The sequence below is a fragment of the Sphaerisporangium cinnabarinum genome (assembly GCF_055567015.1).
Window position 1 is genome coordinate 55,475 of sequence record NZ_JBVHRG010000001.1, and the last position, 114,543, is coordinate 170,017.

Here is a 114,543-nt window from a genome sequence, read left to right on the forward strand (position 1 = left end):
GAGCGCTCTTCGCCGTGCTGCGCGCGGCCGACGTCCGCCTCGCCGGGCACCCGTACGTCGAGCTGCACGAGCGCGCGACCGAGGGGTACGCCGCCCGCCTCACGCTGCGGGTGCCGGTCCCCGCGGCCGTGCGACCGCCGTCGCGCTTCGCCCTCACGACGGACGACGCGCACGAGGAGGCGTACGTCGCGCTGACGGCCGCGGAGGCCCGCGACCAGGAGCGCCTGGTGCTCGTGCACGACTACCTGGCGTCCGGGCGGGCGCTCGCGGGCGGTGCGCCCGCGGGGGACGACCGGGAGGTCTACCTGCCGACCTGGGAGGCGGGCGGTCCCGGCCCGGTGATGGAGGTCGCAGTCCCGGTCGCGGGACGCCGACCCGGGGCGTAGCGCCGCTCCGACCGCCCGACGGCCTCCCCCCGGGCCGCGGCGAGGATCCCTGCCTCCTGCGCGACCGCGACGGCCTCGCGTCGGCTCGACACCCCGAGCTTGCGGTACAGCGTGCGGATCTGGGTGCGGATGGTGTTCACCGACACGTTGAACCGCGCCGCCGTCTGCTCGGCCGTGTAACCCTCGCTGAGCGACCGCAGCACCTTCCGCTCGCGGGGGGAGAGCCGGCTCGCCAGCGTGACCGGGGGAGTGTTGCGCGCCTCGACGGCGCCCCGGGGCAGCACGTCCGCGGTGTCCACCAGCTCGGCGAGCGTGCGTCGCTCCTCCGGCTCGAGCGCGAGGAACGGTGCGGCGTGCTCGGGTGACGACCGCAGTCGCAGGGCCTTCTGGAACCAGCTCCGCGCGCGGTCCTCGCGCCCGGCGCGCAGGTGGGCGACTGCGAGGACGACGTGCAGGTCGAGCGCGTCGGCCGGTGACAGCGACGTCTGGTGGATGGCGGACGAGGCGACCCCGATCGCCTCGTAGTGCTCGCCCACCGACAGGTGGGCCCAGGCGTGGTGGTTCGCCAGCCACTCGGTCGTGTCGTCCTCGGACCCGTGCGCCAGGTGCAGCACGCGGCCCGCGCCGCCGGCGCGCAGGAGCAGCTTCGCCTCGGCCCGCAGGAGCAGCCGCCCGACGAACGACCCCGGGTCGGGGTCGACCATGCCGTGCACGAGGCGCACCTGGTCCAGCTCCCGCAAGCCGTGGAGGGGATCGCCGTAGAAGGCCGCGTGGCTGGCACGCGCGGACGCCAGGAACGCCCAGAGCTCACCGACGGCCGGCGAGGTCGGGTCGGTGGCCCGCAGGATCCTCTGCGCCGTCGCCGCATCGCCCTCGTGGATCGCGAGGTTCGCCCGCGCGAGGGCCTCGCCGCGCAGGTGCGCTCCGGCGATCCATCGGGGGAACGGTGCGGCGTCGCGGACCACGACGAGCTGTTCGCGGGCGAGGTCGTGGTGGCCGCGGTAGGCGGACAGGAGCGCGAGGTTCGACGCCGCGCTCACCCGGGCGAAGTGTCCGTGGGGCTCGTCGCCCGCCTCGTCGGCCGCGCGGCGCAGGTGCTGGGTCGCCAGGTCGGTCGCACCCGCCAGCATCGCGGTGATCCCGCGCTGCGCGCTCAGCCAGCCCGGCCGCGCGTCCGGGCGCCCCGCGGTCCAGGGGAGCGGGCCTCCTGTCATGAGGAGCGTCGTCCGCTGCTCGACCCACGTGCCGACCCGCGTCGAGGCGTCGTGGTCGCGCCGGTGCCGCAGGCCCACGACGGCCGCGGTGCCGGCCGAGAGGACGTCGTGCAGGCGGGTGAACCCGTTGAGCCGCCTGCTGTGGCGCAGGCCGGCCCGCGAGTAGTGCCGCACGAGCCGGGACATGCTGCGTTCGTCGTCGTGCTCGTGGTCGCGCCGTCTCTGGGCGAGCAGCACGAGGTGGCCGAGGCGCGGGCGACGGTCGAGCACCTCGGGAGGGACGCGTGCGAGCGCTGTCAGGAGCTCGCGCGCAAAGCGGTCGGGGAGGTCGTACCAGAGCCTGTCGAACACCGTCTCCAGGGCGTCGAGGTCGCCGGCGTCGAGCGTCCGCAGGATCTTCTCCCGGCTCCGCGGGACGTCTCTGGCGCCTGTCATAGCCGTGATCCTGGCGGACGTCCCGGGTTCTGCAAGCGTGTCTCGCAGGCCGGGTGAATTCCTTCACGGAACTGGTGATGGGACAGGTGATTTCCCAGGTCACGCTCGTCATAGCCCTCGGTGGCACGGGTCCTATGGGGTGACGACCGTGCACGCGAGGGGCGCGTGCGCACGACGAAGGGGACCCCATGCAAGGTTTCGAGCGAGACGCCGCGGCCGCGGCAGGCGGGCGACCCGCCAGGCACGCGGCACCCCGCGGCGCCCGGCACGCCCGCACCGGTTCGTGGTGGCGAGGAGCGCGTGCACGACGCCTGATCGGTGGCGTCACGGCCCTGGTCCTGGGAGGCGCGGGGCTCACGGCCGCGGCGCTGCCCGCGACGGCGGCGACCGTGTACGAGCTCGAGGGGTCCTGGGCGGAGAGCACGCCCGCCACGCTCGAGACCGGTGACGCGGTGTCCCCGACGTGGTGGTTCAACCTCAACGACGACGCGGCGGCCCCCGGCAACGCGCCGGTGGAGAACGTCACGGTGACGATCACGGCTCAGGGCGCGGTGTTCGACGCGCTCCCGCCCGCGTGCCTGGTGGACGGCGCGGACCCCGCGTCGAGCGTCTCCGAGGACGGTTCGACGCTCGTGTGCAACGTCGGGACGCAGACCGAGGGCACGGCGTTCTCGCTGACGACGCCGATGCGTGTGACGGCCGTGACCGGGGAGACCGTGAGCGCGGGCGCGACGATCGCCGACCAGCAGACGTCGCTGCCCGAGCTGCCCGTGCAGAACGGGTTCGTGCAGGACATCCACTGGGTGGAGAGCGTCTTCGGGAGCACGCGCAACGACACGTCCCGCGACTTCACGTTCAACTGGACGCTGTTCCACGGCGCGAACAGCCCCGCCGGCCAGGACCCCGTCAGCTACGACCTCACGGTGTCCAACAGCCTGGGCGCGGTCACGCAGGTCGGGCCGCAGGCGTGCTCGGCGTTCACGAGCGGGGCGGCGAGCGGTCACCCGTGGTCGGGCGGGACGCACGACGCGAGCCAGGTGGCGCCGTCGGTCGGATCCTGCACGCTCACGCGCAACAGCTCGACGTCGTACACGCTGACGCTGGCCGGGATCGACTACAGCCACACGCAGGTGCCGACGACGGACTCTGCCGGGAACCCGCTGCCGACGGACCGCGTGGCGGTCGCGTCCGGGCAGATCCAGCTGCGGGTCGTCACGACGGCGGGCTCGGGGCAGATCTCGGTCACGTCCAGCGCACCGACCTACACCGCGGTCGACGGGCAGTCGGCGAACGACGACCCCGCGAACAACACCACGGCGAAGAACTGGACGACGGGCATCTGGTCGCACGCGTGGCAGCCCTCCTACACGGGGTCGAGCGCGAGCGTGTGGACCGACACCTACCGGGTCGCCCCGGAGTCGGAGCTCGGCTCGGCGGTCCGCGTGCTCTACCCGAACGTCCAGAACCAGAACTCCACCCAGGGCGGTCTGTGCCAGGTGCTGGACACGCGGTACGTCGAGTTCACGGGCGCCCTCACGCGCTTCGACGACGGGACGACGGGTGAGCCGGCCGGCCTGCCCGTGGCCTACTACGTCGGCACCTCGGCGCTGGTGAACCCCGCGAGCGGGTCCTACAACCCGAACGCGTTCACGTGCGACGGGACGACCGGATGGACCACGACCCGCCCTGCGGACCTGTCGACCGTCAAGGCTGTCCGGGCCACCTACTCGATGACGGCCGCTCGCTGGCAGCGCACCCTCGTCCTGCAGGTGACGCAGCAGCTCCTGCCCAGCGCCGAGGTCGGCCAGGACGTGTGGAGCTGGGGGTCGTACATCAACCCCTCGTCCGCCACGAACGCCTGGGCGAACCCGGCCCGTTCGACCTCACCTGCCGACGCCGGGCCGTCCGCGACGCTGACCCCGGACGCGCGCTACCCGTACGCGGTGGGCGGGCGTGACATCGTGCGGATCGTCGGCGTCACGCCGGACGTGGCGAAGTCGGTGCTCCCGACGACGGTCGACCCGGGCGGGCAGGCGACGTACACGCTGAGCTACTCCGCGAACGGGACCGGGGCGGTCGCTCCGACCGTGGACGACTACCAGCTCGTGGACACGCTGCCGCTCGGCGCGACGTACGTCGCGGGCTCCGCGAGCCCCGAGCCGGTCGCCACGACGAACGGCTCCGGCCAGCAGGTCCTCACCTGGACCCTGGACGGGGTGCCCACGAACGCTCCCCAGTCGCTGACCTACGACGTGGAGTACGCCGACGACGTCGAGGGCGGCGAGCGGCTGGTCAACACCGTCACCGCCTCGGCCGAGGGCGTGCAGTCGGACTCCGCGACCGCGACGGTCGTGGTCAACGAGTCCGGGCTGACCAGGATCATCAAGACCGCGGACCAGGCGTTCATCCCCAACCTCGCCGGCGACGGCGCGGGCGCGGGCTCGTGGACCGTGCTGGTGCGCTCCGAGGATCCCCTCCCGCAGGAGTTCGTCGACGTGATCGACATCCTCCCGTACGTGGGTGACGGCCGCGGGACCGCGTTCTCGGGCTCGTACCGGCTCGACGGCCCGGTGACCTCCTCGGTCGGGGGGACCGTCTACTACACGACCGCCGACCCCGCGACGCTCACCGACGACCCGGCCGACGCCACGAACGGCTCGGCGGGCAGCACCACCGGCAACACCGTGGGGTGGAGCACCACGTACACCCCCGACGCCACCGCGGTGCGCGTCATCACCGGCGCCCTCGCGGCGCGGGGCGAGCTGACGCTCGACGTCCCGGTCGTGACCGACGGCATGGTCGGTGGCGACGTCCTCGTGAACCGCGCGCAGGGCCGTGCGGAGAACACGCGCCTCGTCATGCGCACGTCGGCGTCGACCTCGATCGCGAACTACTACTCGGCGTCGCTGAAGAAGTACGTGCAGGACGCGGACGGCGAGTGGCGCGACGCGAACGACCCGCTGGACTACCCGCGGTTCCGCGTCGGCGACACGGTCCGCTACCGGATCGTCGTGGAGAACACGGGTCAGGGCACCCTGACGAACGTCGCGGTCTCCGACGACCTGCAGCCGGAGCTCGGGTCGTTCACGATCGATTCCCTCGCCCCGGGAGCGACCGAGAGCCACGAGTTCGAGATCGAGCTCACCGAGCCCGTCGCCGACTCCGTCGTCAACACGGCGTGCGCGGACGCGGACGTGCCGGCGGACTCGGGCGTCGAGCCCACGATCAACTGCGACCCGGCCGGGTTCGTCGTCGTCGGCACGCCGACGCACACCAAGGAGGTCGTCTCGGCCACACCGGTCGGCGACGGCCGGTGGGAGGTCGTGTACGAGGTCGTCGTGTCGAACACGCAGACCCCGTCGACGACCTACTCCCTGACGGACGCGCTGCACTTCACCGACCAGGCGACGATCGTCTCCGCGACGGTGACGGAGGCGCCCGACGGCGTCGTCCTCGCCGACCCGGCGTGGGACGGCCAGGGCAACACCCTGGTCGCGGCAGACGTACCGCTGGCCGGGAACGACGACGAGGGCTACGCCCCGCACGTCTACCGCGTCACCGTCCTCGCCGACGTGCCGCTGCAGCTCGACGGTGCCGGCTCCGGCGCCGACGCCCCGACCGCCTGCCCCGCCGAGGGGTCGGACGCGGACCAGGGGTTCAACAACACCTCCGGGCTGACCGGCCCCGAGGGGGAGACGGAGGAGGACCAGGCGTGCGCGCCGATCCCGTCGATCGACATCGCGAAGACGGTCTCCGCGGGCCCGACGCCGAACGGTGACGGGACGTGGACGGTGACGTACGACGTCGTCGCGACGAACGCGGGCGCTGCCGACGGCACCTACGAGGTGACGGACCGGATGACGGCCGACGGTGACCTCGAGGTCCGCTCGGGCGCCGTCGTCACCGCCCCGGACGGTGTGACGCCGAACGCGGCGTGGACGGGCCTGGGTGCCGAGGGCGCCCCGGAGAACGTCATCGCCTCCGGCGTCGTCCTGCCCGCGGGCGGGACGCACACCTACCAGGTCGAGGTCGTGCTGGGGATCGCCGAGGGCGTCGAGGGCGTGCCGGTGATCACGCCGTGCTCGGCCGAGCCCGGCGCCTCTCCGGGCGGTCTCTCGAACGCGGCGACGGTCGAGCACAACGACCTGACCGACGACGCGACGGCGTGCGTGGCGATCGCGTACATCGTCGTCGACAAGTCGATCAGCGCGGGCCCGACACCGAACGGCGACGGGACCTGGACGATCGTCTACGACGTCGTGGCCGAGAACGTCGGCGGCGAGTCGGGCGAGTACGACGTGTTCGACCGCCTGCACTACGGCGACGGCATCGAGATCCTCGACGCCGCGGTCACCACGGCCCCCGACGGGGTCGAGACGAACGCGGGCTGGACCGGCCGGGGCGCTGAGACGTCCGACCCGGAGAACCTCGTCGCGTCCGGCGTCGAGCTCGCCGCGGGGGCGACGCACACCTACCAGGTCGAGGTCACGGTCCAGATGGACGAGGCCACGATCGATCCGGCGGACCTGCAGTGCCCGCCGCCCGGGTCGGGTGCGAACGGTGGCCTGGCGAACTCGGCGAGCCTGGACCACAACGGGATCGTGGCCGAGGACGGCGTGTGCGCGTCGCTGCCGCTGATCGGCATCGAGAAGTCGATCTCGGCGGGTCCGACGCCGAACGGCGACGGGACCTGGACGATCACCTACGACCTGGTCGCCGCCAACACCGGGCAGGCCGCCGGTGACTACGACGTGGTCGACCGGCTGCTGTACGGCGAGGGCGTCGTCGTGGAGTCGGCCGCCATCACCTCGGCACCTGACGGTGTCGAGCCCGAGACAGGCTGGACCGGTCAAGGAGCGGCCGGTTCGGCCGACAACCTGGTCGCGGCGGGCGTCACGCTGGACGCGGGCGCGACGCACACGTACCAGGTGCAGGTCGTCGTCTCGCTCGACCGGGAGGTCGTGACTCCGGAGGCGCTGCAGTGCCCGGAGCCCGGCTCGGGCGAGAACGGCGGGCTGGCGAACGCCACCGGGCTCACGCACAACGGTGAGACCCGGGACGACGACGTGTGCGCCACCCTGCCGCTCGTCGACGTCACCAAGACGGTCTCCGCGGGGCCGACGCCGAACGGTGACGGGACGTGGACGGTGACCTACGACGTCGTCGCGACGAACTCCGGTGCGGCCGACGGCATCTACGACGTCACCGACCGCATGACGGCCGACGGCGACATCACCGTCGTCTCCGGCGCGATCGTCTCGACGCCGGAGGGTGTCGAGCCGAACGGCTCGTGGACGGGTCTGGGCGCCGAGGGCGCGCCGGAGAACGTCATCGCCACCGGGGTGAACCTGCCCGCCGGCGCGGCCCACACGTACCAGGTGCAGGTCGTCATCGCGCTGGCCGAGGGTACGGAGGGCGCTCCCGCGGTCACCGACTGCGCCGCCCCCGGCACGGGGGAGGACGGCGGCCTGTCGAACTCCGCCGGGATCGACCACAACGGCATCCCGGACTCGGACGAGGCGTGCGTGACGATCTCGGCGATCACGGTCGACAAGACCGTGTCGGCCGGTCCCACGCCGAACGGGGACGGCACGTGGACGATCGTCTACGACGTCGTGGCCGAGAACGTCGGTGGCGCGGCGGGCGAGTACGACGTGTTCGACCGCCTGCACTACGGCGACGGCATCGAGATCCTCGACGCCGCGGTCACCACGGCCCCCGACGGGGTCGAGACGAACGCGGGCTGGACCGGCCGGGGCGCTGAGACGTCCGACCCGGAGAACCTCGTCGCGTCCGGCGTCGAGCTCGCCGCGGGGGCGACGCACACCTACCAGGTCGAGGTCACGGTCCAGATGGACGAGGCCACGATCGACCCGGTGAACCTGCAGTGCCCGCCGCCCGGTTCGGGCGAGAACGGCGGCCTGGCGAACTCGACCGGCCTGGACCACAACGGGGTCGTCGTCGAGGACGAGGCGTGCGCGTCGCTGCCGCTGATCGAGTTCGACAAGTCGATCTCGGCGGGCCCGACGGGCAACGGTGACGGGACGTGGACGATCACCTACGACCTGGTCGCCACCAACACCGGCCAGGCCGCGGGCGACTACGACCTCGTGGACCAGCTGCTCTACGGCGAGGGGATCGTCGTCGAGTCGGCGTCGGTCGCCACGGCGCCCGAGGGCGTCGAGACGAACGCGGGCTGGACCGGTCAGGGCGCTGCGGGCTCGCAGGAGAACGTGGTCGCCACGGCGGCCACGCTCGAGGCCGGTGCCACGCACACCTATCAGGTGCAGGTCGTGGTCTCGCTCGATGCCGCGACGGTCACGCCGGACACGCTCGCGTGCCCCGAGCCGGGGTCAGGTGAGACCGGCGGTCTCGCCAACGCCGGCGCGCTGACGCACAACGGCGAGACGCAGGACGATGACGTGTGCGCCACCCTGCCGCTGATCGACATCACCAAGTCCCTCGCGGGCGCGGTGACGCCGGTCGAGGGCGAGGACGGCGTGTACGACGTGGTCTACGAGGTCACGGTGACCAACCGGGGTCCCGGAGCTGGCACGTACGACCTCGACGACGCGCTCGCGCCGGGCGAGGGCGTGACGGTCGTGGGCGTCCAGGGCGTCGTCACCGACACCCCCGGATCGGTCGGTGTCAACGAGGCTTTCGACGGCCTCGACGACACCCGGATCGTCACGGGCCAGGCCATCAGCGGTGCCACCACAGCCCCCGTGGTGCACACCTACACCGTCACGGTGCGGTACGCCGCCGACCTGACGGACGTCACGATCCCGGACACCGACGTGTGCACCACGGAGGAGGGCACCGTGCCGGGCGGGCTGAACAACGTCGCGACGGTGGACTGGAACGGGAACGAGGGCAGCGACGACGAGTGCGTGCGTCCGGGCAAGCCCACCCTCGACAAGGCGCTGGTCTCCGCGCGACCGGCCGGCGACGGGACGTGGGAGGTCGTCTACGACCTCACCGTCGGCAACGTCGGCGGGGAGGCCACGACCTACGACCTGGACGACGAGCTGCTCTTCGCCCCGGTCATCACCGTCGGCTCGGTCGCGGTGACCGGTCCGGACGGCGTCACCCTGAACGACGGGTTCGACGGGGACGCCGACCGGCGGATCGCGACCGACGTCGTGATCGGCGGCCTGGACGACGAGGGGTACGCCCCGCACGTCTACCGCGTCACCGTGGTCGCCTCCGTGCCGCTGCACTTCACGGACGTGGAGGACGACGGCACGGGCTCGCCCGCGTGCACCGCGGCTCCCGGGGGGAACCTCACCGAGCAGGGGCTGAACAACGCGGCGACGCTCACGGACGAGACCGGCGGGACGCAGACCGACACCGACTGCGCCCCCGTGCCCTCCATCGACATCACCAAGACGATGGACGGCACGCCGGTCGCGGGTGCCGACGGGTCGTGGACGGTGGCCTACACCGTCACCGCCACGAACGACGGCGCGGCCGCCGGGGTCTACGACCTCACCGACCGCCTGCGCTACGGCGCCGGCATCGAGGTCCGGACCGCGAAGGTCACCGCGGCGCCCGACGGTGTCACGCCGTCGGGCTCGTGGACGGGCCAGGGCGCGGAAGGCGACCCGGCCAACGTCGTGGCGACCGGCGTGAGCCTCGCCGCGGGGGCGGTCCACACCTACCGGGTGGAGGTCGTCGCGACCCTCGACACGGAGCAGGCGGACGACACCACGTTCACCTGCCCCGAGCCGGGCACCGACGGCAGCGGCGGGTTCGCGAACACCGCCGGGATCGGGCACAACGGGCTGACCGACGCCGCCCAGGCGTGCGCGACGCCTGACCGACCCGGCGACCCGGGCACGCCGGGCAAGCCCGGCGGCCCGCTGGCCACGACCGGCGCGACGCTGGCGTGGGTCGCCGGCGGGGCGGCGCTCCTGCTGCTCCTCGGCCTCCTGGCCCTGGCCGCGGCCCGGCGTCGGCACGCCGTCGACTGACGGCGCGACGAGGAAGGCCCTGCCCACGACCGTCCCCACCGGTCGTGGGCAGGGCTGTTCGTCGGCCGCCTCTCAGCGCTGCGCGCGGGCGGCGGCCCGACGGCGCAGCACGCGTGCCGTCGTGACGAGCGCGAGGCCGGCGACGAGGAGCGTCCAGGCCGCGACGACGTGGAACGCGGTCGCGACGCCGGTGACGGCGAGGACGGGGGCGGTCTGGGCGAGGGTCGAGTTGTACATGGCTGCTGTCCTTCCGGGACGGGTGAGGGCATGCCGAGGACGTCCCGGTCGCGTGCGCGGCGGGGCGGGTCGGCGGGGGTGAGGTCAGGCGGTGGCGGCGACGTGGTTCCACGTCGTCTGGCGCCGCGTGACGAACAGCGCTGCGGCGTGCAGGAACGCACGCTGCAGGGCGAGGTCGTAGAGGAGCTCCGGCAGCACGAGCGCGGCCAGCAGCCGTGCGCGCCGCCCGGCGCCCCAGACGGTGACGAGGCGCTCCGCGACGAAGACCAGCCCGACGGCCGCCCACAGCGGGGACAGCGTGAAGGTCCCCGTCACGAGGGTGACGACCGTGAGGAGCAGGTAGGCCGCCATCATGAGCGTGCCGACCGCGAGCATGACCTGCTGGCCGACGTAGCGCCACGTGGTGCGCGTGAGCCCGTACTCGGCGAGGTTGTCGAGCATCCCCTTGTACCAGCGGACGCGCTGCCGGTGCAGGTCGCCGGCCGTCGGCATGAGCTCGGTCGTGCAGCTCATGGTGACGGGGGAGCGCAGCTCGTGACCGAGCGTGCGCAGCGCGAGGGTGAGCTCGGAGTCCTCGGTGATCGCGTGCCGGTCGTACACGTCGCCGCGCTCGCCGGGGAGTGCCGAGCCGCGGGCGTCGGCCACCTCCTGGAGCGCGGTGCGGCGCACGAGCGCTGCGGTCCCCGTGAGCACGGCCGTGCGGCCCGTGAGGTCCACCTGCACGCCGTAGCGCGTGTACTCGTTGGCCTGGCAGTGCTGCAGGTAGCCCTGCGGCGGCCGTCCGCGGAACACGCCGCCGACCGCGGCGACCTCGGGCTCCGCGGCGAGCACGGCGAGCCCTTCCTCGACGAAGGCGGGGGCGATCGTGGTGTCCGCGTCGAGGACCATGACGACGTCCTCGGTCGTGGTCGCGATCGCCTGGTTGAGCGCGCCCGCCTTGCGGGCCGTGTTGCCCACGGTCTCCATGACGTCCGCGCCGGCGGCGCGGGCGACCGCGACGGTCGCGTCCGTGCTGTTGTCCGAGACGACGAGCACCCGGTCGGGACGGCGGGTCTGGGCCGCGAGCGAGGCGACGGTGGCGGGGAGCGCCTGCTCCTCGTCGTGGGCGGGGATGACGACGACGACGCGCACGGCGGGTCCGTCCGCGGGACGGACGGCCGCCTCGGCGCGGTGGCGGGGGGTGTGCGGGGCAGTGGTGTTCACCGGAGGCTCCAGTCGACGAGTGCTGTCGACAAGGAGCCTCCGGCGGTCGCCTCAGCGTTCCCCCCGGGGCGGCGCAGCGGTCGGCGAGGTCTGGCTCAGCGTTGCGGAAGCCCGGTTGCGCGGTTCAATCCGAGGATTTCCTGAGGGTCCGGCCACCCGGGGGCCGGGCCGGTGTCAGACGTCGGCGGCGGCGAGCGCGCCGTCCACCCCCACGACCCCGAGCTCGAGCCGCGCGATCCCGTCCACCGGCACCGCCGACGACGCGCCGAGGCCCGACGAGCTCCCCGCCTCCGTCGAGGACCACGTCGCCACGACCGAGCGCGTGCCGTCGTCGTCCACGAGCACGAGCTCGTACGTCGCGCCGTCCTCCCAGACCCCGGCCGGGTACGAGCACGACCAGTCGAGGCGCGTGCCCCACGACGCAGGGGTGAGCGTGAGCTCGGCGCGCACGTCCGCGCCCCCGACCGGCTCGAGCGCGACCTGGGTCGTGGCGGACGTCGCGGGGGGCCCGGCGTCGTCCGACCGCGTCACCGCCACCCCGCCCGCCGCGCCCGCGACGACCAGGCCCACCGCCGCCACGGAGAGGAGCGACCGCCGTCGGGTGCGGCGCCGACGGGCGCTCGCGGCGACCACCGCGAGCGGCACGACGGCGCCCCCCGCCCCGCCGGACGCCTCGGCCGGGGCGTCGGAGCGCGCGTCGTCCACGAGCGCGTCCGCGTGCTCGGCCGTGAGCATCCCGAGGATGCCCGGCATGCCCGCGAGCTCCGCGACGGCCTCGCGGCACGCCGCGCACGTCGCGAGGTGCTGCTCGAACGCGCGCCGGTCGTGCGGGCTGAGCGCGCCCAGCACGTAGGCGGCGTCCCACTCGCGGTACGGGTCCGGGGTGGCGGTCATGACGAGACTCCCTTCTCCTGCAGCGCGAGCCTCAGCGCGCGGAGCGCGTAGTGCATGCGGGACTTCACCGTCCCGGGCGGGACGCCGTGCGCCGACGCCATCTCGGCCACGGACCGCCCGTGGTAGTACGCGTCGACGACGACCGCCCGGTGCTCGGGCGAGAGCGACACGAGCGCGTCCGCGACCAGCCACGCGTCGAGCACGGCCTGGGTCGCGTCCGCCTCGCCGCGGTCGGGCACGTCGGCGCTCGCGAGCTCGCGGCGGTGGTGCGCGCTGCGCAGCTCGTCGACGACGAGGTTGCGCGCCACCGTGAAGAGCCACGCGCGCACCGACCCTTCGGGCCGTTCCAGCACCTCGGGGTGGCGCCACGCGCGCAGCAAGGTCTCCTGCACCACGTCCTGCGCCTGCGCCGGGTCGTCGGTGAGGCGCGCGACGTAGCGCTCCAGCGCCGGCCCGTGCGCGGCGTGGACCGCCCGCAGCAGGTCGTCGGCGTCGGCGCGCACGCGCGGCACCTCCCCGTCGGTCACGACCCGGCCGACCGCACGAGGTCGAGGCCGAACTCGACGCTGCCCGCGTCGTCGACCGTGACGAACCCGAGGCTGGGCGCCTCGACGTCGAAGTCGGAGAACGTGATCGGCACGCTCCCGACGACCTGGACGCCGTCGGCGGTCGGGCCCACCTGCGCCTCGACCGTGACGGCCTGCGTCACGCCGTGGATCGTCAGGTCGCCCGCGAGCTCGACGTCGGCCGAGCCGGTGGGCAGGTCCACCGGGCTGGTGAGCTCGAACGTCGCGGTCGGGTACGTCCCGACCTCGAGCGCGTCGCCCCGGAAGTACGCGTCGCGCGGCGGCTCGTCGGTCGCGACGCTCGCCATGTCGACCTCGATCGTCGCCGCGGTGAGCGCGCCGTCCGCGACGGTGAACGTCCCCGTGACCTCCTCGGTCCGGCCGGTCACCGTGACGTCCTCGCCCTGCAGCACCTCGTGCACGCGGTACCCCGCGTACGAGCCGTCCCCGACCGTCCACGCACCGGCCAGGTCGGCGGCGTCGAGCGCGGCGCCGTCGCCCGACGACGCGTCGAGCGTCGGCTCCTCGGCCGCCGCGCGGTTGGACCAGTCCGCGTACAGGCCCGGGCCGAACGCGACGGCTGCACCGCCGAGCACCACGACACCGACCCCGACCCCCACGAGCACCTTCGTCCTCCTGCGCACGTCTGCCCCTTCCGATCATCCTCTGCGACTCCGTCACCTGGGAGACGAGGCAGCGGCCCGATCGGTTCACCCGGATGCGTCGACGGGCGGCCCGGGATCGTCCCGGCGGGCGGGCGGGGCCGTCGGCGGGCGTGCGGCGTCCGGCCCGACGCGCGGGCGCGGGACCGGTGAACCTCGCGGCGCGCCGCGCCGTCGTGAGAGTAGGGGCCGTGCTCGCGACCCCGACCGTCCTTCCGAGGAGTCGACATGCGACGCACCCTGACCACCGGTGTCCCGGCCGCCACCACCTGGGCCGTCACCGCCCTGCTCGCCGCCGCCCTCGCCGGGTGCTCCGGCGGGGGAGGCGGCCTGTACGGGGGAGGTGGCTCCAGCCCGTCGGGATCGGCGTCCGACGGCTCGACCACCGACAGCTCGGCGCGCGGCGGTTCGTCGGGTGCCGCGCTCGGCACGGCGGACTCGTCGCTCGGGACCATCGTGGTCGACGGGCAGGGCATGACCGTCTACTACTACGACAAGGACACGAAGGGCGCGGGCTCGAGCGCGTGCGAGGGCGAGTGCGCCGCGGCGTGGCCCGCCGTCCAAGCGGCGAGCGCGGACCCGGAGGTCGACGGCGTGACCGGCGAGGTCGGCACGATCACCGGGGTCGACGGCGAGCTCCAGGTCACCGTCGACGGCCGCCCGGTCTACACGTACGCGGCCGACACCGGCCCCGGTGACGTCACGGGCCAGGGCGTGAACGGCGTCTGGCACGTCGTGGCGCCGGACGGCACCGAGATCATGGACGCCGCCCCCGCGGCCGGGTCGGGCTACTGACCGGCGCGCCGGCCGACCTCGCGCGGGCTGGTACCGCGGGGTCGGCCGCATGCGTGCCCGGATCGCGCGGGTGGGTCACGGGTGGTCGAGCGGCGGCGAGCTCAGGCAGAACGGGTGGCCCTCCGGGTCGGCGTAGACGCGGAACAGGTCCTCGGGGTGGCCCTCCTCCTCCGGCGTGCCCGTGAGCGGGCGTGCGCCGCACGCGAGCGCGTGCTCGTGCGCCGCGTCGAGGTCGGGGACGTCGAGGTCGACGTGCACGCGCGCCCCGCCGGGCCAGGGCGGCACCTCGGCGTCGGACCGCTGGAACGCGAGGCGCGACGCGCCGCCCGGGACCTGGAGCGAGAGCCAGACGTCGCCCGCCGGGTCCACGGTCTCGTGGCCGGGCGTGTACCCCCAGCCGGTCAGGCGCCGGTAGAACTCCGCGAGCGCGCGCGGGTCGCGCGAGTCGACGGTGACGTTGCGGAGCCGCAGCGGGCGCGGGTCTCCCACGGCTCAGCCGAGCTGCTCGCGCAGCCACGCGACGTCGGCCGGGACGTCGGCGTGCGTCTCGCAGACGACGGACGTGCCCGCCGCGCGCACGACCCCGAGCAGGAGCTCCGGGTCGATCGTCCCGGCCGTGAGGCCCGCGTGGCGGTCGGCGCCGGAGCCCACGGTGTCGCGGCTGTTGTTGAGGTGCACGAGGTCGACGCGGCCGGTGATCGCGCGCACGTCGTCGACCGCGGTCGTGAGGTCGATGCCGCCCGCCCACGCGTGGCACGTGTCGAGGCAGAACCCGACGTTCTCGGCGCCGTCGGCCTGCTGCACGGCCGCCCACAGACCTTCGATCCGGTCGAGGCGGCGGGCCATCGAGAAGTCGCCCCCGGCGGTGTTCTCGATGTACACGGTGACGTCCGTCTGGAGCGCGTCGATCGCCTTGCGCCAGTTGTCGAAGCCCTTCGCCGGGTCCTCCTTCGCGGTGACGTGCCCGCCGTGGACGACGACGCCCGTCGCGCCGACCGCCGCCGCGCCGTCCACGATCTGCTGGAGCAGCTTGCGGCTCGGGATGCGGATGCGGTTGTTGGGGCTCGCGACGTTGATGACGTACGGCGCGTGCACGACGAGCTCGAGGTCCGCCGCCGCGGCGGCGTCCTTCAGGGCCTCCGCACCGCCCGGGAACGTGAACTCCGGTCCCTTCCAGGACTGGGGGTCGCCGAGGAAGATCTGGGCGACGTCCGCGCCGATGCTCGCTGCCTGCGCGACGACGTCCGACTGGTCGAGGTGGGCTCCGATCCGCATGGGGACCAACCTACGCGGCGCCGCCCACGAGCGCGGCCGCTCGTCACCAGCCGGTCGAGCTCTTCCGGATGACGTCGCGGCGCAGGTCGAGCAGCGCCGCGCGGGCGCGCCGACGGCGGTCGGTCGGGTCGACCGTGAGCTCGTCGCCGGGGTTCGCCCGACGGCGCGGCTCGCCGTGGACGTTGAGGTCGGGTGCGGCGCCGTGGTCGGCCGCGCGGTGCACCGCCGTGGTCGGGCCGGCCGACGTCGGGGCGGGCGGGGCGGAGAAGAGCGGGCGGTTGTCCGGCACGGGAGCCTCCTCGGGGACTCCGTCGCGCGGGGCGGCGGAGGGTCGGGACGATGCTGGTGCGCCGGGCTCGCCGCCCGGCGCCCCCTCATCGTGCGACCGCGACGTTTCCCCCGGTCGTCCTGAACGTTTCGGCCATGTTGCGCCCCCACCCCGGCGCCGAGCACGGGGTTCCCGACCGCCAGAGCCGGATTCCGGTCGCCGACCCCGTGCTCGACGGCGGTGGGGGGCCAGGTCAGGAGGGGCCGCGGGCTCCGCACGTGGCGATCGTCTGCGAGCCTTCCTCGCCGTCGACGACCACCGAGGCCTCCCAGCGCCAGGCCTGCGGCAGCAGGTCGACCGTCCCCGCCGGGACGTGGACCGTGCCGAGACCGGAGCCCGGCGACGTGGGCTCGACCGGCTCCCACCCCGGCCCGCTGCCCGGCGTCTCCTCGACGCGGAAGGACGACCGGAACTCGCCCAGCTCGTCGCCCTGCCACGTGGCGAGGCGCAGGACGAGCGCGCCGTCCAGCGGCCTGTCGAGCGTCGCCCCCGCGTCGATGTCGACGGCGAACGCCGCCTCGAGCCCCGGCTCGTTCCCGGCCCACGGGGGGAGGGGGTCCGTCCGGGTGACGCCCCAGCGCGTCACGGTGCCCGGGACCGACCAGCCGGAGACGTCGACGTCGCCGACCGTCAGCGGCGACTCGGCCGCCACCTCCGGCGTGCACGACGTTCTCCCCACGTCCACGCCGCTGTGCGTGGTCGGGCCGAGCATGAAGACGGCGCTGCCCACCGCCGCGAGCGTCGCCGCGCCGGTCACGACGCGCGACGGCGTCGGGCCGCCCACGCCGGTGCCCGGGCCGAGGAACGGGACGGGCGGCCGGACGCGCCGGAGCACGACGGTGCTGCACAGCGAGTCGGCGAACGTGCGGCGCTGCGGGTGCCACAGGGGCCGGAGGAAACCGATGTAGAGCAGCGCGTCGAGGATGTGCGCCACGTCCCGCAGGACGGTACGGACGAGTCCCGCGGGGCGGCCCGTGGCGTCGTGCACGACGACGATCCCCACCGTGCGCTTGCCGGGGGTCGCGCCCGTCCAGGCCTGGAGGGCGAGGAGCGCGGCCGTGGTCCCGAGGGCCCACCACGCCCCGCCGGGCGCCGGTGTCTCCGTGCTCGTGCTGAAGCTGATCGTCGGGACCCAGGCGACCTCGTAGGCCGGCCCCACGGCGAGGAACAGCACCGTCGCGGCGATCGCGGTGTCGAGCAGCGACGCCACGACCCGCCGTGACCAGCTCGCGTAGGGGCCGGGCGCAGGTCCGAGCTCCGGGAGCGCGTCGTCGAGGTTCCCGGCTCCGACGGATTCCGTCGGCCCCCTGCCGGTCGGGGCGTCGATGGCCACGCGCGCATCCTGGCACACCCTGCTCCCGCTGAACACACCCTCTCGCCGAGCACGAGGTTGCCGGCGTTCTCGGCGCGAGAACGCCGGCAACCTCGTGCTCGACGCGGAGCAGCCTCGTGCTCGGCCGTCGTCTCAGCGGAAGGAGTGCGGCCGACCTCGGGCGACGGTCGCGAGCACCGGGACCATGAGCGCGAGGGAGACCCACGGGAGGCCGCCCGGTCCCGCGACGGCGAGCGCCGCGCCGCCGACGGCCCCGCCGAGCGCGACGGACGTGTTCCAGACGGTGACGAGCGCGGACTGCGCGACGTCGGCGCCGTCGCCCGCGGCCCGGGCGGCGGCGGTCGTGTAGAGCGTCCCGGCGCCACCGAACGCGGCGCCCCAGGCGGCGACGGCGAGCACGACGACGACGGTCGACGTCGGGGCGAGGCCGAGCACGAGCATCGCGAGGGCGAAGACGACGACTGACCCGAGGGTGAGGGCGCGCAGGCGGTGGTCGATGAGCGCGCCGACGAGCACGAGCGCCCCGGCGGACGCGGCGCCGAGGACGAGCAGGAGCGCGCTGGTTCGCGAGCCCTGGCCGAGGTGCGCGAGGTGGACCGCGACGTACGTGTAGAGCGACGTGTTGGCGAGCACGTTGAGCCCGGTGACGAGCAGCACGGGCCGCAGCCCGGGACGGGGGAGGACGGCGCGGATCGCGAGCTGTGCGCCGCGCGGGGTGCCTGCCGCGCCGGGGACGCCGAGCCGGATCCAGGCGAGCAGCGCGACCCCGACGACGGAGAGGACGCCGAACGTCCAGCGCCACCCGACGGCGGCGCCCAGCACGGCCCCGGCGGGGACGCCGAGCGTGAGGGCGAGCGGGCCGCCGGCCATGGCGATCGTCATCGCACGGCCGACGCGGTCCGCCGGCACGATCCGGCGCACGTACCCGGGCAGGAGCGCCCACGTCAGACCGGCGACGAGCCCTGCGGCGAAGCGCGCGACGAGCGTCAGCGCGAACGACGACGACACCGCGGTCACGGTGTTGGCGACGACGAACCCCGCGACCGTCACGAGGAGCAGCGTGCGGCGGTCCCACCGCACCGTGGCACGCGTGAGCGGGATCGCGGCGACGATCGCCCCGACGGCGAACGCGGTGACGGTCTGCCCGGCCGCTCCGGCCCCGACGCCGAGGTCGGCGGCCATGGCGGGCAGCACGCCCGCGGGGAGGATCTCGGTGAGCAGCGTGAGGAACCCCGACGCCGCGAGCGCGACGAGCGCGCCGACGGGCAGGACGCCGGGGCTGGGGGTCACCGGGGTCGGCGGGGGTGCCGGAGTGCCGACCGAGGTGGGGCCCGTGACGGCGGCGGGAACGGTGGTGGGTGTGCTCGTCGTGGACATGGGGTTAGCATCGATGTCTGACATTGATGTGAAGGTCAAGCGCCACGACCCGGTGAGGTGGATCACGTGCGAATCGGCGAGCTGTCCCGGCGCACCGGGACCCCGACGCGACTCCTGCGGTACTACGAGGAGCAGGGCCTGTTCACGCCCGAGCGGGCCGAGAACGGCTACCGCGAGTACGGCGAGCACCTCGTCGACCGCGTGCTCCAGATCCGCGGGCTCCTCGAGGTGGGCTTCACGACGAAGATCATCAAGGAGTTCCTGCCCTGCCTCGGCAACGCGCCGGAGATCCACCTGCACAACGCCTACCCGGACAAGATCGCGCTCCTCGAGACCGAGCTCGCGCGCCTGGAGGACCGCATCCGCATCCTCGAGAAGAACCGCGAGGCGATCGCCGACTACCTCGACCGCATCCGCCCGTACGCGCAGCGGCCGGAGGACCGCGTCGCCGGGAGCGCCTCGTCGAGCACGACGTTGCTGTCGTCATCCGCCGGATAGCGACGGCAACGTCGTGCTCGGCGGGGGATGGGCAGGGGTGTGGGCGGGGGGCCTCGGTCACTCGGGGCGCGGGGCATACATGATGACGGCGACGCCGGCGAGGCACAGCAGCGCGCCGGCCACGTCCCAGCGGTCCGGGCGGAAGCCGTCCACGACCATGCCCCACGCGAGCGAGCCGGCGACGAACACCCCGCCGTACGCGGCGAGGATGCGGCCGAAGCTCGCGTCCGGCTGGAGCGTCGCGACGACGCCGTAGAGCCCGAGCGCGACGACGCCCGCCCCGATCCACAGCCAGCCCCGGTGCTCGCGCAGCCCCTGCCACACGAGCCACGCCCCGCCGATCTCGAGCAGCGCGGCGAGCACGAACAGCGGGATCGAGCGCGCGAGGTCCATGCTCGCCAGCGTAGGGGCGTGGGCGCGCACCCGAGGAAGGATCCCGTCGTGCAAACGTAGGTCGGGATTCGGCGTAGCCTTCCGGGGTGACGACTCCCAGACACCAGCCGCCCGTGCTCTCCGACGTGGCTGAGCTCGCCGGGGTGAGCGTCTCGACGGTCTCGCGCGTCCTCACCGGACGCACCCCGGTGAGCCCGCGGCTGCGGGACAAGGTGCAGGCCGCCGTCTCGCAGCTCGGCTACCGCCCCAACGCCGCTGCGCAGACGCTCGTCAGCGGGCGGAGGTCGACGGTCGCGGTGCTCGCGCGCAACACGCTGCGCTACGGCTACGCCGCCACGCTCCAGGGGATCGAGGAGGCGGCGCGCGCCGCGGGCTACGTCGTCTCGATCGCCGTCGTGGAGTCGGAGGCCCCTCGCGACCTGGGCCGGGCGGTCGACCTCGTCCTGTCGCAGTCGCTCGCCGGAGCGATCGTGGTCGAGTTCGACTCGCTCGGCGTGCGCACGCTCGAGGCGCTGCCGGAGGCGCTGCCCGTCGTGGCGGCCGCGGGTGCGCGACGGCGGCAGGGGCCGCGACCGCACGCGTTCCTCGACGACCAGGCCGGCGGCGAGGAGGCGACGCGCTACCTGCTGGGGCTGGGGCACCGCACCGTCCACCACGTCGCGATCCCCGCGACCCGGCCGCGCAGCGGGCGCAGCTGGGGGTGGCGGCGCGCGCTCGAGGCGGCCGGGGTCGAGCGGCCGGACGTGGTCCAGGCGAGCTACGACCCCGACTCCGGCTACGAGGCGGGGCTGCGCCTGGCCGACGACCCCGACGTCACCGCCGTCCTGTGCGGAAACGACGAGCTGGCGATCGGCGTCATGCGGGCGCTGGCCGAGCGCGGGCGCCGCGTCCCGGAGGACGTCAGCGTGGTCGGGTTCGACGACCAGCCGTTCGCGCGCATGTGGAGCCCGCCGCTGACGACGGTCGCCCAGGACTTCGTGGACCTCGGCCGGCGCACCTTCGGGATGCTGGCGCGCTGGGTCGAGACGGGCGAGCCGCCGGAGGACAGCGCGACCCGGCCCACGCTCGTCGTCCGGGAGAGCGCCGCGCCGCCGCGCGTCTGACCCCGCGCCTGACCTCCCGGCGCCTGGTGTCGCGCGTCGGACGCCCCCGCGTGCCTGACGCGCTCCCGTGGCGCTCGGCCCGACGCGCTCGTCCTCGACCGCGGGCCTTGCCTGACGTCTCCGCCCCCGTCCCGGGGCCTCTTCTTCCGCCGCGACCACGGCCGATCGGACGCCGCTCTTCTGACCGACGTTTGCAGAACCTTGGATGTGTGCGCTAACTTCTGACCAACGTTTGCAGAACCCGCACCGGTGCGGGGCGACGAGGGAGTGCGCGTACGTGGTGAGCACAACGATGGCCGAGGACGTCCGGGACGCGGGCGGGACCCCTGTCTGGCCCCGGGTGGTGCGTCTGGCGGCGGCGGGGGCCGCCGTCGTCCTGCTGCTCCCCGAGGACGGTCTCCCCGAGGTCCTGCACTGGGGCTCTGACATCGGCGAGAGCCGGCAGGACCTCGAGGCCCTCGAGCGCGCGACCCGCCCCGTCCTCGCCACGAACGGCGTCGACCAGGGGGTGCGCGTCTCCCTGCTGCCGGAGTCCTGGACCGGCTGGACGGGCACGCCGGGCCTCGCGGGGCACCGCGCGGGCGCGAGCTGGTCGCCCCGGTTCCGCCCGGTCCGGATCGACGTCGACCAACGTCGGGACGGCGGCGCGGTCGTCGTCGAGGCGCGCGACGCGGACGCGGGGCTGCGCCTCGGGCTGGAGCTGGAGATGCTCCCGTCGGGGCTGCTCCGCCTCCGCGGCCGCGTCACCAACGTCGCCGACCGGCCCTACACGCTCGACGGCCTGCGGCTCGCCCTGCCGGTCCCCACGACGGCGGACGAGCTCCTCGACCTCGCCGGTCGCTGGGCCAAGGAGCGGGTCCCGCAGCGCTCCGCCTTCGTCGTCGGCTCCCACGTCCGCGAGGGTCGGCACGGCCGGACCGGCGCGGACGCCGCGACCGTGCTCGTCGCGGGCGAGCCCGGGTTCGGGTTCGACGCCGGGGAGACGTGGGGGGTCCACGTGGCCTTCAGCGGCAACCACGTCGTCTCCGCCGAGCGGACCTTCGACGGGCGTCGGCTCCTCCTCGGGGGCGAGCTGCTGCTCCCCGGCGAGGTCGAGCTCGCCCCGGAGGAGTCGTACACGGGCCCCTGGCTCTACGCGAGCCACGCGGACGGTCTCGACGCGCTCGCCGCGCGGTTCCACGACCACCTCCGCGCACGACCCGGCCACCCGCGCACCCCGCGACCGGTCGTCATGAACGTGTGGGAGGCCGTGTACTTCGACCACGACCTCGACCGCCTCAAGGGGCTCGCCGACCTCGCCGCCGAGGTGGGGACCGAGCGGTTCGTCCTCGACGACGGCTGGTTCGGCGGGCGTCGGGACGACGCCACGGGCCTCGGCGACTGGACCGTGTCCGACGACGTCTGGGGAGACGGGCGCTTCGCCGACCTCGTCCGGCACGTCAAGCGGCGCGGGATGGAGTTCGGCCTCTGGTTCGAGCCCGAGATGGTGAACCTCGACTCCGACCTCGCCAGGCGGCACCCCGAGTGGATCCTCCAGGTGGAGGGACGGCTCCCCGTCGAGGCGCGGCACCAGCAGGTGCTCGACCTCTCGCACCCGGGCGCGTACGAGCACGTGCTCTCGAGCATCGTCGCGATCGTCCGCGAGCACGGTGTCGACTTCATCAAGTGGGACCACAACCGCGACCTCGTCGACGCGGGCTCGACGCGCACCGGTCGTGCAGGGGTCCACGAGCAGACCCTCGCGACGTACCGCCTCCTGGACGAGGTCCGCGAACGGTGCCCGGGGCTCGAGATCGAGTCCTGCTCGTCCGGCGGAGCGCGCGTCGACCTCGAGATCCTCGAGCGGACCGACCGGGTCTGGGCGTCGGACTGCATCGACGCCCACGAGCGGCAGCAGATCCAGCGCTGGACGGCGCAGCTCCTCCCGCCCGAGCTGGTCGGCAGCCACGTGGGGGCCGACCGGGCGCACACGACCGGGCGCCGGCTCGACCTGTCGTTCCGCGCGGCCACGGCGCTCTTCGGCCACTTCGGGATCGAGTGGGACCTCTCGGAGGCCACGGAGGCGGAGCGGCGCGAGCTCGCCGACTGGGTGGAGCACTACAAGCAGGTGCGCCACCTCGTGCACACGGGCCGGGTCGTGCGCCGGTCGCTGGAGGGGGGAGACCTGTGGCTGCACGGCGCCGTGAGCCCGGACCGCACGGAGGCGCTGTACGGGCTCACGCTGCGCGAGCGCCACGTGACGTGGCCCGCGGGGCGCGTGCAGCTCCCCGGTCTCGACCCCGACGCGACCTACGTCGTCCGCCCGTCCGGGCCGTCGATGGTCCGCGCCGACGACCCGCGGTCGGCGCCCGCGTGGTGGGCGGGCGGGCTCCGGCTGAGCGGAGCGGCCCTCGGGTCCGTCGGGCTGAGCGTCCCCGCGCTCGACCCGGACCAGGCGGTGCTGATCCACGTGGAGGTGGAACGATGACCACGCAGGCGACGGGTCCACGGCGGACGACCGCCCCTCCGACGGCGCGACGACGGTCGCAGGAGCTGCGGAACCTGCCGGCGGCCCTGCTGTTCGTGCTGCCTGCCGGGATCGGGTTCGTCGTCTTCTTCCTGTGGCCGGCGCTCCGGGGGATCTGGCTGAGCCTCACCGACTCGACCGCCTTCAACACCGGCGGGTTCGTGGGGCTCGAGAACTACCAGCGGATGGTCGCGGACCCGGTCTTCTGGAACGCCTTCAAGGTGACCGTCTGGTACGTGCTGCTCAACATCGGCCTCCAGACGGTGCTCGCGGTCGTGGTGGCGGTGCTCATGCACCGGCTCACGCGGTCCTTGGTGGTCCGCGGCATCATCCTCACGCCGTACCTCGTGTCCAACGTCGTCGCGGCGATGCTCTTCCTCATGCTGCTCGACTACCAGCTCGGCTTCGTCAACGAGCTGGTCGAGTCGCTCGGCGGCGACCGCATCATGTTCTTCGGCGACCAGTCGCTCGTGATCCCGACGATCGCCCTCGTCAACGTGTGGCGCCATCTCGGCTACACGGCGCTCCTGCTGTTCGCGGGACTCCAGACGATCCCCGAGAACCTCTACGAGGCGGGCCGCGTCGACGGCGCGTCCGAGCTGCGCATGTTCCGGTCGATCACGATGCCGCTGCTGCGCCCGTACCTGGGTCTCGTGCTCATCGTCACGATGATCGGCTCGTTCCAGGTGTTCGACACCGTCTCCGTCGCGACCCAGGGCGGGCCGGCGAACGCCTCGAACGTCATCCAGTACTACATCTACGAGGTCGCCTTCAGCCGCGGGTACGACTTCGGGTACGCGTCGGCCATGTCGGTCGCGCTGCTCGTGGTGCTCGCCGCGATCGCGATCGTCCAGTTCCGGCTCACCCGGGCGAACCAGAACGACATGGCGTGAGGTACCGATGACCACCACAGCTCCCGCTCCCGTCGCCACGCCGACCGGACCCGCCCATCCCGAGCCGGCACCCCGCCGGCGCCGACGTCGCACCACGCCGGGCCGGGTCCTCGGCTGGGTCGTGCTCGCGCTCCTCCTGGTCGTGACGCTCTTCCCCTTCTACTGGATGCTCCGCACCGCGTTGTCCACGAACGCCGCGCTGCCGGGAGGAGCGGCCGACCCGCTGCCGGTCGGGTTCAGCGGGGAGGGCTTCCGCCGCGCGCTCGGGCTCGCCACGGCACAGGAGTCGCTCGCGGACGGCGGGTCCGGCGCCTCGATGGACTTCCCGCGCTACCTGCTGAACTCGGTCGTGGTCGCGACGCTCGTCACCGTGTGCCAGGTGTTCTTCTCGGCGATGGCGGCGTACGCGTTCGCGCGGCTGCGCTGGCCGGGGCGCGACGCCGTCTACGCGGTCTTCCTCGCCGGCCTGATGGTCCCGACCATCTTCACGCTGCTGCCGAACTTCCTGCTCGTGCGCGACCTCGGTCTGCTCGACACGCTGCCCGGCATCGCTCTCCCCACGATGCTCATGACGCCGTTCGCCGTGTTCTTCCTCCGCCAGTTCTTCGCCGGGATCAGCTTCGAGATCGAGGAGGCGGCGAAGCTCGACGGCGCCGGCCGGTTCCGGACGTTCTTCACCATCGTGCTGCCCATGGCGTCGCCCGCCGTGGTCACGCTCGCGGTCCTCACGTACATCACGGCCTGGAATGACTACCTGTGGCCTCTGCTCGTGAGCCAGTCCGACGACTCACGAGTCCTGACCCTCGCGCTCGGGATCTTCCGGGCGCAGTCCCCCCAGGCGTCCCCGGACTGGGCGGGGCTCATGGCGGCGACGCTGCTCGCGGCGCTGCCGATGCTCCTGCTCTTCCTCGCCTTCGCGAAGAGGATCGTCAACTCGATCGGCTTCACCGGGATCAAGTAGCCGCTCGGCACCAGGGGGTAGGGGGGTACGGGCCGGCGGCCGTCGGACCCGACAACCATTCCGCACCATCGACGCGGATGTCTGCGAAAGGGAACAACGATGCGAAAGTCTGTCCACGTCGCGGTGGCGGGATGCCTGGTCCTGGCCCTCGGTGCGTGCTCGTCGGGAGGCGGCTCGGGCTCTGGAGGGTCGGGCGAGCAGGTCTCGTACTGGCTCTGGGACTCGAACCAGGTGCCCGCCTACCAGGAGTGCGCGGCCGCGTTCACGGAGCAGAACCCGGACATCACGATCAAGATCGAGCAGTTCGCCTGGGACGACTACTGGACGAAGCTCACCGCCTCCTTCGTGGGGGGCTCCGGCCCGGACGTGTTCGTCGACCACCTGTCGAAGTACGGCGAGTTCGCGGCGCAGGGCCAGATCGTCCCGCTCGACGACCTCGTGGAGGAGGACTCGGTCGACACGTCGGTCTACGCCGACGGCCTCGTCGACCCGTGGCGGTACGCCGACGGGTCGCTCTACGGCCTGCCGAAGGACTGGGACACGACCGCGTTCTTCTACAACGAGGCGCTGGTCGCCGACGCGGGCTACACGGCGGAGGACCTGTGGGCCGCCGACTGGAACCCCGACGACGGCGGCACGTTCGAGCAGATCGTCGCGCACCTGACGGTGGACGCGAACGGCGTGCGCGGTGACGAGGCCGGGTTCGACGCGTCGAACGTCGCGGTCTACGGCCTGGGCATCAACCCGAACTTCGAGGAGACGGGCCAGATGCAGTGGGCGAACTTCACGGGGTCGCTGGACTGGGACTACCTCGACCAGAACCCGTGGGGCACGCGCTACAACTTCGACGACCCGGAGTTCCAGAAGACCGTCGACTGGTTCTACGGCCTCGCCGACAAGGGCTACGCGCCCGCCGCCGGGGTCTTCTCCGAGGAGACGCTCACCCAGGTGGGCTCCGGCAAGGTCGCCATGGGTACCAACGGCTCGTGGGCGACGGGAACCTTCAAGGCGCTCGAGGGCGTCGACGTCGGGATCGCGCCCGGGCCGGTCGGGCCGACGGGTGACCGCGCCTCGGTCTTCAACGGCGTCGCCGACTCGATCAGCGCGTCGTCGAAGAAGCAGGACGCGGCCTGGGAGTGGGTCAAGTACCTCGGGTCGAGCGCGTGCCAGGACGTCGTCGCCGAGCACGCCGTCGTGTTCCCCGCGATCCCCGGCTCGGCCGACAAGGCGCTGGAGGCCTTCGACGCGAAGGGCTGGGACGTCTCGGCGTTCTTCAGCTACCGCGAGGACGGGCGCACGTTCCTCCCGCCGATCACCGTCCGGGCCGGCGAGGTGAACGCGATCGCGTCGGTCGCCTTCGAGGACATCGCGCTCGGGAACAAGGACGCGTCGTCGCTGACCGAGGCCAACGAGCAGATCAACGCGGTCCTCGCGGACTGAGCACCAGCACGACGGCGGGGTGCGGCGGAGTGGCCGCATCCCGTCGGCGGGGCGGTCGTCCCGGCCGCCCCGCTTCCCGACAGCACGAAGGAGTGTGGACAGATGCACGGCAGGAGAGCGGACGGCGGGCGCAGGATGCTTCGCCGGCTCACGGCAGGGCTGACCGCGTCCGTGGTCGCGGCGACCGGCGCGGTGACCGTGCTGCCCGGCGCGGCGGCCGCGGAGGACGTGGAGGTCCTGGCCGTCGACCTGGCAGCGTCGACGGGCGCGGTGCAGGGCGGAGCCTCGGGCATGCTCTACGGGCTGGGCGACGACGGCGTGCCCACCGACCCGATCATCGCGGGGGCCCGGCCGACCAACGTCACCCAGAAGGCGCCGCACGGCGCGCAGCACCCCAACGGGGACCCGCTCGACGTCGAGCGCTCGCTCTTCGAGAACGGGGGCGAGTACCTGATGGTGAACATCCAGGACTACTACCCCGACTGGGCCTACAACGGCGGCAAGCGTCCCGAGGACTTCGACACGTACCTCGACATCGTCCGCACCGTGGTGACGAGCATCGTCGAGGAGTCCGACTACCCCGAGCGGTACGTCTTCACGCCGTTCAACGAGCCCGACGGCATCAACTGGTACGGCGACTGGAACGTCATGCGGGACACGTTCCTCGCGGACTGGAAGGCCGCCTACGAGACCATCAAGGAGGTCTACCCGGAGGCGAGGATCGCCGGCCCTGGTGACGCGTGGTGGCACGGGACGAGCACTCGCCAGATCCTCACCTACGCGAAGGCCAACGACGTCCTGCCGGACATGTGGACCTGGCACGAGCTCGGGGTCGAGAACCTCGCGACCTTCCGCTCGCACCTCGCCGAGTTCCGCCGGATCGAGCAGGAGGTCGGCGTCGGCCCGCTGCCCGTGAACATCACGGAGTACGCGATGCGCCGCGACATGGGCGTGCCCGGCCAGCTGGTGCAGTGGATCTCGATGTTCGAGGACGAGAAGGTCGACGCCCAGACGGCGTACTGGACGTTCGCGGGCAACCTCAACGACAACATGGCCAAGAACAACGGCGCGAACGGCGCGTGGTGGCTGCTCAAGTGGTACGGCGACCTCACGGGGGAGACCGTGGAGCTCACCCCGCCGGCGCTGAACGCGGTCGACACGCTGCAGGGGCTCGCCGCCCTGGACGCCGAGAAGCGCCAGGCGACGGTGCTCTTCGGTGGCGGCTCGAAGGACGTCCGCCTCGACGTGTCGGGGGTCGACACGGAGGTCTTCGGCGACGAGGTCGACGTCCAGGTGCGCCGGGCGGAGTTCACCGGGCAGGAGGGCGAGGCCCTGGCGCCGCCGGTCGTGGTGGCCGAGCGCGCGTCGGTGGTCGACGGCGCGGTGCAGGTCGTCGTCCCGAACGACGACCGTCACTCCGCCTACCAGGTCGTGGTGACGCCGGCCCTCGACGAGGCGCCCGTGGCGGACACGACGTGGAGGCAGCGCGTGGAGGCGGAGTCGACCCGGCTGTCCGGGCTGACGGTCGTGGACCGACCGGCCGGTGACGCGTGGACGTTCGCGGCCTCGGGCGCCAAGGACGTGCGCGGGTTCACGACGGCGGGCGCGTCGGCGTCGTGGACGGTCGACGTCCCGACGGCGGGCACGTACCGCCTGGGCGTCATCGCGGGGGTGAACGGGCCGAACGTGGGGCCGGGCTCGCACGCGCTGTTCGTCGACGGGGCTCCGGCGGGGACGATCCGCTACGAGGCGGGGTTCTCGGACTCCTACCGCGGCAAGGCGGAGGTCCTGGTGGAGCTGCAGGCGGGTGCGCGCGAGCTGTCGGTGCGCGCGAGCACCGACGGCTCGACCGTGCTGCCCGGGGCGAACGTCACGCTCGACCGGTTCGACCTCGAGCGGGTGGACGGCCCGGACACGACGACCTACCCGGCCCACCTCGCCCGTCTGCAGGGCGCGTCGGTCTCCTACGACGCCGGAGAGGCCGGGCGGGTGCACGTCGGCGGCGAGGGCACCGCGACGTTCTACGTGGCCGCGCGCGAGACGGGGTACTACGACGTCGCGCTCGACTACTCCGCGGACGCACCGACCACGGTGGGCCTGCGGCTCAACGGCCGGGAGGTCGTGGGCCTCGAGGCCGACGCCGCCGGTGCGCGCACCTCGTCGGCGCGGGTGCACCTCGCGCAGGGGATCACGGAGCTCGCGGTCACCGCGCCGGGCGGCATCTCGCTGGGTTCGCTGACGACCACGCGTGCGGCCGGGTCGGACGCGTCGGTCGAGACGGTCGAGGCCGAGGACGTGCTCCAGCTCTCGGGCGGCGCGCGGCTGGAGTCGGTCGCGCAGCCGACCGACGTGTCGGGACGGCAGGTCTCCTGGCTGGGCGGCAGCGAGCAGAGCGTCGCGGTGTGGCCGCGCGCCGAGGGTGTGGGCGCGGGCCAGTACGACCTCGTGGTGCGGTACGCGAACGCGGAGAAGAACACCGGGCACGCCTACAACACCGACGTCATCACGCGCTTCCTCGACGTGAGCGAGGCCGGCGGCGGCACCACGCGCGGCGCCTTCCGGCACAACTACTCGTGGAAGGGCTTCTGGACCCACACGGTCGCGCTGGACCTGACCACCGACGACGGCGCCCTGACGCTGGGCAACGCCACGGGCTGGGCCCCGAACCTGGACACCCTCGCCCTCGCACCGCTCGTGCTGGACGTGAGCAACGGGACGTCCTCGCCGGGCGTCGCGGTGGAGGTCCAGGTGCAGCCGCGCTGCCTGGCGGGCACCGCGTACCTCGCCGTGCGTGCGACGAACGAGGAGCCGTCCGCGGTCGACGTCGGCGTCGTCACGGCGTACGGCAGCCGCGACTTCGTGGCGGTCGCACCCGAGCGCTCCGGCTACCAGTCGTTCGCCGTGCGCGCGACCCGGCTCGAGGCGGGGACCGTCACGGTGACCGCGTCGACGGACGGGCGCGACGGCCGGTACGACGTCGCGTACGACGCGCTCGACTGCGGCTGACCGGCTGACCGGCTGACCGGCTGACCGGCTGACGGTCGACCGACGTCGCTCGGGCCCCGCACGGGAGTGGACCGTGCGGGGCCCGAGCGTCGTGCTCCCCAGGGGGCACGAGCGCCGAGGATCCCGAGGCGGAGCGCCGCGCGGCTACCGCCGGACCTGCTCCAGCGGCTCCGCGAGCCGGGTGCACTCGCTGCACCGCAGGCGACGTGCCGTCCGCACGACGGGGTTTCCCACGGAGGTGGCGGGGATCCGGATCCTCACCTCGTGGGTGTGCTCCGCGCACGTGGCCGCGCCGCACTCGCTGCACACGGCCGTCGCGACCCGGCTGTCGCGGTGGGTGGTCCCGCACTCTGCACACTGCATGGCTCCTGCTCTCCGCCGGCGCCGGGCGCCGGCTGCTCGGTGGCTCCGTCGTCGTGCGCGCCGGGCGTCGTCGTCCGGGCGCGGGTGCCGTTCAGCGGGCGGTGCTGTCCGCGCGGTCCGTGGCGATCGCGCGGACGGGTCGGCACGGGTTCCCCACCGCGACGACGCCCGCGGGGATGTCTCGCGTGACCACGGAGCCGGCCCCGATGATGCTGTCGTCGCCGATCGTCACGCCGGGCGTGAGGGTGACCGAGCCGCCGATCCACACGTTGCTGCCGATCGTGACGGGCTCGGGGCGCTCCCAGCCCTCGCGGCGGCGGACGACGTCCTCGGCGTGGTTCGGCGTGTAGATCGAGCAGCGCGGCCCGATGAGGCAGTCCGGGCCGATCGTGACGAGGCCGCCGCCGATGACCATGAAGTCGGCGTTGACGAAGGTCCGCGCGCCGATCAGCAGACGGTCGCCGTAGTCGATCGTCAGCGGCGGGCGGAAGTCGATCCCGTCCTCGGCGCCGGGGACGAGGCGGTGGAAGAGGCGGCGCGCCTCGTCGACGTCCTCGTCGTACACGCGCCCGATCCGGGCGCACGTCGCGTGGGCGTCGCGGGTCAGCTCCTGCAGCGCCGGCGACGTGCGGTAGCGCAGCCACCCGCCGGAGAGCAGGCTGCGCAGGTCCTCGTCCGTGGCGGCCAGCTCGGCCATCCTCGTGGTCGGCTCGGTCGTGCTGCTCATCGGACTCCCTCGTCGACGATTAGTATTTCGGTTAAACATATAAGCGTCCGGCACGCGATGCAAGGCCCCTCGAGGACGACTTCCGTGCCGCCGTCGCCGGGACGGTCGCGCGCGGCGCGGTCACGGCGTGCGGTCGAGCACGCGGCGCAGGCGCGCCTTCTTCTCGTTCTCGCGCACGACCCACGCCACGTCCGGGTCCGACGACCCGCGCAGCGTCGCGAACCGCGGCACACCGGCGGCCGGGTCGCCGACGACGGCAACGCTCCAGCAGTAGCCGACGGCCTGGCGCAGCGTGCGCACGTCGGGGTCGCGGCGCGCGTCAACGGGGAGCGCGCCGATCGAGGCGGTCGCGGCCGCGCACGCGTCCAGGGCGGCGGTCGCGGTCGCGGGGTCGCGGAGAAGACGCGGTTCGCAGATCCCGGCGACGGCGGCGCGACGGACCAGCGGGTCGGGGTCGGCGACCCACGACGCGACGAGCGCGCGCAGGGTGGCGGGCTCGGCGTCCCCGATGCGCTGGAGCGCCATCGCGGCGGCCTCGCGGACGCGCCAGGACCCGTCCGACGCGCGGGCGCGCAGCCGGTCGGTCGGCTCCGCGCGCGCGTCGGCGGGGGCCTCGACGACGAGCCGGCCCAGCCCGCACGTCCCGCAGCACCGGAGGTACTCGTCGGGGTCGTCGGCCAGGGCGCGCACGAGGTCGGCGGGCGCGACGTCGGCGAACGCGCCGAGGAGCTCGAGGTTCGCCCGGGGCCCGGGCAGGCCCGAGCCCTCGGTGAGGTGCGCGCGCACTGCCGCCGGGTCGCCGTCGAGCGCGCGCAGCGCGGCCCGGTGCTCCTCCCGCACGGTCATACCGACCACGCTAGGACGCGGCGCCCCCGTCCGACAGGGTCTTTCGGCCAGCGCTGCCGGAGCGGCCGCGCCGAGCCGATTCCGTCCGGGGGCGCCGCCGTCGGGCTCAGCGCAGCGGGTCGAACGCGCGGATCTCGTCGGGGGTCTCGCCGGTCGTCACGAGGTGGGCGAGCGCTCGGCCGGTCGCGGGCCCGAGCACCATGCCCCACATGCCGTGGCCGCCCGCGACGTAGACGCCGCGCGTGCGCGTCGCGCCGACGAGCGGCAGGCCGTCCGGCGTGACCGGGCGCGAGCCGACCCACTCGTCGTGACGCTCGTCGAGGTCGACGCCCTGGAACAGGTGCCGCACGGACGCGAGGATCGCGTCGATGCGCCGGGGCTGGAGCGGCTCGTCCGGGCCGCGGAACTCCATGGTCCCCGCGATGCGGAACCGGCCCTGGTAGGGCGTGCACGCGACGCGGCGCGCGGGCAGGTAGATCGGCGTCTCGACGGGCTCGTCGGTCTTCACGGTGAACGAGTAGCCGCGTCCGGCCTGCACGCGCGTGCGCACGCCGAGCGGCGCCGCGAGCGAGGGCAGCCACGCGCCGGTCGCGAGCACGACGGCGTCGCCGCGCAGCACGACGCCCTCCTCGCGGTCGGCGGGGGACGCGGCCCGGCGCGGCGCCCCGGCGTCCGGCCCGACGCCGTCGGTCACCCCGGACCCGTCGCTCGCCCCGGCGCCCACGAGCGCGGGGTGCCGGGCGGCGTCGGGGTGCACCGCACGCGCGAAGACGCACGCGCCGAGGCGGCCGGGCTCGACGTCGAGCACGTCGAGGCCGGTGAGGATGGTGCCGCCGCGGGCGCGCACGGAGTCGGCGAGCGCGTGGACGTACGGGCCGGGCTCGAGGAAGCGCTGACCCTCCAGCGCGTAGACGGTGGAGACGCGGTCCGTGAGCTGGTGCGCGCGCTCCCCGGCCTCGACGCGCCGGACGGGGACGGTCTGCCCGGCGGCGGCGACGTGCTCGAGCTCGCGCAGGAAGGGCCGAGCCTCGCGGACGTGCTCGAACGCGACGGTGAACGGGCCGGGGGTCGTGCCGGCCTCGACGCCGTGGCCGAGGCTGCCGCCTGCGGCGAGCTCGTCGAACGCGTCGAGCGCGACGCGGTCGATCGGGGTGAGGGCCGCCATCGCGCGGTCCCAGCGCGCCTGCGTCGCGTGCGCCATGAAGCGCGCGAAGAACGTCCACAGGCGCGGGTCGAACCGCAGCGGGACGTGCAGGGGAGCGGCGGGGTCGAGGAGGGCGCGCGGCCCGTACGTCCACAGCGACGGGTCGGCGAGCGGCATCGCCATGCCGGGGGTGAGCCACCCGGCGTTGCCCCAGGAGGAGCCCGCGGCGACGCCCTCGCGGTCGACGACGGTCACCTCGACGCCCTGCTCCTGGAGGTGCCACGCGGTGGCGAGCCCCACCATGCCGGCGCCGACGACGACGGCCGTGCGCGGGGCGCGGCCGGGGGGTGCCGTCCGGGCGTCGTGGGAACGGGGACGGGGACGAGAGGTCGTGCTCACGCCGGGCTCCTTCGACCGACGCCCGCCCCGTGGGTGGCGAGGCGGGCGCGTGGCTGGTGCGCGGCGGGATGGTGCCGCACGACTCTCAGCGTGGTGGATCCTTCGGTGTGCGGCAAGATGTGCCGAAGGATCGTCGATCCGGGCGGCGGCCGCTGCCCCGACGTTCATCCGTCCACCAGGGGAGGCCCGCCGTGCCGAAGGATCTTCGACCGCCCGCGCTGGACGACGTCGACCGCCGCATCCTCGACGTGCTCGCGACCGACGCGCGCGCCACGAACGCGGCGGTCGCCGCCCGCGTCGGCATCGCCGCCTCGACGTGCCACGCGCGCGTCCGGGCCCTCGTGGACCGCGGCGTGATCCGGGGCTTCCGGGCCGACGTCGACCCCGCGGCGCTCGGCCGAGGGCTCGAGGCGCTCATCGCGATCCGCCTCCAGGCCGGGGCCCGCAAGGGCCTGGAGGCGTTCCGCGACTACCTGCTGACCCTGCCCGACGTCGAGGGCGTCTTCTTCGTCACCGGCGACCGTGACTTCCTGCTGCACGTCGCGGTCGCCGACTCGGACGCGCTGCGCGACCTGGTGTCCCGGACGCTCAGCGTGCGACCCGAGGTGGCCGGGACGAGCACGACCGTGATCTTCGAGCACGCGCGCCCCTGAGGCTCCCCGGCCTCAGGCCACCGTCGTCCCCTCCCGCACGCGCGATCGCAGGACGTGCTTGGTGAGCTTGCCGGAGGGGTTGCGGGGGAGCTCGGTCACGAGCGCGACGTCGCGCGGCACCTTGTAGCGCGCGAGCCGGTCGGCGAGGAACGCGCGCAGCGAGTCGAGCGTCGGCTCGGCGCCGGGTGCGGGGACGACGAACGCGACGACCGTCTCGCCCCAGTCGGCGTGCGGCCGCCCGACGACGGCGACGTCCGCGACCTCCGGCGACCCGCGCAGCGCCTCCTCGACCTCCTGGGAGTAGACGTTCTCGCCCCCCGTGATGATGACGTCCTTGAGCCGGTCGACGATGAACAGGTACCCGTCCTCGTCGACGCGCACGACGTCGCCCGTGCGGTACCAGTCGCCCACGAGCACGGCCTCGGTCGCCTCCGGGTCGTCGAGGTAGCCGACCATCCGGGTGTCCGACCGCAGCCAGATCTCCCCGGTCCCGCCCGGGCCGACGTCGTTCCCGTCGAGGTCCACGACCCGCACGTCGACGCCGGGCATGCCCGCGTCCCCGATCGAGCCCGCCTTGCGCTCCTGGTCGGCCGGGCCGAGCGCGGTGCCGACCGGCCCCATCTCGCTCATGCCGTAGACCTGGTGCAGCTCGCCCGGGTAGGCGGCGCGGATCGCCCGCACGGTGTCGGCGCCGACGGGCGCGCCGCCCGCGAGCCACAGGCGCGCGCTCGACAGGTCGAACGTCGACAGGTCGATGCCCTGCGCGGCGGCGACCTGGAGCGGCGCGACGTACGCGATGGGCGCGCCGAAGAACGCGGTCGTGCGCTCGGCCGCGACCGTCCGCAGCATCTCGATCGGGTGGTACTCGCGCAGCAGCACGGTCGTGCCGCCGAGGAACACCATCGAGAGGAACCAGTTGTTGAGCGGCGAGGCGTGCCAGATCGGCATCGCGAGGAGGAAGCGGTCGTCCGCCCGCAGCCCGACGGCCGCAGTCGTGTAGGCCGCGACCGAGCTCAGCCCGCGGTGGGTGTGCTCGCAGCCCTTGGGGGCCGCCGTCGTGCCGGACGTGTAGAGCACCTGGGCGATGGTGTCCTGGTCCGGCGGCACGCCGTCCCACGGCTCGGCGGCCGCGACGAGCGCGTCGAAGTCGTCGTGCTCCCGCGTCCCCTCCGCATCCGCCGAGTCCTGCGCGACGGCGCTCGCCTCCGTCCACAGCCAGCGCACCTGGGGCGCGGCGGCGGCGACGACGGGGGCGAGGGTCGCGTCCGCGACGCCCAGCACGGCGCCGCTGTGGGCGACGAGCCGCGCGACCTCGGGAGCCTGGAGCTTGTGGTTGACGGGGACGAGCACGGCGCCCGCGCGCCACAGGCCGAACGCCGCGACGACGAAGCCCGGCGTGTTGTAGGTCATCACCGTGACCCGGTCGCCGGGGCGCACGCCGGCGTCCCGGAAGACCGCCGCGGCGCGGCGTGCGGCCGCGTCGAGCTCGGCGTACGTGAGGCGGCGCTCGCCCAGCACGAGCGCTTCCTTGGCCGGGACCTTGCGTGCCGTGCTCTCGAGCATGCTGCCCAGGTGCATGTCGTCCTCCTCGACGTCGTGCGCGGCGTCCTCGTCGACGCCCGCCCGGCCCGGCGGGCCGGTACCGCGATGAATTGAATCATGCTTCAATTCTTCGTGGAAGCCGCCCCGAGGCGGTTCACCCGACGGCGAGGGAGGGCCCGTGGCCTACCGCGAGACCCCGGCGACGCGCGCCGCGCGCGAGCGCAAGCGTGACGCCCTGCTGGACGCGGCGCGGACGATCGTCGCCGCGCACGGGTTCGCCGGCGCGAGCGTGCAGGCGCTCGCGGCGCGCGCCGGGGTGAGCACCGGCGGCGTCTACTCGTACTTCCCGACGAAGGCCGACCTGCTCGTCGCGGTGTTCCGCCAGGCGGCCGACGTCGAGCTCGACGCGGTGCGCGCGGCCGCCGCCGCGCGCCCCGACGACCCGCCGGGCGGCGGCACCGCGGCGCGCCTCGGCCGCGCCGTCGACACGTTCGCGCGGCGCGCGCTGCGCGGCCCGACGCTCGCGTGGGCGCTCCTGCTCGAGCCCGTCGACCCGGCCGTGGACGCCGCGCGCCTCGAGTACCGCCGCGCCTACGCGACGACGTTCGCGGACGTCGTGCGCGACGGCGTCGCGGCGGGCGAGATCCCCGACCAGGACGTCGACGTCGTCGCGACCGCGCTCGTCGGCGCGATCGGCGAGTCGCTCACCGGCCCGCTGTCCCCGCTCGCCGCGGCCCGCGACGTTCGGACCGCGGGCCCCGCTCCGACCTCGGGCGAGCGGGACGCCGTCGTGGCCACGATCCAGCGCTTCTGCCTGGGGGCCGTGGGCGCGCGGGCGGTGGCGCCCGCTCCCGCCTGACCCGCCCCGCCCGCCCGCCCGTCCGAGAGCACCCCGAGCACCGCCGCACCGACCGAGCCACCCGCAGAGCCGCAGGAGGACACCGTGACCCCGACCGACACCCGCAGCGACGCCCCCAGCCGGGCCGCAGGGACCGCCGCCGGCGCCGTCTCGCGCCCGGCACCCCGCACGACCCACCGCGTGACCAACCAGCCGCCCGAGCGCGAGGGGGTCAACGAGTACCTCGAACACCCCGTGCTGCGCGAGGCGGTGCACGCGTACGGCGGCGCGTGGGGCGAGGACCGGCTCGTCGAGGTCGGCGCGCTCGTCGGGACGGGCGACCTCCAGCGCGCGGCCGAGCTCGCGAACGTCCACGAGCCCGTGCTGCGCACGCACGACCGCCGGGGCCACCGCATCGACGAGGTCGAGTACCACCCCGCGTACCACGAGGTGATCGGGGCGGCTGTCGCGCACGGCGCGCACACGAGCGCGTGGGCGGAGCCCGGGCCGGGGGCGAACGTCGTGCGGGGTGCGGTGTTCTCGCTGTTCGCGCAGGTCGAGCCGGGCCACGCGTGCCCGGTCTCCATGACGCACGCGGCGGTGCCCTCGCTGCGGCACGCGCCGTCGCTCGCCGCGGTCTGGGAGCCGCGCCTGCTCTCCCGCGGGTACGACGGCGGCCTCGCGGCCCCGGGGAGCAAGCCCGGCGTGCTCGTCGGCATGGCGATGACGGAGAAGCAGGGCGGCTCGGACGTGCGCGCGAACGCGACGACGGCCGTGCCCGCCGGGGCGGACGGCGCCTACCTGCTGACCGGGCACAAGTGGTTCTGCTCGGCGCCGATGTCCGACGCGTTCCTCGTGCTCGCGCAGGTGCCGGGCGCACCGGGTGAGGGGGCGCCGTCGTGCTTCCTCGTGCCGCGCGTGCTGGAGGACGGCACGCGCAACGTGTTCCGCATCCAGCGCCTCAAGGAGAAGCTGGGCAACCGGTCGAACGCGTCGTCGGAGATCGAGCTCGACGGCACCGTCGGGTTCCTCGTCGGGGAGCCGGGCCGGGGTGTGCGGACGATCATCGAGATGGTGTCGCGCACGCGGCTGGACTGCGTGCACGGCTCGGCCGCGGGCATGCGCCAGGCGGTCACCGAGGCCCTGTGGCACGCGCGGCACCGGAGCGCGTTCGGTGCGGCGCTCGTGGACCAGCCCGCGATGACCGCGGTGCTCGCGGACCTCGCGCTCGAGTCCGAGGCCGCGACGCTCACGTCGGTGCGCCTCGCCGCCGCGCACGACGGCGAGTCCGAGCACGACCGCGCGTTCCGCCGCCTCGCGACGGCCGTGAGCAAGTACTGGGTGTGCAAGCGCGGGCCGCACCACGCGTACGAGGCGATGGAGTGCCTCGGCGGCAACGGGTACACCGAGGCGTTCCCGCTCGCGCGCCGCTACCGCGAGCAGCCGGTCATGGCGATCTGGGAGGGGTCGGGCAACGTCATCGCGCTCGACGTGCTCCGCGCCATGGGCCGCGAGCCCGCGTCCGTCGCGGCGTTCGAGGCGGAGCTCGCCACGACGGCGGGCGCGCACCCCGTCCTCGACGCGTACGTCGCGAGCACGCGCCGGCTGCTCGCGGAGGTCGCGGGGGCCGACGCCGGCGCGCAGCAGGCGCAGGCCCGTCGCGTCGTGGAGTCGCTCGCCCTCGCGCTCCAGGCGTCGCTCGTGGTGCGGCACGCGCCGTCGGGCACGGCCGACGCGTTCGTCGCCGCGCGGCTCGGCGAGGACCGCGGCCACGGCTACGGCGTCCTGCCCCGCGGCACCGACGCGCACGCGATCCTCGCGCGGCACACCGGGAGGTGAGCCGGACGGGGTCAGTCGCGCGTCACGTCGACGGTGAAGTGCACGCCGACCGTGAACCCGTGACCGTCGCCGCCGTCGAGGACGATCTCGTGCCGCCCGGGCGCCAGCGGCGGGATCTCCGCCCACACGCCCCACACGGACAGGGGGACGGTTCGTCGCGTCCGGGTGACCGGGTTCAGCCAGACGCCCCGGACGTCGAAGGGCGACGGCGTCCCGGTGGGCGTCGTGGGACGGGGCTCACCGTCCACGGTCACGGAGCCGTAGGCGTCCGGCAGGTCGTCACGGCCCAGCACGTCGCTCGACCACATGCAGAACGCCGGCCCGAAGAGGGGCGTCTGTGCGGGCACGGTGATGTGCCGGCGTTCGACGCCGCCGGTCGTGCCTGCGAGGAACCAGACGTCGCGCGGTTGGTTCCTCGCGGCGTCCTCGCCGGTCGGATCGGCAAGGGGGGTGCGCCAGGGCCCGGCCGCCGCGACCCACCGAACCCACCGTGCGGCCATGCCCTCGGTCGAGGTCGCGGCGAACGGAAGGGGCAGGTCGGAGCCCCGGCCGGACCCGGAGCTGTGCGTCGTCATGGGCTGAGGTTAGGGGATCGGCCGCGATGGGCCTGTGGGTGCCGCGCCGTACCGTCCGCGCCATGGACCGAGAGACCTTCTGGAGCGTCGTCGAGACGGCGCGCGAGCGGGCGGGCGCGGGTGCCGACGACCGCGGTGCGGAGGACGACCCGCTGCCCGGCGCCCTCACCGACCTCCTCGTCGAGCGGCTCACCGCCGACGAGATCCTGGCGTTCGCCGACGTCGCGGGGGCCGTGGCGCGCGACGCCTACGCGTGGCCGGTCTGGGGCGCGGCCTACCTCGTCGAGGGCGGGTGCAGCGACGACGCCTTCATGGACTTCCGCGACGGGCTCGTCCTCGCGGGGCGCGCGACGTTCGAGCGCACCCTGGCCGACCCGGACACGCTCGCCGACCACCCCGTCGTCGCCGCGATGGCCGACGCCGGGTCGCCCTGGTTCGGGTTCGAGTCGCTGGACTCGCTCGTGGGGGACGCGTGGTCCCGCGCGACCGGCGAGGACGACGAGGCGTACTACACGGCTCGGGAGCGGACGTCGTCGGGCCGCGCCCTCGCCGAACCCGTCGGCGAGCAGTGGGACTTCGACGACGACGAGGAGAACGCGCGCCGCCTCCCGCGGCTCACCGCCCTGTTCGCCGTGTGACGGGAGGGTCCGCCCCCGGGGGGCCGGGAGCGGACCGCGTCACACGCGCCAGGCGAACAGGCCGGTCGGGTCGTACGCCGAGCGGACCGACGCGAGGCGCCCCGCGGTCTCGGGCGACCACGCGCGGGCGAGCGTCTCGTACGTCCAGGGCCCGGGCAGGAAGTTGATGTTCGTCTCCGTCGCGGCCCACGGCTGCGACCACTGCGCGAACGAGGCCGCGGCGGCGGCCATGTCGGGCAGCCGCGGCGGGTTGACGCCCACGAGGCTCAGCAGGAACCCGGCGGTGCGGCCGCCCGCGGCGGACCCGCCCTCGACGTCGCGCGCCCCGGCGCCGCCGACGTGCCGCAGCTCGGCCGCGACGAACGGCGACCCGCTGCCTGGCCCGAGCTCGGCGAGGAACCGGTCGAGGAACTCGCCGTCGACCTCGCGCAGGCCCGCGCCGTAGACCCACGATGGCCCGGCGTCCTCCGGGTCCGCGTGGATCGTCGCGACGGCCGTCACGGGCAGCTCGCCGACCGTGTCGGCGAGGGCCGGCGCGAGGGCCCGCAGCGGCGCGGCGAGGCGCTCGCCCTCCGCGGCGTCGCCCGGGTAGGCGAAGCGCAGGGCGAGCACCGTGCGGCCGCGCAGGTGCTCCGGGACGAACGGGAGGTCCGGGAGGGCGAGCAGAGCGACCGAGGTGGTGACGTCGTCGGGCGCGGTCGCGGTCCATGCCGCCCAGCCGCGCAGGACCTCCTCGACGTGCGGGGCGTCGAACGTGAGCGACCCCGCGTACAGCGTGCGCAGCGGCACGAGCTCGAGGTCGAGCCGCGTCACGACGCCGAGCCCGCCCTTCCCGCCGCGCAGCGCCCAGAAGAGGTCCGGCTCGGTGTCCGGACCCGCCTCGACGACGGACCCGTCGGCGAGCACGACCCGGAAGCCGCGCACTCGGTCCGAGGTGAGGCCGTGGCTGCGCGTCAGGGGCCCGTACCCGCCGCCGAGCGTGTACCCGACGACCCCGACGGAGGTCGACGACCCCGTGACGGGCGCGAGCCCGTGCTCCGCCGCCGCGTCGACGACCGCGCTCCAGCGCGTCCCGGCACCGATGCGCGCGATCCGCGTCGCCGGGTCGACCTCGACGCCTGCGAGGTCGCTCGTCCCGAGCACGAGGCCGTCCGTGATCGGAGACGACTCGCCGTGGCCCGTCGCGTGCGACCGCACGGGCAACCCGTGGTGGGCCGCGAACCGCACGGCCTCGACGACGTCGGCCTCCGTCTCCGCGAGCACGGCGACGTCGGGGTCGTGCGCGACGAGCGTGCTGTGCGCGGCGACGGCCTCCGCGGCGGTCGGGCCGCCGTCGGGCAGGTCGCCGCGCGCGAGGACGCGTCCCGTGACGCGGTCCCGCAGCGCGGCGACGTCGGTGGGCGAGAACGTGGTGGATGCGGTCATGGTGCTGGTCCCCTTCGTCGCGGTGTGCGCGCTGCACGGCCGGAGGTGCGGTCAGGTCACCTGGACGACGACGCGCGGGCACGGTCTGTGACATGCCCGAGCGGTAGGGAGGGCGCCGCGTCAGGTTCGTGGCGTCCCGGCCAGCGGCAGCCAGTCGAGGACGTCCTGGATCGTGCGGTCCCAGAAGCCCCACTCGTGCGTCCCGGGCGAGAACTCCGACCGCAGCGGAACGCCGGACTCATCGGCCACCCGCTCGAACGCCCGGTTGCCGTCGACGAGGAAGTCCTCCGTCCCGCACGCGAGGAACAGGTCGGGGAGGTCGGCCGTGCGCCCCTCGGCCGCCGCGCGGCGCAGCAGGGCGAGCAGGTCGTCGTCCGACCCCGCGATCTCGCGGTCGCCGAACACGCGCTCGATGTCCGGCAGCCGCCGCTCGCGGTACGACTCGTCGGCGAGGTCGAGCACCCCCGACAGGCTCGCAGCCGCCGCGAACCGCTCGGGGTGCCGCAGCGCCCAGCGGAACGCGCCGTACCCGCCCATCGACAGCCCCGCGACGAACGTGTCCTCGCGGCGCGTCGACACGCGGAAGAACTGGTCGACGAGGCTCGGCAGCTCCTCGGACAGGAACGTCCAGTACCGGTGCCCGTGGACCTCGTCGGCGTAGAAGCTGCGCTCCACGCGCGGCATCACGACGGCCAGCCCGCGGTCGGCGACGTACCGCTCGATCGACGTCCGGCGCGTCCAGATGGTCTCGTCATCGCTCATGCCGTGCAGCAGGTAGAGCACCGGGGCGCCCTCGGCGCGGGCGCTCGCCGACCCGGCCATGCCGATCTGGGTCGACGTGGCCTGGGGGAGCACGACGGTCATCGACGTGCTCACCTCGAGCACGTCGGAGTAGAAGCTGCAACGGACGAGAGCCACGGGTCGCCTCCAGGCGGGGTCGGGTGCGCCGCGGTGCCGCGGCGCACCCAGTCTGCCGCCCCGGTCGTGGCGCCCTCGTCCGTTGCGTCCCGGCGCGGCGTCGTCAGGCGTCAGCAGCCGTCGGGCGTCAGCCGCCCAGGGCGTCCACGAGCCGCCGGACGGACGTCCCGAGTCCCCACCGCTCGGTGAGCTCGGCGAGCGCGTCGGGGTCCGCGGGGGTGCGGGGCAGGGCATCGCTGATCTCGCCCACCGGAGCGTCGGGGGCGACGCGCACGACGAGCGGGGCCACCCTCAGGTAGGACGCCGCCTCCTCGAGCCGACGGCGCTGGGTCGCGGTCAGCCCGGGGTCGCCGGCCTCGCGCGCGGCGAGCACGCCCGCGAGGTCGCCGTACTTCTCGAGGAGGGCGACCGCCGTCTTCTCGCCGATGCCGGGGACGCCCGGCAGGCCGTCGCTCGGGTCGCCGCGCAGCACCGCCATGTCCGCGTAGGCCGCACCCGTCGCGACGCCGTACCGCTCGCGAAGGCGCGCCTGGTCGACGACGTCGAGGTTCTTCACGCCCTTCGTCGGGTAGAGCACGCGCACGCCCGCGGCGTCGTCCACGAGCTGGAACAGGTCGCGGTCGCCCGTGACGACCTCGACCGCCGCCCGCCCCGACGGGTCCGGCGCGGCGCCCGCCGCTGCTCGGCGTGCGACCTCGCGCGCGGTGAGCGTGCCGATGACGTCGTCCGCCTCGTAGCCCGCCGCCCCGACGCGCGCGATCCCCAGCGCCGCGAGCACGTCGACGATCACCGGCACCTGGGCGACGAGCTTCTCGGGGACCTCCTCCACGCCCGTCGTGCCCGGGACGAGCTCCGCGACACGGTGCGCCTTGTAGGACGGGATGGCCTCGACCCGGAAGGCCGGCCGCCAGTCCTCGTCCCAGCACGCGACGAGGCGCGTCGGACGACGGTCGGTGACGAGCGTCGCGATCATGTCGAGAAGGCCGCGCACCGCGTTGACGGGCGTGCCGTCCGGCGCCTTGACCGAGTCCGGCACCCCGAAGAACGCCCGGAAGTACAGGCTCGCGGTGTCGAGGAGCAGGAGCTCCCCGCCCGGCGCGGTGCTGGTCGAGGGGGCGTCGTCGTCCGTGCTCGGGCTCATGGCCTCATCCTGCCGCACCCCACCGACGCGCCGCCCGTGGGCGCGGCGCAGCACATCGCCGACCCTGCTGTCGCCGTCCCTCCCCGCGCGCGGTTCACTGGTGCCGGAGGTGAGCGTCATGTCCACGACGACACGACGGGGTGCCGGTGCGGTCCTGGCTCTCGGGGTGCTCCTGCTCCTGGGAGCCTGCGCGGCCGGGCCGAACCTGGAGGCGAACCCCGGCGGCTACGGCTTCTGGTGGGGTCTGTGGCAGGGGACGATCCTGCCGGTCACGTTCATCGTGTCCCTCTTCACGGACACGGTGAGCATCTACGAGGTCGACAACAACGGGAACTGGTACGACGTCGGGTTCGTCCTGGGCATCGCGCTCTTCTCGGGGCCCGTCGTCGCGCTGCGCGGGCGACGGTCCTGACGGGTGGCGGTCAGCCCTCGACCGGCTGCGGGCCGACGTCCTCACGCCGCCAGCGCCCGGTCCGCAGGACGACGGGAGTGCGCGGCGAGAGCGGCGCTCAGCTCCCCGCGGTCTCCGTGAGCGACCGTGCGACGCGGGCGAGGGCGCCCGGGACGAGCGAGTAGTACGCCCAGCGGCCGCGCTGCTCGCGGGTCAGCAGACCGGCGTCGACCAGGATCTTGAGGTGGTGGCTGACGGTCGGCTGGGAGAGGCCGACCGGCTCGGTGAGGTCGCACACGCATGCCTCGTGGCCCTCCTGGGCGGCGACGATCGCGAGGAGCTGGACTCGCGTCGCGTCCGCCAGGGCCTTGAAGGTGCGCGCGAGCTCGCGCGCGGCGTCGGGGTCTGCCGCCCGGGTGACGGACGGCCCGCAGCAGTCCGGTGCGCCGCGCGGGAGCGCCGGGGGCAGCGTGGCCGTCGTCATGTGCCCATCCTGCCACACATTGACACCCATCGATGGGTGGTCCACGATGCTCGCATCGATAATCATCAATGCGAGGGGTGGTCATGGTCGAGGTGGTGCGGGACGAGCTCCCGGTCGTGGTGATCGGTGCGGGTCCGGTGGGTCTGGCCGCGGCGGCCCACCTGCTGGAGCGCGGGCTGGAGACGGTCGTGCTCGAGGCGGGCGACGGGCCGGGTGCGGCCGTGGCGTCGTGGGGCCACGTGCGGTTGTTCTCGCCGTGGCGCTACGACGTCGACGCCGCCGCACGGCGCCTGCTGGAGGCGACGGGGTGGGCGGAGCCGGATCCGGACGCGCTCCCCACCGGCGGGGAGCTCGTGGGGCGCTACCTGGTTCCGCTGGCCGCGACGCCGCAGATCGCGCCGCGCCTGCGTACCGGCACGCGAGCGGTGTCGGTCGCCCGCGACGGTGCGGACAAGACGCGCTCCCTCGGGCGGGAGCGGCGCGGGTACCGGGTGCGGACGGTGGACGGTGGCGGCACGTTGACCGACGTGCTGGCCCGCGCGGTGATCGACGCGTCGGGGACGTTCTCGAGGTCGAACCCGCTGGGGGTCTCGGGTCTTCCGGCCGTGGGCGAGGAGGAGTCGGCTGCGTTCGTCACCGGACCTCTCCCGGACGTGCTCGGCGCCCGGCGCGACCGGTTCGCAGGCCGGGACACCCTCGTCGTCGGGATGGGCCACTCCGCGGCGAACACGCTCCTGAACCTCGTCGAGCTCTCCGAGTCCGAGCCGGGCACCACGATCACGTGGGCGATCCGCGGCGGGTCCGCGCGGCGCCTGTTCGGTGGTGGCGCCGACGACGAGCTTCCCGCGCGAGGCCTGCTCGGCACGCGCCTGCGGGCCGCCGTGGAGGCTGGGCGCCTGACGCTGCTCACGCGCGTCTCGATCGAACGGCTCGTCCCCGGTGCCGGAACCGTCCAGGTGCTGGGGACAGCGCGCGACGGGGCGCTGAGCCTCGAGGTGCACCAGATCGTCGACGCGACCGGCTTCCGGCCGGACCTGGACATGCTGCGCGAGGTGCGCCTCGATCTGGACCCGGTCGTGGAGGCACCTGCGGCGCTCGCTCCGCTCGTCGACCCGAACCAGCACTCCTGCGGCACCGTGCCGCCGCACGGCGAGCAGGTGCTGTCCCACCCGGACGACGGGTTCTACCTCGCGGGCATGAAGTCCTACGGACGCGCTCCGACGTTCCTGCTCGCCACCGGCTACGAGCAGGTGCGCTCGATCGCGGCGGCGCTGGCAGGGGACCGGGCTGCGGCCGACGCGGTCGAGCTGGACCTCCCTGCGACCGGGGTCTGCTCGACCGACCTCGCCCTGGAGGCGGACGGCGCGGGCACGAGCGGGTCGTGCTGCGGCACCGCGCCGGCGGCGCCGCAGCCGGTCGTCCTCGGGGTCGGGGCACCGGCCGGGGTCGGGTCCGCGACCGGCGTCGTGCACGGCCGCTCGGGCGACGCAGACCACCCGTGAGCGACAGGCCTCGCGTCGCTCCTGTGCGGGACCGGCGCTCGGCCGACCCCTCAGCTCTGCGAGAGGCGGACCGGGGCGACACCGAGCTCGTCGAGCAGGGTCAGCACGCGCCTGCGGATCTCGTCGCGGATCGGGCGCACGGACTCGATGTTCTGCCCGGCGGGGTCGGCCAGGGCCCAGTCCTCGTAGCGCTTGCCGGGGAAGATCGGGCACGCGTCGCCGCAGCCCATGGTGATCACGACGTCGGACGCCTGGACCGCGTCCGTCGTGAGGACCTTGGGCTGCTCGGCGCGGAGGTCGATGCCCTCCTCGAGCATGGCCTCGACGGCGACGGGGTTGACCTGGTCGGCCGGGGCGGACCCGGCAGAGCGGACCTCCACGGCGCCGCCGGACAGGGCGCGCAGGTACCCGGCGGCCATCTGGGAGCGGCCGGCGTTGTGGACGCAGACGAACAGGGCGGACGGCTTCGAAGCGGTGTCGGTCATGGTGGTCTCCGGTGGCTCAGGGTGCGGGCAGGTCGAGGTCGGGCAGGAGCTCGGCGAGCAGTGCGCGCACGCGGGTGTCGAGCTCGTCGCGGATCGCGGTGACCCCGGCCGGGGAGGCCAGGGCCGGGTCGCCCACGAGCCAGTCCTCGTACCGGGTGTTGGGCAGGACCGGGCACACGTCGCCGCAGCCCATCGTGATCACGACGTCGGCTGCGCGGACCGCGTCGTCGGTCAACGGCTTGGGGTAGGCCTCGCCCTCGGTGGTGCCGAGCGCGGCGAGCTCGGGTCGCACGGCGGGGTGCACGTCCGATGCCGGCGCCGAGCCGGCCGAGCGCACGACGACCCGGTCGCCGGCGTAGCGGCGGACCAGGGCGGCGGCGAGCTGGGAGCGTCCGGCGTTGGCGACGCAGACGAACAGCACCTGCGGGCGTGCGCCGGCCTCGCGGGTGAGGTCGGCCAGGCGCTGGCGGGCGAACCGGTCGGTCAGGGTGAGCAGGTGCGCGGACACCGTGGCCGAGCGGGCCAGCGCCGTGTAGGACTCGCGCACGGTGGCCAGCACCACGCCCGCCGCGAGGTCGGGGTGGCGGGCGGTGAGGTCGGTCGCGAGGTGGTCGAGGGCGGCATCGACGTCCTGCAGGCCCGTGAGCTCGTGCGGGGCGACGAGCGCCTCGAGCGCGGCCGGGGCGAACGACTCCAGCAGGGTGGACACCGCGGCCTTGTACCCGGGCGTGATGCGGTACCAGACCCAGGTGCCGCGCCGCTCCGAGGCCAGCACGCCGACGTCGCGCAGCACCTTCAGGTGGTGCGACACGGTCGGCTGGGACACGTCCGTCAGGGCGGCGAGGTCGCACACGCACGCCTCCCCGGTCGGCGAGGTCGCCACGAACGACAGCATCCGCAGCCGCAGCGGCTCGGCGAGGGCCTTGAGCGCGACCGCGACCGCGCCCGCGACCTCGGCCCCGATCGCGTGCGCGTCGACCTGCGGCGTGCAGTCGGGGTCACGGACGGTCAAGGGCAGGCTGCGAGCGGTCACGACCGCACCTCTTCCGGCTCGGGTGCCCGATCCGCCGCGGCGGAGGGGTCGACGGCGAACCAGCGGCGCGCGACCCACAGCGAGACGTAGACGAGACCGACCAGGACGGGGACCTCGATGAGCGGGCCGACGACGCCCGCCAGGGCCTGTCCCGAGGTGGCGCCGAAGGTGCCGATCGCGACGGCGATCGCGAGCTCGAAGTTGTTGCCCGCCGCGGTGAACGCCAGCGTCGTGGTGCGCGCGTACCCCAGGCCCAGGGCCTTGCCGGTCACGACCCCGATGCCCCACATGACGGCGAAGTACACCAGGAGCGGCAGCGCGATGCGGGCGACGTCGAGCGGGTGGGAGGTGACGGCCTCGCCCTGCAGGGCGAACAGCAGCACGATCGTGAACAGCAGCCCGTACAACGCCCAGGGTCCGATCACCGGGAGGAACCGGTCCTCGTACCAGGCGCGGCCCTGGGCGCGCTCCCCGACCAGGCGCGAGGCGAACCCGGCGGCCAGCGGGACGCCGAGGAACACGAGCACGTTGAGCGCGATCTGCCCCACCGACACGTCCAGGCCCTGGGTGTCCAGGCCCAGCCACGCGGGCAGCACCGTGAGGTAGAAGTAGCCGAGCAACGAGAAGGCGACGACCTGGAACACGGAGTTGATGGCGACGAGCACCGCCGCCGCCTCCCGGTCCCCGCACGCCAGGTCGTTCCAGATCACGACCATGGCGATGCACCGGGCCAGGCCGACGACGATCAGCCCGGTGCGGTACTCGGGCAGGTCCGGCAGGAAGGCCCACGCCAGGGCGAACATCAGCGCCGGCCCGACCAGCCAGTTCAGGACCAGCGAGGACGCCAGGAGCCGCTTGTCGCCGGTGACCGCACCCACCCGCTCGTAGCGGACCTTGGCCAGCACCGGGTACATCATCACCAGCAGGCCGACGGCGATCGGGAGGGAGATCCCGCCGACCTCCAGCGCGGCGAGCGCGTCGGACACGGCGGGGACGAACCTGCCGAGGGCCAGGCCGACGAGCATCGCCAGCCCGATCCACAGCGGCAGCCACCGGTCGAGCGCCGACAGCCGCGCCCGCGGTGCCGTGCCGGGGGTGCTCACGGGAGTGCCGGACCGTCGGGGGCAGCGATCCGGAGGCACCGTGGTTGCATCGACATGCTTCTATATTGACAGGTCTCGATGCAGGTGCCAAGCGTCCCTCCTGCGCAGGAGCGGCTCGCTCAGCTCTCGGAGCACCCTGCGCCGTGGCACTGGCATGCTCGTGCCGTGACCGACCACGTCCTCCGCCCCGCCCGCCCCGACGACACGGACGCGCTGGTCGGCGTCTGGCGGCGCGCCGTCGAGGCGACCCACGACTTCCTCGGACCCGACGACGTGCGCGAGCTCGAGACCGCGGTGCGGGACGAGTACCTGGGCGCCGTCGACCTGACGGTCGCGGAGGTCGACGGCCGGGTGGTCGGGTTCGTCGGGACCGTCGGGCACCGGGTCGAGATGCTGTTCGTGGACCCCGCGCTGCACGGGCGAGGGACCGGCCGCGCGCTGCTCGACGCGGTCGGGCGCGGCCTCCCGGTCGTCGAGCTCGACGTCAACGAGCAGAACCCGGGCGCGCTGGCCTTCTACCGGGCGCTCGGGTTCGAGGTCACCGGGAGGTCCGAGACGGACGACCAGGGGCGCCCGTTCCCGCTGCTGCACCTGCGTCGCGAGGCCTGACGCCGTCACGCGACCGATGAGCCCGCGGGCCGCGGGCGGTCGACCCTGGGGAGAGCGGGCACCGGCCCGCGCGACCCCAGGAGGAGACATGCTCGACACGGCGTTCAGCGGGTTCTCGGTCGACGACGTCGACGCGGCGCGGCGGTTCTACGCCGACGACCTCGGCCTCACCGTCAGCGGGGACGACATGCTCTGGCTCGAGATCGGCGGCGGTGCGCGCGTGCTCGTCTACCCGAAGGGCGACGCCCACACCCCGGCGTCGTTCACGGTGCTGAACTTCCCGGTCGCCGACGTGCCGGGCACGGTCGCCGCGCTCCGCGAGCGCGGCGTGCCGTTCGAGCGCTACGCGGGCACGCCCGTCGAGACGGACGACGACTTCGTCTTCCGCGGCGGCGGCCCGCTCATCGCGTGGTTCACCGACCCGGCGGGCAACGTGCTGTCGGTCATCGAGGACGACGAGGCCTGACCTCAGCGTCAGCCGCCGCCCAGCCCCTCCTCGCGTGCCCGCACGATCGCGGCGGCGCGGTCCCGGACGGCGAGCTTGGCGAGGACGTTCGCGACGTGGTTGCGCACGGTCTTGGGGCTGAGCACGAGCCGCCGGGAGATCGACGCGTTGTCGAGCCCGGCGGCGACGAGGTCGAGCACCTCGCGCTCGCGGTCGGTGAGCTGCGGGAACGGCGCGCGCACGGCCGAGCGCCCGCCCACGACGTACGCCATCGCCCGGTCCGCGACGGAGGGGGAGAGGATCATCGCGCCGTCGGCCACCGCACGGACGGCGCGCTCGACCTCCGCCGGGCTCGCGGACTTCACGAGGAACCCGCGCGCCCCGGCGCGCACGGCCGCGACGACGGCGTCCGCGTCCTCGTGCATCGTCACGACCAGCACGCGCGCGGCCGGGTCCGCGCGCACGAGGTCGCGGGTCACGTCCACGCCCGACCCGTCGCCGAGGTCGAGGTCCAGGAGCACGACGTCGGCCCGCGCCCCGGCGCCCTCGGTGCCACCGGCGCCCAGACCGAGCAGCGACCGCGCCTCGGCCGCCGACGCCGCGCTCCCCACGACGCGCACGCCGTCGAACGAGTCGAGCAGCGCGGCCATGCCGAGCCGGAACACGGGGTGGTCGTCGACGACCGCGACCCGGATCACGACGCCGCCCCGCGCGCGAGCGCCCCGACCGGGACCAGCGGGAGGGTGGCGCGGACCCGCGTGCCCGGGCGCTCGCCGTCGGCCCGCAGCGCGGCGACGTCGAGCCGCCCGCCGAGCTCGTCGGCCCGCTCCCGCAGCGACCGGGAGCCGACGCCGGCGACCGCGTCCGGCGCGACGCCCCGCCCGTCGTCCTCGCACGTGACGACCAGCACGCCGTCCCCGAGCCGGACCGTCAGGCGGCACTCCTGCGCCCCGGAGTGGCGGGCGGCGTTGACGACGCTCTCGCTCGCGATGGCGTACGCGGCCGCGGCGACGCGCGGGTCGAGGCCGACGCACGGGTCGCAGCGCACGTCCACGACGAACCCGCCGAGGGCCTGCCGCCCCGCGAGCTCGCCGAGCGCGACCTCCAGACCGTGCTCGTCGAGCGACGGCGGCAGGAGGCTGCGCGACAGCGCGCGCACGTCGTCGACGCGCTGCGCGACCTCGACCCCCAGGGCGTCCAGCACCGCGGCCGCGGCCTCGGGGTCGGTCCGCAGCGTGTTCCGCGCGCCCTGGAGCCCGAGGCGCAGGCCCACGAGCCACGGCCCGACGCCGTCGTGCAGCTCCCGGCGGATCACGCGCCGCTCGGCGAGGCGCGCGCGGGTCGTGGCGTCGCGCGCCTCCTCGAGCTCGTGGGCGCCCCGGGCGAGCGCGAGACCGGCGCCGAGCACGGGCAGGAGCTGCACGAGCGCGTCCCGCGTCCGGGCGTCGAGCCGCTCACCGGCGCGCGCGACGACGTGGACGCGGCCGAGCACCCGGCCGCCGTGCTCCACGGGGAGCGTGACGGCGTCCCCGGACGGGTGGCCGGCGGGGCCTGCCCAGGGCGCCGGGCCCGCGGGGCTGCCGGACGCCGTCGGGCCGGGTGCGGACCGCTCGATCGTCACGCTCTCCAGGCGCAGCGCCTCGCGCACGCCGACGGCGAGGCTCACGACGAGGTCGTCGGCCGTCGACGCGGACGACAGGTGGCGGCCGACGCTCAGCGCCGCCCGGCCCGGGTCGTTCCCCTCCCCGTAGACGAGCGTGCGCACGCGGTGCCGCAGCCACGTGTGCAGGGGCTGCACCGCGAGCGCGACCCCGACCGCCGCGACGACCTGCGCGGCGGGGCCGTCGACGACGGTCGTCGCGAGCACGACCACCACCGCGTAGACGGCGGCGAGGCCGACGGCGAGCATCGCGGCGACGGTCGCGCGCGACAGCACGAGGTCGATGCCCCACAGCCGGTTGCGCAGCACGCACACGAGGATCGCGGCGGGGAACAGCGCCTGGCACGCGAGGTGCGTGAGGGGGAGCGCGAGGAGCACGTCGGAGCTGGCCCAGGTGCCGAGGAGCGGGAGGAACGACAGCGCCATGAGCGCCGTCCCGAGCGCGAGGAGGCCCAGCCCGCGGCGCTCCTCGACCGGCCCCTGGAGCCGGCGCCACGCCGTCGCGCCCGCGGTGACGAGCCCCATGACGACGACGCCGCCGATCGCGGGGCGCGGGTCGTCGGACGGAGCGAGGAGGAAGAACGCGATGGACGCGACGCCGCCCGCGACCCCGCACCACGCGCCCGCGCCGAGCCGCCCGCCGCGCACGAACCACGGCACGAGGACGAAGAGCCCGACCGTCCCCGGCACCCACGCCCACCCGTAGGCGTCCGCGAGCGGTGCGAGCGGGGGCAGGCCGGGGTGGGTCGACGCGTAGCTGCGCCACCCGCCGCCCAGGGCCGCGACCCCGCCGCCGATCGCGGCGAGCGCCACGAGCCACCCGACGACGTGCGGCCGCCGCACGAGGACCACCGCAGCCACCGTGCCGTAGACGAGCGCGACCGTCGCGTCGACGACGACGAACAGGAGGTCGCCCAGCAGCAGCGGGACGCCGGACGTGAGCTGGAGGGCGAGCGCGGACACGCCGAGCACCCAGGCGAGGACGCCGATCGTCCAGCCCGTGCGGGGCATCCCGGCGCGGCCGGGCCCGGGCTCGGCCACGGGCCCACGGTAGGGCCGCGGCACGCGCGGCGAGAAGGGCCCGGGCGGGAGATCACCCGGCCGCGGGCGACGGCGAGATCGGCGGTCCCGTGCCGGATCGGCGGTCCAGACTGCGGATCCCGACCGGCCCCGCCGATCTCGTCGCGCGCCGCCGATCTCGCGCGTCGCGCTCAGCGCCGATCCCCGAGGGCGAAGCCGAGCGCGGTGACGAGGAGCCAGATCGGGCCGACGAAGCCCGCCATGTACTGCAGCGGCGACACGCCCGTGAGGAGCGCGAGCCCGCCGAGCACGAACCCGACGACGCCGAGCCAGCGCGGCGCGGCCGCGTGCCGCAGCGCCGCGACGCCGAGCGCGACCCCCGCGACGCCCGCCCCGACCCACAGCCACGGGATCGTCGCGACCCAGTCGCTGTAGAACGCGCCCGACTCGGGGACGACGAGCGCCGTGTCGCCGAGGCCGAACAGGAACTGCGTGTCGAGGCCCGAGCCGAGCAGCCCGGCGACGGAGACGAGCACGAGCCCCCAGCCCGCGACCGTCGGGAGGATCGACCCGGCCGGGGCCTGCCCGTCGAGCCGGCGCTTGAGCCCGGCGGCGAAGACGAGCACGAGCAGCGCGCACGCGATCGTCGCGGTGTGGAACACGATCTGCGTGCCCGTGCGGCCGGAGAGGTCGGCGACGATCGCCTCCGCGTCGCCGGCGGTCTCCTCCCAGCTGACGCCGAGCGCCATCGAGGACTGGATCGAGACGAGGCCGAGGACGCCGGCGACGACCCCGGTCCAGGCCCACGCGCGGGGCGTCGTGCCGCGGGTGCGGCGGGGCGTGCCGTCGGCGACCGCCGACGGCGTGGTGAGCGAGCTGTCCTGCATGGGACGACCTTCCGTTCGGGGCCGCGTCCCGCGGCCGGGGTCCGTCGCGCGGTGCGACGGCTCCCGCAGCGTCGGCCGGGCGGCGTCCCGGGCCCCAGGGGCAGGTGTCCCGACCTCCCGGGCAGGTCGCACGGGGCGGGGCTCCCGCGCCGCACCAGCGGTTGCGGAACCTCTCGCACGGCGGGACGGTTGCGGCATGATCCGGTTTCTGCTGAGCTTCGCGATCAACGTGGTCCTCGCCGCCGTGGGCCTCCTCGTCGCCGCGAACGTCTTCGACGGCGTCACGGTGCACGCCTCCGGGTTCACGATCGCCGTCCTGGTGTTCGCCGTGGCCCAGGGGGTGCTCGCCCCCTTCGTGTTCAACGTCGCGCGCAAGTACGCGTCGGCGGTGCTCGGCGGCATCGGTCTCGTGTCGACGTTCCTCGCGCTGTGGATCGCGACGCTCGTGGGCGACGGCCTGGAGATCTCCGGGGCCTCCACGTGGATCGGGGTGACGGTCGTCGTCTGGCTGATCAGCGCGCTCGGCGGCTGGCTCCTCGGGTGGCTCGTCCTCACCCGGTGGTGGGACCGCCGCCAGGAGGACAAGCGGATCCGCGAGGCGACGACCCGCGGCTGACGACGCCGGCAGCGGTCACCGCGCCCTGCGGTCGCCGTCCCCGGTCGTCGTCGGGTCGGCCGCCGGGGCGAGCGCGGGGAACTCGGGGGTGCCCGGGGGGACCTCCACACGCAGGGGCCGCATCGAGCGGGCGACGAGCCACAGCGGCAGGACGGCCACGCAGAGCACCGGGAGCAGGTGGACGTCGCCGACCGTCACGGCCGCCATGAAGAGCGCGAGCCAGCCGTCGCGCGCCACGACGAGGACGGCGCCCAGCACGCCGGCGGAGACGGCGATCGCGGGCGGGACGGCGGGCACGAGGGACGACGCCGAGAGGCCCAGCGCGACGCCGATGAACACCGCCGGGAAGATGCGGCCGCCGCGGAACCCGGCGGCCGCCGCGACGACGAGGGCCGCGACCTTGACGACGGCCATGAGCAGGATCGTGGACCAGGCGAACGTGTCGGCCTGCTGCGCGAGCTCCTTCATCTCGTCGAGGCCCTTGAACAGCGTGAGCGGCCCGCCGAGGACCCCGAGGAGCCCGAGGGCGAGCCCGCCGGCGCCGAGCGCCAGCACGGGGCTGCGCAGGCGGTGGAACAGCGCGTGCACGACCGGGAGGGCGACCACCGCGAGCGCCGTCACGAGGGCGGCGGCGGCGCCGATCAGGACGCTGCTCGCGACGTCGCCGAGGGCCGGACCGGGGTAGTCGGGCAGGTCGACGGAGAACGTCGGGGCCCCGACCGCCGTCATGGTGACGGCGCCTGCCCCGGCCGCGGCCAGCGGCGCGAACAGCCGGTCGAAGAGGGGACCGCTCTGCCCGCCGCGCTCCGCGAAGCTCTCCGTGAGGACGAGCGCGGCGGCGACGGGGGTGGCGAACATCGCGCCGATGGTTCCGGCCAGCGCCAGACCGACGGCACCCGCGACGGGCACGCCGAACCGCGGGCGGCAGAGGAACCACGCGGCGAGCGCGACGTTGAGGGCGATGATCGGGTTCTCGGGCCCGAGGCTCACCCCGCCGGCGAGGCCGAGGACGAGGGCGAGCGCGAGACCGGGCAGGGCGCGCAGGGGGAGCGGCTCGGAGACGAGCTCCGTCGTCGCCGGGTCGATGCCGGCGTGCCCCGGGGCCCACCGGACGGTGGCGCCCACGAGCAGCCCGGTGACGGTGAGCACGAGGACGGTCCACCACGTGCGCGTGCTCGCGACCCCCCACGCCTCCGGCAGCCGGTCCCACACGAGGTGCTGGATCCACGTCGCGAGCTCGGAGAGCGCGAGCAGCGTCAGGGCGCTGACGACCCCGACGACGAGGGCCGGCACCACGGACCGCAGGAGGCGACCCGACGTCGTGGCGGCTGCCGGCGCGTCGGACACACGGGAAGAGAACCACGCACCCGACCGCACCGCATCCGGAGCCGCGGCGCCGCGCCCCGTCCCCCCGTGGGGTCCTCGCGCTCGCCGCGCGCGACCCGGGAGGCGGGGATACGTTCGACGCGTCACGGGGCGCGACGGCGCGCCCCCGCCGAACGAACGATCCGGATCGAGGTCTGACGTGGCAACGCTCACCGTGTGGAAGTTCGACACCCCCGAGGGCGCCCAGCGCGCCGAGGACGCGCTCCTCGCCCTCCAGAAGCAGGAGCTCATCCAGGTGCAGGACGCGGCCACCGTGTCCTGGGAGGAGGGCAAGAAGAAGCCGAAGACCCGCCAGGGGAACAACACGACCGCCGTCGGGGCGCTCGGCGGCACGTTCTGGGGTCTGCTGTTCGGGCTCCTGTTCTTCGTCCCGCTCCTCGGCGCGGCGATCGGCGCGGCGTCCGGAGCCATCGCCGGCGCGCTGACGGACGTCGGCATCGACGACGACTTCATCGACTCCGTGCGCAGCAAGGTCACCCCGGGCACGTCCGCGCTGTTCGTCCTCACGTCGGGCGCTGTCGTCGACCGCGTGCACGAGGCGCTGCAGGCCGAGGGGATCCACGGCGAGCTCGTCCAGACGAACCTCTCCGCCGACGAGGAGGCCAAGCTCCGCGCGGCCTTCGACGAGAACGCCTGAGCGCTCCCCGGCCCGCGAGCCCGCGCCGTTCCCCCCCGGGAGCGGAGCGCGGCGCTCAGTCGATGCCCTCGGCGCGCCGCTCGTCGACCGTGCGCTCGGCCTCGAGGTTCGCCTCGCGGTTGCGGCGTCGGCGGCGGGCGGTGCGACCCTCGTCGTCCTCGCCCTTCCCGCCGCCCCTCCCGCTGCTCTTGCCCTTGCCTGGCGTGTGGCCCTCGGAGTCCGGGTCGTGGAGCATGTGCGACTCGATGAGCTCGTGCCGCTGGAGGTAGGTGTTCCCGACGGCCTGGATCGTCGCGGCGATGGGCAGGGCGAGGAACGCGCCCAGCGCGCCGAACACCGCGCCGAACGCGAGCACGACGACGAAGCTCACCGCCGGGTTCATCTCCAGCGCCCGGGCGGAGACCTTGGGGGAGAAGTACAGGTTCTCGAGCTGCTGGTACCCGATGATGAACGCGAGCACGCCCAGGGCCTGCGGCAGCCCCTGCGACGTGAGCGCGACGGCGACGGGCAGGGCGCCGCCGATGTAGGTCCCGATCGTGGGGACGAACTGCGAGACGACGCCCGTGAACACCGCGAGGGGCAGGGCGTACGGCGTCTGGAGGATCAGCAGGAAGACGAACGTGAACACGCTCGACAGCGCGGCGAGCACGATGCGCGAGTTGATGAAGTCCGACACCTTGACCTGGGTGATCTCCCAGAGGCGCAGCACCTCCTCCTGCCGGTTCGGCGTGAGCCAGCGGCACACGGCCGCGCGGAACCGCGGGCCCGCCGCGAGGAGGTAGTAGGTGACGAGGAGGATCGTCAGGCTCGCGAAGACGCCGCCGAGGATCGTCGTCGTCACGATGATGGCGCCGGACGCGACGTCGTCGCCGAAGTCGTTGATGACCTGCTTGAGGAGGTCGTCGGAGTCCGGGATGACGACGTCGAAGCGGTCCGCGACGAATTCCTGGACGCTCGCGTACAGCGCGGGGATCGACTGGACGAGCTGCACGAGCTGCTGGACGAACAGGTTCCCGAACAGGGCGAGCACGACGAGGATCCCGACGAGCGACCCCAGGAGCGCGACGGCGGCGGCCGCGCCCCGCCGCCAGCCGTGCCGCACGAGCCACACGACGATCGGCTCGAGCGCGAGCGCGACGAAGAACGCGATGAGGATGTTGACGCCCAGCGCCTTGAGCTGACCGAGGGCGTACCAGGCGAAGATGCCGACGAACACCGCGACGACGGCCATCGCGAGCGCGCGGGGCACCCAGCGCGGCGGGCGCCGCGAGTCGTGCTGGACCGGGCGCGTGCCGGCGTCCGGGACGCCCGACCACGGGTCGTCGGTGGGGGGCGGCGTCGTCATGGCCACGAACCTAGCGGGGCCGCCGGGCAGCGGCCCCGGGACGCGCCGACCCTCCGGATGCCGAACCGGGCGGCCGGTGCCACGATCGATCCGCACGCTCGTCCGGTCGAGGCTCCACGGTTCTCAGGAGGATGGCATGGCACGCTCGTCACAGGTGACGGCATGGGTCGGCTGGGTCTGGTTCGCCGGCATCGTGCTCGTCACGATCGGCTTCTTCAACGCCATCAGCGGCCTGGTCGCCGTGTTCTCCCCGAACAGCCTCGTCGGTGTCTCCGACGCGGGCATCGTCGTCCTCGACGTGTCGACGTGGGGGTGGATCCACCTCGTCATCGGGTTGCTGCTCGTCCTCACCGGCTTCGCGCTGCTGTCCGGCAAGGGCTGGGCGCGCATGGTCGCGATCGTGCTCGTCGTCATCAACGCGATCGCGCAGTTCACGACCCTGCAGGTCACGCCGTGGTGGTCGCTCATCACGATCGTGCTCGACGTCTTCGTCCTGTGGGCGCTCGTCGTGCACGGCGACGAGGCCGAGCGCGCCGCACGCTGAACGTGCGGTGCGGGGGCCGGCGACCGATCGGCTGAGAGAACGGAGAGAACGATGGCCACCTTCACCGTCTGGAAGTTCGACTCCCCCGAGGGCGCCGACGCGGCGTCCCGGATCCTGCACGACTCGGCGTCCGAGCACGCCGTCAAGATCGTCGACACCGCCGTCGTGTCGTGGCCGGAGGGCGCGGCCAAGCCGACGACGCGCCACGGCCACCAGGACGAGTGGCGCGGCACGGGCTGGGGCGCCTTCTGGGGCCTGCTGCTCGGGTCGCTGTTCTTCGTGCCCGTGCTCGGTGCCGCGGCCGGGGCGGCGATCGGCGCGTCGACGAAGGCGATGGAGGCCGTCGGGATCGACAAGGACCAGCTCGACCGCATCCGCGAGGGCGTGACGCCCGGGACGTCGGCGCTGTTCGTCGTCACCGAGGACGGCGACCTCGACCGCGTCGGCGAGCGGTTCCACGGGGTCCACGGCACGCTCGTCGCGACGAACCTCACCGACGCCGAGCGGAGCACGCTCCTCGAGACGTTCGGCTGACCCGCGACGCGTCAGTCGTCGAGGCGCTCCGGGAGGCCGAACAGCGGAAACCACGAGGCCGTGTCGAGGAACGCGTTGATGGCCGTGACGCGGCCGCCCTCCGTCTCGACGACCTGGAGCGCCCACGGCTCGTGACCGCCGCCGGCCGCGCGGCGGTACTGGCCGAACCCGAACGTGCCGTTCACCGCGACCGGGACCATGCGCGAGCCCTCGCACTCGTGACCCGGACCCGTCATCCACGTGACGATGTCCGCCGGGCCACGCATCCACAGCGGGTACGGCGGCATCGACAGCGTCGCGTCCTCGTGGAGGATCGCGACGAGCGCGTCCATGTCGTAGCGCTCGAACGCGTCGAGGTAGCGCTCGAGCAGGAGCTTCTCCTCGTCGCCGAGACCCGTGTTCGCCGCGACCGGCGCGGCGGACCCCGACTCGTCGTCCAGCCCCGAGCTGTCCCAGTGCGCGCGCGCCGCCAGGGTGGCGCGGGCGCGCTGGAGCGCGCTGTTCACCGACGCCACCGTCGTGTCGAGGAGCTCCGCGACCTCGCTCGCCTGCCAGCGCAGCACCTCGCGCAGCAGCAGCACCGCGCGCTGCCGCGGCGGCAGGAACTGGAGGGCCGCGACGAACGCGAGGCGGATGGTCTCGCGCCCCACCGCGACCTGAGCCGGGTCGCCGTCGTGCGGCAGCACCCGGTCGTCGGGGACGGGCTCGACCCACGTCTCCTCCGGCAGCACCTGGCCCAGGTTCTCCAGCTCCGGGGCCTGCGGTCCGCCCAGGCCCATCGGGCGCTCGCGCCGCTTGCGCGCGCCGAGCGCGTCGAAGCACACGTTCGTCGCGATGCGGTACAGCCACGAGCGCAGGGCCGAGCGGCCCTCGAAGCGGTCGTAGGACCGCCACGCGCGCAGGAACGTCTCCTGCACGGCGTCGTCGGCCTCGAACGAGGACCCGAGCATGCGGTAGCAGTAGCCGGTGAGCTCGCGCCGGTGGCCGTCGAGGACGGCGTCCAGGTGCTCGCGGTCGGGCAGCGGGGCAGGGGCGGTCCCAGCGGAGGTTCCCGCGGTGGTCGTGGGAGCGGTCCCGGCGGCGGTCGCGGTGGCGTCGCCGCGCAGGGTCGCGGGGGTGGCGAGGTCGGTCATGGTGCTGCCTCTCAGGACTCGGTCGTCTCGACGTGCACGAGGGGTCACGGGATCGCGCGCGGTGCCCGGGGGGAGTGGCCCACCTCACACACGCTACCGCCGCCCTCCGACACCGCACAGGGGCACCGGACGACCGTCCGGCTCAGTCGTCGAGGTCCAGCTCGAACCACACGGTCTTGACCGCTCCGCCGTCGGACGGGTCGTCGTGGAGGTCGACGCCCCAGCGCGACGCGCACCGTTCCAGGAACTGCACTCCCCGGCCGCCCGTCTCCTCCGGCCGCGGCGAGCGCAGTCTCGGCAGCGCGGTCGACCCGTCCTCGACGCCGACCCGCACCACCCGGTGCCCGACCTCGAGCACGGCCCGGACCGGAGCCGTGCCGTGCTGCACCGCGTTCGTGAGGATCTCGCTCGTCAGGAGCATCGCGACGCGGCGCACCGCAGGCGACACGTCGCAGCTCTCGAGCACGTCGTCGACCCACCGCCGCGCGGGGCCGATCGCCGCCGACGTGTGCTCGACCGGCCGCGTCAGCACCGACGGGCGCCCGGGCGCCGGTGCCCGCGAGACCGTGTGCCGCACGCGCAGGGCGAGGACCGCGACGTCGTCCCGCTGGTCGGCGACGAGGCGCCGGACGAGCGCGTCCGGGAGGGCCGACGTCGCGGTCCCCGCGTGCTCGCCGAGGACGCCCCGCAGGCCGGCGAGGCGCTCGGCGAACGACGTGCCGCGGCGCTCGACGAGGCCGTCGGTGTAGAGGAGCAGCGTGTCGCCCGGCGCGAGGCGCGTGCGGTGGTCGTACCGCGACGTGCTCGGCAGCACCCCCAGCATGAGGTCGGGCGCGGACTCGAGCGTGTCGACCGTCCCGTCGGCGCGCAGGACGAGCGGTGCGGGGTGCCCGGCGTTCGACCACGTGAGGTCGAACCCCTGCGGGGTGCGGTCGAGCCGCACGACGACGGCCGTCGCGCTGGAGTGCAGCGCGAGCCCCCGGTTCGCGCGGTCGAGCAGCCGCAGCAGCACGGCGGGCGGCTCGTCCTGGCACCAGGCGAACGTCCGCAGCATCGACCGGAGCTGGCCCATCTGCGCCGCGGCACGCATGTCGTGCCCGGTGACGTCGCCGATCATGAGCACGCACGCGTCGTCGTCGAGCACCACCGCGTCGTACCAGTCGCCGCCGACCTGGTCGGTGCGGGTCGCGGACGCGTAGGTCGCGGCGAGCTCCGCGCCGCGCACCGGCGGCAGCTCGGTGAGCATCGCGGCCTGGAGGGTCGCCGCGACGCGGTGGCGCTCCTCGAGCAGCCGGACGCGCTCGACCGCGTGCGCGACGTACGAGGCGATCGTCGTCTCCGTCTTCACGGCGTCGTCGTCGAACTCGCGGACCGTGTCCCATGCGAGGGCCACGACCCCCAGGAGGCGGTCGTCCGCGAGGACGGGCACGAACGAGCGCGCCTCGACCGTGTCGGGCGCGATGAGCGACGCGGCCTCGGGGAACCGCTCGCCGTACTGCACGTGGTCACGGAAGAACAAGGGCTCGCGCGTCCGTGCCGCGGTCGACGCGGCGCGGTCCGCGTCCACGCGCATGCGGCGGAACGACGCCGGGACCCCCGGCTCCAGGTGGTCCAGCGTCGTGAACTCGAGGCGGGTGCCGCCGCCGTCGAGCAGCGCGAGCCCGGCGTAGCGCGCGCCGATGGCCGCCCCCACGGCGGCCAGCCGCTCGGCGACGTCGCGGACGGACGTCGCGGCGGCGAACGACTCGGACAGCTCCAGGAGCAGGCGCGACCGCTTGTTCGCCGCGAGCGCGACACGCTGCATGCGCCTCGCGCGGGCTCGCGCCAGGCGCAGCCGGAGCTCGGACGTGCACGCGGACGCCAGGTCCGCGAGCGTCGCCAGCTCGTCGTCCGACCAGGTGCGGGGGCGCGGGTCGAACGCGCACAGCGACCCGACCGCCCGGCCCTGCGGGTCGAAGATCGGGAAGCCCGCGTAGGCGACCACGCCGATGTCGTCGACGGCCCGCAGCGTGGCCAGGTGCGGGACGGTGCGCGCGTCCTCGACCACGAGCGGGCGCGCCTCGCTCGCCACGAACTGGCAGAACGTGTGGCTGCGCGGGGTCCGGCGCGCCGACTGGTACGGCTCGGGCAGACCGTGCGCGCCGGGCAGCACCGCCTCGTCGTCGAGGACCAGCGTGACGAGCGCCGACGCCACCCCGAGCTGCCGGTGCACGAGCCGCGCGAAGCGGTCGAACGACTCGTCCGACGCCGGCTCGGCGAGCCCCGCCTGGACGAGCTCGTGGATCGCCTGGGCGTCGGTCATGGTCCAGTATCACCGGGACGAGCCTGGTCAAACAGCGCAACCCGCCCCACCCGGCGCGGCGTCGGGGGTGAAATCGGACAGAAGGGAACGTCGTCGGACCGTCCCGACGGGCGGTGGGCGAGCCTCGGTCGCCCGTCAGGTGCCCCCGCGGGCCCGGAGGTCCGTGACCGCGTGCTCGGCGCCCTGCGCGTCGAGATAGGTGCCGCCGCGGACCTCGGGGACGAGCGCGGCGTCGGGCCCGGTCGTGAAGCGGTGGACGAGCGGGTGCCCGGTGGGCACGTCGAGGTCCTGGACCTCCTCGGGCGTGAGGTCGTCGACGAGCACGGACAGGGCGCGCAGCGAGTTGCCGTGCCCGACGACGAGCACCGCCTCGCCGTGCAGGAGCCGCGCGCGGGTGGCGGCCCAGAAGGGGCGCAGGCGCTCGACGACGTCCGCGAGGGACTCGGCGTCCGGCCGCAGGGTGGCGCGCGCGGCGTCGGGCAGGCGCAGGAGCGTGTCGTCGACGAGGGCGCGCGCCGGGTCGTCGTCGGCGAGCGGCGGCGGCCGGTGCAGGTACGACCGGCGGTAGCGCCAGTAGGCGGCCTCGCCGTAGTCGCGGCGGACGACGTCGCGCAGCTTGTCGGTGAACGCGCCGTAGTGACGCTCGACGAGCCGCCACTCGACCGCGAGCGGCGGCGGCCCGGGCAGGGCCTCGGCCACGACGGCGGCCGTCGCGGACGCGCGCACGAGCGGCGACGTCACGACGCGCCGCGGGGCGAGCGCGGGCTCGCGCGCGACGGCGTCCGCGAGGAGGCGCGACGCGCGTCGCGCCTCGGCGACCCCGAGGTCGGAGAGCGGCACGTCGAGCAGCCCCGTGAAGCGGTCGCCCGCGTTGAACGTGCTCTGCCCGTGCCGCACGAGCACGAGCGCCCCGGGCGACGGGTCCACGCGTCAGACCTCGAGCAGCCCGCGCTGGTGCGCGAGCGAGACGGCCTCGGCGCGCCCCGACGCCCCGAGCTTGGCGAGGACGTTCGACACGTGCACGCTCACCGTCTTCCCCGAGATGAACAGGCGCTCGCCGATCTGCCGGTTGGTCAGGCCCTGCGCGACGAGCAGCAGGACCTCCTCCTCGCGCTCGGTGAGGACGGCCGTCGTGGACCGGCGGACGCCGGGCAGGTCGAGGCGACCGCGCCGGCCGAGCGCACGGACCGCCTCGGCGAGCGGCGCCGCGCCCATGGCCTCGGCCTCCTCGAGCGCCTGCGCGGCCTCGATCTCGGCGGCGTTGCGGTCGCCCGCACCGAGCAGGGCCTGCGCCCACCGGAACCGGGACCGCGCCACCTCGTACCGGTAGCCGTAGTCGAAGAGGCGCGTCGTCTCCTCCCACAGCGCGGGGTCGTCCGTGCCGGTGAGGCGCGAGTGCTCCGCCGCGGCGCGCGCGAGCCACGCGCGGCCCTCCGGCCCGAGCCGGCCCCCGCGGGGGCGGCCGCGCTCGGCGGTCGTGCGGGCGGCGTCGAGCAGCTCGGCCCCGCGGGCGACGAGCTCGCGGACCGTGGCGGCCCCGGCGGCGCCCTGGAGGCGGGCGGCGTCCGCGGCGTCGGCGAGGGCGGCGAGCGCGAGGGCGGAGATCCAGATGCGGCCCAGGAAGTAGTCGCTCCACGTGCGGCCCAGGTGGTCGACGAGCTCGACGGCGAGCGCCACCGCCTCGTCGCGGCGTCCGGCCCACGTGAGGGCGTCGATCGAGCACCCGCCCGAGATGAGCGCGATCTGCCCGTCCCGGAACCAGTCGCGGCGCAGCGCGGTGCCCCGCGCGACCGCGTCCGCGTCGCCGCGCGCGACGGCGGCGTAGAGCTGGACGCACGAGAGCTGCGGCGCGGAGCCCTCGGGCATGGTCTCGCCCGCGGTGTCCGTGGGGGTGAGGTCGCCGAGCACGTACCGGACGAGGTCGCGGAACAGGCGCAGCTCGACGCCGTACGCGCTCCACCCGAGGCCGGTCGCCCGCGCGCGGTCGAGACCGTCCTCCGTGACCTGGAGGGCCTCGTCGATGCGGCCCGCGTAGTAGCGGTTCGCGGCGATGTTGTACCAGCAGCGCAGCTCCGTGAGGATGTCGCCCGCCTCGACCGCGCGCTCGCGGGCCTGGGCGAGCAGCACCGCGGCACGGTCGTCGTCCGCGACCTCGAGGATCGCCATCGTGGTGAGCACGTCGGCCTCCACGTCGGGCGCGTCGAGGCGGTGCGCGACGTCGATCGCCTCGGCCGCGACCTCGGCGGCGAGCTCGTCGAGGTCGGCGTTCATGGCGGCGCGCGCCCGCATGGCCAGCGTCCACGCGCGGTCGAGCGACGGCGGCTCGGCCGCCAGGACGGCGAGCGCCGCCTCGGTGTGCGCGAGGGTCTCCTCGACCTCCTCCGTGCCGAGCAGGTACCGGGACAGCACGTGCCGCAGCGACGCCTGCCGCATCGGGTCGTCGGCGGTGCCCTCGACGACGCGGCGCGCCAGCGCGACGGCGCGGTCCGGCTCGCCCGCGCGGCTCGCGGCCCCGGCGGCGGCGAGCGCGACGGTGACGCGGTCCTCCCCGAGGAGGGTCGCGGCGTCGGGCACGGCCTGCCACAGCGCGAGCACCTGCTCGAGGTGCCGCAGCTCCTCCGCGGGCGCGAGGACGCGCGCCGCCTTGCGCGCCGCGGCGCGCGACGCCGTGAGCGCGGCCGGGAGGTCGTGCGCGGCGAGCGCGTGGTGGGCCCGCAGGGCGGGGGACCCGAGCGTCGGGTCGTCGTCGAGCGCGGCGAGGTACGCGCGGTGCACGCCGACGCGCTCGCCCGGGAGCAGGTCGGACGCGACCGCCTCGGCGAGCAGCGCGTGCCGGAACACGACCGTGTCGCGGGCGCCGTCGCCCTCGACCGCGAGGACGTGGTGCGCGATCGCCTCGCGCAGCGCGGCGTCGAACGGGCGCCCGGACGACCGGTCCGCGGGCTCGCCGTCGTCGGTGTCCCGCGCCAGCGCGGCGCGCAGGAGCGGCTCGCTCACCTGGCGCCCCGAGACCGACGCGACGCGCACGAGGTGCTGGACGGCCGGGTCGAGCCCTTCCAGGCGGGCGCGCAGCACGTCCGCGAGGGACCACGGCAGCTCGTCTCCCAGGCCGGACTCGACGAGCTCCTCGGCGAAGTAGGCGTTCCCCTCGGAGCGCGTGCGCACGGACTCGAACGCCGCGGGCGGCAGCGGGCTGCCGGCGAGCGCCGTGGTGAACTCCCGCAGCTCGCGCTCGGTGAAGGGCGAGAGCTGCACGTGCTCGACGCGCGGGTGGCGCAGCAGCTCCGCGAGCACCGGGCGCAGGGGGTGTCGGCGGTGCAGGTCGTCCGCGCGGTAGCTCGCGACGACGAGGACGTGCTCCGCGCGCAGACGGGCGACCACGAAGCGCAGGACGTCGCGGCTCGACGGGTCCGCCCAGTGCAGGTCCTCGACGACGAGCACGAGCGGCGCCTCGGGCGTCCCGGACGCCGCGATCGCGGCGGCGACGCTCTCGAAGAGCTGGAGGCGCTCGCCCTGGCTCTGCTCGTCGTCGGCCGGGGTACCGGCGTCGAGCAGGCGCGCGAGCGCGGGACGGGCCGCGACCGTCTCGTCGACGGCGGGGTGCTGGGCGCGCAGGGTCGTGAGCGCCTCGGAGAAGGGGAGGTAGGGGAGGCCGACCTCGCCGAGGTCGACGCAGTGGCTCCACACCACCGTCGCGCCCGTCCCGGCCGCGAGCTCCGCCGCGCGGGTGAGCAGGCGCGTCTTGCCCACCCCCGCGTCCGCGCCGACGAGCACGACGCCCGGCTCGCCGCGGCGCGCGCGCTCGACCGCCGCGGCGAGCACGTCGAGCTCGGCCGCGCGGGCCACGAAGGGCGCGCGCGTGGAGGGTCGGGGCACGGTTCCCATCCTCGCAGCGGGCACCGACACGTGACCAGCCGATTGACCGCCCGGCGCCGACCGGGTCACCCCGACGGACACGACGACGCCGCCGGCGAGAGGTACCTCGTCGGCGGCGTCGGGCGGCGCGGTCATCGCGCGGGCTGGTCGTGGCGACGACGACGGCCGCGCCACCAGTGCAGCAGCGCGGGCTCGTCGTGCCGCAGGTCCGCCCGCAGACGCTCCGCGCGGTACTCCAGGTCCGCGTCGAACGTCGGATCGATGTGCGTGCTCATGGTCGTCCCCGTCTCCCAGGCTCCCTGCCTGTCCGACACTCACAGTCGTCCTGAGCACCGGGTCGTCGCATCGGTCGACCGCGCACCGTTCGTCGGGGGGTGCCTTAGGCGCACGAGGATCCGGGTGTCGAGAGGTCTGAGGCGGTCCCCGGCGCCTAAGGCACCGGTCCCGAGGCGGCCGACGCCGGGGGCCCCACGCTGCGCTCGCTCGTCGGGGGGACAGGTGCTTGGGTGGGCGAACCAGCGTGGTCCGCCGGGGCGGACAGACCAGGGAGGACAGCGATGACCGAGCACGTCGACGCCGACAACTTCGTGCGCGCCGAGACCGACAGGATGTTCGCCGCGCTGCAGCGGGACGCGGGCGGGGTCAACCAGTTCTTCCACAACCGGGAGCCTGCGCCCGTGGACCGGCAGACGGTCGTGCGTCTGAACCGGGACACGCTCTACAGCTTCGCCGTCGTGGACCTGTCCGCCGGTGCCGCACTGACTCTGCCCGACGCCGGGGACCGTTACCTGTCAGCGATGGTCGTCGACAACGACCACTTCGTGGCGGACGTCCTGCACGCCCCGGGCGAGCATCGACTCGACGCGACGGGCGTGGGCACGCGCTACGCCGTCGTGGCGGTCCGCACGCTCGTGGACCCCGCCGACCCGGCCGACCTCGAGGCCGTCGCCGCGGTGCAGGACGGCGTCGTGCTGCGTGCCGGCTCGGCGGATCCGTTCGTGTCTCCCGACTACGACGCGGTGAGCATGGACGCGACCCGGGACGCGCTGCTCGCGCTCGCCGCGGGCCTGCGCAGGTTCGACGGCATGTTCGGCACCCGGGAGCAGGTCGACCCGGTGCGGCACCTGGTGGGGACCGCGGCGGGCTGGGGCGGGCTGCCCACGACGGAGGCGTCGTACGTCGGTGTCGACCCGGGCGTGCCGCCCGGCCGGTACGCGCTCACGCTGCGCGACGTCCCGGTCGACGCGTTCTGGTCGGTCTCGGTCTACGACGAGAAGGGCTTCTTCGAGCCGAACCCCGAGGGCGTCTACAGCGTCAACAGCGTCACGGCCGTGCCCGACCCGGACGGCGGGGTCACCGTGCGATTCGCCCCGCGCACCGAGGTGGGAGACGCGCCGAACACGATCCCGGTCCCGGAGCGGTGGAACTTTCTCGTCCGCCTCTACCGCCCTCGCGCGGAAGTCCTCGACGGGACGTGGCGTGTCCCGGAGCTCCACGCGCTCTGACTGCCCTGACGGAGGTCCGGCAGGCGCACGCGGGAGGAGGACGGCCGGACCGAGCGACGAACGTGACCCGCGTCACTCCTCCCGTTGCCAACAGGAGGACCCCGGCGCAGACTGGACGCAGGACCGGACCCGCTGTGGGGGTGACCTCGTGACCGACACCTACGACATGCTGCCGATGCTGGGCCGTGGCAAGCACCGCAACCCGAAGAAGGGTGCGTGCTTCATGGAGCTCGCGTCGTATCTCGCGGGAGAGCGCTGGAGCGACCATCCACGGTGCACGCACCCGCTGCTCGCGATGCTCGCGCGCGCCGTGAACGACCTCACGGTCGACCCGGAGCGCCCGAAGCTCGCGCCGCTCATCCCGTCCGTCATCGGGTTGACGAGCGACGACCCGCACTGGGACGTGCGCATCGCGCTGCGCGCCGCCGTGACGGCGCTGCCGATCGCCCCGGCGGACCGGCAGCAGACCCTCGCGGTGGCGATCATCGGCGCCGAGAAGATGCTCGACGTCCTCGACGACCGCCCCGCGGGCACGCTGAGCGCCGAGTCGGCCGACGCGCTCGCGAGCTGCCCGCGCACCGCTCGGTGGGCGCAGCGGTTCTGCGAGGGCGCGCGCCTGCGGCCCACGCGGTTCGTGCGCGACGCCGCACCGAGCATCATCTCGGCGGCCGTGCAGGGCATCGCCGAGGCGTGCGTGAGCGACCCGGACGAGCGCCTGCGCGCGCTGCTCTCCGCGACGATCGACGACTGCCGCGCCTGGGCTGCGGCAGAGCCCGCACCCGCTCTCGACCCCGAGGCGTGGGCGCCGGTCGTCCGGGCCGCCGGGGCGGGGGCCCGGTGACGACGGACCGCGCCCCGAACGTCAACGGCGAGGGTCTCGACGACCCTGCGCTCGCGGCCGCGCTCGCGACGGCCGTGCGCGTCGAGGTGCCGCCGAGCGGCACCGGGTGCGCCGAGTGCGACGAGGCCGGCGGCTGGTGGGTGCACCTGCGCCGGTGCGCGACGTGCGGGCACGTGGGGTGCTGCGACACGTCGCCCGCGCAGCACGCGACGGCGCACTACGACCAGACCGGCCACCGGGTCATGCGCTCGTTCGAGCCGGGCGAGGAGTGGTACTGGGACTTCGAGACCGAGCAGGTGCTCGAGGGTCCGCACCTCGCCGCGCCGCTGTCCCGCCCGCCCGAGCAGGGGTCGCCGGGCCCCGCCGACCGCGTGCCGCCCGACTGGACGTCGCTCATCCACCGCTGACCCCTTCGCAGCCCTCGGTCTCCGGCCGAGGGTCTTGCGTGCCGGGCGCTCCCGTGCTCCGGCCTCTTCCGCAGGCGCGATGCGACGCACGCGACGCCGCCCGCGACGCTCCAGCGCCGCCCGTCCACACCCCGACGCGCGCCAGGGCCGCGGTCCCCTGTTCTGTGCTGTGACCTGTTGTCTTTTTCTGGTGGAAGTTGTTTGATTCTGGGGAGACGTTGTGCGGTGCGCCAAGGAGGGCGACCGCCGGAGCATCGGTGCCCGGTTCGCCGCCGCGTCGTGCAGTCCCTGGATTCACTCGACGAGGAGGAAGCACGGATGCAGTCCATGACAGCGGTAGCACCCCCACGGGGCAGACCGGCGAGGATCCTGGCGGCGGCACTGGCCGCCGCGCTCACGGTGCCCCTGGCCGTGGCGACGGCGGCGGGGGCGACCGCGACGCCGTCGGCCCCGACCGACGAGGCCACGCAGGACGTCGCAGCCCAGGACCTCGCCCTCGACAACGGGCTCAAGGGCGAGTACTTCCTGTCCGGCGGGCCCGGCTGGCCGCTCACCGACCTCAGGGCCACGATCCCCGACCAGCGGATCGAGTTCCCCAACCTGGTGCCGACGTTCGCCGAGCTGACCGGTCGCGGCGAGCGCACGTCCGCGCGCTGGACGGGGCAGATCACGCCCGACTACAGCGAGGCGTACACGTTCTCCGCGATCGGCGACAACGGCTTCCGGCTGTGGATCGACGACCAGCTCGTCATCGACCACTGGGTCGACGACTGGGACGTCGAGCAGACGTCCGCCCCGGTCCAGCTCCAGGCGGGTCAGGAGTACGCCTTCCGCATGGAGATGTTCCAGAACACGGGTGGCGCGCACCTCCGGTTGCGGTGGCAGAGCCCTTCGCAGGACCGTGAGATCGTGCCGACCGACGCCTTCACGTACCCCGACGACTTCGTCGTCTTCCCCGCGCAGGCCACGCTCGAGAGCGACGGCACGAGCCTCAACGTGGCGTTCCAGGGGGCCGCGGGCGGTGTCGACGAGAGCCTCGTCGACCACCTCAAGGTCCAGGTCGACCAGCTCGTCTGGCCCGTCGCACAGGTCGCGGCGCAGGGCGACGTCCTCGGCATCACGCTCGCCGAGCCCGTCGACCGCGCGTCGACCGCACGTCTCGTCTACGACGGCGAGGGCGACCTGACGGTCGGCGGCGAGAAGGTCGGGTCGCTCAACCTGCCGGTGACCAACGGCTCCGAGTTCCGGATCCAGACCCCGTGGGCCGACGACTTCGACCCCACCAACCCCCTGCCGGAGTACCCGCGCCCGCAGCTCACGCGCGACGCGTGGCAGAACCTCAATGGCGTCTGGCAGTTCGAGGCGGCGGAGTCCGACGACGCCGTGCCGAGCGGCCGCGACCTCGACGAGGAGATCGTCGTCCCGTACGCGGTCGAGTCCGCGCTGTCGGGCATCGAGCGGCGCGAGGACGACATGTTCTACCGCCGGACTTTCGAGGTCCCGCAGGACTGGGCGGTCGGGAGCGACAACCGGCTGCGCCTGAACTTCGGCGCGGTCGACTACGTCGCGACGGCGTACGTGAACGGCCAGGAGGTCGGCACGCACCGCGGCGGCTACGACGCGTTCTCGTTCGACGTCACCGACGCGCTCGTCGCGGGCACGGAGCAGGAGCTCGTCGTGCGCGTCGTCGACACCACGGACGGCAGCAACCAGGCCGTCGGCAAGCAGACGCTCAACCCGGGCGGCATCTTCTACACCCCGACGTCGGGCATCTGGCAGACGGTGTGGATGGAGCCCGTACCGGCCGCGGCGATCGACGCCGTCGTCACGACGCCCGACGTCGAGGCCGGCGTCCTCGCGGTGACCGCGCAGTCGGCCTCCGCGTCCGACGCGGCCGAGGTCACCGCCGTCGTGCGGGACGCTGAGGGTGCCGAGGTCGGGACGGCGACCGGCGCCGCGAACGAGCTGCTCGCGGTCGAGATCCCGGACGCGCACCTGTGGTCGCCCGACGACCCGTACCTCTACGACGTCGACGTCACGCTCACCGACGGGGACTCGACCGACACCGTGGCGTCCTACGCGGGCATGCGCTCGATCGAGGTGTCCGAGGTGGACGGCGTCCAGCGCATCCTGCTGAACGGCGAGAGGACCTTCCTCATGTCGACGCTCGACCAGGGCTACTGGCCGGACGGCATCTACACGCCCGCGTCCGACGAGGCGTACGTGTTCGACCTCCAGGCGCACAAGGACCTGGGCTTCAACACGGTGCGCAAGCACATCAAGGTCGAGCCGGCCCGCTGGTACCACCACGCCGACACGCTGGGCCTCATGGTGTGGCAGGACATCCCGAGCGGGTGGTTCGACAACGGCGACACGGACCCGGCGTCGCGCGTCTTCTGGGAGCAGGAGATGAAGACGATCATCGACCAGCACCGCTCGGTGCCGTCGATCGTCGGCTGGGTGACGTTCAACGAGGGCTGGGGCGAGTGGAACCTGGCCGACACGGCGCGGATCGGGAACACGATCGACGCCTACGACCCGAGCCGGATCCTCAACACGCACTCGGGCTACAACTGCTGCGCGTCGAAGGGCGACTCGAAGACGGGCGACATCATCGACTGGCACCAGTACACCGGCCCGGCCCTGCCGAAGCCGGACGCGACGCGCGCCGCGATCGACGGCGAGCACGGCGGCTTCTCGATGAGCGTCCCGGGCCACATGTGGCCGGGCGTCTCGGCGAACCCGTACGGCGGGGTCGCGAACAGCGAGGCCCTGACCGACGCGTACGTGCAGAACACGGAGAAGCTCGTGCGGCCTGCGCAGTGCTACCTGTCGGGCTCGGTGTACACGGAGATCTCCGACGTCGAGAACGAGCTGAACGGCTTCTGGACGTACGACCGCCGCGTGCTCAAGATGGACGCCGCGCGCGTCAAGGACGTCAACGAGCGGGTCGTCGCCGCGGCGGTGCAGGGCTCCGCGCCCGTCGACCCGGGCACCCCGGGGCTGACCGGCACGGGCCGCTGGTCGTTCGACGAGGGCCAGGGCACGACGGCGGCCGACGGCGTGGGCGACCACGCGGCGTCGGGCACCGGCACGTGGGTCGCCGGGCACGGCGAGACCGGGTCCGCGATCCGGCTCGACGGCACGAACCAGTCGTTCGCGACCGAGGGCCCCGTGGTCGACACGACCGGCTCCTACACCGTGTCGGCGTGGGTCCAGCTCGACAAGACGCCCGGGGGCGCGTGGTCGACGATCGTCGGCCAGGACTCGGTCACGGGCTCGAGCGCGTTCTACCTCCAGTACGGCGGGGGCGGTCGGTGGGCCTTCTCCTACGACGGCGAGCCGCGCGCGGAGTACGTCGTGCAGCCCGTGCTGGGCGACTGGTACCACGTCGTGGGCGTCCGCGACGCGGCCGACCAGAAGCTCAAGCTCTACGTCAACGGTGACCTCGTCGGCCAGTCCGACGTGTGCGGCGGCACCACGCCGTCCGGTCCGCTGACGATCGGGCGCGGGCAGTGGAGCGGCAACCCCGTCGACTACTGGGCCGGCACGATCGACGACGTCCGCGTCTTCGACCGCGCGCTGTCCGACGCCGAGGTCGCCCAGGTCTACGCCGGCGACGACGGCGAGGAGCCGGCGCTCGACGTGACCGTGACGGCCGAGACCCGCTGCCTCGCGGGCAAGGCCTACGTGGCCGTGCGCGCGACGAACGGCGAGGACGTCCCCGTGGACGTCACGCTCGCCACGCCGTTCGGGACCAGGGCGGTCAGCGCCGTCGCCCCGGGGGCGAACGCGTACCAGTCGTTCGCGGTGCGCGCCCCGTCCGCCGAGGCGGGCGAGGCGACCGTCACCGCCACGGCGACGGTCGACGGCGAGCAGGTCAGCACGGAGGTCGTCGCGCCGTACGCCGCGACTACCTGCGGCTGACGGCAGGTCGGCGCCGCCGCGCGGCTCCGACCCGGGGTCGTCCCTCGCCCGTCACGGGCGGGGGGCGACCCCTCGCCGTACGTCTCGTCGTACCCCTCGTGAGACCCCGGGACCCGCCGCGCCGCGGTCAGGCCACGGGCGCGCCACGCTCGGCCGGGGCCTCGGCCCGGTCGGCGACCGGGACGTCCGCAGGGCCCGCCCGGAGCACGACGAGCGCGACGTCGTCCTCGCCCGGTCCCGGCAGCATCCGCGTGAGCGCCGCCTCGACGACCTCCTCGATGGGCCCGCGGTGCGTGCCCTCCAGCGCGCGGGCGAGGTCGACCAGGTCGTCGCGGAGGTTGTGGCCACGGCGCTCCACGAGCCCGTCGGTGTACAGCACGAGCGTGTCGCCCGGGTAGACCTCGACCGTGTGCTCGGTGCGCGCGGTGCCCGGCGAGAGCCCCAGCGGCAGGTCGTTGCGCCGCGTCAGCGTGTCGACGCGGCCGTCTGCGCGGACGAGCATGGGCGGCAGGTGCCCCGCGCTCGTCCACCGCACCGTCCGCGTCCCGCGGCGAACCTGCTCCGCGGTCTGCTCGATGCGCGCGACGACCAGCGTCGCGATCGCGCCGCTCCCCAGCGCGAGCCCCTGCACCGCCGCGTCCACGCGCTCGAGGACGCGCGCCGGCGACTCGCCGCTGTCGTAGCCGATCGCGCGCACGAGCCCGCGCAGCTGCCCCATCATCACCGCCGCCGCGAGGTCGTGGCCGACGACGTCGCCCACGACGAGCGTCGTGGCGCCGTCGGGCGTCACGAACCCGTCGTACCAGTCGCCGCCGATGTCGCGGTCGAGCGCGGCGGGCTGGTAGTGCACGGAGACCTGGAGGTGGTCCGGCTCGGGCGGCTCGGTGAGCACCGCCTGCTGGAGCGCGAGCGCGACCTCGCGCATCTGCGCGGTCTGCTCCTCCGAGCGCTCGGCACGCAGCCGCAGCGCGTCCATCGTGGTCCGCAGGCGCACGGCGTCGCGCAGCGCCGCCCCGACCGTCGCGGCCAGACCGGCGAGGTATCGCGCGTAGTCGCGGTCCCAGGGGCGCATCGGGCTCGCCCGGAGCACGAGGATCCCGGCCACGCCGCCGCGCAGGGCGTCGCGCAGCGGCTTGACCACGAGGCCCTGCGAGACGATGCGCTGCCGGGTCCGGAACACCCGCTCGACGAGGCGGGTCTCCGCGGCGCTCGGCGCCGGGCCGACCGACCCGACCTCCCGGGGTCGCCCGCCCCGCACGTCGTAGAAGGCGGCGCGTGCGACGTCGGGGCTCCCGGCCAGCACGTCGAGCACCGGGCGGCCGAACGTCGCCAGGTCGGTGAACGTCGTCGGGAGCGCGCCCTGGAGCTCCCCGAGCATCGCGAGGCGGCGCTGGTTGACGACCGCCAGCGTCGTCTCCGTCGAGATGTCGAGCACGCCCGCGATGCGGCCGTCGTCGTCCCGGAGCGGGCTGTAGGAGAAGGTGAAGAACGTCTCCTCGTCGTAGCCGGAGCGGTTCATCACGAGCGGCAGGTCGCGGTCCGACGACGCGCGCCCGGTGCGCAGGACCTCGTCGAACAGCGGCCCGACCTCGTCCCAGATCTCCGCCCACACCTCCGCCGCCGGGGCGCCGAGCGCGCCGGCGTGCTTGGCCGTGCCGAGCATCTCCTCGTAGCCGTCGTTGTAGATCAGCGTGAGGTCGGACCCCCACACCAGCATCACGGGGAACTGCGTCGAGAAGCACAGGTGGACGGCGTGCCGCAGCGCCTCGGGCCACTCGCCGGGCGGGCCCAGCGGCGTCCGCTCCCACGCGACCTCGCGCGCCTGCCGACCCACGGCGCACTGCGCCGTGGCGTCGACGAACCACTTGGCATCCATCCGCGCATCGTAGGCGAACGGCCGTCGCCCGCCCCCTGGACGGCGTCCGCCCGTGCGGGCGGACGGCCGGTCTCGCGCGGCGGGTCCGCCCGTCGGCCGACGCCGCAGGTCGGCTAGGGTGTGCGCGGCCCGACGGCGGCCACCGGACCGCGGGCGCTCGCCCGCGCCGGCCGACAGGACCGACATCGACAGGGGCGTGGACGTGCAGCGCAACCTCGTCCACGTGTTCGACGTGACGGGCGCGGACCCGGCGCTGCTCGACGACGAGCCGACCGTCCGCCGCTGCCTCGACGCGATCGTCCGCGAGGCCGGGATGACGCCGCTGGGGGAGGTGTCCCACCGCTTCGAGCCGCAGGGCACGAGCGTCGTGCTGCTGCTCGCGGAGTCGCACCTCGCCGTGCACACCTGGCCTGAGGACGGCACCGCCTACGTGACCCTCACGACGTGCCGCGCCCCGGCGTCGGCCACGTTCACGGACGACGTGCGCGCGCTCCTCGCCGAGGAGCTCGGCGCCACCGAGGTCGCCGTGCGGAGCCTCGCGTGAGCCGGACGCCCCGCCCGCGGCTCGCGATGCGCGTCGGCGAGGACCTCGTGGGCGCCCCGCCGCAGCGCGCGACGCCGCGCGCCGTCGCCGTGCTCTCGACCGTGCACGGCGGCTCCACGTTCACGTGGGAGGAGTGGCAGCTCCTCGCCCACGACGGCTCCGACGTCTGGGTCGAGTACGACCACGACACGCGCGACGTGACGCTCCTGCGACCGACGGAGCCGTGGCCGCCCGTCGTCGACCTCTCGGGCCTGCGGACCGGCCGGACCCTCGGGCTGACTCTCGAGGGGCGGCAGCACACGCTCACGGTGCGCGAGCACGGGACGGGGCGCGTCGAGCACGTCGAGGGGCAGTTCGCCGAGCCGTTCGCCGTCGGGCAGGAGGTCGAGTACGTCGACCTCTCGGCCCACGGGGCGATCGTGTCGATCGAGCGCACGACCGGACCGCTCGGCCCCGTCACGTCCGTCTACCACGGGCGCCGTCTCGACAGCGCCGAGCAGAAGCGCCTGTTCGGCCGCCGCGTCGCGCCGCGCACGGTCCCCGGCGGGCGGTTCGTCGCCTTCGCGGTCGCGGCGGTCGTGCTGCTCGGTCTCGGGTCGTGCGCGGCTCGCGCCGCCTCGGGCAGCGCGTCGTGCACGCCCCGCTCCGTCGTCACGACGTCGCCCACCACCGGCCAGGTCGGCACGACCGACGACGGCACGTGCGTGCGGCGCACCGTCTACGGCGGGGGCGGCGGAGGGCTCGGCAAGTGACCCGCCCCGCGCCCGGTCGTCCCGCCCCCGAACCCCTGCACCCGTCCGCCCGTCCCACGACCCGAACCCGGGAGACCCCGTGATCTCTGCCGCCGCCCCGCTGGCGTTCCTCTGGTCCTTCTTCTCGACCGTCCTCTACTCGGTGCTCGGCATCGTCCTGCTGCTCGTCACGCTCGTGGTCGCGAACAAGGTGTTCCGGCTCAACCTGCACCGCGAGCTCGTCGACGAGCACAACGTCGCGTTCGGCGTGATGATCGCGGGCCTCGCGGTGGCGATCGGCCTCATCATCGCGGGGACGATCAGCTCCTGACCGTGCTCGACCAGCAGGAGGTCCCGCCCGGAGGCCCGCCCGGGGGCGACGTGGCGGCGGACCCCGGCCCGTCCGCCGGGCGGTCGGGAGCGCGCCACCTCGACCGGCCGACGGTGTTCGCCGCCGCGCTCCTCGTGGCCGTGGGCGGGCTCGTCTACGAGCTCATCCTCGGGACCGCGGCGTCGTACCTGTTCGGCGACTCGGTCGTCGCGTTCTCCGTCGCGACCGGGCTGACGCTGTTCGGCATGGGCCTCGGCTCGCTCCTCGCGCCGCGCCTGCAGCGCACGGCGGGGCTGAGCTTCGTGCGCAACGAGCTCGTGCTCTCGCTCCTCGGCGGGACCTCGGTGCTCGCGCTTTTCTGGGCGTACGCCGCCACCGAGCTCGCGTGGGTCGTGTTCGTCGTGCTGTCGCTCGCGATCGGGACGGCGATCGGCGTCGAGATCCCGCTCCTCGTCGCGGTGCTCAAGGAACGGGGGAGCGAGGGCTCCGTCTCCCTGCTGTCGAAGGTGCTCGCGCTCGACTACTTCGGGGCGCTCGCCGCCTCCCTGCTGTTCCCGTTCCTGCTGCTCCCGTACCTCGGCCTCGTGCGCACGGCGTTCGCGGTCGCGGTGCTCAACGTCGCCGTCGCGGGGTTCATGCTCGCGCGCATGGGCCACCCGCCGCGGTGGTCGGTGCTCGCGGGCGTCACGCTCGTCGTGCTCCTCGCCGGGTTCGCGGCGTCGTCGTGGCTCGAGGCGCGCATCAGCGCGGGGATGTACCAGGACCCGGTCGTCGCGCAGGAGCGCAGCGCCTACCAGCAGGTCGTCGTCACGGAGTACCGGGGCGACACGCGCCTCTACCTCGACAACCAGCTGCAGTTCTCCTCCGTCGACGAGGCGCGGTACCACGAGACGCTCGCGCACGCGGCGATGACGTCCGTCGCGGCGCCCGCGTCCGTCGCGATCCTCGGCGGGGGCGACGGTCTCCTCGCGCGCGAGGTCCTGCGCTACGGCTCGGTCCAGGAGGTCACGCTCGTCGACCTCGACCCCGCCGTCACGGATCTCGCCCGCGAGAACCGGCTCCTCACCGCCGTGAACGACCACGCGCTTGACGACCCGCGCGTCACGGTCGTCAACGCCGACGCGTTCCGCTGGGTCGAGGACACGGCGCAGACGTTCGACGTCGTGCTCGTCGACCTCGTCGACCCCTCCTCCGAGCGCGTCGCCAAGCTCTACTCGCAGGAGTTCTACGGCATGGTCGCCGCGCACCTGCGGCCCGGCGGCGCGTTCGCGACGCAGGCGACGTCGTCGTACTTCACGCCCGACGCGTTCTGGCAGGTGGTCTCGACGGTCCGCTCTGCGGCGCCCGGGCGCACCGTCGTGCCGCTGACCGTCAACGTCCCCTCCTTCGGGGAGTGGGGCTTCGCGCTCTCGCTCCCGGGCGGACCGGCCGACGCGGTGCCGGGCCCCTTCGCGCGCACGCCCCTCCCGGACGGGCTGCGCTTCCACGACGCCACGTCCCTCGCGGCGACCACGCGCCTCCCGGCCGACAACCCGCCCCGCGAGCTGCCGCCGTCGACCCTGCTGTCCCCGACCGTCCAGCGCACCTACCAGGAGGACATGCGCGCCTGGCGCTACTGATGCGGCGCCGGCGGGACGACGACGAGCGTCAGAGCACGGACGGGAGCTGGTCGCGCGACGTGATGCCCAGCTTCCGGAAGATCCGGTAGACGTGGTTGTCGACGGTGCGGTCGCTGAGCACGAGCTCGCGCGCGACGTCCTTGTTGCTCAGCCCGCGCGCGACGAGCCGGGCGACCTCGCGCTCGCGCGGGCTCAGGGTGTCGACGGGCGCGACGGGCGGCACGAGGAGGTCCAGCTCCTCGCCCGCGGCCGCCACGAGAGCGTGGAGCCGGTGGGCCTCGTCGGTGGCGAGGGCGGTGCGACCGTCCTCGCGCAGCAGCCGGACGGCGGTCGCGTGGGCCTGGGTGCCGTGCAGCACGAGGCCGCGAGCGCGCAGGTCGTCGGCGGCTGCGAGGAGCGCCTCGGGCGAGCGGTCGGCGGCGGCGACGACATAGCGGCCGAGGGCGGGCAGGAGGGCGCCCTGCGCGGCGGCCGCGTGCTCCGCGACCTGCCGGGCGCGGCGCGCGTCGGGCCAGAGGGTCACGAGCCAGGCCGCGTCGAAGAGGGCGGCGAGGACGTACCCGCGGCGGTCCATCGCTTCGACGAGCTCCCACGCCGCGCGCGTCGCGGCCTCGGGCCCGGCCTGGCCGGTCGCGAGCGCGAGCTCCGCGGCGAGCGGGTGCGGCCGGGCCAGCGGGGTGGACGCCGCGAGGAGCTGCAGCGCGTCGAGCTGGTGCGCGAGCGAGCGCGCGCTCGTGACGTTCCCCTCGCGGAGCGAGAGCTCGGCGCCGAGGCAGCGCAGGCCCGCGCGCGTGCTCGGGCGCAGGGGCGCGTGCGCGCCGGCGGCGAAGACGCTCGTCAGGTGCTCGCGCAGGGTCGTGAACCGGCCCTGGAGGTAGAGGCCGAGGGCGATCACGTAGCCGTGGGGCTCGATCTCCCAGACCGCGAAGCGGTCCCGCGCCTGGTCCAGGAGGCGGCGCGAGCGCTCGACGGCCGCCTCGACGTCCCCGGCGCACAGGAGCGTGAACGAGCGCCACGAGGCGCCGTCCTGGCGGTCGGCGGCCTGCGGCACGACGAGGTCGTCGAGCGCCTCGGACGCGTCGTCGCACCGCCCCCGGGCGAGCAGGACCTCGGCACGGACGAGCCCCACCACGTCGCCGGGCCCGACGAGCAGCGACGCCGTCGACGGCGGCTCCGCGCTCTCGTCGGCCGCGGGACGGGGGAGCGGGGGCGGGGGCGCGGCGGACGGCCCCGTGCCCTCGACGTCGCCGACGGCGAGCAGGACGTGCTGGGCGACCGCACCCAGGACGGCGTCGTCGGCCTCCGTGGTCCCGGTCGGCTCCAGCAGCGCGAGGGCCGCGTCGCGCTCGTGCCGCACGACGGCGCGGTAGACGGCCTCCCACGCGACGAGGAAGCTCCCGCGGCCGGGCTCCTCGGGGACGAGGTCGTGGGCGCGCGCGAGGACGCGCCGACCACGTCCCGCGCCGCGTCGTCGTTGACGAGCGCCTCGAGATACCGCACGGTGTTCCGCGTGGTCGGGGTGCGCTCCCACGCGTCCCGGCTCGCGAGCAGCTGGGCCGCGGCGTGCCGGCGCAGTGCCCGGCCGAGGATGGCCGCGGACTCGCGCGACGACGCCCAGCCGGTCGGGACGACGGCGTCGACGGTGCGCGCGAGCGGGTCCCACTCGTCCGCCCGGCCGCTGCCCAGCGCGTCGGCGACCTGCTCCGCCGCGCGCAGCGCCCGCGCGCCCCCCGACTGGCGCAGGAGATCCCCGACGAGCGGCGGGTAGAGCGTCACCGTCGTGCGCCCCTCCGCCTCGACGAAGCGGACCAGACCGTGGTCGTCGAGCGCGACGAGCACGGGCCAGGGCAGGAACCGGTGCACCGTCGCGAGCTCCGCGGCACCGGTCGCCGCGAGCGCCCAGACGCCGTCCACCTCGTCGGGCGACAGCCCGCTGATCAGGCGGCCGACGTCGCCGGCGAGCGCCGAGGTCACCAGGTCGCGGCGCGCGACCCAGGTCCCCGACTCCTCGACGAGGCGCCCGGCGCGCCGGGCCTCGGCAGCGACGGACCGGACCAGGCCGGGCAGGCCGCCGGACAGGCCGTACAGGCGACCGGCGACACCGGCGTCGAGGTCGCCGCCGAGGAGCGCGCTCGCGGTGGCGTGCATCTCCTCGAAGGCGAGGGGCGGCATCGGCAGCGTGGTCGTGGGCCGGCCGCCGAGCACGGTCTCGACCGGGGCCGCAGGGTAGGGCGGGCGCTGGCTCAGCACGACGGTGGCGTCCTGGCGCGCCGAGACCGCCCCGAGGACCGCGGCGGACGTGTCGTCGAGCGCGTCGGCGTCGTCCACGAGGAGGACCGCCGGCCCGGTGCCGAGCGCCCGCTCGACGGCGTCGACCGCGCGCCCGAGCGACACGGGCTGGCCGGGCGCGGCGTCGAGCACCCCGGCGAGGACGAGCGACTCGAGCGGACGCGGGGCACCGGCGCCGACGCCTGCGAGGGACAGCGCGTGCCGGTCGTCGTCGAGGACGGCGGCCCGGACGCGCGCGAGGAGCGTGGACCGGCCGGAGCCCGGGAGCCCGGAGACCACGACCGACGTGCCCTCGCGCGCCGCGCCGAGCACGGTGTCGACGAGGGACGCGCGCGGCCCCGGGGCGCTCATGGGGCGGTCAGGCGCGTGTCCGCTGCCGTTGCGCGCGGGCCTGCGCGTCGCGGTAGACCCGCAGCCGCTCGACCTGGAGCTCGCCGAGGGTGGGGGCGTCCACCTCGTCGGCGAACGCCTCGGAGAGCTGGCGGAGGATGTCGGTCTCGAGGTCGTCGAGCTCCTCGAGCCGACGGCGGTCTCCCGGGCTCAGCAGGGGCCACGTCTCGGTGTAGGTGGGTGCGTGCTCGCTCACCTGCCCATGGTCGGCTCTCCGGCGCGGTCTCGCAGGTCGACGGTTCCCGTCAGGCGGCGGGGCGGGTCACCGCCGCGAGCGCGTCGAGCGCGCTGAACGGGTCGTCCGGCCGGGCGGGGTCGGCCGTCGTGGCGACGAGGACGACGCTCGACACCCCGCCCGCGCCGAGCTCGACGAGCCGCGCGCGGAAGGTCTCGGGCGCCCCGACGACGGCGAGCGCGTCGACCCACGCGTCGGGCATCGCGGCGGCGAAGTCGTCGGGGGTGGCGCTCGCGTCGCGCAGGGCGCGGAAGTCGTCGGCGAAGGGCAGCGGGTCGATCTGGGCGGACCAGTCGGCCTCGCCGAGCACCGCGAGGTAGGGCCGGACGATCGCGCGGGCGGTCGCGACGTCGTCGTGCACGGCGCCGACGGAGAAGGCGACGACCCGGTGCGCGGGCGGGGCCGCGTCGCCGGCGCTCGCGCGCCCGGCGTCGATCGCGGCGCGCGCGACGGCGAGGTACTCGGGGGTCACGGGCATGTCGAGGATGGTCCCGTCCGCGACGCGGCCGGAGACCTCGAGCGACCGCGGGCCGCGCACGCCCGCGAGCACGGGCGGCGGCGCGGCGGGCGGGGCGTGGAGCGCGACGTCGTCGACGGACACGTAGCGGCCCGCGACGCTGACGCGCTCGCCGTGCAGCAGCGCGCGCACGGTCGCGGTGGTCTCCTCGAGCATCGCGAGCGGGCTCGCGGGCCACACGCCGATCTGCCGCATCCACGCGGGCATGCCGTGCCCGAGCCCGAGGTGCAGGCGGCCGGGGTGCAAAGCGGCGAGCGTGCCGGCCTCCATCGCGGCGGTCGACGGCGCGCGCGTCGCGGCGGGCAGGATCCCGATGCCGACGGTGAGGCGCTCCGTCGCGGCGAGGACCGTCGCGGCCTGCGCGATCCCGCCGTGGAACGTGAGGTCCTCGACGACCCACAGCTCGTCGAGCCCGACCTCCTCGGCACGACGCGCGAACGGCACGATGAGGTCGGCGGGGAGCTCGCGCGGGAGGATCACGCCGAGCGCGGGGGTCGTCGTCGAGGTCGCCATGCGGCGACCGTACCGTGACAGCGCTCCCACCCGTGACGACGTGCGGCTCTCCGGAACAATCCCCTGGCCGGGAGCACCCCGGCCCGCCTACGGTCGGGGCCATGACCGCGCTCGACGACGCCGCTCTCACCACCCTCGACACGCACCTGCGCTCCGCCGCGGACGCCGACGACTTCTCCGGCGTCGTGCGGGTCGAACGCCACGGCGAGGTGCTCCTCGAACGCGCCTACGGCGTCGCGTCGCGCCGCTGGGGCGTCCCGGTCCGCACGAGCACGCGGTTCGACGTCGCGTCCGTCACCAAGCTGTTCACCGCCGTCGCGGTGCTCCAGCTCGTGGGCGACGGCCGCCTCGGGCTCGACGACCGCGTCCACGACCACGTGGACCTCGCGGGCACGACGATCCCGCCCGAGGTGACGATCCGGCACCTGCTGACCCACACGTCGGGCATCGCGGACGACGCCGACGAGGAGGCGGGGGAGTCGTACGAGGAGCTGTGGGTCGACCGGCCGAGCTACTCCGTGACGCGCACGGCGGACTTCCTACCCGGGTTCGTCCACAAGGAGCCGAACTTCGCGCCCGGCGAGGGGTGCCGATACTGCAACGTCGGCTACGTCCTCGCGGGCCTCGCGCTGGAGTCCGTCACCGGGACCCCGTACCGCGAGCACGTCCGCGAGCACGTGCTCGCGCGGGCGGGCATGGACCGCTCCGGGTTCTTCCGCATGGACGAGGCCGAGCCGGACGTCGCGGAGGGCTGGGAGCCCGTGCACGAGGGACCGGACGACGAGGGCCCCGTCACCGGGTGGCGGCAGAACGTCTACTCCTACCCGCCCGTCGGCTCGCCCGACGGCGGCGCGCACGCCACGGCGCGCGACCTCGCCCGGTTCTGGACGGCGCTGCGTGCCGGCGAGCTCCTGCCGCCCGACCTGACGCGCGCGTTCCTCACCCCGCAGGTGCTGCACGACGACGGCGCGGACGACACGGACGGGGCCGAGCCCGCCCCGAGCGTGCACTACGGCTTCGGGCTCGAGTTCGAGCTGCTGGGGGACGGGTCCGTGCGCTCGGTCTACAAGGACGGCATCAACACGGGGGCGAGCGCGATCCTGCGCCACTACCCGGACGCGGCGGACGCGCTGGACGGCGCCGACGCGCTCCCGCCGGCGGGGGCGCCGGGCGTGACGGTGGTCGTGCTGTCGAACAGCGAGTCGGGCGCCTGGGACCCGATCCGTCGCCTGGACGAGCTCGTCCGCGGCTGATCCGGCCGGCCTCCCCGCGCGTCCCGCGCCTCCGCACGAGACCTCCACACCCTCCGGGCCGCATCGGCGCTCGCGCCACGGACCGCTCACCTAGGCTCGTGACCCATGCCCTCCGGACTCTCCGCCGCCCTGACGGCCGCCGTGCCCGCCGCCACGACGGCGGAGCCCGCCCTCGACGGCGTCGCCGGCTGGGCGGTCGACCTCATGGAGACGCTGGGCCCGGTCGGGGCCGCGATCGCCATCGCGCTCGAGAACCTCTTCCCGCCCCTGCCGAGCGAGATCATCCTGCCGCTCGCGGGCTTCACGGCGAGCCAGGGCAGCTTCGGGCTCGTCGAGGCGATCCTGTGGACGACGGCGGGGTCCGTCGTCGGCGCCCTCGCGCTCTACGCGGTGGGCGCGATCATCGGGCGCGAGCGCACGCGCTGGATCGCGGAGCGCCTCCCGCTCGTCAAGGTCGAGGACGTCGACCGCACCGAGCAGTTCTTCCTGCGGCACGGCAGCGCGACGGTGTTCTTCGGCCGCTTCATCCCGATCTTCCGCAGCCTCATCTCGATCCCCGCGGGCGTCGAGCGCATGCCCCTGTGGAAGTTCACCGCGCTCACCACCGCGGGCAGCGCGGTGTGGAACACGATCTTCGTCTACGCCGGGTACGCGCTCGGCGAGCAGTGGCACGTCGTCGAGGAGTACGCGGGCGTCCTGCAGAAGGTGGTCATCGCGGTCGTCGCGGCAGCGGTCGTGTGGTTCGTCGTGACGCGCGTCTGGCGCTGGGTGCACGACGACGAGCGCCCCGCCCACGCGCGCGGCCGCCGGGACGCGGCACCCGCGCGCGACGAGGCCTGACCGCCGCAGCCGCCCGCGGCGGCGCCTGACCGCCTCGCCCGGACGTCCGGAGGTCCGAGGTCCCGCCCGCGCGGTGCGCGTCGCCGTGGCGGATGATCGGAACGTGCCCGCCCCGACCGACCGGCCCAGCGCGCCCGTGAGCGCGGCCCGCGTCACGCCCGCGGCGGGCCACGGTCCCGGGGACGCCTCGTGATCCTCGCGCTGCTCGCCGCCGTGGCCGCGAGCCTCCTGTACGCGGTGAGCACGATCATGCAGGCCGTCGCCACGCGTCGCGCCCACGGCCTCGCGGCCGTGGCCCAGCCGCTCGTCGTCGGCGGGCTCGTGGTCGACGGCGTCGCGTGGCTCCTCTCCCTCCTCGCCCTCGACCACCTGCCGCTGTTCGTGGTCCAGGCCGTCGTCGCGGCGTCGCTCGTCGCCGTCGTGCTGCTCGCCCGTCTGGTGCTCGGCGCGACGCTGCGCCGCACGGACCTCGTGATGATCGGCGTCGTCGTGGCGGGGCTCGTGGTGCTGGCGCTCGCGGCGGGGGAGCAGCCCGCGACGCACCCGCCGGCCGGGTTCACGACCTGGGTCAACGTCGCCGCGGCGGTCGTGGCGGTCGGCACCGCCGTCGCGTACCGGCGCGGGCACCCCGTGCTGCTCGCCGTCCTCGGCGGCCTCGGCTACTCGGTCGCCGCGGTGGCGGCGCGCGGCGCGCACGCGTCCGGCGACCTGCTCGACACCGTGCTCCAGCCGCTCGCCCTCGCGATCGTGCTCGGCGGCGTCGCGGGCGCGCTCGCGTACCTGCGCGCCCTGGAGCGCGGCGCCGTCGGGACGGTGGCGGCGACGGTCTCCGTGATCGAGGTGCTCGCGCCGGGGATCGTCGGTCTCGCCGTGCTCGGCGACGTCGTGCGGTCGGGCTGGGCGGTGCCCGCCGTCCTGGCGACGCTGGCCGCCGTCGGCGGGTGCGTCGTGCTCGCGACGAGCCCCGCGAACGCCGCGGCCGAGGAGGGCGCGCCCGCGGCGACGGAGCCCGAGCCCGCCTAGGGTGGGCCGAGCCGGCCGTCCGGGAGCAGCCCCGCCGGCCTGCCGCCGGGCGGTCGCCGGCCGCACCGAAGGAGAGGCACCATGCGCACACCGTTGGACGTCCTCACGCTCGACGAGCTGCGCCGTCGGACGTCGGTGAAGTGGCGCACCTTCGCGCCCGACGTGCTGCCGCTGTTCGTCGCCGAGATGGACGTCGCACCGTGCGACGCGGTCGTCGAGGCGGTGACGGCCGCCCTGCGCTCCGGCGACACCGGGTACGACGTCGGCACCACCTACGGCGAGGCGTACGCGCGCTTCGCGGAGCGCCGCTGGGGCTGGACCCTCGACGCGGCGACGTCGCGCACGCTGCCCGACGTCATGGTCGCGATCGTCGAGGTGCTGCGCGTCCTCACGTCCCCGGGCGACGCGGTCGTCGTCAACCCGCCCGTGTACCCGCCGTTCTACGGCTTCACCGCGAACGAGGGGCGCCGCGTCGTCGACGCGCCGCTCGGCGCCGGCGGGCGGCTCGACCTCGACACGCTGGAGCGGGCGTTCGCCGACGCGACCGGCGTCGCCGCGAACGGCGACGGGCCCGGGAGCGGGCGCCGCGCCGTCTGGCTCGTGTGCAACCCGCAGAACCCGACGGGGACCGCGCACACGCGCGCGGAGCTGGCGGCCGGGCTGGCGCTCGCCGAACGGTACGGGGTGCGCGTCGTGGCGGACGAGATCCACGCGCCCCTCACGCGGCCCGGTCTCGACGGGCGCCCGGCGACGACCCACACGCCGCTCCTCACCGTCCCCGGCGCGGGCTCGGCCGTCGCGATCGTCTCCGCGTCGAAGGCGTGGAACCTGCCCGGCCTCAAGGCCGCGGCGGCCGTCGCCGGCCCGGAAGCCGCCGACGACCTGCGGCGCATCCCCGAGGAGGCGAGCCACGGCGTCCAGCACGTGTCGGTGCTCGCGCACGTCGCGGCGCTCGACCACGGCGAGGCGTGGCTCGACGACGTCCTCGCCGGCGTCGAGCGCAACGCGTGGCTCCTCGCCGACCTGCTCGCGGAGCACCTGCCCGCGGTGCGCTACCGGCCCGGCGAGGCGACGTACCTCGCGTGGCTCGACGCGCGCGGGCTCCCCGGCCCGGCGGGCGCGGACCCCCGGGGGTGGTTCCTCGACCGCGCGCGCGTCGCGCTGGAGGACGGGCGCCGGTTCGGCGCCGGCGGGCAGGGGCACGTGCGCCTCAACCTCGCGACGGGCGTCGACGTGCTCACGGAGGCGGTCGAGCGCATGGGCGCGTGCGTGCGGGGCGCGTGAATCTCGGCCCCACGACGACCGACGAGTTCTCGGCCGTCGACCGGTCAGACTCCCGACCACGACCGCACGACCCACCGGAGCACCGCCATGCCGTTCGAGCCCGTCACCCTCGACCACACGTTCACCGCGCCCGTCGGCGTCGACGTCAAGGGCGACACGTGGCCCTGCGTCGAGGTGCCCGGGGCGCGCGAGCTCTTCGGGTCGTTGCGCTCGGTCCGCGTGGACGCGACCGTCGACGACGTCGCGCTGCGCGACGTCGGGCTCATGCCGACCGGGTCGGGCGGGCTGATGCTGTCGCTCAACGCGGGCGTGCGCAAGCGTCTCGGCAAGGATGTCGGCGACACGGTGGTGGTCCGGCTCGAGCGCCGCCTGAGCTGAGGCGCGCGGCCGCACTGCCGCCTCCCGCGCGCATGGGCAGTTGTCCCCATCGCGGCGGCGGACCCGGCCGCGTACCGTCGGCGTGCGACCGTCGGGGACGAAGGTGTCGACGCGTGCGCGTGAGGGGACGCGCAGGGGCGGGAGGGGACGGCATGAGCGGGATGTGGGGCGCCGACGTCCGTGCGCTGCGCGCGCTCGCGTCGGGTCTGCGCTCCGGCGCCGACGCGCTGCGGACCCACCGCGCGCAGGTCGCGGCCGTCGTCGACGCCGCGACCCGGTGGGACGGGCCCGACGCCGCGCAGTTCCGCAGCGAGTGGGCCACCACGCTCGGCCCCTCGCTCACCGGCACCGCGAGCCTCCTCGACGCCGCGGCAGACCGCCTCGCCACGGACGCCGACCAGCAGGAGTCCGCGAGCGCCGACGGCGGCGCCCTCGCCGGCCCGGGCGGTCCGTCCTCGTCGGGTCCGGGCGGACCGCAGCAGGCCGTCCCCACCCCGACGCCGGGCGAGTACGCCGCGATGGACGCGGACGAGCGCGCCGCGTGGCTCGAGAACGCGACGGACGCGCAGGTCGCGGCGCTCTACGACCAGATGGTGCGCCTCGGCGTCGACCCCGACTCCCCGGGCTTCGCGGAGCTCGCCGTCACGCACTGGACGCGCGTCGCGGCAGGCGAGGCGGGGTTCGACTTCGCCGACTGGGACCCGTCCGCGGGGGCGTCGGCCAACCGCGAGATCATCGAGGACGTCTACACGTACTACGGCGAGCTCTACCTGGACAACCCGTGGATGCAGTGGGCCGGCATGGCCGCGATGATCGGTCCGTCGTTCGCCGCGGGGTTCTTCGACCTCGACATGATGCGGCAGCTCGCGCAGGGCGTCGCGAGCGGCGCCCGGGCGCTGCCGCCCGGTGTCGACCGGGCGGCGCTCGAGGCGATCGCGACCATGTCGGACGCCGAGCTCGGCTTCTACGAGAACCAGTTCCTGTCGATGCAGCGCGAGATCTTCGTGGACCAGGCCGTCATGCACGAGGCGTACCTGAACGGCGGGCTGGAGGAGATGGAGCGGCTGCTCGAGGCCGGTGTCATCGACGGGCCCGCGTACCAGGCGTGGGCGGACGTCGAGGCCGGCCGCGCGGGCGACGCGCAGGCGCTCGCGGACGGCAACACCGCACTCCTGTGGCGCGAGCAGAACCAGGTCATCGCGGACGACTGGCAGACCATGCGCGACCACCCGGTCACGGGCGAGGCGTTCACGTACCTCATGACGCTCGTCGGCGAGCCGTCCATCCCCGGCGCGGGCACGTACGCGCAGCACGACCCCTTCACGGTGAACGTCGAGACGCCCGGGCCGGAGCACCTCGGGATCCCGTTCACGGGCATCACGTTCGACAACCCCGTCCAGGGCACCGTGACGGTCCAGACGCCGCTGCCGGGCGGCAACATCGCCGACCAGGCGACCCGCTGGGAGTACATCTCGAACGACACGCTGCCCGCCTACCAGCAGCTCGTCACGCAGCACCCGGACCAGGCGGCGCAGATCATCGGCACCGACGTCTCCGACCGGATCGCCGACTACCGGCTCACGAACCCCGCCCGCATCGGGCGCATCCTTGACAGACTGACCGAGTGGGACGTGGACGTGGACCAGTGAGCCGAGGGTTCCGTCGCGCGCCCGGGTCGCCGCGGAGGCGCGGCGTCGCGGTCCTGCTCGCGGGCGCGCTCGCCGGGTCTCTCGTGCTGACGGGGTGCACGGTCACGTTCGGCGACCCGGACGACGCGGCCACCGGACCGGGCGGGACGACCGCCCCGGGCGGCGGGGACGTCGAGGGCGGCGGGAGCACGACGGGCACGACGACGATCGACGACATCGAGAGGGGCGAGACCGTGCGCTGGGACGTGAGCAGGCCGATCACCGCGGAGTCCGTCGGGCTGGGCGAGTCGATGGCCGTCGTGCAGGTGCCGGACGGCGCGGCCGAGGTCGAGCTGACGCTCCCCGACGGCACGTGGACCACGACGGCCGAGGAGCTGACGATCCAGCCCCGGCGCGGGTACGTGAGCGCGATCAACGTGTTCCGCACGCTCTCCGGCGGGCAGGCCGTGCACGACCAGCTCGTCGCCGACGCGCAGGTGCTGGGGTTCCCCCGGTCGCAGGTCGACCGCTGGCTCGACGACCTGCCCGCGTCGCTCGACGCGTCGCGCGCGGGCGGGACGCGGGCCCGTACCGGCATCAACGGGTCGAACGGCGACGTCGAGACGTCGGTGCAGATCAGCCACGAGCCGGGGCCGGGCGGTGACGAGTCCGTGCGCCTCTGGTACGTGATCAGCCCGGTCGTGCCGGACTGACGTCCTCCCCAGGCGGGTGCCCGTCACGGGCAGGCCGACGCGCCTGCGCCGCCCTGCTCGGCGACCTGGAAGTAGATCGGGCTCTGCCAGTCGGCGCCGTCCCCGCGCACGCGCGGCAGGTCGGAGCACGTCCAGCCCTGCTGCGGGGTGAACTGGCCCCCGGCGACGACGTGGGCGCCGCTCCACTCCCACGAGGTGTCCTGCCCGGTCGCGGCGCGGAGGTCGACGTCGAAGGACACCGACCGCGTGCCCGCGGGCACCGCGAAGGCCACGTAGTAGTTGCGGACCTGGCTCCCCGGCTCGCCCCACGTCTCGAACGAGATCCCGCGGACCGTGCAGCCGGAGAGGACGGTGCGTCCCTCGCCGCGCGCGACGCACGTGCCGGCCGTCGTCGTCTGCCACCGGCCGGCGGAGACGGGCGCGGCGGCCCGGGCCTGGTCCGTCCACGCGGCCGTCGTGGGCTCGACGGCCGCGTGCGCGACCCCCCACCACGACGCCGTCACGAGGGCCAGGACCGCCAGGAGCAGGCTCACCGTGCGGCGCCCGGCCGGCTGCCCGGCCGGCCCGCCGGTCCTCCGGCCGGTCATCGGCGGACCGGCTCCCGCCGCGGTGCGGGCGGGACGAGCAGGGTGAGGCCGAGCAGGCCGAGCAGTCCGACGAGGAGGGGGACCGCCACGGCGGGCGTCGTCAGGCGCACGATCGCGGTGCCCCAGCCGGCGAGCTGGACCGCGGGCTTCCAGACGTCGCCCGAGACGGTGTAGTCCAGGGCGTCCGCGAAGGCGTTGTTGTCGCCCTTCATGCTGACCGTGTAGCGGTCGTCGCCCGTCTGCTCGACGGCCTCGACCCGGTGGGTCACGAGGTCGTCGGTCAGCGCGCTCGGCAGGCTGACCACGTCCCCGACGGCCACGTCGGCCGCCGGGACGGGCCGGGCGACCAGGAGGTCGCCCGTCATGATCCCCGGCTCCATCGAGCCGGAGATCACGACGAGGGGCTTGATGAGGCCGACCGCGGTCGCGCCCCACACCGCCCCGCACACCAGCCCGAAGGCGGCGAGGACCCACAGGACGAGGACGGCGCCGCGCCGCAGTACCTGCATCGGTGGTTCTCCTCCTCCTGGGTCCGACGACGCCGGGTCAGGCCGTCGCGGTGGCGGAGACCGTGACGACGAGCGTCCCGGTGGCCCCCTGGTTCGACGGCGCCCAGTCGCTCGGCGCCGTGACGGTGAGCCGGAACTGGTCGCTGGAGGTGCCGCCGGCGGCGTCGAGGGTCGTGGCGAGACCGGAGACGGACGCGGAGGGGTTCGTGGTGAAGGTCGAGCCCGACGCGAAGCGGACGCTGGACGTGAGCGTGGCGCGGACCGAGCTCTCGTTGCGCACCCACAGGTCGATCGTGCGGGTCTGGCCGGGCAGGAGGTCGGCCAGGGCGTCGGACGGCACGACGAGCTCGATCGCGTCCGGGTCGGCCGAGTCCTTCCAGGTGGTCCCGTCCAGCGACCCCTGGAGGTCGAAGGTCGCGGCCGTCGCGGGCGCCGTGAAGAACGCGTTGTCGGTCCAGGCGGCGCTGGTGAGCGCCGCTCCGATGCCGCCGACGGCGAGGGCTGCGAGCCCGAACGCGGCGAAGGCGCGGCGCTTGTCGCGGCGCGGGGCGGGGGTCGTCTCGGGGGTGTGGAGGCTCATGACTCGAAAAGTACGGAGTCCTCCTCAACTCTGGCGCACCGGTTCCTCAGGAAAGGCGCAGGATCACCCCGGGATCGTGGCGAGCACCCGCGCCCACCTCTGCGCACCTGCCGCGGACCGGGGCGCGCGAGCGGAGGAGGGGAGCCGTGGTGCGGCTCCGCGGGACGCGGGAGGTGAAGAAGCGGCGGACGAACCGGGCCGGTCCGGCCGTCGGTGCCGGGCACGTCGGTGCCGTCGGGTAGCGTCCGTCTCGTCCCGAACGGCACGGAGCAGGGGAGCAACGAGTGAGCAGCGTCGCGCACGACCACGGTCGGTCCGGCACGCACGGCCGGTGGCGCGGGAGGACCGCCCGCTGGACGACGGCCGCGGCGCTCGTCCCCGTCCTCGCCCTGCCCCTCGCGGCGTGCACCCCCGAGCGCCCGGAGGCGTCCGACGCCGCGGCCGCGCTCGCCGACGCCATCGCGGCGGGAGACGTGAGCGCGCTGGAGTTCCGCAACGGCGCCGCGAAGGACGTCCAGGGGCACCTGGAGGCGGTGCTCGAGCCGCTCGCGCCGTACGAGCGCACGGTCGAGGTGGAGTCGGTGGACGTCGACGAGGAGGGCGACGACGCGGGCGACCGCGCGACGGCGACGCTCGCCTACCGCTGGGAGGTCGGGGGCGACCAGGCCTGGGAGTACACCACCACGGCCGAGCTCACGTTCGCGGAGCCGGCGGAGGGCGAGGACGGCCCGGGCGCCTGGGACGTCGTGTGGGAGCCGGACGTCCTCGTCCCCGAGCTCGGCCAGGGCGGCCGGCTCGCGGTGAGCCGTGTGCCGGCGGTCCGGGCGGGCATCCTCGGCGCCGACGGCGTCCCCATCGTCCAGGACCGTCCCGTCTTCCGGATCGGCGTCGACAAGACGCGCGTGGGCTCGGCCCAGTGGGACGGCGCGGCCCGGGCGCTCGCGGGCGTCGTCGGCCTGGACCCGGAGGAGTACGCGCAGCGGGTCGCGGGCGCCGGCGAGAAGGCGTTCGTCGAGGCCATCACCGTCCGCACGGAGGACACCGCGGGCGTCGACGTCGACGCGGCGCGCGGCATCGAGGGCGTCGCGGTGATCGACGACGCGATCCCCCTCGCCCCGACGCGCGAGTTCGCGCGCCCCCTGCTCGGGCGCGTGGGCGACGCGACGGCGGAGATCGTCGAGGAGTCCGAGGGCGCGGTCGCCGCGGGCGACCAGGTCGGCATCTCGGGCCTCCAGCGGCAGTACGACGAGCAGCTGCGCGGAGCGCCGGGCCTGTCGATCGAGGTCGTGCCGGGCGAGGCGGACGCGGACGCGGAGCCGACCGAGGTGTTCTCGGTCGAGCCCGTGGACGGCGTGCCCCTGAGCACGACGCTGCGCCCGGACATGCAGGTCGCCGCCGAGACCGTGCTCGCCGGGCAGGGGCCGAGCGCGATCGTCGCGATCCAGCCCTCGTCGGGCTCGGTGCTCGCGGCGGCGAGCTCGACCGCGGGCGAGGGGCTCTCGACCGCCACGACGGGCCAGTACGCGCCCGGGTCGACGTTCAAGGTCGCGACGACGCTCGCGATGCTGCGCGCGGGCCTCACCCCGGACACGACCGTCTCCTGCCCGCCCACGCTGACCGTCGAGGGCCGCGAGTTCCAGAACGTGCCCGGGTACCCGACGGCCGCGCTCGGCGACGTGCCGCTGCGGACGGCGTTCGCGAACTCGTGCAACACGGCGATGATCGGGCAGCGGGAGGCCGTGTCGCAGCAGGCGCTGCACGACGCCGCCGCCTCGCTCGGCCTGGGCGTCGAGTCCGAGCTCGGTGCGCCCGCCTTCTTCGGCGACGTCCCGACGGACTCGCAGGGCACCGAGCACGCCGCGTCGATGATCGGGCAGGGCAAGGTCCAGGCGTCGCCGCTCGCGATGGCGACGGTCGCCGCGAGCGTCGCCGCCGGGCGCACCGTCGCCCCGGTCCTCGTCCACCCGGACGTCCAGACCGTCGCCGAGGAGCAGCCCGCCTCGACCCTCACCGAGCAGGAGGCGGCGACGCTGCGCGAGCTCATGCGTGGCGTCGTCACGGACGGCTCGGCGTCGATCCTCCAGGACCTGCCGGGCGAGCCCGGCGCGAAGACGGGCACCGCGCAGTACGGCGACGGCAGCCAGTCCCACGCGTGGATGATCGCGACGCAGGGGGACCTCGCGGTCGCGGTGTTCGTCGAGACGGGAGAGGGTGGCGCCGTCACCGCAGGCCCGCTCATGCACGCCTTCCTCGACGTGCCGAACGCCTGACTCCCCGGTACCCGCCGTGCGCTGGCCGTCGCCCCGGAATAGGCCGGGTCGCCGGACGGTTGTCCACGAGCGGGTATGATCGGTTGCCGCGGGCGTCCGTCTGCCCGCGTCCAGCGAGAACCCACCGTTCCGGGAGAACCTCCGTGTTCGTCAGCGTGCCTGCCTGGCAGCTCACCCAGCGCCGCGACGTCGACCTCCGTCGAGTCGCCAGCGCGCTGTGTCGCTGACCCCCCGTCGCCGCTGACGCCTTCCCGCCTCCGCACACCCGTCAGGACCCCGGGTCGCCTCGCGACCTGAGCCGCTGACGCGCGTGGCGCGCCCCCGTCAGGCCGCAGGCCACCTCCGTGCCTGCGTCCCCGCCCGGGCCGCGCTGCTGCCGGCGCCCCGCGACGACGTCCCGAGCCCCTCTCCCGAGAGCGGGCGCTCGTGCGCCCGCGTCACCCCGAAAGGTCCTCCGTGTCCTCGACCCCCTCGACGGCCTCCCCGCAGGCCGACCCGCAGGCGAAGCAGGCTCCGGCCGCCGCGCCCGCGAAGAAGAAGCGCCGGTTCCCCTCGTTCAGCGTGCAGATCCTGCTCGGTCTCGCGGTCGGCGTCGGGCTCGGTGCCCTCGCGCTCGCCATGGGCCCGCAGGACGCCGCGGGCGACGTCCCCAACGGCCTCACCACGACGCTCGACACGATCGGCTCGTCGTTCGTGACGCTGCTCAAGGCGGTCGTGCCGCCGCTGATCTTCACCGCGATCGTCGCGTCGATCGCGAACCTGCGCACCGTCACCAACGCCGCGCGCCTCGCCGGTCAGACGCTCCTGTGGTTCGCCATCACCGCCGCGATCTCCGTGGCCGTGGGCATCGGCCTGGGCCTGCTGTTCCAGCCGGGCAACCGCGCGTCGGTCTCGCTCGACGCGGCCTCCGAGCCGGGCCGGACCGGTACGTGGCTCGACTTCCTCAACGGCCTCATCCCGGGCAACGTCCTGGGCCTCGGCGCGAGCACGCAGGTCGAGGTGACCGACGCCGGCGCGAGCGCCAGCACGTCGGTGAACTTCAACGTGCTGCAGATCCTCGTCGTCGCGCTCGTCATCGGCATCGCGGCGCTCAAGTCGGGCAAGAAGGCGGACCCGTTCCTCGCGTTCAACCGCTCCGCGCTCGCGATCGTGCAGAAGGTGCTGTGGTGGATCATCCGCCTCGCGCCGATCGGCACCGCCGGCCTCATCGGCTACGCCATCGCGGCGTACGGCTGGACGTCCCTCGCGTCGCTCGCGTGGTTCGCCGTCGCGATCTACGTCGGCCTCGCGGTCGTGCTGTTCGTCGTCTACCCGATCCTGCTGCGCACCAACGGCCTGAAGATCTCGAGCTACTTCCGCGGCGCGTGGCCCGCGATCCAGCTCGCGTTCGTCTCCCGCTCCTCGATCGGCACGCTGCCCGTGACGCAGCGCGTCACCGAGCGCAACCTCGGCGTGCCGAGCGAGTACGCGTCGTTCGCCGTGCCGTTGGCCGCGACCACCAAGATGGACGGTTGCGCCTCGATCTACCCGGCCATCTCCGCGATCTTCGTCGCGCAGATCTTCGGCATCGACCTGTCGATCACCGACTACCTGCTCATCGCGTTCGTGTCCGTCGTCGGCTCCGCCGCGACCGCGGGCCTCACCGGCGCGATCGTCATGCTGACCCTCACGCTCTCCACCGTGGGCCTGCCCCTCGCGGGCGTGGGCCTGCTGCTCGCGATCGACCCGATCCTCGACATGGGCCGCACCGCGGTCAACGTCGCGGGCCAGGCGCTCGTCCCGACGATCGTCGCGAAGCGCGAGGGCATCCTCGACCTCGAGCAGTACGAGGCCGCGACGGCCGAGGACCTCTTCGTGGACGAGGACGACGCGTCGTCCGAGCCGACCACCGTCGCCACGGCGACGGACGAGACGCCGGAGGAAGCGCCGTCGGCGACGAAGGCACCTGTGGGCGCCCCCGCCTGACGCCACGACGACCACCGGGAACGGGGTCGGCGACCGGATCCGAGGGATCCCGGTCGCCGACCCCGTTCTCGTGCCGCCGTGTCATCAGCCTCGGCGCTGGCCCGGGGCCGTCTCCGCATGAGAGCGTCGCGGTGCGTCCCGTGGCTGCCGGACGCGCTGGCGACGAAGGAGAGTGATGACGGTCAGCCAGGCAGAGATCACGTTCGTCCGGCTCGGTGAGGTCCCGCTCCCGGACGTCGTCCGGCTGCTCAACGAACCGCGGAACGCGCGCCACATGCCGCTCGCGGCGACCTTCTCGGAAGAGGCCGCGCGCCGCTGGGTCCGGGAGAAGGACGCGCAGTGGCGCGCGGACGGGTACGGCCCATGGGCGGTGCTCGTCGACGGCGTGCTCGCGGGGTGGGGAGGCTTCCAGGCGGAGGACGGTGTGCCCGACCTCGCTCTGGTGCTCCGTCCCGAGCACTGGGGCCGCGGCGCCGAGATCGCCCGGACCCTGCTCGGGCGGGGGTTCCGCGACCTCGGCCTCACGCGCGTGACCGTCGAGCTCCCGCTCACGAGAAGGCCGGAGCGCGTGCTCGCCCGGTGGGGGTTCGTCCCCGACGGCGAGGCAGTCCACGGCGACGCTGTCTTCCGGCGGTACGTGCTGACCCGTGAGGTGTGGGAAGCCGGCGGTGGCGGCGCGGTCGCGTCGGGCCAGGGGTGACGCGCCGCCCGTCCGCTCGTGCGTGACCGTCGACCGGCTCACCGCCGGACCCTGGACCGGCGGGGGAGCAGCGGCTCGAGGCGCGCCATCTCCTCGACGGTCGCGAGGCGGAACGGCGGCTCGGCCGGCGCGGGCGGCGTCCGGCGTGCCTGGCCACGCGTGGCCACGAGGCTGGCGACCACGGCGGACGTGAGGATCGTCGCGATCACACCCAGCGAGACCACCGTGGGGATGGCGTACAGGTCGATCTTGAGGAGCATCTTGACGCCGACCCACAGCATCACCAGCGCGAGCCCGGTCTTGAGGTGGACGAACCGATGGATGAGGTCGGCAAGCAGGAAGTACAGGGCTCGCAGGCCGAGCAGAGCGAACGCGTTGGCGGTGAAGACGAGGAACGCCTCGTCCGTGACGGCGAAGATCGCGGGGATGGAGTCCACGGCGAACACCAGGTCCGTCACCTCCACGAGCACGAGCACCGCGAGGAGCGGCGTCGCGAGCACGACGCCGCCGGTGCGCACGAGGAGCCGCTGGCCGTGGAACGCGTCGGTCATGGGCACGTAGCGGCGGAAGAGGCGCAGAGCTCGCGACCGGTCGGGGTCGAGGTGCTCGTCCCGCTGCCGCAGCATCCGGTAGCCGGTCCACAGGAGGAAGGCGGCGAAGAGGTAGAGGATCCAGCCAAGGCTGTCGATGAGCGCTGCGCCGGCGGCGATGAAGATCCCGCGGAGCACGAGCGCGCCGACGACGCCGAGGAACAGGACGCGGTGCTGGAGCTCCCGCGGGACGGCGAAGTAGCTGAAGATGATCGCCCAGACGAAGACGTTGTCCACGGCCAAGGACTTCTCGATGAGGTAGCCCGCGAAGTACGCCTGGCCGGCGTCGGCCCCGTACAACCGCCACACGAGGACCCCGAACGCGACCCCGAGCAGCACCCAGGCGGCCGACCACCCCACGGCCTCGCGGACACCGATGACGTGCGCGCGCCGGTGCGCGACCAGGTCCACGAGCAGCATGCCGAGGATCACGCCGATCGACGCGAGCCACACGACAGGTGAGACATCCATGACACGACCTCCGTCGGTGTTCCGAGCGAAGGTCTCTCCCGGCCCGCGGGCCCGACGCCCCGGGTCGTCGCGGAACGACCGGACTGACGAGACGTCGTCGAGGGATACTCCCCTGTGCGTGTGACTACGGTGCGGGAAGGGCTGAGCCGCTGTCAATCCCCGGCGGCACGCGCACCGCGTCGAGCACGACGGGGTCGGCGCACCCGCGCGCGAAGCCGGCGATGCGGCGGTCGACGTCGCGCTGGAGCACCCACGACCCGACACGCTCGGCGACCGGGGCGAGCCAGAGCGGCCGGCACCGGAAGCTGTAGCGCCACGTCGCGCGCGTGCTGCCGGCGGGGTCGGGCGCGAAGCGCCAGCCGCCCGCGAGGTTCTCGAAGAACCACGACCCGCGGACCATGCGCATGCCGACGTTGGTCGGCGGGTTGTACGAGACGTACTCGCTCACCATCGACAGCCCGCTGCGGTGCCGGGTGAAGGTGCGCACGCCCTTCGCGGGCGCGGTCGCTCCGTCGAGGAAGTGCTGGTGGCGGATGAAGGGGTCCCAGCGCAGGCGGACGGCGCCCGTCGTCTGCGAGACGGCGAACGCGGTCGCGGGGTCGACGGGGACCACGAGCGAGGACTCGACGACGGGCATGGTCGGATGGTCCCACGGGCGGCGGCCCCCCGCCGCGCGCCCGGGCGCCCGGACCGAGAGCGGCGCCCGGGCGCGAGAGCGGCCCGGGACGCGAGAACGGCCCGCCCCTCGACGAGGGACGGGCCGTCCGGACCGCGGCGCGTGGCGTCAGGACGCGAACGCGTACCCGGCCTCGACGCACTGGGCGCGGAACGCGTCGAGCGACGCCTGGAGCTTCGACGTGCTGACGGTCTCGCCCTGGACGGCCGCCTCGAAGGGCGCCTTGATCCCGTTGAGGTTCTCCTGGAGCTCCGGGTCGGCGAAGTTCTGCACCGCGGCGATGCGCTCGCGCGTCGTGTAGATCGCGGCGGCGGCGTCCTCGTCGTCGGGCGTGGCGAGCAGCGGCGTCGTCTCGGTGACGAGGCGCTCGGCGGAGTACTCGCCCCCGTAGAAGGTGCTGCACGTCGTGGTGACGGCGACGACGGTCGGCGTGACCTCGGGGGCCGCCTCGGTCGTGGTCTCGGTCGCGGGGGTGGTCGCCGCGTCGTCGCTCGCCGGGTCGGTCGGCGAGGCGCAGGACGCCAGCAGGAGGGCACAGGAGAGCGCCGCGGTGGCGGCAAGAAGCTTACGCATGCTAACGATTCCACACTCTGGCGCATGCGGGGCGCAAGGAGATTCGGGGTGCGCGCGGTCGGGAGCGGCGGAATCCCGCGGCTCGCGGGCCGAGCTTGTGCTCAGCGTCACAACCGAGCGAGGCGGCGCGTCACACCACGTCGAGGACGACCTTCCCCCGCACGTGGCCCGCCGCGACCAGGCGGAGCGCCTCCGCGGCCTCGGCGAGCGGGAACCGGGCCGAGATCTCCGCCCGGAGCCGCCCGTCCTCAGCGAGCGCGAGCACCTCGTCGAGGGCACCCTTCGCGTCGACCTTGTCGGCGATCCCCGCGGCGCGCGAGGCGTCCGTGCCGACGACGGTCACGGCGCTCGGCGGCTCGTCGCCGTCGGCGGGGGAGAGGTGCTCGCCCAGCAGCGCGACGGTCGCGGCGACGGTCTCCTCCGTGCCGACGAGGTCGACGACGACGCTCACCTTGTCCAGGCCGTCGGGCAGCGCGCGGACCGCGTCGACGAGCCCCGGGCCGTACGCGACCGGGGTCGCGCCGAGGTCGCGCACGTAGTCGTGGTTCGCGGGCGAGGCCGTCCCGACGACGCGCGCACCGAGCGCGGTCGCGATCTGCACCGCCGCGGACCCGACGCCCCCGCTCGCGCCGTGCACGAGCACGACGTCGCCCTCGCCCGTGTCGGCCTGCACGAGCGCGGAGAACGCGGTCGCCGCGGCGACGGGCAGCACCGCGGCCTGGTCGAGGGGGACGGACGACGGCTTGCGCCGCACGTGGTCGGCGCGGACGAGCGAGAGCTCGCGCTGCGCCCCCGTGCCGTGCCACACGACCTCGTCGCCGGGGGCGAGGTCCGGGACGTCGGGCCCGACGGCGTCGACCACGCCGGCCGCCTCGAAGCCCAGCACGCCGGGGACGCGGCCACCGAACGAGCCCGCGAGCCGCTTGAGGTCCGCGGGGTTGACGCCGACGACGCGGTTCGCGACGCGCACCTGGCCGGGGCCGGGAGCGCCGATCTCCTCGTCGTCGACCCGCAGGCCCTCGGGCCCGCCGAACTCCTCGAAGACGACGACCGTGCTCATGCCGACCCCCGTGGTCTCGCCGTCGGTCGCCCACCGCGAGGGCGAGTCCGCGCGGTGGCCCCGGGGTGGCCGGGCGGTTCCACTCTTCCATCGCGGACCGCCGCTGTCATGCCGCGGTGATGGGCAGGAGTGCCCGTCCGGGACGGTTTCACCCCGTCCCGAGCGTTGGGGAGGGTGATGACGACACCACCCGAGGGCCCCGGCCACCCGCTCGACCCGCGCCTCGCGCGCGAGCGGCTGCTCGCCGTGCGCGCGGAGGCCTCCGAGCGCCTGCGGGCGCTGCGCGCCGAGGTCGCGGGCATCGTCGAGGCGTCGCGCGACTCCAACGCGGACGACGAGCACGACCCCGACGGCGCGACGATCGCGTTCGAGCGCGCCCAGGTGGACGCGCTCGCGCGCGACGCGGCCGCGCGGGTCGAGGAGGTCGACGCCGCCCTCGCCCGGCTGGACGCCGGGACCTACGGCGTCTGCGCGGCGTGCGGGCAGCAGATCGCCGCCGGGCGGCTGGAGGCACGCCCGACGGCGCGGACCTGCGTCGCGTGCGCGGCCGCGGTGCACTGAGCGACCCCGCCCGCCGCGACCGGGCCCGCCGTGGCCGGGTCAGAGCTGGCCGTGGCCCTTCTTCGACGGGACGCCGGCGATGAGGCCGCCGTCCACGACGAACTCCGAGCCCGTCGAGTACGACGCCTCGTCGCTCGCGAGGAAGACGATCATCCGCGAGACCTCTTCGGGCGCCGCGGGGCGACCGAGCGGGATGAGGAGGTCGTCCGGGTTGAGCGACGCGGTCATGGGTGTCGAGATGAACCCGGGGTGCACCGAGTTGACGCGCACGCCGTACGGGCCGAGGTCGAGCGCCACGGACTTCGTCAGCCCGCGGACGCCGAACTTCGAGGCGACGTAGCCGTGCAGGCCGGCGCTCCCGCGCATGCCCTCGACCGACGAGATGTTGATGATCGACCCCGCGCCGGCCTTCGCCATGATCGGCGACACCGCGCGGATGCCGAGGAACGTGCCGGTGAGGTTGATGTCGATGATCCGGCGCCACGCGGCGACGTCGAACTCCGTGATCGGACCGCCGTTGGCGATGCCCGCGTTGTTGACGAGCACGTCGACGCGCCCGAACGCGTCGAGCGTGGTCGCGACGGCGGCCGCCCACTCGTCCTCGCTCGTCACGTCGAGGTGCACGTAGCGGGCGCCCGGGCCGAGCTCGCGTGCCAGCGCCTCGCCCTTCGCGTCGTCGAGGTCCGCGACGACGACCTTCGCGCCCTCGGCGACGAGGGCGCGCGCGTTCGTGACGCCCATTCCGCCGGTGCCGCCGGTGACGATCGCGACCTTGTTCTGCACCCTTCCGGGAGTGCTGCCCATGGTGGGGCTCCTTTCCTTGCGGGGCACGGCGGCGTCGGCCCGCCTCGTGAGCGGGGGCGTCGTCGCGCGGGTGGTGCGCACCTGCCCGCCCGGGGACCGCGGTCGACCGGCGGAGGGGACGGCTCGTCAGGGCGACGGCGTGGTCCACCAGGCCGGCAGGGCGTCTCGGGCGACCCGCGGGAACAGGCCGGGGTCACGGGGAGCGGGTGTGGCGAGCCACACCTCGAGCGCGCCGACCGTGCCGAAGCCGACGTACGTCGCGAACGCGAGCGCCGCGACGTCGTCGGCCGTCGCTGTGGTCGTGGGTCCGGCCGGGGCTCCCGTCGCGGTGCCGGCCGGAGCCGACGGGAGGAGGCCCGGGTGGGCGTGCAGGTGCTCGACGAGCGTGCCGGTGACGTGGCTCGCGAGCAGCCGGAACAGCGGCGCGCTGAGACCGCCCTCCAGCGCGCGCTCGTAGACGGGGAGGTGGGCCTCGACGTGCACGACGAGCGCGCGGCTCCAGCGGTCGACGACCTCGCGGGAGCGGGCGGCGACGTCGTCGGCCGTCTCGGCGGCCCGGACGTCGGCGAAGAACCGGTCGCGGATCGCGTCGAGCTCGGCGCCGAGCACGCGCGCGAGGAGCTCGGACGGGCTCGACGCGTGGTCGTAGAACGTCACGCGGTTGATCCCTGCGCGGGCCGCGACGGCGGACACCGTGAGCCGGGTGACGTCCTGCTCCGCGGCGAGCGCGAGGATCGCGGTCCGCAGGGCGGCGGCGGTGCGGGCGGTGCGCTTGTCCACGGCCACCTCCTCCGCGTCGTGCCGTGCGCTGTGTCGTCTTCGACGCTACGCCGAGGCAATCACTTAAGCAACAGGTGTTGTCTATCTCACCCGCCCAGAGGCGGTCCCGGGACCGCGGTCGTACCGTCGGGAGAGCGGCCGCAGGTCCGCGGCCACACCAACCCGAGGGGGCGGACATGGTCACGAACACGCGCCGGGCCGAGAGGCACACCGGAGAACCCGACGTCGTCGAGCTCAACCCGGTCTTCGCCAGACCCGGGGAGGCGACGGCGCTGCCCAAGTTCCGCTTCCCCGAGGACGAGTCCCTCCAGGAGACTGCGTACCAGATCGTCCACGACGAGGCGATGCTCGACGGGAACGCGCGGCTCAACCTCGCGACGTTCGTCGGCACGTGGATGGACGAGCACGCCGCGCGGCTGTACCTCGAGGCCGCCGACAAGAACATGATCGACAAGGACGAGTACCCGCAGACGGCGGCCGTCGAGACGCGGTGCTGGACGATGCTCGCCGACCTGTGGCACGCGCCCGACCCGGAGCACACCATCGGGACGTCGACCATCGGCTCGTCCGAGGCGTGCATGCTCGGCGGTCTCGCCCTCAAGCGGCGCTGGCAGCACGCGCGCCGCGCCGCCGGCAAGCCGACCGACCGCCCGAACCTCGTGCTCTCGAGCGCGGTCCAGGTGTGCTGGGAGAAGTTCTGCAACTACTTCGAGGTCGAGGCGCGCTACGTCCCGATCTCCGAGGACCACAAGGTCCTCGACGGCCACGACCTCGAGACGTACGTGGACGAGAACACGATCGGCGTCGTCGCCATCATGGGCGTGACCTACACGGGCATGTACGAGCCGGTCACGCAGATCGCGGCCGCCCTCGACCGGATCCAGGAGTCCACCGGCCTGGACGTGCCCATCCACGTCGACGGCGCGTCGGGCGCGATGATCGCCCCGTTCCTCCAGCCGGACCTCGAGTGGGACTTCCGCGTCCCCCGCGTCGCGTCGATCAACACCTCGGGACACAAGTACGGCCTCGTCTACCCGGGCCTCGGATGGGTCGTCTGGCGCGACACGGAGTCGCTGCCGGAGGATCTCGTGTTCCGCGTGAGCTACCTCGGCGGGGACATGCCGACGTTCGCCCTCAACTTCTCGCGCCCAGGCGCGCAGGTGCTCCTCCAGTACTACCTCTTCCTGCGCCTCGGTCGCACCGGATACGAGGCCGTGCAGCGCACGTCGCGCGACGTCGCGCTCTACCTGTCCGGCGAGATCGCGAAGATGCCGGCGTTCGAGCTGTGGAACGACGGCTCGGACATCCCCGTGTTCGCGTGGCGCCTGCGCGAGGGCCACACGAAGAACTGGGACCTCTACCACCTGTCGGAGCGGCTGCGTACCAAGGGCTGGCTCGTGCCCGCGTACCCCATGCCCGACGACCTCACGGACCTCACCGTCCAGCGCGTCGTCGTGCGCAACGGCTTCAGCCACGACCTGGCGTCCGCGTTCCTCGCGGACCTGCGCGACGAGGTCGCGCTCCTCGACGCCCTCACCGGCCCGATGCCGACCGAGGGCCAGCGCTCCAACTTCCACCACTGACCCGGGCGACCGCGGGAAGGACGGACCATGGCACAGGGGGCAGCACAGGATCCGCCCGGCGGCTCGGGACCTCACGTCCGGGCCGACGGCACGCACGCGCCGACGGCGGCGCACGTCCGGCCGCACCCGTACGGGTCGCCCGGCTCCCGGCAGCCGCCGGGCCACACGGGGCCCGCCATCGGGGCGCCCGCCGCGGGCGCGACGACGTTCATGTCGGTCGTGCAGCTCGCGATGCTCACCGTGGTGGTGGTCGCGTCGCTGCGCTCGCTGCCGGCGATGGCGTCGTACGGGCTCGGCTCGGTGACGCTCTTCATCGTCCCGGCCATCCTCTTCCTCGTCCCGACGGCGCTCGTCGCGGCCGAGCTCGCGACCGGCTGGAAGGGCGGCGTCTTCACGTGGGTGCGCGAGGCGTTCGGCGAGCGGGCCGGGTTCGTCGCGATCTGGCTCCAGTGGATCCAGAACGTCGTCTGGTACCCGACGCAGATCGCGTTCATCGCGGCGAGCCTGTCGTTCGTCGTGGGCGACCCCGGTCTCACGCAGAACGGCCTCTACACGGCCGTCGTGATCCTCGTCCTGTACTGGGGGTCGACGCTCATCACGCTCGCCGGCGGGAACCTGTTCGCCAAGGTCGGGTCGTGGAGCGGCATCTTCGGCACGATCCTGCCCGCCGTCCTGCTCATCGTGCTCGGCGCGGTCTGGCTCGGCACCGGCGAACGCTCGGAGACGACGCTCGAGGCGTCCGCCGTCATCCCGCCGTGGACCGGGATCGCGTCGATCGTGCTCATCGTCTCGAACGTGCTCGCGTACGCGGGCATGGAGGTCAACGCGGTGCACGCGAACGACCTGCGCAACCCCGGGCGCGGCTTCCCGCGCTCGATCGCCATCGCGACCGTGCTGATCCTCGGTGTCTTCATCCTCCCGACGCTCGCGATCTCCGTGGCCGTCCCGAAGTCCGCGCTCGGCGTGACCGACGGCATCAACCTCGCGTTCAAGGCGTTCTTCGACCACTGGGGCATGAGCTGGGGCACCCCGGTCATCTCGCTCCTCATCGCTCTCGGAGCGTTCGCGTCGGTCGTCACGTGGATCGCCGGGCCGTCGCGCGGCCTGCTCGCCGCGGCCCGGACCGGTCTGCTGCCGCCCGCGCTCCAGCGCCGCAACAAGGCGGGCGTCCAGGTCGGCATCCTCGCGGTGCAGGGCGGGATCGTCACGCTGCTCGCGCTGCTCTTCGTGCTCGTGCCGAACGGCAACACCGCGTTCATCGCGCTGGTGGACATGGCGGCGGCGCTCTACCTCGTGATGTACATGCTCATGTTCGCCGCGGCGATCCGGCTGCGGCGCACCAAGCCGGACGTCGTCCGCACCTACCGCACGCCCGCGATGCGGTTCGTCGCGGGGCTGGGGTTCGTCGCGTGCGCGGCCGCGTTCGTGCTCGCGTTCGTCCGCCCGTCCGGCTTCAGCGGTCTGTCCGAGACCGCCTACCCGATCGTGGTCGCCGGGGTCGTCGTGGTGCTCGGCGGCCCGCCGCTCCTCTTCTACGCGCTGCGGCGGCCCGCGTGGGACCGTCGTACCGCGGCGGAGCGGCAGACCGCCGACGACGTCCTCGTCAACCCGCCGGCGCAGCCCGCGCCGGCGCCCGCCCGCACCCTGCACGACCCCGAGGAGACCACGTGACGGGTACCACCACCGTCGGGCGCGAGACGCCCACCCCGGACGGCGGACGGCGCACCCCAGCGCCGCCCGCCGTCGCGTCGCCCTGGGCCGAGACGGTCGCGCGCTGGGGCGGCCGCATCCTCCAGGTCTACGCGGTGTGGCTCCTCGTGGCGCTGATCCTGCGCCCCGTCGCGCACCACGCCGAGCGCCCGGTCGCCGAGGTCCTGTCGGTCACGAACGTCCCGTCGTACCCGTCGCTGTTCTCCGCGGTCGTGGTCGGGCTCGTCGCGAGCGGCTTCCTGCGCCGGCAGCGGGCGGCGCTGTGGTTCGTCGTCCTGGTGTGGCAGCTCCCGTCCGCTCTCGTCATGCTGCTCGCGGTCGTGCTCGACCGGGTCGACCCCGCGGCGGGCGTGCTCGACGGCGTGCACTGGACGGCGTACGCGGGCGGCGTCTTCGGCCTCGTCCTCGTCGTGGTGCTCGTCGCCGCGCGCCGCGCGTTCCCCGCGCGCATCGCCCGGGGGGCGTGGTGGTCGGCGGGCCTCGTCCTCGTGCTCGGGCTGGCGGTCGCCACCGGGGTCGTGTGGGCGCTGCTCCAGGTCGTGCCGTCGAGCCTCGCCGACCAGTCGGCGCGGCTCGGGTGGGCGCTGAGCGTCTCGGTCGGGCTGTCCCCCCACGAGGAGCCGTTCGCGATCGACGGCGTCGCGCCGGGCTGGCTCGCGCTCGTCGGCGGCCTGCTCGCGGGCGCCGCGCTGCTGCTCGCGGTGCTCGTGTTCCTGCGGACCGGCCCGCGCGACGCCGCGCGCTCCCCGGACGAGGAGCTCGCGGTGCGCCGTCTGCTCCTGGAGCACCCGAGCGACGACTCGCTGGAGTACTTCGCGACGCGCGACGACCGCGACGCCATCTTCTCCGGCGACGGCCGCGCCGCCGTGTCGTACCGCGTGGTGAGCGGGGCGCTGCTCGCGGCGGGCGACCCGCTCGGGGACCCGGCGTCGTGGCCCGACGCGATCGAGCGCACGCTCGCGTACGCGCGGCGCCACGGGTGGGCGCCGGGCGTGCTCTCCGCGAGCGAGAAGGGCGCGCGCGCCTACCGCGACGCCGGGCTCGCGGTCCTCACGATGGGGGACGAGGCGATCGTCGAGACGCGTTCCTTCGACCTCGCGTCCCCGTCGATGCGGTCCGTGCGCCACGCCGTCGCGCGGCCGCAGCGCGAGGGGTACACCGTGCGGCTGCGGCGCCAGCGCGAGATCCCGGCCGACGAGCTCGCGGCGCTGGCGCAGGCCGCCGACGCCTGGCGGCACGGCGAGGACGAGCGCGGCTTCTCGATGGCCCTCGAGCGACTCGGGAGCCCGCGCGACCCGCGCGTGCTCGTCGTCACCGCGCACGACCGCGACGGTGAGCCCCGCGGCCTGCTCACGTTCGTCCCGTGGGGGCGCAAGGGCGTCTCGCTCGACTACATGCGCCGGTCCCCGGACGCGGTCCCGGGCGTCACGGAGCTCATGATCTCGACGCTCGCGAGCGAGGGCGCGGGCATGGCGATCGACCGGGTCTCGCTCAACTTCGCGATGTTCCGGGGCCTGATCGAGCAGGGCGAGTCGGTCGCGGCGAGCCCTTTCCAGCGCTTCGTGCGCCGCCTCGTCCTCGTGGCGTCGCGCTGGTGGCAGCTCGACCAGCTGTACCGCTCGAACCAGAAGTACGAGCCCCGCTGGCGCGCGCGCTACCTCTGCTACGCCGCCCCCGCCCAGCTCACGTCCGTGTCGCTCGCGGCGGGGCAGGCCGAGGGCTTCGTGCCGCAGTGGCCCGGCGCGCGCGGCGGGACCGGGAACCAGCAGGTCGCGACGGCCGACGCCGTCCTGGGCTCGGCCGTGCGCGAGCAGGAGGACGAGCTCCTCGCGCTCGACGTCCCGACCCGCCGGCTCACCGACCAGGAGCGCGCCCGCCGGGCGAAGCTCGACGTGCTGGCGGCGGCGGGCATGCCCGCGTACCCCGTGGCCGTGCCGCGCACGCACCGGCTCGCCGACGTCGACGAGCTGCTGCTCGGGCACGACGTGTCCGTCTCGGGGCGCGTCGTGCGGCTCCGCGACCTCGGGGGCGTGGTGTTCGCCGTCCTGCGCGAGGAGAACCGCGAGCGCCAGGTGATGCTCACGGCCGACGGCGCCGCCGACCTCGCGCTCTGGCGGCGCGTCGTGGACCTCGCGGACCAGGTGAGCGTCACGGGGACCGTCGCGCGCAGCCGGACGGGGGAGCTGTCCGTGCACGCGGTGTCGTGGGTCATGGCGTCGAAGTCGCTCAAGGCGCCGCCGGACAAGTTCCGCGGGCTCGCCGACCCGGAGACGCGCATGCGCCTGCGCCACGTCGACCTCGCGCTCGACACGCGGTCGTCCGTGACGCTCCGCGGTCGCTCCGCCGCCGTGCACGCGCTGCGCTCGTCGCTCGTCGAGCGCGGGTTCATCGAGGTCGAGACGCCGATCCTGCAGCGCGTGCACGGGGGCGCCAACGCGCGCCCGTTCCGCACGCACATCAACGCCTACGACATGGACCTGTACCTGCGCATCGCCCCCGAGCTGTTCCTCAAGCAGCTCGCGATCGGCGGGATCGAGCGCGTCTTCGAGCTGGGCCGCAACTTCCGCAACGAGGGCGCCGACGCGACGCACAACCCGGAGTTCACGTCGCTCGAGGCGTACCAGGCGTTCGGCGACTACACGACGATGCGCCACCTCACGCGCGAGCTCGTCGTCGCGGCGGCGGTCGCGGTGCACGGCGACGCCGTGTCGCGCCGGCCCGACGGCACCGAGGTCCGGCTCGACGGCGAGTGGCCGGTGGTCACCGTGCACGACGCGGTCTCGCGCACCGTCGGAGCCGAGGTCACCCCGGACACCCCCGACGCGGAGCTGCACGCCCTGTGCGCGCGGCTCGGTATCGAGGTGGGCGAGGACGAGACGCACGGCGCGGTGGTCAACGAGATGTACGACCGTCTCGTCGAGGGCCAGACCGTCGAGCCGACGTTCTACACCGACTTCCCGGTCGAGACGTCGCCCCTCACGCGCGTGCACCGTCACGACCCGCGCCTCGCGGAGCGGTGGGACCTCGTCGCGTTCGGTGCCGAGCTCGGCACGGCGTACTCGGAGCTCATCGACCCGATCGACCAGCGCGAGCGGTTCACGCAGCAGTCCCTCCTCGCGGCGGCGGGCGACCCGGAGGCCATGGAGATCGACGAGGACTTCCTCTCGGCGCTCGAGTTCGCCATGCCGCCGACCGGCGGTCTCGGGCTCGGCGTCGACCGCATCTACATGACGATCATCGGGGCGTCGATCCGCGAGACGCTCGCCTTCCCGTTCGTGAAGCCCCAGCGCCGGTCCTGACCGTGGCGGCCGGCCTCCCCGTCCCCGACACCGACCCGGCCCTGCCCGCGGCCGTCCTGCGCGAGCTGCAGCCCGCCGAGACGTACCTCATGAGCTACCCGCTCGCCGTCGTGCTCGCGGTGCTCGGGGCGGGAACGGTGGCGTGGGCCGTGGTCCGCGCGCGGCGCAGGGCCCGGGCGCTCCGCGAGCGGCAGGCCCGGGGCGAGGAGGCGCGGCGGCGGCGGCGCTCGCGCGTCGCGACGGCGGCTCTCGCGACGCTCGGTGCGCTGTCGTTCGTGCTGGGGCTGGCGGTCGGTGCCAACGCCTACTCCGGATACGTCCCGACGTGGGGGGCCGCCCGGGTGCAGCTCGTCGCGCTGGGTCTGGCCGACCTGTCGGCCGACGCGCCGGGCGGCGCGTACCGGGGCCAGGTGCGGACGCTCCCGATCCCGGGGACGGCGGCGGAGCAGATCGCGGACGAGGACGCCTGGGTGTACCTCCCGCCGGGGTTCGACCCCGACGGCTCGACCCGGTACCCGGTCGTGTACCTCATCCACGGGTCGCCCGACGACCCGAGCAGCTGGTTCGCCGCCGGACGGGTGCCGCGCACGATGGACGTGCTCGTCCGGCGCGGGCTCGTCGACCCGATGATCGTCGTCGCGCCCACGGTCAACGGCACGGGGCCGGGCGGGCTGGACACCGAGTGCCTCGACTCGACGACGGGCGGCGAGCAGGTCGAGACGTACCTGACGACGACCGTCGTGGACACCGTCGACGCGACGTACCCGACGCTCGCGGACCGCGAGCACCGCGTGATCGGCGGCATGTCGTCGGGCGGGTTCTGCGCGCTCAACGTGGGTCTGCGGAACCTCGACCGGTACGGGACGATCCTCGCGATCGAGCCCTACGGGAACCCTGGACCCGGTCCCGAGCGGACGATGCTCTCGACGCAGGCGGAGATCGACGCGAACACCCCGACGACCTACCTGCCCACCATGACGTTCACGCACCCGATGCCGGTCTTCCTCGACTCGGGCGCGGACGCGCCGCAGGAGGCGCTCACGACGGTGCGCCGGATGGCGCAGGACCTCGAGGACCAGGGCCAGACCGTCGAGCTCCGCGAGGAGCCCGGCCAGGCGCACACGTGGGCCATGGCCGCGACCGCGCTCCCGTACGGGCTGGTGTTCGCGCAGCGGCAGATGGCGGGCCCGGGCGGCGGCTGACGCCGCGTCACTCGTCGGTGAGGAACTGCCCGCCGATGCCCGCCTGGGTCTCGAGCAGATCGCCGGTGTCGCCGAGGACGACCCAGTTCGGCCCGGCGAGGGCGGCCTCCCCCTCCTCGGTGGGCTGGCGCGGCAGGAACGTCAGGAACTCGTCCTCGGCGATCCCGTCGGCGAAGACGGCGAGGAGCGTCGTGTCGTCGCACGCGCCCAGCTCGACGTCGTCGGTGTCCGTGCTCTCGGTCGTGAACGACAGGCACGTGAGGCCCGCGGTCGTGGCGGCGCGGTGGAGCGCGTCGAGCGAGTCGTACTCGACGTCCTTGTCGCCCGGGCCGGGGCCGGAGCAGGCGGCGAGCGCCCCGACGAGGACGACGAGACCGACGACCGGGCCGGTCGCGGCGCTGCGAGGGCGGGGAGCGGGTCGGGTAGGCATGTTCCGATGGTCCGCCGCCGCGCGGGTTCGCGCCACGGGAACCGCACCCGTCATCCCGGCGGGCCCGGACCGCTCTGGCGAGGGGCGGCGTCCGCGGACTGCCAGGTGAAGGGCGCGAAGGACGACGAGCCGTCCCGCCAGGCGGGGGTGCGGGCGCGGTAGAGGAGCAGCGGGAGGGCCACGAAGAGGGCGGCGAGCGCGACGAGCAGCACGACGTACGTCGTCGGGCTGCCGACCGCGACCTGGCCGGGCGGGGCGAGGCTCGTGACGAGCGCGAGCAGCGACGCGACGAACCCGAGCCCGCCGACCGCCCAGACCCCGACGCGGCCTCCCGGCACCCGGTAGGGGCGCGGCCGGTCGGGCTGCGTGCGGCGCAGCACGACGACCGCGGCGAACATCAGGAGGTACGCCACGAGGTAGAGGATCACCGTGAGCTGGCTGAGCAGCTGGTACGCGGACTGCACGGAGGGCATGACGACGAACAGGACGGACAGCACGGTCACGACCAGCGCCTGGACGAGGAGGATGTTCGTCGCCATGCCGCGGTCGTTGGTCCGGTGGAACCACCGCGGGAGGAAGCCCGCCCGCGCGACGGCGTGCAGGCCGGTGGCAGGTCCAGCGACCCACGTCGTCACACCGGCGAGGACGCCGACCGCGAGCATCGCCGCGACGACCGGCCCGGCCCAGCCGATGCCCGCCCAGGCGAGCAGGTGGTCGAACGCCTGGAGCAGGCTCGTCGTGAGGCTGATGTCCTGCTGCGGCACGACGACCGCGATCGTCAGCGTGCCGAGCGTCAGCACGACGACGGCCACGAGCGCGGCGACGAGGATCGCGAGCGGGTAGGTGCGCTCCGGCCGCCGGATCGAGCGCACGTGGACCGCGTTGACCTCGATGCCCGCGTAGAACAGGAAGATCCCGGCGGCGAGCACGATGTTGTCGAGGCGCGTGAGGTCGGGCACGAACGCGCCCCACGAGAGCGTGGTCCGGGACGGCTCGCCGCTGAGGAGGTAGGCGGCGCCGAGCCCCACGAGCAGCGCGGCGGGGACGAGCGTCCCGACGATCCCGCCCCAGCGCGCGGTCCGGGCGAACGCGGACGCGCCGCGCAGGGCGATGAGCGTCGCGGCCCAGAACACGACGAGCACGACCGCGAGGACGAAGAGCCGGTCGTCGGCGACGCGTTGGTCGAACCGCGCGTCGGGCCCGGTGTAGGCGAGCGTGACGGCGGCGAACGTGAGGACGGTCGGGAACCAGATGCAGCCCTCGACGAAGACCATCGCGATCGCGAGGAACCCCCACCGGCTCCCGAACGCCTCGCCGACCCAGCGGAACATGCCGCCCTCCTCGGGCCACGTGGACGCGAGCTCGGCCGCGACGACGGCGACGGGAGCGAGGAAGCACACGGCCGCGAGGAGGTAGTAGAACGCGGAGGAGAGCCCGTACTCCGCCTCCGCGGGCAGGCCGCGCAGGCTGACGACCGCGGCGACGTTGAGCATGACGAGCGACGTCGCGGTGATGGTCCCCGCGCCGGGGCGGGCCGGGTGCTGCGGGGTGGTGGTCCGAGCCATGACGTCCCCCTCGGCGGGCGCGACGGCCCTCGGGGGAACGCTAGCGACGCCGCGCGTGGCGGGCGAGCGGGATGGGTCGACGTCGGCGTCAGGCCCTGAAGCGCTCGCCGCGCTCGACGACGCGGCCCGCGCCGCGCCCGTCGGCCGCCGTCGCGTCCCAGGTGTAGACCTCGGTGCCGGTGATGAGCACGTGCTCCGCGCGCGACGTCACGTCGAGCGGGTCGCCCGACCACACGACGACGTCCCCGTCGAGGCCCGGCGCGAGCGCTCCGACGCGGTCGTCGAGACCGAGGAAGGCCGCGGGGTTCACCGTGAGGGCGCGCAGGGCGGTGTCCCGGTCGAGGCCCTCCTTGACCGCGAGCGACGCCTGGTGCACGAGGAAGTTGATCGGCACGACGGGGTGGTCGGTCGTGATCGCGACGCGCACGCCCGCGCGGGCGAGCGCCCCGAGGTTCGCGATGTCGCGGTTGCGCAGCTCGATCTTCGAGCGCGAGGTGAACAGCGGCCCGAAGATCACCGGCACGTCGCGCTCGGCGAGCACGTCCGCGACGGCCGCGCCGTCGGTCCCGTGGTTCACCACGAGCCGGTAGCCGAACTCGTCCGCGAGGCGCAGCGCGGTCGCGATGTCGTCGGCGCGGTGCGTGTGCTGGTCCCAGTACAGCTCGCCCGCGAGGACGCGCGCGAGGGTCTCCTTCGCGAGGTCGCGGTCGAAGGGCTCGCCCTTCGCCTCGGCCGCGTCACGCCGGGCCGCGTAGTTCTGCGCGTCGACGAACGCGGCGCGGATGACCTTCGCGACGCCGAGGCGCGTCGAGGGCGTCTTCTTCTGGTCCCCGTAGACGCGCTTGGGGTTCTCGCCGAGCGCCGACTTCACGGAGACCGCCTCGCGGATCACCTGCTCGTCGACGGTGCGGCCGCCCCACGTCTTGATCGCGACGGTCTGCCCGCCGATGGGGTTGCCGGAGCCCGGCTTCACGACGGCGCTCGTCACGCCCCCGACCAGCGCGTCGCGGAAGCCCTCGTCCTCGACGTTGATCGCGTCGATCGCGCGCAGCGCCGCGCCGTTCGGGTCGGTCATCTCGTTCGTGTCGTTGCCGGCCCAGCCCTCGGCCTCCTCCATCACGCCCATGTGGGCGTGCGCCTCGACGAAGCCGGGCAGCACCCAGCGGCCGCGCGCGTCGAGGGTCGGGACGCCGTCGGGCACGACGACGTCCGCGCCGACCGCGGTGATGACCCCGTCCTCGACGAGGACGGTCCCGTTCTCGATCGGGTCGGACGCGACGGGCACGACGTAGCCGTTCACGACGGCGACGCTGCGACGCGCGGTGCGGGGGGCGGTCCGGGCAGGGCTGGATGAGGTCGTCATGCCCCCATCATCGCCCGGGGCGACCACTCGTCCGCGCCGTCGTGTAGCCTGAGGGCTGCGTCAGGTCGCGGGCAGGGTCCCGCGACGATCTTCGGTCCTCGGCATCGAAGCACGACCGCGGCGCCCGGCAGCAGACGCTGCCGACGACGATCTCCGCCCCACGAGCGCGGAGCGAGAGCAGAGACACATCACTTCTTCCACCATCCTCGACCGCCCGGCGACCGCACCTGCGGACGCGGGCACGCCCGGACCAGACCTCGTGCTGCGCCGCGCCGACGACGACCTGTGGGTCGCGACGGCCGACGGCGAGTACGCCGGGATGGTCACCCGACGCCCGGACGGCTTCCACGTCCACGACCGCTTCACGCGGCCCGTGACCGTCGTCGCCGCCCTGGAGCACGCGAGGCGCCACCTGGTCGCCCCGCCCGGTCGCCCGGCGGGCTCCCGCCGCGACCGCCCCCACAACCGTCGGCGCCCTGCGGGGCGCGGCACCCGGACCCGCGCACGCGGGCCGGTCGTCTCAACGAGAGAAGACATCATGGCTACAGGCACCGTGAAGTGGTTCAACGCGGAGAAGGGCTTCGGCTTCATCGCCCCGTCCGACGGCACCGCGGACGTGTTCGCCCACTACAGCGAGATCCAGTCGAGCGGCTACCGCTCGCTCGAGGAGAACCAGAGCGTCTCCTACGACGTCACGCAGGGCCCCAAGGGCCCGCAGGCGACGAACATCCAGGCGCTCTGATCGCCCACCCGCCCGGCGCCCCGCGCCGGCGCGGGTGACGATCTCCACCGGAGGGCCGTGCCTCGTGCACGGCCCTTCGGCGTGCCCGGACCTCGACGCGCGCGACGACGCCCGACGGCGGTCGTGCCCCGGTCCCGGGGACTAGGCTCTCGACCGGAGCCACACCGCGCGCGAAGGAGCCCGCATGCACGTCGTCGTCGGACTGTTCCGGCTGTTCCTCGTCGTCCTCGCCCTCGTCGGGACGCGCGCGATCTGGCGCGACGGGGACGTCGAGGGCCTCGTCTACTTCACGAACCAGACGGGCTTCCTCGTCGCGGTCGTCTTCGCCTGGGCGGGCGGCGCGTCCCTCCTGCGCCGCCGGCAGCCGCCGGGGTGGCTGAAGGGCGGCGTGACGCTGTTCACCGCGATCACCGGCCTCGTGTCGTGGCTCGTGCTCGCGCCCGAGGACCCGGGCGCCCCCGCCGTCTTCCTCGGGCTCACCGACGGCCAGATCGAGCACGAGGTGCTCCCGCTCGCCGTGGTCGCCGACTTCCTCCTGCTCGACGCGCACCGACGCCTGCGCGGCCTCGACGCCGCGCGCTGGCTCCTGTACCCGCTCGCCTACTTCGCGTTCACGACGATCCGCGGGTTCGTCAGCCCCGGCAGCGAGTACCCGTACGGGTTCGTCGACCTCGACGCGCTCGGGTGGACGGGGCTGCTCGTCAACGTCGTGCTCTACGGGGCGGGCTTCCTCGTGCTCGGGCTCGTGATCGTCGGGCTCGACCGGCTCCTGCCCACCGGCCCCGCGATCGGCCGGTACCCGGAGCGCCGGACCGCCCCGGCCGCCGCGTCGCAGCGGTCCCGGGCCGAGGGCGCGGACACCTCGCGCTAGGGTGGCCGTCGTGCCCTCCCCGGTCGTCGGTCCGCTGCGCGTCGCCCGCGCCGCGCTCGTGGCGACCCTCGTGCTCGCGCTGACGGCGCTCGCGCACCGCGTCGCCGGGGGCGCGCTCCCGGACCCGCTGGTCCTCGCGGCGCTCGCCGCGTTCACGCTCGCCGGCACGACGGCGGCCGCGCGCCTGCGCTTCACGCCCGCCCGGCTCGTCGTGCTCCTCGGGGGCGCGCAGCTCGCCCTCCACCAGGCGCTCACCGTCCTGACCCCCGGGTCGTGCCACGCCGTCGGCGGGGGAGCGGGGCACGGTGCGCACCTCGCGGCGTCCGCAGGCGCGGTCGTGTGCGCGGTGCCGTCGGCCGACGGCGCGGCGTCCCCGCTGCACCCGGAGCACCTCGCGGCGTCGGGCGCGTGGATGGTCGCCGCCCACGCGGCCGCGACGGTCGTGCTCGCCCTCGTGCTGGCGCACGGCGAGCGGGCGCTCGAGCGGTTCCTCACGTGGGTGACCCCGCGCGGTGCGCTCCCGCTCCCGGCCCGCCCGGCGGTCCTCGGCCGCCGCGGCGTGGCGCCGGTGCGCTCGGCGCGCGTCGTCGGCCTGTGGCGGTCGCTCCGGTCCCCGACGCGCGGGCCGCCGCGGTCGCACGGCCTGTCGGGAGCACTGCTGCGCCCCCTCGCCGCGTCCTGACGCGGCACCCGACGAGGCCGACCCGGCGACGGCCGGGTCCCGGGGCACCACCGTGCGGCCACCGGCCGCGCCTCGGACGGAAGAACCTCATGAACCTCTCCCTGCGCCGACCGCTGTCGGCCCTGCCCACCCTCCTCGCCCTCCTCGCCGCCGCGGTCCTGACGCTCGGCCTCACCGCGACGGTCACGACGCTCACGGCCGGCCCGGCGTCCGCGCACGACCGGCTCCTCACCTCCGACCCGGCCGACGGCGCGCAGCTCGAGGCCCCGCCCGCGGCGATCACGCTGACGTTCAACACCGAGCCGCTCCCCGTCGAGCCGCAGGTCGTCGTCTCCGACTCGGCCGGCACGGTCGTCACGCAGGGCGCGCCCACGATCGAGGGCAGCACCGCGACCCTCGCGCTCGACCCGGCCGTCGCGCTCGGCGGCGACACGTACACCGTCGCGTGGCGCGTCGTCTCGTCCGACGGGCACCCGATCGAGGGCACGTTCGCGTTCGCCGTCGCGGCCCAGCCCGAGGCGCCCGCGACGGAGGACCCGGCGACGGACGCCGCGACGCCCGCGGAGACGGCGACCGAGAAGCCGACGACCGACACCACGACCGAGCCGTCCGCGACCACGACCACCGACGCCGCCGAGACCGCGGACGACGGCACGTCGTCGCTCCTGCCGGTGCTCGTGGGGCTCGGCGCGCTCGTCGTGGCCGCGGTGGTCGTCGTCGTGGTCGTGCTGCGCCGTCGGGGCCCCGGCCCGGACGCCGGCACCGACGACGGCGCCCCGCACGACCCGCAGGGCTGACCGTGCCGGCGCACGCCGCCCTCTCCCGCGTGGAGAGGGCGGCGCCGGCCCCTGCCGCCGGAGCCCCTTCTCCCGCTAGGGTGCGTCCGTGACGTCGCCCGGAGCAGGGGTGCTCCGCGGCGTGCGGGTGCTGCTGCTCGCCGCCGCGGTCGTCGGGCTGTCCGTCGTCGCGCACGGCCTCGCCGGAGGTACGGACCCCGGGGCGGTCCCGCTCGGGGTCCTCGCGGTCCTCACCGCCGTCGCCGTGCGACCCCTCACCCGGCGCGAGGTCGGGCTGCCGCGGCTGCTCGGCCTGCTCGGCGCGGGCCAGCTCGTGCTGCACGTCGTCTTCGACCGCTGCGCCGCGCTGTCCCCGGCCGACGCCGCCGCGCACGCGCACTCCTCCTCGCCGCTCGCGATGCTCGGCGCGCACGCCGTCGCGACGCTCGCCGTCGCGCTCGTGCTGCGGTACGGCGACGCCGTGCTGTGGCGCCTGTGGACGTGGCTCGTGGGACGCCGGGTCCCCGGCCGCCCGCGCCGCCTCGTCGTCCCCGCGGCACCTCCCGCCGTCGGCGCGCTGCCGACGGTGCGCGACCTGCTCGCGCGCGGCGCCGCGCCCGGGCGAGGGCCGCCCCTCCCGGCCTGACCGCTCCCGGACGCCTCCGCGGACGACGTCGCCCGACGACGTCCACGGCGTCCCGCTCCCGCGCGCCCGCGCGACCGCCCACACGCCGTTGGCCGGCTCCGCCGACCCGTGGCGTGGCGCGCCGTCGTGCCCGCCGGAGCGCCGCAGTCCTTCTCCCCGCAGCTCTCCCCGAAAGGCACCACCATG

The 114,543-nt window shown here is 74.7% G+C and carries 102 protein-coding genes (2 of these 102 only partly in view); 51 read left to right on the forward strand and 51 right to left on the reverse strand.

All coding sequences use genetic code 11. From position 1 onward, the window contains the following. Positions 1-386: the end of a MerR family transcriptional regulator gene (locus ACZ4MO_RS00280; RefSeq protein WP_175008866.1), read on the forward strand. The gene continues 433 nt to the left of window position 1, outside the view; the window shows 386 of its 819 coding nt (coding positions 434-819); the start codon falls outside the window, past its left edge; the stop codon is at positions 384-386. Here ACZ4MO_RS00280 and ACZ4MO_RS00285 read toward each other — a convergent pair. Continuing rightward, positions 302-2,035: a LuxR C-terminal-related transcriptional regulator gene (locus ACZ4MO_RS00285; RefSeq protein ID WP_175008865.1), complete on the reverse strand. Its 1,734-nt coding sequence runs from the start codon at positions 2,033-2,035 to the stop codon at positions 302-304. The genes ACZ4MO_RS00280 and ACZ4MO_RS00285 overlap by 85 nt on opposite strands. Before the next feature lie 389 nt (positions 2,036-2,424). Between ACZ4MO_RS00285 and ACZ4MO_RS00290 the strand changes: the two genes are divergently transcribed. Then, complete coding sequence (locus tag ACZ4MO_RS00290; protein ID WP_175008864.1) at positions 2,425-10,008, forward strand: CLIPPER-2 domain-containing protein; 7,584 nt, start codon at positions 2,425-2,427, stop codon at positions 10,006-10,008. Positions 10,009-10,080: 72 nt separating this feature from the next. Here ACZ4MO_RS00290 and ACZ4MO_RS00295 read toward each other — a convergent pair whose 3' ends face one another. The 5 genes from ACZ4MO_RS00295 to ACZ4MO_RS00315 form a co-directional block, all read right to left on the reverse strand. Next, positions 10,081-10,245, reverse strand: a complete 165-nt coding sequence (locus ACZ4MO_RS00295) for a hypothetical protein (RefSeq protein ID WP_158097153.1) — start codon at positions 10,243-10,245, stop codon at positions 10,081-10,083. A gap of 84 nt (positions 10,246-10,329) precedes the next feature. Beyond that, entirely contained in the window at positions 10,330-11,448 is a 1,119-nt protein-coding gene (locus tag ACZ4MO_RS00300) for a glycosyltransferase (RefSeq protein ID WP_186810421.1), read from the reverse strand. Positions 11,449-11,622: 174 nt separating this feature from the next. After that, positions 11,623-12,342: an anti-sigma factor family protein gene (locus tag ACZ4MO_RS00305; protein WP_108050758.1), complete on the reverse strand. Its 720-nt coding sequence runs from the start codon at positions 12,340-12,342 to the stop codon at positions 11,623-11,625. Then, positions 12,339-12,845, reverse strand: coding sequence for a sigma-70 family RNA polymerase sigma factor (locus ACZ4MO_RS00310; RefSeq protein ID WP_269467723.1), 507 nt, complete (start codon positions 12,843-12,845; stop codon positions 12,339-12,341). The genes ACZ4MO_RS00305 and ACZ4MO_RS00310 overlap by 4 nt, the downstream gene beginning before the upstream one ends. Positions 12,846-12,865: 20 nt before the next feature. After that, the gene (locus ACZ4MO_RS00315; RefSeq protein WP_255437187.1) at positions 12,866-13,552 is read right to left on the reverse strand and encodes a YceI family protein; all 687 of its coding nucleotides are present in this window, start codon (positions 13,550-13,552) and stop codon (positions 12,866-12,868) included. A 246-nt stretch (positions 13,553-13,798) separates the two neighbouring features. Here ACZ4MO_RS00315 and ACZ4MO_RS00320 point away from each other — a divergent pair, with 246 nt between their 5' ends. Beyond that, a complete protein-coding gene (locus ACZ4MO_RS00320; RefSeq protein WP_175008862.1) occupies positions 13,799-14,365 on the forward strand; it encodes a COG4315 family predicted lipoprotein in 567 nt (188 codons plus the stop codon). Positions 14,366-14,440: 75 nt separating this feature from the next. On the opposite strand, the gene ACZ4MO_RS00325 is transcribed toward ACZ4MO_RS00320, so the two are convergent. From ACZ4MO_RS00325 to ACZ4MO_RS00345, 5 genes are all read right to left on the reverse strand, one after another. Continuing rightward, positions 14,441-14,854 carry a VOC family protein gene (locus ACZ4MO_RS00325; protein ID WP_222592385.1) on the reverse strand — a complete coding sequence of 138 codons (414 nt, stop codon included), beginning with the start codon at positions 14,852-14,854 and terminating at the stop codon, positions 14,441-14,443. A gap of 3 nt (positions 14,855-14,857) precedes the next feature. Further along, entirely contained in the window at positions 14,858-15,640 is a 783-nt protein-coding gene (locus ACZ4MO_RS00330; RefSeq protein WP_175008861.1) for a deoxyribonuclease IV, read from the reverse strand. A gap of 43 nt (positions 15,641-15,683) precedes the next feature. Beyond that, the gene (locus ACZ4MO_RS00335) at positions 15,684-15,929 is read right to left on the reverse strand and encodes a hypothetical protein (protein ID WP_108050762.1); all 246 of its coding nucleotides are present in this window, start codon (positions 15,927-15,929) and stop codon (positions 15,684-15,686) included. Positions 15,930-16,161: 232 nt separating this feature from the next. Next, a complete protein-coding gene (locus ACZ4MO_RS00340) occupies positions 16,162-17,301 on the reverse strand; it encodes an RDD family protein (RefSeq protein ID WP_499278570.1) in 1,140 nt (379 codons plus the stop codon). 132 nt (positions 17,302-17,433) lie between these two features. Continuing rightward, complete coding sequence (locus ACZ4MO_RS00345; RefSeq protein ID WP_175008859.1) at positions 17,434-18,678, reverse strand: MFS transporter; 1,245 nt, start codon at positions 18,676-18,678, stop codon at positions 17,434-17,436. 66 nt (positions 18,679-18,744) lie between these two features. On the opposite strand from ACZ4MO_RS00345, the gene ACZ4MO_RS00350 reads away from it, so the two are divergent. Beyond that, a complete protein-coding gene (locus ACZ4MO_RS00350) occupies positions 18,745-19,176 on the forward strand; it encodes a MerR family transcriptional regulator (RefSeq protein WP_175008858.1) in 432 nt (143 codons plus the stop codon). A gap of 57 nt (positions 19,177-19,233) precedes the next feature. On the opposite strand, the gene ACZ4MO_RS00355 is transcribed toward ACZ4MO_RS00350, so the two are convergent. Then, positions 19,234-19,569, reverse strand: coding sequence for a YnfA family protein (locus ACZ4MO_RS00355; protein WP_053369133.1), 336 nt, complete (start codon positions 19,567-19,569; stop codon positions 19,234-19,236). Between the two features lie 86 nt (positions 19,570-19,655). Between ACZ4MO_RS00355 and ACZ4MO_RS00360 the strand changes: the two genes are divergently transcribed. The 6 genes from ACZ4MO_RS00360 (at position 19,656) to ACZ4MO_RS00385 (ending at position 29,478) form a co-directional block, all read left to right on the forward strand. After that, positions 19,656-20,672, forward strand: coding sequence for a substrate-binding domain-containing protein (locus ACZ4MO_RS00360; RefSeq protein ID WP_175008857.1), 1,017 nt, complete (start codon positions 19,656-19,658; stop codon positions 20,670-20,672). Positions 20,673-20,952: 280 nt separating this feature from the next. Next, the gene (locus ACZ4MO_RS00365; RefSeq protein WP_499278571.1) at positions 20,953-23,139 is read left to right on the forward strand and encodes an alpha-galactosidase; all 2,187 of its coding nucleotides are present in this window, start codon (positions 20,953-20,955) and stop codon (positions 23,137-23,139) included. Next, on the forward strand, positions 23,136-24,071 hold the full coding sequence (locus ACZ4MO_RS00370; RefSeq protein WP_175008856.1) for an ABC transporter permease subunit: 936 nt from the start codon (positions 23,136-23,138) through the stop codon (positions 24,069-24,071). The genes ACZ4MO_RS00365 and ACZ4MO_RS00370 overlap by 4 nt, the downstream gene beginning before the upstream one ends. 7 nt (positions 24,072-24,078) lie before the next feature. Next, positions 24,079-25,032, forward strand: a complete 954-nt coding sequence (locus ACZ4MO_RS00375) for a carbohydrate ABC transporter permease (protein ID WP_021480452.1) — start codon at positions 24,079-24,081, stop codon at positions 25,030-25,032. A gap of 99 nt (positions 25,033-25,131) precedes the next feature. Then, positions 25,132-26,472, forward strand: coding sequence for an extracellular solute-binding protein (locus tag ACZ4MO_RS00380; protein WP_175008855.1), 1,341 nt, complete (start codon positions 25,132-25,134; stop codon positions 26,470-26,472). Between the two features lie 102 nt (positions 26,473-26,574). Then, the gene (locus ACZ4MO_RS00385; RefSeq protein ID WP_175008854.1) at positions 26,575-29,478 is read left to right on the forward strand and encodes a hypothetical protein; all 2,904 of its coding nucleotides are present in this window, start codon (positions 26,575-26,577) and stop codon (positions 29,476-29,478) included. Between the two features lie 454 nt (positions 29,479-29,932). Here ACZ4MO_RS00385 and ACZ4MO_RS00390 read toward each other — a convergent pair whose 3' ends face one another. From ACZ4MO_RS00390 to ACZ4MO_RS00400, 3 genes are all read right to left on the reverse strand, one after another. After that, on the reverse strand, positions 29,933-30,568 hold the full coding sequence (locus ACZ4MO_RS00390) for a DapH/DapD/GlmU-related protein (protein ID WP_175008852.1): 636 nt from the start codon (positions 30,566-30,568) through the stop codon (positions 29,933-29,935). A gap of 120 nt (positions 30,569-30,688) precedes the next feature. Beyond that, on the reverse strand, positions 30,689-31,414 hold the full coding sequence (locus ACZ4MO_RS00395) for a HEAT repeat domain-containing protein (protein WP_175008851.1): 726 nt from the start codon (positions 31,412-31,414) through the stop codon (positions 30,689-30,691). Between the two features lie 106 nt (positions 31,415-31,520). Then, positions 31,521-32,957 (reverse strand): NAD(P)/FAD-dependent oxidoreductase, encoded by a 1,437-nt coding sequence (locus ACZ4MO_RS00400; RefSeq protein ID WP_255437183.1) that lies wholly within the window; start codon positions 32,955-32,957, stop codon positions 31,521-31,523. A 191-nt stretch (positions 32,958-33,148) separates the two neighbouring features. On the opposite strand from ACZ4MO_RS00400, the gene ACZ4MO_RS00405 reads away from it, so the two are divergent. Then, entirely contained in the window at positions 33,149-33,610 is a 462-nt protein-coding gene (locus ACZ4MO_RS00405) for an Lrp/AsnC family transcriptional regulator (RefSeq protein WP_021482652.1), read from the forward strand. A 12-nt stretch (positions 33,611-33,622) separates the two neighbouring features. Here ACZ4MO_RS00405 and ACZ4MO_RS00410 read toward each other — a convergent pair whose 3' ends face one another. After that, positions 33,623-35,188, reverse strand: a complete 1,566-nt coding sequence (locus ACZ4MO_RS00410) for an AMP-binding protein (RefSeq protein ID WP_175008848.1) — start codon at positions 35,186-35,188, stop codon at positions 33,623-33,625. 142 nt (positions 35,189-35,330) lie between these two features. Here ACZ4MO_RS00410 and ACZ4MO_RS00415 point away from each other — a divergent pair, with 142 nt between their 5' ends. Continuing rightward, a complete protein-coding gene (locus ACZ4MO_RS00415; protein ID WP_175008847.1) occupies positions 35,331-36,011 on the forward strand; it encodes a TetR family transcriptional regulator in 681 nt (226 codons plus the stop codon). Positions 36,012-36,191: 180 nt separating this feature from the next. Next, the gene (locus tag ACZ4MO_RS00420; protein WP_175008896.1) at positions 36,192-37,829 is read left to right on the forward strand and encodes an acyl-CoA dehydrogenase family protein; all 1,638 of its coding nucleotides are present in this window, start codon (positions 36,192-36,194) and stop codon (positions 37,827-37,829) included. A gap of 11 nt (positions 37,830-37,840) precedes the next feature. Here ACZ4MO_RS00420 and ACZ4MO_RS00425 read toward each other — a convergent pair whose 3' ends face one another. Continuing rightward, the gene (locus tag ACZ4MO_RS00425; RefSeq protein ID WP_175008846.1) at positions 37,841-38,404 is read right to left on the reverse strand and encodes a hypothetical protein; all 564 of its coding nucleotides are present in this window, start codon (positions 38,402-38,404) and stop codon (positions 37,841-37,843) included. 62 nt (positions 38,405-38,466) lie between these two features. Here ACZ4MO_RS00425 and ACZ4MO_RS00430 point away from each other — a divergent pair, with 62 nt between their 5' ends. Next, the gene (locus ACZ4MO_RS00430; protein ID WP_175008845.1) at positions 38,467-39,042 is read left to right on the forward strand and encodes a DUF4240 domain-containing protein; all 576 of its coding nucleotides are present in this window, start codon (positions 38,467-38,469) and stop codon (positions 39,040-39,042) included. A gap of 39 nt (positions 39,043-39,081) precedes the next feature. On the opposite strand, the gene ACZ4MO_RS00435 is transcribed toward ACZ4MO_RS00430, so the two are convergent. The 3 genes from ACZ4MO_RS00435 to ACZ4MO_RS00445 form a co-directional block, all read right to left on the reverse strand. Further along, a complete protein-coding gene (locus ACZ4MO_RS00435; protein ID WP_175008844.1) occupies positions 39,082-40,467 on the reverse strand; it encodes an FAD-binding protein in 1,386 nt (461 codons plus the stop codon). 120 nt (positions 40,468-40,587) lie between these two features. Further along, positions 40,588-41,385 carry an alpha/beta hydrolase gene (locus tag ACZ4MO_RS00440; protein ID WP_209827887.1) on the reverse strand — a complete coding sequence of 266 codons (798 nt, stop codon included), beginning with the start codon at positions 41,383-41,385 and terminating at the stop codon, positions 40,588-40,590. A gap of 127 nt (positions 41,386-41,512) precedes the next feature. Next, complete coding sequence (locus ACZ4MO_RS00445) at positions 41,513-42,526, reverse strand: 5'-3' exonuclease H3TH domain-containing protein (RefSeq protein WP_175008843.1); 1,014 nt, start codon at positions 42,524-42,526, stop codon at positions 41,513-41,515. 118 nt (positions 42,527-42,644) lie between these two features. Here ACZ4MO_RS00445 and ACZ4MO_RS00450 point away from each other — a divergent pair, with 118 nt between their 5' ends. Further along, on the forward strand, positions 42,645-42,938 hold the full coding sequence (locus ACZ4MO_RS00450) for a hypothetical protein (protein ID WP_175008842.1): 294 nt from the start codon (positions 42,645-42,647) through the stop codon (positions 42,936-42,938). 97 nt (positions 42,939-43,035) lie between these two features. On the opposite strand, the gene ACZ4MO_RS00455 is transcribed toward ACZ4MO_RS00450, so the two are convergent. Then, positions 43,036-43,401, reverse strand: a complete 366-nt coding sequence (locus ACZ4MO_RS00455; RefSeq protein ID WP_499278572.1) for an ArsR/SmtB family transcription factor — start codon at positions 43,399-43,401, stop codon at positions 43,036-43,038. A gap of 83 nt (positions 43,402-43,484) precedes the next feature. Here ACZ4MO_RS00455 and ACZ4MO_RS00460 point away from each other — a divergent pair, with 83 nt between their 5' ends. Further along, positions 43,485-44,903, forward strand: coding sequence for an FAD-dependent oxidoreductase (locus ACZ4MO_RS00460; protein WP_175008894.1), 1,419 nt, complete (start codon positions 43,485-43,487; stop codon positions 44,901-44,903). Positions 44,904-44,953: 50 nt separating this feature from the next. Here ACZ4MO_RS00460 and ACZ4MO_RS00465 read toward each other — a convergent pair whose 3' ends face one another. Genes ACZ4MO_RS00465 through arsB form a run of 3 tightly spaced genes read right to left on the reverse strand, consistent with a single transcriptional unit; the run spans position 44,954 to position 47,524 of the window. Then, entirely contained in the window at positions 44,954-45,388 is a 435-nt protein-coding gene (locus tag ACZ4MO_RS00465; RefSeq protein WP_043656420.1) for an arsenate reductase ArsC, read from the reverse strand. A gap of 16 nt (positions 45,389-45,404) precedes the next feature. Beyond that, positions 45,405-46,421: a metalloregulator ArsR/SmtB family transcription factor gene (locus ACZ4MO_RS00470; protein WP_175008841.1), complete on the reverse strand. Its 1,017-nt coding sequence runs from the start codon at positions 46,419-46,421 to the stop codon at positions 45,405-45,407. Continuing rightward, complete coding sequence (arsB, locus tag ACZ4MO_RS00475; RefSeq protein WP_175008840.1) at positions 46,418-47,524, reverse strand: ACR3 family arsenite efflux transporter; 1,107 nt, start codon at positions 47,522-47,524, stop codon at positions 46,418-46,420. Before arsB ends, ACZ4MO_RS00470 begins: the two co-directional genes overlap by 4 nt. A gap of 165 nt (positions 47,525-47,689) precedes the next feature. Here arsB and ACZ4MO_RS00480 point away from each other — a divergent pair, with 165 nt between their 5' ends. Beyond that, positions 47,690-48,133, forward strand: a complete 444-nt coding sequence (locus tag ACZ4MO_RS00480) for an acetyltransferase (RefSeq protein ID WP_232322651.1) — start codon at positions 47,690-47,692, stop codon at positions 48,131-48,133. A gap of 88 nt (positions 48,134-48,221) precedes the next feature. Continuing rightward, positions 48,222-48,599 carry a VOC family protein gene (locus tag ACZ4MO_RS00485; RefSeq protein ID WP_175008839.1) on the forward strand — a complete coding sequence of 126 codons (378 nt, stop codon included), beginning with the start codon at positions 48,222-48,224 and terminating at the stop codon, positions 48,597-48,599. An 8-nt stretch (positions 48,600-48,607) separates the two neighbouring features. Here the strand turns inward: ACZ4MO_RS00485 and ACZ4MO_RS00490 are convergent, their stop codons facing one another. The 3 genes from ACZ4MO_RS00490 to ACZ4MO_RS00500 all read right to left on the reverse strand — a co-directional run bounded on the left by ACZ4MO_RS00490 (position 48,608) and on the right by ACZ4MO_RS00500 (position 52,145). Further along, positions 48,608-49,276 carry a response regulator gene (locus ACZ4MO_RS00490; protein ID WP_175008838.1) on the reverse strand — a complete coding sequence of 223 codons (669 nt, stop codon included), beginning with the start codon at positions 49,274-49,276 and terminating at the stop codon, positions 48,608-48,610. Further along, entirely contained in the window at positions 49,273-51,279 is a 2,007-nt protein-coding gene (locus ACZ4MO_RS00495) for a histidine kinase (protein ID WP_175008837.1), read from the reverse strand. Before ACZ4MO_RS00495 ends, ACZ4MO_RS00490 begins: the two co-directional genes overlap by 4 nt. 170 nt (positions 51,280-51,449) lie before the next feature. Continuing rightward, positions 51,450-52,145 (reverse strand): hypothetical protein, encoded by a 696-nt coding sequence (locus ACZ4MO_RS00500; protein ID WP_175008836.1) that lies wholly within the window; start codon positions 52,143-52,145, stop codon positions 51,450-51,452. Between the two features lie 196 nt (positions 52,146-52,341). Here ACZ4MO_RS00500 and ACZ4MO_RS00505 point away from each other — a divergent pair, with 196 nt between their 5' ends. Then, entirely contained in the window at positions 52,342-52,761 is a 420-nt protein-coding gene (locus ACZ4MO_RS00505) for a phage holin family protein (protein WP_114553030.1), read from the forward strand. Between the two features lie 15 nt (positions 52,762-52,776). On the opposite strand, the gene ACZ4MO_RS00510 is transcribed toward ACZ4MO_RS00505, so the two are convergent. Then, a complete protein-coding gene (locus tag ACZ4MO_RS00510) occupies positions 52,777-54,108 on the reverse strand; it encodes an ion channel protein (RefSeq protein ID WP_222592384.1) in 1,332 nt (443 codons plus the stop codon). Between the two features lie 178 nt (positions 54,109-54,286). Here ACZ4MO_RS00510 and ACZ4MO_RS00515 point away from each other — a divergent pair, with 178 nt between their 5' ends. Beyond that, positions 54,287-54,784 (forward strand): DUF1269 domain-containing protein, encoded by a 498-nt coding sequence (locus tag ACZ4MO_RS00515; protein ID WP_043656289.1) that lies wholly within the window; start codon positions 54,287-54,289, stop codon positions 54,782-54,784. Positions 54,785-54,839: 55 nt separating this feature from the next. Here ACZ4MO_RS00515 and ACZ4MO_RS00520 read toward each other — a convergent pair whose 3' ends face one another. Further along, positions 54,840-56,129 (reverse strand): AI-2E family transporter, encoded by a 1,290-nt coding sequence (locus ACZ4MO_RS00520; RefSeq protein WP_255437180.1) that lies wholly within the window; start codon positions 56,127-56,129, stop codon positions 54,840-54,842. Between the two features lie 136 nt (positions 56,130-56,265). On the opposite strand from ACZ4MO_RS00520, the gene ACZ4MO_RS00525 reads away from it, so the two are divergent. Next, positions 56,266-56,673, forward strand: coding sequence for a DUF7144 family membrane protein (locus ACZ4MO_RS00525; RefSeq protein ID WP_175008834.1), 408 nt, complete (start codon positions 56,266-56,268; stop codon positions 56,671-56,673). A gap of 51 nt (positions 56,674-56,724) precedes the next feature. Beyond that, positions 56,725-57,207, forward strand: coding sequence for a DUF1269 domain-containing protein (locus ACZ4MO_RS00530; RefSeq protein ID WP_175008833.1), 483 nt, complete (start codon positions 56,725-56,727; stop codon positions 57,205-57,207). An 11-nt stretch (positions 57,208-57,218) separates the two neighbouring features. Here ACZ4MO_RS00530 and ACZ4MO_RS00535 read toward each other — a convergent pair whose 3' ends face one another. The 5 genes from ACZ4MO_RS00535 to ACZ4MO_RS00555 form a co-directional block, all read right to left on the reverse strand. Next, a complete protein-coding gene (locus tag ACZ4MO_RS00535) occupies positions 57,219-58,340 on the reverse strand; it encodes an RNA polymerase subunit sigma-70 (RefSeq protein ID WP_175008832.1) in 1,122 nt (373 codons plus the stop codon). A gap of 142 nt (positions 58,341-58,482) precedes the next feature. Beyond that, positions 58,483-60,642: a SpoIIE family protein phosphatase gene (locus tag ACZ4MO_RS00540; protein ID WP_175008831.1), complete on the reverse strand. Its 2,160-nt coding sequence runs from the start codon at positions 60,640-60,642 to the stop codon at positions 58,483-58,485. Positions 60,643-60,777: 135 nt separating this feature from the next. Continuing rightward, positions 60,778-61,569, reverse strand: coding sequence for a 2,3-bisphosphoglycerate-dependent phosphoglycerate mutase (locus tag ACZ4MO_RS00545; RefSeq protein ID WP_175008830.1), 792 nt, complete (start codon positions 61,567-61,569; stop codon positions 60,778-60,780). A gap of 3 nt (positions 61,570-61,572) precedes the next feature. Further along, positions 61,573-64,518 carry a helix-turn-helix transcriptional regulator gene (locus ACZ4MO_RS00550; protein WP_342779576.1) on the reverse strand — a complete coding sequence of 982 codons (2,946 nt, stop codon included), beginning with the start codon at positions 64,516-64,518 and terminating at the stop codon, positions 61,573-61,575. A gap of 131 nt (positions 64,519-64,649) precedes the next feature. Beyond that, positions 64,650-64,793, reverse strand: coding sequence for a hypothetical protein (locus ACZ4MO_RS00555; RefSeq protein WP_157464311.1), 144 nt, complete (start codon positions 64,791-64,793; stop codon positions 64,650-64,652). A gap of 282 nt (positions 64,794-65,075) precedes the next feature. Here ACZ4MO_RS00555 and ACZ4MO_RS00560 point away from each other — a divergent pair, with 282 nt between their 5' ends. The 4 genes from ACZ4MO_RS00560 (at position 65,076) to ACZ4MO_RS00575 (ending at position 71,198) form a co-directional block, all read left to right on the forward strand. After that, positions 65,076-66,023, forward strand: a complete 948-nt coding sequence (locus ACZ4MO_RS00560) for a DUF1214 domain-containing protein (RefSeq protein ID WP_034656204.1) — start codon at positions 65,076-65,078, stop codon at positions 66,021-66,023. Between the two features lie 148 nt (positions 66,024-66,171). Beyond that, positions 66,172-66,864: a hypothetical protein gene (locus ACZ4MO_RS00565; protein WP_240696626.1), complete on the forward strand. Its 693-nt coding sequence runs from the start codon at positions 66,172-66,174 to the stop codon at positions 66,862-66,864. Next, positions 66,861-67,271, forward strand: coding sequence for a UBP-type zinc finger domain-containing protein (locus ACZ4MO_RS00570; protein ID WP_170982060.1), 411 nt, complete (start codon positions 66,861-66,863; stop codon positions 67,269-67,271). Before ACZ4MO_RS00565 ends, ACZ4MO_RS00570 begins: the two co-directional genes overlap by 4 nt. A 318-nt stretch (positions 67,272-67,589) precedes the next feature. Beyond that, positions 67,590-71,198, forward strand: coding sequence for a LamG-like jellyroll fold domain-containing protein (locus ACZ4MO_RS00575; RefSeq protein WP_499278573.1), 3,609 nt, complete (start codon positions 67,590-67,592; stop codon positions 71,196-71,198). A 127-nt stretch (positions 71,199-71,325) separates the two neighbouring features. Here the strand turns inward: ACZ4MO_RS00575 and ACZ4MO_RS00580 are convergent, their stop codons facing one another. Further along, positions 71,326-73,074, reverse strand: coding sequence for a SpoIIE family protein phosphatase (locus tag ACZ4MO_RS00580; protein WP_499278574.1), 1,749 nt, complete (start codon positions 73,072-73,074; stop codon positions 71,326-71,328). 196 nt (positions 73,075-73,270) lie between these two features. Between ACZ4MO_RS00580 and speD the strand changes: the two genes are divergently transcribed. From speD to ACZ4MO_RS00600, 4 genes are all read left to right on the forward strand, one after another. Continuing rightward, complete coding sequence (speD, locus tag ACZ4MO_RS00585) at positions 73,271-73,618, forward strand: adenosylmethionine decarboxylase (protein WP_170982059.1); 348 nt, start codon at positions 73,271-73,273, stop codon at positions 73,616-73,618. Then, on the forward strand, positions 73,615-74,370 hold the full coding sequence (locus tag ACZ4MO_RS00590) for a DUF4178 domain-containing protein (protein ID WP_137279957.1): 756 nt from the start codon (positions 73,615-73,617) through the stop codon (positions 74,368-74,370). The genes speD and ACZ4MO_RS00590 overlap by 4 nt, the downstream gene beginning before the upstream one ends. A 79-nt stretch (positions 74,371-74,449) precedes the next feature. Further along, a complete protein-coding gene (locus ACZ4MO_RS00595) occupies positions 74,450-74,680 on the forward strand; it encodes a DUF350 domain-containing protein (RefSeq protein WP_034656213.1) in 231 nt (76 codons plus the stop codon). 2 nt (positions 74,681-74,682) lie between these two features. Next, positions 74,683-76,299 (forward strand): polyamine aminopropyltransferase, encoded by a 1,617-nt coding sequence (locus ACZ4MO_RS00600; RefSeq protein WP_255437177.1) that lies wholly within the window; start codon positions 74,683-74,685, stop codon positions 76,297-76,299. A gap of 28 nt (positions 76,300-76,327) precedes the next feature. On the opposite strand, the gene ACZ4MO_RS00605 is transcribed toward ACZ4MO_RS00600, so the two are convergent. From ACZ4MO_RS00605 to ACZ4MO_RS00620, 4 genes are all read right to left on the reverse strand, one after another. Then, the gene (locus tag ACZ4MO_RS00605) at positions 76,328-76,873 is read right to left on the reverse strand and encodes a response regulator transcription factor (RefSeq protein WP_255437190.1); all 546 of its coding nucleotides are present in this window, start codon (positions 76,871-76,873) and stop codon (positions 76,328-76,330) included. Positions 76,874-77,190: 317 nt separating this feature from the next. Continuing rightward, positions 77,191-78,939, reverse strand: a complete 1,749-nt coding sequence (locus ACZ4MO_RS00610; protein WP_255437176.1) for a hypothetical protein — start codon at positions 78,937-78,939, stop codon at positions 77,191-77,193. A gap of 7 nt (positions 78,940-78,946) precedes the next feature. Next, positions 78,947-79,174, reverse strand: coding sequence for a hypothetical protein (locus ACZ4MO_RS00615; RefSeq protein WP_175008826.1), 228 nt, complete (start codon positions 79,172-79,174; stop codon positions 78,947-78,949). Between the two features lie 49 nt (positions 79,175-79,223). Beyond that, positions 79,224-80,243 carry an LLM class flavin-dependent oxidoreductase gene (locus ACZ4MO_RS00620; RefSeq protein WP_175008825.1) on the reverse strand — a complete coding sequence of 340 codons (1,020 nt, stop codon included), beginning with the start codon at positions 80,241-80,243 and terminating at the stop codon, positions 79,224-79,226. 101 nt (positions 80,244-80,344) lie between these two features. Between ACZ4MO_RS00620 and ACZ4MO_RS00625 the strand changes: the two genes are divergently transcribed. From ACZ4MO_RS00625 to ACZ4MO_RS00655, 7 genes are all read left to right on the forward strand, one after another. Continuing rightward, positions 80,345-81,496, forward strand: coding sequence for a serine hydrolase (locus tag ACZ4MO_RS00625; protein ID WP_175008824.1), 1,152 nt, complete (start codon positions 80,345-80,347; stop codon positions 81,494-81,496). Positions 81,497-81,700: 204 nt separating this feature from the next. Then, entirely contained in the window at positions 81,701-82,336 is a 636-nt protein-coding gene (locus tag ACZ4MO_RS00630; RefSeq protein WP_286185810.1) for a DedA family protein, read from the forward strand. A 189-nt stretch (positions 82,337-82,525) separates the two neighbouring features. After that, positions 82,526-83,359 carry a hypothetical protein gene (locus ACZ4MO_RS00635; protein ID WP_175008822.1) on the forward strand — a complete coding sequence of 278 codons (834 nt, stop codon included), beginning with the start codon at positions 82,526-82,528 and terminating at the stop codon, positions 83,357-83,359. 81 nt (positions 83,360-83,440) lie between these two features. Then, positions 83,441-84,643, forward strand: coding sequence for an aminotransferase class I/II-fold pyridoxal phosphate-dependent enzyme (locus ACZ4MO_RS00640; protein WP_175008821.1), 1,203 nt, complete (start codon positions 83,441-83,443; stop codon positions 84,641-84,643). Between the two features lie 87 nt (positions 84,644-84,730). Then, entirely contained in the window at positions 84,731-85,021 is a 291-nt protein-coding gene (locus tag ACZ4MO_RS00645; protein WP_175008820.1) for a DUF1905 domain-containing protein, read from the forward strand. A gap of 152 nt (positions 85,022-85,173) precedes the next feature. Further along, positions 85,174-86,670, forward strand: a complete 1,497-nt coding sequence (locus ACZ4MO_RS00650) for a WXG100 family type VII secretion target (RefSeq protein ID WP_175008819.1) — start codon at positions 85,174-85,176, stop codon at positions 86,668-86,670. Continuing rightward, entirely contained in the window at positions 86,667-87,362 is a 696-nt protein-coding gene (locus tag ACZ4MO_RS00655; protein WP_175008818.1) for a hypothetical protein, read from the forward strand. Before ACZ4MO_RS00650 ends, ACZ4MO_RS00655 begins: the two co-directional genes overlap by 4 nt. A gap of 23 nt (positions 87,363-87,385) precedes the next feature. Here the strand turns inward: ACZ4MO_RS00655 and ACZ4MO_RS00660 are convergent, their stop codons facing one another. From ACZ4MO_RS00660 to ACZ4MO_RS00670, 3 genes are read right to left on the reverse strand one after another with little or no spacing between them, the layout of a single operon-like run. Further along, positions 87,386-87,949 (reverse strand): hypothetical protein, encoded by a 564-nt coding sequence (locus ACZ4MO_RS00660; protein WP_175008817.1) that lies wholly within the window; start codon positions 87,947-87,949, stop codon positions 87,386-87,388. Beyond that, positions 87,946-88,458, reverse strand: a complete 513-nt coding sequence (locus tag ACZ4MO_RS00665) for a signal peptidase I (RefSeq protein ID WP_175008816.1) — start codon at positions 88,456-88,458, stop codon at positions 87,946-87,948. Before ACZ4MO_RS00665 ends, ACZ4MO_RS00660 begins: the two co-directional genes overlap by 4 nt. Positions 88,459-88,495: 37 nt before the next feature. Then, on the reverse strand, positions 88,496-89,038 hold the full coding sequence (locus ACZ4MO_RS00670; protein WP_175008815.1) for a hypothetical protein: 543 nt from the start codon (positions 89,036-89,038) through the stop codon (positions 88,496-88,498). Between the two features lie 284 nt (positions 89,039-89,322). Here ACZ4MO_RS00670 and ACZ4MO_RS00675 point away from each other — a divergent pair, with 284 nt between their 5' ends. From ACZ4MO_RS00675 to ACZ4MO_RS00685, 3 genes are all read left to right on the forward strand, one after another. Continuing rightward, positions 89,323-91,308, forward strand: coding sequence for a penicillin-binding transpeptidase domain-containing protein (locus tag ACZ4MO_RS00675; protein ID WP_175008814.1), 1,986 nt, complete (start codon positions 89,323-89,325; stop codon positions 91,306-91,308). Positions 91,309-91,869: 561 nt separating this feature from the next. Further along, positions 91,870-93,273 (forward strand): cation:dicarboxylate symporter family transporter, encoded by a 1,404-nt coding sequence (locus ACZ4MO_RS00680; RefSeq protein ID WP_186810426.1) that lies wholly within the window; start codon positions 91,870-91,872, stop codon positions 93,271-93,273. Between the two features lie 175 nt (positions 93,274-93,448). Further along, positions 93,449-93,973 (forward strand): GNAT family N-acetyltransferase, encoded by a 525-nt coding sequence (locus ACZ4MO_RS00685; RefSeq protein ID WP_175008813.1) that lies wholly within the window; start codon positions 93,449-93,451, stop codon positions 93,971-93,973. A 38-nt stretch (positions 93,974-94,011) separates the two neighbouring features. Here ACZ4MO_RS00685 and ACZ4MO_RS00690 read toward each other — a convergent pair whose 3' ends face one another. From ACZ4MO_RS00690 to ACZ4MO_RS00705, 4 genes are all read right to left on the reverse strand, one after another. After that, on the reverse strand, positions 94,012-95,034 hold the full coding sequence (locus tag ACZ4MO_RS00690) for a TerC/Alx family metal homeostasis membrane protein (RefSeq protein WP_175008812.1): 1,023 nt from the start codon (positions 95,032-95,034) through the stop codon (positions 94,012-94,014). Between the two features lie 124 nt (positions 95,035-95,158). Then, positions 95,159-95,671 carry an SRPBCC family protein gene (locus ACZ4MO_RS00695; RefSeq protein WP_175008811.1) on the reverse strand — a complete coding sequence of 171 codons (513 nt, stop codon included), beginning with the start codon at positions 95,669-95,671 and terminating at the stop codon, positions 95,159-95,161. 147 nt (positions 95,672-95,818) lie between these two features. Further along, complete coding sequence (locus ACZ4MO_RS00700) at positions 95,819-96,283, reverse strand: hypothetical protein (RefSeq protein ID WP_074804699.1); 465 nt, start codon at positions 96,281-96,283, stop codon at positions 95,819-95,821. A 130-nt stretch (positions 96,284-96,413) separates the two neighbouring features. Next, on the reverse strand, positions 96,414-97,343 hold the full coding sequence (locus ACZ4MO_RS00705; RefSeq protein ID WP_175008810.1) for a zinc-binding dehydrogenase: 930 nt from the start codon (positions 97,341-97,343) through the stop codon (positions 96,414-96,416). A 177-nt stretch (positions 97,344-97,520) separates the two neighbouring features. On the opposite strand from ACZ4MO_RS00705, the gene ACZ4MO_RS00710 reads away from it, so the two are divergent. Beyond that, positions 97,521-97,904, forward strand: coding sequence for a TraR/DksA C4-type zinc finger protein (locus ACZ4MO_RS00710; RefSeq protein WP_175008809.1), 384 nt, complete (start codon positions 97,521-97,523; stop codon positions 97,902-97,904). Positions 97,905-97,943: 39 nt separating this feature from the next. On the opposite strand, the gene ACZ4MO_RS00715 is transcribed toward ACZ4MO_RS00710, so the two are convergent. Both ACZ4MO_RS00715 and ACZ4MO_RS00720 read right to left on the reverse strand, forming a co-directional pair. Continuing rightward, entirely contained in the window at positions 97,944-98,708 is a 765-nt protein-coding gene (locus ACZ4MO_RS00715) for a glucose 1-dehydrogenase (RefSeq protein ID WP_175008808.1), read from the reverse strand. Positions 98,709-98,834: 126 nt separating this feature from the next. Then, positions 98,835-99,488 carry a TetR family transcriptional regulator gene (locus ACZ4MO_RS00720; RefSeq protein WP_186810417.1) on the reverse strand — a complete coding sequence of 218 codons (654 nt, stop codon included), beginning with the start codon at positions 99,486-99,488 and terminating at the stop codon, positions 98,835-98,837. Between the two features lie 176 nt (positions 99,489-99,664). Between ACZ4MO_RS00720 and gad the strand changes: the two genes are divergently transcribed. Genes gad through ACZ4MO_RS00740 form a run of 4 tightly spaced genes read left to right on the forward strand, consistent with a single transcriptional unit; the run spans position 99,665 to position 107,282 of the window. After that, complete coding sequence (gene gad, locus ACZ4MO_RS00725; RefSeq protein ID WP_074804711.1) at positions 99,665-101,071, forward strand: glutamate decarboxylase; 1,407 nt, start codon at positions 99,665-99,667, stop codon at positions 101,069-101,071. A gap of 27 nt (positions 101,072-101,098) precedes the next feature. Then, on the forward strand, positions 101,099-102,742 hold the full coding sequence (gadC, locus tag ACZ4MO_RS00730; protein ID WP_175008806.1) for a glutamate/gamma-aminobutyrate antiporter GadC: 1,644 nt from the start codon (positions 101,099-101,101) through the stop codon (positions 102,740-102,742). Continuing rightward, positions 102,739-106,080 carry a bifunctional lysylphosphatidylglycerol synthetase/lysine--tRNA ligase LysX gene (gene lysX / locus ACZ4MO_RS00735; RefSeq protein ID WP_175008805.1) on the forward strand — a complete coding sequence of 1,114 codons (3,342 nt, stop codon included), beginning with the start codon at positions 102,739-102,741 and terminating at the stop codon, positions 106,078-106,080. The genes gadC (ACZ4MO_RS00730) and lysX overlap by 4 nt, the downstream gene beginning before the upstream one ends. A gap of 2 nt (positions 106,081-106,082) precedes the next feature. Next, positions 106,083-107,282 (forward strand): alpha/beta hydrolase-fold protein, encoded by a 1,200-nt coding sequence (locus tag ACZ4MO_RS00740; protein WP_175008804.1) that lies wholly within the window; start codon positions 106,083-106,085, stop codon positions 107,280-107,282. 7 nt (positions 107,283-107,289) lie between these two features. Here ACZ4MO_RS00740 and ACZ4MO_RS00745 read toward each other — a convergent pair whose 3' ends face one another. From ACZ4MO_RS00745 to ACZ4MO_RS00755, 3 genes are all read right to left on the reverse strand, one after another. Continuing rightward, complete coding sequence (locus ACZ4MO_RS00745) at positions 107,290-107,712, reverse strand: hypothetical protein (RefSeq protein WP_175008803.1); 423 nt, start codon at positions 107,710-107,712, stop codon at positions 107,290-107,292. A gap of 50 nt (positions 107,713-107,762) precedes the next feature. After that, positions 107,763-109,277, reverse strand: a complete 1,515-nt coding sequence (gene gadC, locus ACZ4MO_RS00750; protein ID WP_175008802.1) for a glutamine/gamma-aminobutyrate antiporter GadC — start codon at positions 109,275-109,277, stop codon at positions 107,763-107,765. Positions 109,278-109,365: 88 nt separating this feature from the next. Continuing rightward, complete coding sequence (locus ACZ4MO_RS00755; RefSeq protein WP_175008801.1) at positions 109,366-110,640, reverse strand: amidohydrolase family protein; 1,275 nt, start codon at positions 110,638-110,640, stop codon at positions 109,366-109,368. A gap of 538 nt (positions 110,641-111,178) precedes the next feature. Between ACZ4MO_RS00755 and ACZ4MO_RS00760 the strand changes: the two genes are divergently transcribed. The 6 genes from ACZ4MO_RS00760 to ACZ4MO_RS00785 all read left to right on the forward strand — a co-directional run. Beyond that, entirely contained in the window at positions 111,179-111,382 is a 204-nt protein-coding gene (locus ACZ4MO_RS00760) for a cold-shock protein (RefSeq protein WP_108048261.1), read from the forward strand. A 184-nt stretch (positions 111,383-111,566) separates the two neighbouring features. Continuing rightward, a complete protein-coding gene (locus tag ACZ4MO_RS00765) occupies positions 111,567-112,253 on the forward strand; it encodes a Pr6Pr family membrane protein (RefSeq protein WP_499278575.1) in 687 nt (228 codons plus the stop codon). Positions 112,254-112,263: 10 nt separating this feature from the next. Next, positions 112,264-112,935 (forward strand): hypothetical protein, encoded by a 672-nt coding sequence (locus ACZ4MO_RS00770; protein ID WP_175008800.1) that lies wholly within the window; start codon positions 112,264-112,266, stop codon positions 112,933-112,935. Positions 112,936-113,024: 89 nt separating this feature from the next. Continuing rightward, on the forward strand, positions 113,025-113,732 hold the full coding sequence (locus ACZ4MO_RS00775) for a copper resistance protein CopC (RefSeq protein WP_175008799.1): 708 nt from the start codon (positions 113,025-113,027) through the stop codon (positions 113,730-113,732). 88 nt (positions 113,733-113,820) lie between these two features. Further along, positions 113,821-114,357 (forward strand): hypothetical protein, encoded by a 537-nt coding sequence (locus tag ACZ4MO_RS00780; RefSeq protein ID WP_175008798.1) that lies wholly within the window; start codon positions 113,821-113,823, stop codon positions 114,355-114,357. A gap of 183 nt (positions 114,358-114,540) precedes the next feature. Continuing rightward, positions 114,541-114,543, forward strand: partial view of a DUF1775 domain-containing protein gene (locus ACZ4MO_RS00785; protein WP_175008797.1) — the 5' end (the start) only. The gene runs 732 nt beyond the window's last position; only the first 3 of its 735 coding nucleotides appear in the window; its start codon is at positions 114,541-114,543; its stop codon lies off the right edge, out of view.

Coding starts and splice junctions, on each gene's coding strand:
- ACZ4MO_RS00605 (WP_255437190.1), bottom strand. CDS start 76,873: ATGGACCGCCGCGGGTACGTCCTCGCCGCCCTCTTCGACGCGGCCTGG.
- ACZ4MO_RS00535 (WP_175008832.1), bottom strand. CDS start 58,340: ATGACCGACCTCGCCACCCCCGCGACCCTGCGCGGCGACGCCACCGCG.
- ACZ4MO_RS00285 (WP_175008865.1), bottom strand. CDS start 2,035: ATGACAGGCGCCAGAGACGTCCCGCGGAGCCGGGAGAAGATCCTGCGG.
- ACZ4MO_RS00775 (WP_175008799.1), top strand. CDS start 113,025: ATGAACCTCTCCCTGCGCCGACCGCTGTCGGCCCTGCCCACCCTCCTC.
- ACZ4MO_RS00685 (WP_175008813.1), top strand. CDS start 93,449: ATGACGGTCAGCCAGGCAGAGATCACGTTCGTCCGGCTCGGTGAGGTC.
- ACZ4MO_RS00430 (WP_175008845.1), top strand. CDS start 38,467: ATGGACCGAGAGACCTTCTGGAGCGTCGTCGAGACGGCGCGCGAGCGG.
- ACZ4MO_RS00695 (WP_175008811.1), bottom strand. CDS start 95,671: ATGCCCGTCGTCGAGTCCTCGCTCGTGGTCCCCGTCGACCCCGCGACC.
- ACZ4MO_RS00715 (WP_175008808.1), bottom strand. CDS start 98,708: ATGGGCAGCACTCCCGGAAGGGTGCAGAACAAGGTCGCGATCGTCACC.
- ACZ4MO_RS00540 (WP_175008831.1), bottom strand. CDS start 60,642: ATGACCGACGCCCAGGCGATCCACGAGCTCGTCCAGGCGGGGCTCGCC.
- ACZ4MO_RS00295 (WP_158097153.1), bottom strand. CDS start 10,245: ATGTACAACTCGACCCTCGCCCAGACCGCCCCCGTCCTCGCCGTCACC.
- ACZ4MO_RS00345 (WP_175008859.1), bottom strand. CDS start 18,678: ATGTCCACGACGAGCACACCCACCACCGTTCCCGCCGCCGTCACGGGC.
- gad (WP_074804711.1), top strand. CDS start 99,665: ATGGTCACGAACACGCGCCGGGCCGAGAGGCACACCGGAGAACCCGAC.
- ACZ4MO_RS00665 (WP_175008816.1), bottom strand. CDS start 88,458: ATGCAGGTACTGCGGCGCGGCGCCGTCCTCGTCCTGTGGGTCCTCGCC.
- ACZ4MO_RS00710 (WP_175008809.1), top strand. CDS start 97,521: ATGACGACACCACCCGAGGGCCCCGGCCACCCGCTCGACCCGCGCCTC.
- ACZ4MO_RS00620 (WP_175008825.1), bottom strand. CDS start 80,243: ATGGCGACCTCGACGACGACCCCCGCGCTCGGCGTGATCCTCCCGCGC.
- ACZ4MO_RS00320 (WP_175008862.1), top strand. CDS start 13,799: ATGCGACGCACCCTGACCACCGGTGTCCCGGCCGCCACCACCTGGGCC.
- ACZ4MO_RS00370 (WP_175008856.1), top strand. CDS start 23,136: ATGACCACGCAGGCGACGGGTCCACGGCGGACGACCGCCCCTCCGACG.
- ACZ4MO_RS00410 (WP_175008848.1), bottom strand. CDS start 35,188: ATGCACCTGGGCAGCATGCTCGAGAGCACGGCACGCAAGGTCCCGGCC.
- ACZ4MO_RS00425 (WP_175008846.1), bottom strand. CDS start 38,404: ATGACGACGCACAGCTCCGGGTCCGGCCGGGGCTCCGACCTGCCCCTT.
- gadC (WP_175008802.1), bottom strand. CDS start 109,277: ATGGCTCGGACCACCACCCCGCAGCACCCGGCCCGCCCCGGCGCGGGG.
- ACZ4MO_RS00625 (WP_175008824.1), top strand. CDS start 80,345: ATGACCGCGCTCGACGACGCCGCTCTCACCACCCTCGACACGCACCTG.
- ACZ4MO_RS00305 (WP_108050758.1), bottom strand. CDS start 12,342: ATGACCGCCACCCCGGACCCGTACCGCGAGTGGGACGCCGCCTACGTG.
- ACZ4MO_RS00755 (WP_175008801.1), bottom strand. CDS start 110,640: ATGACGACCTCATCCAGCCCTGCCCGGACCGCCCCCCGCACCGCGCGT.
- ACZ4MO_RS00660 (WP_175008817.1), bottom strand. CDS start 87,949: ATGACCGGCCGGAGGACCGGCGGGCCGGCCGGGCAGCCGGCCGGGCGC.
- ACZ4MO_RS00555 (WP_157464311.1), bottom strand. CDS start 64,793: ATGAGCACGCACATCGATCCGACGTTCGACGCGGACCTGGAGTACCGC.
- ACZ4MO_RS00575 (WP_499278573.1), top strand. CDS start 67,590: ATGCAGTCCATGACAGCGGTAGCACCCCCACGGGGCAGACCGGCGAGG.
- ACZ4MO_RS00765 (WP_499278575.1), top strand. CDS start 111,567: ATGCACGTCGTCGTCGGACTGTTCCGGCTGTTCCTCGTCGTCCTCGCC.
- ACZ4MO_RS00670 (WP_175008815.1), bottom strand. CDS start 89,038: ATGAGCCTCCACACCCCCGAGACGACCCCCGCCCCGCGCCGCGACAAG.
- ACZ4MO_RS00450 (WP_175008842.1), top strand. CDS start 42,645: ATGTCCACGACGACACGACGGGGTGCCGGTGCGGTCCTGGCTCTCGGG.
- ACZ4MO_RS00640 (WP_175008821.1), top strand. CDS start 83,441: ATGCGCACACCGTTGGACGTCCTCACGCTCGACGAGCTGCGCCGTCGG.
- ACZ4MO_RS00455 (WP_499278572.1), bottom strand. CDS start 43,401: ATGACGACGGCCACGCTGCCCCCGGCGCTCCCGCGCGGCGCACCGGAC.
- ACZ4MO_RS00525 (WP_175008834.1), top strand. CDS start 56,266: ATGGCACGCTCGTCACAGGTGACGGCATGGGTCGGCTGGGTCTGGTTC.
- ACZ4MO_RS00705 (WP_175008810.1), bottom strand. CDS start 97,343: ATGAGCACGGTCGTCGTCTTCGAGGAGTTCGGCGGGCCCGAGGGCCTG.
- ACZ4MO_RS00435 (WP_175008844.1), bottom strand. CDS start 40,467: ATGACCGCATCCACCACGTTCTCGCCCACCGACGTCGCCGCGCTGCGG.
- ACZ4MO_RS00445 (WP_175008843.1), bottom strand. CDS start 42,526: ATGAGCCCGAGCACGGACGACGACGCCCCCTCGACCAGCACCGCGCCG.
- ACZ4MO_RS00460 (WP_175008894.1), top strand. CDS start 43,485: ATGGTCGAGGTGGTGCGGGACGAGCTCCCGGTCGTGGTGATCGGTGCG.
- ACZ4MO_RS00465 (WP_043656420.1), bottom strand. CDS start 45,388: ATGACCGACACCGCTTCGAAGCCGTCCGCCCTGTTCGTCTGCGTCCAC.
- ACZ4MO_RS00485 (WP_175008839.1), top strand. CDS start 48,222: ATGCTCGACACGGCGTTCAGCGGGTTCTCGGTCGACGACGTCGACGCG.
- ACZ4MO_RS00395 (WP_175008851.1), bottom strand. CDS start 31,414: ATGACCGTGCGGGAGGAGCACCGGGCCGCGCTGCGCGCGCTCGACGGC.
- ACZ4MO_RS00530 (WP_175008833.1), top strand. CDS start 56,725: ATGGCCACCTTCACCGTCTGGAAGTTCGACTCCCCCGAGGGCGCCGAC.
- ACZ4MO_RS00390 (WP_175008852.1), bottom strand. CDS start 30,568: ATGAGCAGCACGACCGAGCCGACCACGAGGATGGCCGAGCTGGCCGCC.
- ACZ4MO_RS00760 (WP_108048261.1), top strand. CDS start 111,179: ATGGCTACAGGCACCGTGAAGTGGTTCAACGCGGAGAAGGGCTTCGGC.
- ACZ4MO_RS00610 (WP_255437176.1), bottom strand. CDS start 78,939: ATGAGCGCCCCGGGGCCGCGCGCGTCCCTCGTCGACACCGTGCTCGGC.
- ACZ4MO_RS00375 (WP_021480452.1), top strand. CDS start 24,079: ATGACCACCACAGCTCCCGCTCCCGTCGCCACGCCGACCGGACCCGCC.
- ACZ4MO_RS00330 (WP_175008861.1), bottom strand. CDS start 15,640: ATGCGGATCGGAGCCCACCTCGACCAGTCGGACGTCGTCGCGCAGGCA.
- ACZ4MO_RS00505 (WP_114553030.1), top strand. CDS start 52,342: ATGATCCGGTTTCTGCTGAGCTTCGCGATCAACGTGGTCCTCGCCGCC.
- ACZ4MO_RS00700 (WP_074804699.1), bottom strand. CDS start 96,283: ATGCGTAAGCTTCTTGCCGCCACCGCGGCGCTCTCCTGTGCCCTCCTG.
- ACZ4MO_RS00520 (WP_255437180.1), bottom strand. CDS start 56,129: ATGACGACGCCGCCCCCCACCGACGACCCGTGGTCGGGCGTCCCGGAC.
- ACZ4MO_RS00650 (WP_175008819.1), top strand. CDS start 85,174: ATGAGCGGGATGTGGGGCGCCGACGTCCGTGCGCTGCGCGCGCTCGCG.
- ACZ4MO_RS00355 (WP_053369133.1), bottom strand. CDS start 19,569: ATGGACCTCGCGCGCTCGATCCCGCTGTTCGTGCTCGCCGCGCTGCTC.
- ACZ4MO_RS00745 (WP_175008803.1), bottom strand. CDS start 107,712: ATGCCTACCCGACCCGCTCCCCGCCCTCGCAGCGCCGCGACCGGCCCG.
- ACZ4MO_RS00500 (WP_175008836.1), bottom strand. CDS start 52,145: ATGCAGGACAGCTCGCTCACCACGCCGTCGGCGGTCGCCGACGGCACG.
- ACZ4MO_RS00580 (WP_499278574.1), bottom strand. CDS start 73,074: ATGGATGCCAAGTGGTTCGTCGACGCCACGGCGCAGTGCGCCGTGGGT.
- ACZ4MO_RS00385 (WP_175008854.1), top strand. CDS start 26,575: ATGCACGGCAGGAGAGCGGACGGCGGGCGCAGGATGCTTCGCCGGCTC.
- ACZ4MO_RS00630 (WP_286185810.1), top strand. CDS start 81,701: ATGGAGACGCTGGGCCCGGTCGGGGCCGCGATCGCCATCGCGCTCGAG.
- ACZ4MO_RS00690 (WP_175008812.1), bottom strand. CDS start 95,034: ATGGATGTCTCACCTGTCGTGTGGCTCGCGTCGATCGGCGTGATCCTC.
- ACZ4MO_RS00560 (WP_034656204.1), top strand. CDS start 65,076: ATGACCGAGCACGTCGACGCCGACAACTTCGTGCGCGCCGAGACCGAC.
- ACZ4MO_RS00380 (WP_175008855.1), top strand. CDS start 25,132: ATGCGAAAGTCTGTCCACGTCGCGGTGGCGGGATGCCTGGTCCTGGCC.
- ACZ4MO_RS00645 (WP_175008820.1), top strand. CDS start 84,731: ATGCCGTTCGAGCCCGTCACCCTCGACCACACGTTCACCGCGCCCGTC.
- gadC (WP_175008806.1), top strand. CDS start 101,099: ATGGCACAGGGGGCAGCACAGGATCCGCCCGGCGGCTCGGGACCTCAC.